This window comes from Bacillus cereus (genome assembly GCF_015071065.1).
Classification (GTDB): domain Bacteria; phylum Bacillota; class Bacilli; order Bacillales; family Bacillaceae_G; genus Bacillus_A; species Bacillus_A cereus_BA.
Window position 1 is genome coordinate 1 of record NZ_VOVA01000005.1, and the last position, 115343, is coordinate 115343.

A 115343-nucleotide genomic window follows, 5' to 3' on the forward strand; every position below is an offset into this window, starting at 1 on the left:
GTTGCTCCTGTTGCTCCTGTTGCTCCTGTTGCTCCTGTTGCTCCTGTTGCTCCTGTTGCTCCTGGCGGAATTGGAGTAAGACTAATTAGTTGTGTTAATAGATTGAATAAGAGTTGAAAAGTTGATGGAGCAAAACAAGTCTGTATAGAGAAGAAGAAATCTGCAAGAGCGCTGTAAAATTGTTGTAATAGTACAGACAATTGCCCCAAGTCTGGATTAGGAGATTGTAATTCATTTAAAATACTTTGAACTAACTGTTTTAAATAATCTCCTTCTGTAGTAGGTAGTAATAAATTTAGTAAATCTAAGAGTTGGTTAAACAAGTTGATTAATACCAATTTATTTGCAGCATTTGGAGTAGCAAAAAACGTTGGTATAGCTATTATTAAAGCATTTAGTAAACTAATCAATTCATTTAATTGTGAATTGCTAGGACAAACTACCTTCGGCTCACAACAACCACCTGTAATAATAATTGAATCACAGTGATTATTATCAGAACAATCATTATGTTTCATATTTTTCCTCCTTACTTATTTATTTTCCGAGTACCTTTCTATTCTAAGAGTTATTGAATATATAGTTATATTTTATTAGCTTTGAGTAATAATTTCCTCTTAGAAAAGAAAGCGCTACTAATAATTAAACAATAAAAAACGCTGTTTTAATTATCTTCACGGCTCTCATATTAATTATATGTCCCTAAAAACTTAATGATTAGATTATATACCTAAACTCAGTAACACATTTTAAAATTCCACATGTCCTTTTAAATACAAATCATATTGACTATATTAGTATATAGCCGTGTCTCTAATAGGAAAATTCTCATACAATAAAACATGGGACAAGCTTTATCTTAGCTAGCCCCATAAATTTAAAATAGAGGTGAAATATTACATGCCTATTATTCAACCTTTTATGGCATCCAGAAGATTCACGTCCACTTTAGGTGCCGGTACTGGTACTGGCGCGGCTTTCGCAATTGCTGCTACAGCATGCTTAAACGACTCTGGTACTACTGCAACAGCATTTCCCACTTACACATACTACAATCTTTATGTCAATGGAGTCATTCAACCTAGTGTAAACTCAACTGTCACTACAGGACCTACTGGTGCAATTACCATTCCAGGTGGAGATGCATTAGATCCTGGAATTCCAATTACAGTTGAATTTATCATCACTTAATATCTATTTTTTCAGTCAGACAGATTACTCAAATATGAGAATCTGTCTTTTTTAATGAATAGTAATAAATTGTAAAATAATTGATGAACCTAGTAAAGGCGGTTCAGAATCTACTAAAATCAACTGACCAGCAGTAACTTTGTAAAAAGGCTGTGGCTGAAGAATTCCATTTATAAACAAATTAATATATGAAACGTCATCTGGAGAGAGTATTTGTGTTGTACCATATTCAGGTATCCCATCAGCATTTGTATAAATAAGCTTTTCTCCATCTGAAAAAGTAAAGTATAGTATATTTGACGTTTGTATATTACCAATAGGACCAGTTGCTCCTGTTGTTCCGGTTACACCTGTTGCCCCGGTTGTTCCAGTTACACCTGTTTCTCCGGTTGCTCCAGTTGTTCCGGTTACACCTGTTGCCCCGGTTGTTCCAGTTACACCTGTTTCTCCGGTTGCACCCGTTGTTCCGGTTGTTCCGATTGCTCCAGTTGCCCCGGTTGTTCCGGTTACACCTGTTGCCCCGGTTACACCTGTTTCTCCGGTTGTTCCGGTTATTCCGATTGCTCCGGTTACACCTGTTGCACCCGTTGCACCCGTTGCACCCGTTGCACCCGTTGGAATTCGAATAACTGGAAGTGGTGGAAATGTAGGTCCAATATTTTCAAAAATTGATGTTTCATTATATTTCTTCAATTTACCACCCCCTTTCACTTAATAATTATTAAATGTATATTTCTTTTAAATGTTAAAAAACGCATTTACATTTACAATTCCTGTTAATGAAAGTTATTATATTTCTTATCAAATTAATATAACAACTCCATAACTTACAGGATCAACATTAATCTAAATTTGCAGGAATTTCCCCTCGCTATTCCATTTCAATACGTAAGGTAATCATTTTCCAATCCTATATGCAATACTGCTTTGACACTCAACTGTGTGTCTCTTTTATACGAAAAAAGCTATCTAATTATAGATAGCTTTTTCATAATATATTAAGAAGCAGGATAATAAATTGTCATACTCAATCTTGTTAATGTTTCTCCTAAATTGTAATAAGCATGTGATCGATCCGCCTTAAATCTAATGGAATCACCACTTTTCAAATTATATTTACCCCCATTTACCTCAATTGTTAACTCTCCATCAAACACGGTTATAAATTCTTCCGTCCCTTTTTTATGAGCTTCCGCACTCAAACTTCCATTTTTTTCAATTTCAATCATATATATTTCAAATTGTCTATTTTCTTGGAACGAGAATGAAGGAAATACTCTATACCTCCCGTTATCTTCGGACAATATTTGGATATCATTCCGTAAAACTATAGTCGTATCTGGTTGTGGATCATTTATTAAAGAAGTAAAGGAAACCTTTAGTCCATTAGCGATTTTCCAAATTGTTGTAATCGTAGGACTAGATTCTCCTCTTTCAATTTGCCCAATCATTGTTTTACTCACACCTGTTAATTGTGAAACCTTTTCCAAACTCAGTTTTTCTTTCTGACGAATAGCTTTTAAATTTTTTGCAAGGATAATTTGAATTTCCTCCATAAAAAACACTCCTATACCATATACAATATAACGACCATTATGTATAATAAAAAGCACACGTTATATTGTTCTTTTCGGTCATTATAACACACGAATCAGAGGGGGGTTTTGAAATGCCTATATTTTCTTTTTTATTATTCGTCTTTATTAGTAGTTTCACACCAGGACCTAACAATTTTTTAGCTATGACATATGCCCAGCAATATGGATTAAAAAGAAGCATTACATTTTGCTTAGGCGTGGCATTCGGTTTTTTCATCATCACTTCATTATGTAGTTTCTTTAATATTGTACTTATAAACATACTGCCAACAATTGAATTCCCTTTAAAAATTTTAGGTGTAGCTTATATGTTGTATTTAGCTTTTAAAATACTCACTAGTAAAGGTAATACAGATACAAATGAAAAAAGTAATAAAAACTTATTTTTAGTAGGAATTATGCTTCAATTTGTTAACCCGAAGGGAATTTTATTCGGACTGACTGTAGTATCAACTTTTATTCTCCCTTACTACCATTCATATTCTAGTTACCTTCTCTTCTCATTATTTTTAGGTATAGTCGGTTTAATGAGTACATTTAGTTGGTGTCTATTCGGATCGATGTTTCAAAAACTTTTATTAAAACATAACCGAATATTTAACATTATTATGGCAGTTTTATTAGTGTTTAGCGCCATTTCAATTGTTATTAACTAGTTCTATACTCATTTTAATTCATAAATATTCAGATGAAAATATTTATGAATACAAAAAAAAGCGGTTTCTCTTTCCACGAGAAACCGCATCACATCAATATTTCCGTTAAATTTTAAACTGACTCGTATACAGATCAAAGTAAAACCCTCCATCTTCCATGAGAGTTTCATGATTTCCTCTCTCTAAAATACTTCCATCTTTTATTACAAGTATTTGATCTGCTTTTTCAATTGTTTTGAGTCGGTGAGCAATTACGAAACTTGTTCGCCCTCTCATTAAATTATTTAATCCTGCTTGAATTTGTAATTCTGTTCTCGTATCAATATTAGATGTGGCTTCATCAAGAATTAATATATCTGCATTTGCTAAAATTGCTCGTGCAATCGCAAGAAGTTGTTTTTGTCCCTGACTTAAATTCGATCCTTCCGAAGCAATTTCCGTTTCATATTGATTCGGTAAATGCTTAATAAAAGAATGGGCAGATGCTGCCTTTGCTGCATTAATTACTTCTTCATCACTTGCATCTAATCGTCCATAACGGATATTATCCATAATCGTCCCTGCAAATAAATACGTATCCTGTAAAACAACCCCTATTTTACTCCGTAAAGAATTAATATCATAATCCTTTATATCTTTTTCATCAATGCTAATTTGTCCTTTCGGAATGTCATAAAAGCGAGTTAACAAATTAATAATTGTTGTTTTTCCTGATCCAGTTGGACCGACTAAAGCGATTGTCTCCCCAGGATTTGCCTCAAGACTCACATCTTTTAAAATCATGTTGTCCTGTACATATCCAAACGAAACTTTCTCAAGCGTAACGCGTCCTTGTAAATTTTGTACAAGTACTGCATCTTTTTTATTTTGAATTTCTGGTACTTCATCCATAATTTCAAAGACACGTTCTCCTCCAGCAACTGCGGCTTGAATCGTATTCATTAAAGTTGCAAATTGACTAAGCGGTCTTGAAAATTGACGAGAATAGTTAATAAATGCAGCAATGACACCTACTGTTGTCATTCCGTTTAATACCATAACCGATCCAGTTCCAATTACAAGCCCCATTCCTAAGTTATTAATAAAGTTCATACTTGGAAAAATAAATGATGAAAACGTTTCAGCCTTCGTTGCTGAAATTCTTAACTGTTCGTTAATTTCATTAAAGTTATGTACGGTTTCTTTTTCTTTTCCGTATAACGTAGTTACGTCTGCACCTGTAATAGCTTCCTCAATAAATCCATTTAATTCCCCTAAATCCTTTTGACGCTTCGCAAAGTTTTTACCACTATAAGCAACTAGTTTTTTTGTAACGAAAAACATAATAGGTACTGTAATTAAAGTGACAATTGCTAAAATCCAATCTAATGAAAACATCGCAATTGTTACACCTATAAACGTTAACGCTGATGAAATAATTTGCACAACACTTTGTGTCAAAGCTTGATTTAAGTTATCAATATCATTTGTCACACGGCTCATTAAATCACCTTGCGAACGTACATCAAAGAATCGCAGCGAAAGTGTTTGAATTTTCTCGAAAATATCTTGTCTTATTTTTTGTATAGTCTTTAATGCAACATTAATCATTACAAATGTTTGTAACCAAGTTAGCAATACGGTTATCCCATATATTGCAATGAGCAGCATGCACATTCTCGCTGTCCCGCTTAAATCCTTCGGTACAATGTATTCATCAATGATGACACCCATATAATATGGCCCAAGTAAACCGAGTAATGTCGTGATAAATACAAGAATAATAACGAACATAAGAGATGCTTTTTGATACCCCATGTAGTTCCATACTCGCATTATAGTTCCTTTAGTATTCTTTGCTTCTCCCTTTTTCGGATCGTTACGTCCACCTTTATTTCCAAATTGCCCTTGAAAATTACGCACGCTCTTCCCCTCCTTCTTGCTGCAGGTTACCACCTTGGGAAAGATAAATTTCCTGATACACTTCACAAGTTGCCAATAAAGCCTCATGCGTACCATTTCCAACTAATTCACCGCTATTCAAAACGAGGATTGTATCAGCATCTATAATAGAAGATATTTTTGATGCAATTAAAAATGTCGTTGTGCCACTATATCTCGTCCTTAGCGCTTCCTGTATTATAGCTTCTGACTTCGCATCAACTGCCGATGTAGAATCGTCTAATACAAGAATAGATGGCTTTCTCACTAGGGCTCTTGCAATAGATATACGTTGTTTTTGACCGCCAGATAGATTGGTTGCACCTTGTGTTAAGTTATATTGATAAGAGTCGTCCAGCTTATTGATAAACTCAGTCGCACAAGCGGATGAAGATGCTAATTCCAATTCATCATAAGTTGCATCTTCTTTTCCATAACGTAAATTCTCTTCTATACTGCCTGAAAAAAGAAGTGCCTTTTGTGGAACGAAGCCAATGGAAGCACGAAGTTTTTGCAAATCGTATGCTTTCACATTAACATCATCTATACATATTTCACCTTGATCAACATCGTAAAGTCGTGGCAATAGTTTCGCCAATGTAGATTTACCACTTCCGGTAGATCCAATAATTCCTATTTTTTCACCTTTACGTACGGTAAATGAAATATCTTTTAAAACATATTCATTATTTTTCGTATAACTATAGCTAACATTTTTAAACTCTACATTACCATCCACTTGTTTAGGTTCATATACGTCGCCTACAGTTGTAATATCAACTTCAGTATGTAGGACTTGTTGTACACGATCAGCTGATGGAAAAGCACGGGAAATTTGAATAAATACCATACTAATAGACATAAGTGACATTAAAATGATATTTAAATAGTTAATAAAAGCTAAAATGGCCCCTACTTGGAGTGTACCGTTAAAAACTTTCTCGCCACCAATCCATAAAGTTGCTACAATCCCGCTATTTACAACTAGCATAATAATTGGCATCATCAATGAAATAATTTGTATAGCACGAATATTTATTTCAGTTAAACTTGTATTAACTTTCTCAAACTGTGAGATTTCATATTTTTGTCTTACATATGCTTTTATAACACGTACACCAGATAAATTTTCTTGTAGCTTTGTATTTACTTTATCTAATGCTTCTTGTACTCGTTTAAATGAACCGCTCGCTTGACCTGCAATCAATACAATTGCAACTAATAAAACAGGTACCACAACAAGTAAAATTGGAAATAGGTCTCTCGCTGTTACAAAGACTATAATGATACTTCCAATAAATAATAACGGTCCACGGACAAGTACGCGTAACGTCATCGTCATTGCTGATTGAATAGATGTAATATCATTTGTCACGATTGTTAATAATTTACCTGTTCCAAATGAATCACGATTTTTGCTAGAAAATGTTTCTATTTTCGCAAACACATCTTTTCGTATGTCTGTAGCGAAATTAACAGCAGCTTTTGTAGAATACATCATACAACCAAGTCCTCCAACTAAACCGATCGCTGCTGCCCCTATCATAAGAAGCCCCATTTTTATTACATAATTCAAATCCCGGTTTGCAATTCCAACATCAATAATATGTTGCATTATTGTCGGTTGAATTAAGTCCATCGCAACCTCAAGTACCATAAATAGCGGTCCAATAATAGCGAAGAACATGTATGGTTTTAAATACTGTAACAACTTGCGAAATGATTTCATACATAATCTCCTTTTTTCATGAAATTACCATTGAATAATTCATATTCCTCCTTATTTAAGCGATATAGTCTGTAATTTCTTCATTAATCCTATTATATTATGCAAATTAATATTTAACATTATTAAATGATAAGCATTTATGACTTTCCGGTCAATAAATGTGCTTTATCTTATGGAAATACAAAACCCACATTCTTAATGGAAAGAATGCGGGTTTTTTTATATTTGTTCAATTGTAAAATTCAATCGCGAATCATTATTTTTAGATGAGTTTCACGTGTGAAAATTTATTTTAATAGGATTATTACCTTTATTCTCTATCAAAAGCATCTATATAAATATTTAAAACTCCGTTAAAACTGGGAATTTATATCCTTTAAAATCTAATTCTTTATTACTTCGAACCATCAAATACTTACTAGACTGTAATTCTTTATATTGTACATCATCAATCCCTAATTGATCTGGGCAAAAATAAAATTCAATCTCTGTAAATGATTCAGGGATTCCCTCACATAATTCATCTAAAATCGGAAGTACTGGAGCAAATACTCCATATAACTTTAGCTTTTCATTTTCTACTTCATAAACGATCATCGCATCTAGTTTCTTAGAATAATATAGTTTCTCATTCCATTTTAAGTCATACATTTTCAAATAAAACGAAGATCGATAATTTATTGTCGAAAACATATTAGAAAGCCTTTGACTATTTTCTATGATTTCATTTATTAAATTTCTATCCTCTTCATTATAAAAATCTAACTTTCTAAGTATAGAATCTTTATTATTCTTATTATCATACAGTATAGTCATCAGATATTCCTGCACAATTTGAAATCCAAATGATTTATATAGTTCAGGGGTTTCAGTAAACAAGAAAGCACATTCAAATTGCTTATCAATTTCTTCTATCATCTTATTAAGCAATTGTGTCATTAGCCCTTGTCTACGAAAATCAGGAAGTGTCATTATTGATTGAATACCCGCTGCATTTATTTTTTTACCATTAAGTAGTAACGGAAGTGAAAATGCCGCAACATTTGCAATCGCATTATCATCTTGTATAAATGATAAAGCTTTATATGTATAATCCCAATATCCTTTCTCTGAAAAATCATGTAATGTTTGACTTGTAATCCCAAACACTTCTTCAAATAAAGGAAATAACTGCTCTCTTTTCGGTTCTTCCAATAGAATATTTGCAATTTTTTCAACATTACCCATATTGTACCTCCATATGTCGATTCCATTAAATTAGATAAGCTTATAAGATCTACCCAAAAATAATAGTCCTTATAATTCAATATAGTATCATAAAACATAAAAAAATCATCCAATTAATTTTATGTTTTGACTATTTAAATCAAAGTCGGATAAACTAATATTAAGATTGTTGAATATTAATAAGTTTATTATATAAAAATAGTGCTTTCTAACTAGTTTTTACTAATAGAAATGCACCATTTATAAAAATATTATTCACTTATTATTTTGTTCCTTCAAGTCGCTCCTTCGTACTTATTTCTTCACCCCTAATACGCTTTTCAAACGTCTTTCTCCAACTAGTAGACAGTGCATTTACTTCTAAAATCCTTTTTAATCCTTCAGAGTTTTGTTTTTCTTTATGCATTATGCGATTCGCAAACGAAATTGACACACCTTTTGGATCAGGCCTCAACAATTTCAAAGTATCTACCGGTAATATCCACCCTTCTTTTAATACTCGAAAATAAAAACCTGTGTATCCTGTATCTTGAAAATATAATGGTAGCTTTGGAATATTATATTTCTTCGCTAATTTAAAACAAGGTTGTCTTGGCTGCGTTACTTGTACAATCGCTTCTCCGAGTTGAAACGTGTCACCAATACAAACATCTTCTTCACGCATTCCGCTTACTGTTATATTTTCACCGAAAGCCCCATATACAAGTTCCTGATTCAACTCTTTTTCCCAGTAAGGATAGTGGTCACCAGTATAAACACAAACCGCTTTATCTACCCCTCCATGATGACCTAAATCCGCCTGTCCATCTCCATTAAACTTTAAAAATGATAAAAAAACAGGTTCCTTTACTTGCTTTTTATTTATCCCTGTTTGAATTAACTTCCCACCATACATAACCTCTTTTGGCAATCCTATATTTAAAGATAGGATTTCATATACTTTAGTCATTCAAATCCCTCCTCTTACTTGCGGCACAACTTTTCAAAAGACTCATTTATTATTTCAAACCCTCTATCTATTTCTTCGTTTGAGATAACTAGAGGTGGTAAAAAGCGTAGTACATTATCAAATATCCCCGCTCCAATACTTATAAGCCCATTCTTCCAAAAATCTTCAATTAGCTTCACTGTTAGTTCTTTTGCAGGTTCTTTCGTTATGCGATTCGTTACAAGTTCCATTGCAACCATCGCACCGATTCCACGAACATCACCTATCACTTCGTACTTTAATTGCATTTGATGTAGATGTGACATTATTCTATTTCCAATTTGCTGAGCCCTTTCAACTAGATTTTCTTCTTCCATTATTTCAAATACAGCAAGACCGGCTGCACATGATAACGGACTCCCGGCAAAAGTTCCACCAATTTGTCCTCTCCCAGGAATGTCCATCAACTCCGCACGACCGACAATAGCACTTAATGGTAAACCGCCAGCAATTGATTTTGACAAAGTCATTATGTCAGGTTCTATATGAAAATGTTCCGTTGCAAACCATTTCCCTGTTCGGCCAAATCCAGTTTGCACTTCATCCATTATCATTAAAATACCGCATTGATTACAAATTTCTCGTAATCGTTTTACAAATGAAATGGAAGGAACAATAAACCCACCCTCTCCTTGTACTGGTTCCATTACGATTGCTGCTACTTTTTCAGGTGATACTTCTTCTAAAAACTTTTCAAACTGATAGATAACTTGAGAATCCACTTCTTCAGGAGAAACCCCTTCTTCAGCTCTGTAATAGTACGGATACGGCAATATATGCATGTCTGAAACGAACGGACCAAATCCTGCTTTATATGGAGTTTCTTTGGTCGATAGAGACATTGTCATTAATGTTCTCCCATGAAATCCTCGTTCAAACGAAATTATTTTACTCCTCCCTGTTACTTTACGTGCGATCTTTACAGCATTTTCAATCGCTTCCGCACCACTATTGGCAAACATCGTTTTTTTCTTACTTGTACCTGTCACTTTCTCATTAATTTTCTCCGCTAAAGTAATATAATTTTCATATGGAGTTACATGAAAACAAGGATGAATAAATGATTCTGCTTGTTTTTGTACCGCTCTTACAACTTTCGGATGACAATGGCCAACATTTTGCATACCAATTCCACCAGCAAAATCAATAAACTGATTTCCATCTACATCTGTTATTATCGCTCCCCTTGCTTCTTTTACATATAAAGGCGTTAAATGATATATTCCTGTCGGTACAGCCTCCTCATACCTTTTTTGAAGCACTTGTGAATAACTGCCCGGTAATACGCTAGATTTCAACAATTCTTCTTCACCTCATCTAATTTTTTAATCAATCCATTTCTGATAAAATGATTATAAATCCCACAAAACCATTGTTCAATTCAATTATTTATATAATAATGATAGGTATATCCTATGATTAAACTTGAGGTGATTTCAATCGAATTACGACAATTAGAATACTTTTTAGCTGTTTCGAAAGAATTACATTTCACAAGAGCAGCCGAGAAATTAAATATTTCACAACCTTCACTAAGCCAACAAATACGTGCATTAGAACATGAAGTAGGAATGCCACTTTTTGATCGAATTGGTAAAAAAATATCTTTAACTGAAGCAGGAAAAGTTTTATTATCGCACAGTAAAACAATCTTTCACGAAGTCGAACAAGCCCGTTCTGCCATTCAAGATTTAAACGGATTACAACATGGATCCTTAACAATCGGCTCATTGTTAACCGTCGTAAATTATTTACTACCACCAGCCATTTTAAATTTCAATAATTTATATCCGAATATTGAACTTTCTGTATTAGGTCTTCGTACAGGGGAAATTCGTGAAAAATTATTACAAAATGAATTAGATATTGGCATTACATTTCTTCCAGTGCAAGATAAAGAGATTGTTTCTATCCCACTATATAAAAGTGAACTTACATTAGTCGTGCCAACCGGTCATGCTTTAACTGAACATGATCGTGTATCTATTGCAGAATTACAGAACTATCCTTTAATTCTTTTACCTAAAAATTTCTTTTTAACTGAACTAATTACATCCCATTGTCAAAACTTTAACTTTAAACCAAAACCAATTTTAGAAATTAGTACAATGGAATCTTTAATTCAAATGGTCTCAAAAGATATGGGAATTACAGTGTTACCAAAACCGTATATAAACTTTTTGCAAAGTGAGCACATACAAGCTATTAAAATTGAAAACCCCACTCCAACAATAGATATAGGACTTATTTATAGAAAAGATAAATATATGTGCGCTTCTACCCGGGAATTTATTGAGCAACTAAAAATAACAGTACATTCTCTACAAAAAAAAGCATAAAAAGAGATTATCCTATGAAGCCGCTGCACAACGACCTAATAGAATAATCTCTTTTCATTATGAAATAAAACCGATACGTATAAACTCATATAATTTTAGTGTACCTTTTTTGAGATTGGAATATATTTCGTAAAATACGCCCCCACTAGCAACAATACGATTGAGACTAGCCAAGTAAAAATACCGCCAAAATGAAGCCAATATGCAAACAAATTTAAGATTGCAATTAAAAAGCAACAAATCGAAGTTACTAAACTTTTCAATCCTTTTATCCCTGATTTTTTTCTTTTTTGATAAGTTATATACATCGAAGCGACTAGAAAAAAGATAAGAACAATTGGTAACATAACTTGTAGCAATGGCACCGCCTCCTATATATTTGAACTCCCCTTTGTATTACCATATTATTGCTTTTTAATCTTTAGGAGTCATTTCATTTTTCTCTTCTCTCCAAAAGTCAGCATAAGTTTTATTTTTAAAGTTCACATTCACCTCAGAAAACGGAAGGTTTTCTCCAACTTTCAATGAATGCCACTCGTTGAAAAGTGGAGATCCGAAACAAATATTCATTGTACGATCATGTAAATCAAATAATACAGAATGCAAAGTCCCAAACCACTCTTCATAATTATGTACTGTCAACCCTATAGGATATTCACATTCTACTAGTTCTTTTAAAGATTCCATGTTCACCTGTTCATTTCGGTTTAAATGTTCATGTAAAATATGATATCTCTTAGTAGATTGTTCTAGTCTTCTATTATTTAATTTTTGAATGGATGAACTAATCGCATGATTAGTTGATACGATAAAAACGCGACTGTCATCTTCCATTGTTGTTATTGATTTATGCCCGTCAAATATTTCAATGTGCGCTGCTTTGAAAGGATCAGCTACAATAATATTAATATTACTTGCAATTGGCAGTTCTTTTATTAATGATATAGCTTCCTGGACATTTTTACATTTCTCCAATAATACTCGAATTACTGCAAAACACTGCAAACCATTTACCATCGGCTTTCTTAAACCTTCAATGTTCCCTACAGGTTGACCACACGCCGAAAATGTAACAGATAGCCCATGCACGTTAACTCCTTCTGTTCGGCCAAAATATTGAGTAGAAAAGCCACTATGTGCATACGCACCTTCAACATGCGTCGAGCAAAAACGCATATCATCTATTTTTGGTGACAAATCATAATTTCTTAATACATATGTATGCTCTGAATCCGTTTTTTTAGGTAATACTGCACAATGACTACAACCTGCTTTTAATAGTGTCTGATAATAATACATCATATTCCTTGAAGGAATTTTCAATACTTCGCAAAAGCCTTCAATTTCTTCATTAATTCCTGGACAATATTGTTTTAGTACATTTCTAGATTTTTTCCAATGGTTGTGTGATATTGAATTTTCTCGCTGTATAAATTGTGAAATGAGATACGGATGTTTCTTTACGAATTCCCCTTGTTGCTTACCAATTTCATAATGATTTCCTTTTAGTGACGAAAAATACCCCTTTACTTGATACACCTTAAATTCCCCCTCACATTGAATATATCCATATCATACCAAAAGTCTTTTGTTCATTCTTGATGTTTTCCGCTATTTTCCACACACATTAACAATCCTTTTTTCTTTTCAATCAGGTCAGTTAATAACTATTTGATATCTACTCAAAACATTGTTAACTATCATAAATCTAGATGGATATCACCAGTTTTACAATCGTTTCTTACATTATTAGAGAGAATAGAAAAGTAAGCGAGTAATAACAAAAATGAGTAACTGCTCTAAAAAGCAATTACTCATTTTTGTTAAAACATTTGTGTTCATAACAGTAAATGTGTTTCAAAATCAATATGTACCTTATTTATTAGTTTGTCCCCCACCTGCAATTAATGTACTACCTGAATATGTACCTTTTTGCATAAACACTTGATTAATTAATTCTTTTTGTTCCGTTTGTGACATTACTCCTTTTCCTTCTCCTAAATTCCCACTTTGTAACTTCCAAATCTTGTTGTGATCAGCATCAGCCTTCTCATACTTTCCTTGTTTCCATCGTTCTAAAATATCTACATATGTATTTTTTTGCACAAGATCATTGCTATTTACAATTTCAATTAAACTTTCAATACGCTCTTGTGTAATAAAGATATATCCCCATTTTTGATCCGCTTTCGCTTTTTGATGTGCCATTTCATGTAATGCAGTCTGTATTTTCTCATCAGTCCATTTAAAATTTTTATTAAAACCACTATTCGGTAATGAATAGTTACCATTCTCTAAAAGCTTTGCATCTTCAGCCTTTACATTACTATCAGCTAACACTTCCACTGCTGGAGCGGCTGTTGATGTCTTTTTCGCAGTTGGTTTACTATGATTCAAATAATACAATATTCCATACGTTAAACCTACTCCAATTACTACCATCCCCGCGATGATCCCTAATACTTTAAATAGTGTTTTCATCTTGCATGTTTCCTCCCCGGTATCTCAGTTCTTACTTCTTAAATTTCCTTTCAAAAGAGAACATCCTAACTTATAAGATATAATTCCATCTCCTATCTTATTATATATATATATTTCCTTATATTGTATTTCTTTTTTTGTTAAATTTAAAGATTATTCTGTTAAATGATAAAAATTCTTCTCTACATTCAATTTTCCCTTGTACTTATAATGCTAAAAAATAAAAAACAACGAGTGCCATATATGACACTCATTGTTTTTTATTACGCACGATTCTCTTTTAACCACTTCGTAATAGCATCTAGTCTTGAAACATCAAAACGTCTTTCTTCGTCCACTTTCAAGTCCTTTAAACTATTCACAATTTCCAATTCATTGTTTCTTATACTTTGCGCTTCGATTAATTTGCAGTAGCCTTCTGTAAGGCTATTTAAATTTTCATAATAACGCTGGAACGGTTTAGCTATATGTAAATGTTTTTCAAAGTTTCTTCTTTTTTTCGTCTCATCAGATTCTTTCCGTTTTCTAAGCTCTTCATCATTCGTATATAAATAAAAATATTGATCTGGAAAACCAATTTCCTCATTTATCATCTTTTCTTTATAAAAGCTTTCTATTAAAGATAACGGCTGATTAAATATATCAAAATGGAAACACCAATTATAGCTAAGCGGCTGATAAATATCACCATCAAGTATTACTATTTCATATTGCTGTGATTTCTGCACTGCCATATTCCAGCGCTCCACTTGTTTTTCAAAATACCATGTTCTATGTTCATTTCTAGGTCTTTCAAATAAAAAGTTAACTTCAGGAATAATAACTGCACCGTAATTTTTTTCTAATTCTCGACATGTTGTACTCTTACCAACCGCGCTCGCTCCCTCAAACGCTATAATCCCCATATTTTCTCCCTCTTTCATTAGCTAATATCTCGTTGTTTCGACTTTCGCCCCCACAACTGTCTCCATAAAACGATTGAAGCAATTGAAAGCATTATTGTTGTAATAATACTACCTTCAATTCCGAATGTACCTCCGTGAAGCACTTCTGATCCATTTGTTACAGGCTTATATAGTGGCGTTGAATATATCGTCATACCACTAACTGCAAAACCGTAGATGTTATATTGCGCCCAATTCCAAATAGAATGCCACGCGCATATCCCCCAAAGACTACTGTCTTTTAATACGTAAAACGCTGCAAATACACCAACTAATATTATATTTGATATTGAAAGAATTGTAATACCTGGATTAAGTAAATGAAGAAAACCAAATAAAAATGACGTCACGGTAATCCCAATCCACATACGACTTCTAACAGAAAGAACTGGAAATAACCAACCTCGTACAACAATTTCTTCCGTTGCGCCTTGTATTAAAAAGGCGACTAAAGATCCCACAATACCAAATATGGTGGTTAGCGTAATATGTTGCATTTGGAGTTTTACATTCCCTGTTAATATGAGTACAATTACTGGTATTGAGATGAAGACAAATCCTATAAACGCACCTCTCAAATATCTTCTCATCCATTGATTTCTCCAAAAACCAATGGATGAGAATGACCTTTTCTCTACAAACCTAATCCATAAAAATACAAAAAATATAGCCCCGCCAAATGTTAATATCATCTCAATATTACTATAAATCGCTTTTATAAATGTTGTTTCTGCTCTCGGTAAAAACAGCATAAATAATATGAAAAATTCACCTAAAGTTAAAAATACAACTGCAAGTATAACAGCGAAAATAGGATGAACTTTTCTTCTTCCTTCTTTTGCTGCTTCAATTATTTTAAATTGTTTATTTTGCAATATTCTATCCCCCTCCTAATTATTGTACTCATCAGTATTCTTAAAATATATATAGCCTTTCCTTTAAACTTATTTTTTAATATAAATGATCTTGGTTTAGAATAAATCCAGATTTGGAATAATATACAAATAAAAGAGATGTCTTTGTGCCTTTTACCAATTTCTCCTCATATTACTTATTGGTATTACCAGCACTTGCTATTTCCCACCATTTGTTGTAAGATAGTAATTAAGGTCAATTTAACATTATATTTTCTTTGCATATTATCAAGTATCAATCAGGAACATCTTTGACTCCTTATGGGTTTTTGATAATATGTGAACTTTTATTTTAAATCAAATAAGGCCGATCATATTGTAATCTTTTTAAATTTTAGGAGGCATTACCATGACATTAACAGGTAAAGTAAAATGGTTTAACGGCGAAAAAGGTTTCGGTTTCATCGAAGTTGCAGACGGTAGCGACGTATTCGTTCACTTCTCAGCTATCACTGGCGACGGCTTCAAGTCTCTTGACGAAGGTCAAGAAGTTAGCTTCGAAGTTGAAGACGGTAACCGCGGACCTCAAGCTAAAAACGTTGTAAAGCTATAATTCAAACAATAAAAAGGTTGTTACCAGCTCGGTTAACAACCTTTTTAATATATAACTAAAATTTTTTACATAAAAGGAGTGGTTACATGTATCGCAATCGAAAGAACGATGTAGCAGAAGTACCACCAGAACAAACCCCTGTTTGGGAATGTGAATCAGAGGATTGTTTAGGATGGATGAGAAAGAACTTTTCATTTGAAGAAGAGCCTAAATGCCCTTTATGTAAAAGTAGCATGAAAAGCGGAGAACGTTTATTACCTAAAATAGGTTGATTTTTACAAGCCCCTCTTATTTTATTAAGATGGGCTTTTTAATAATGCCCATCCTCTACATCTGTTCGTACAACAGAATACATTAACGCATCGTGTTGTTTATTCCCTTGATGAATGTATCCACGTAACAGCCCTTCCTTTTGAAAGCCTATTTTCGATAACATATTACAAGAAGTTATATTTTCAGGATATGTAATTGCTCCAATTCTAAATAAACCTAAATCTCGAAATCCATAAGTAATAATTTCCCTGACTGCCTCTGAAGCATAGCCATTACCCCAATAACGAGGATGTAAGTCATATCCAATCTCTGAGCGTTTACTCCAAAGTTGCAAATTATTTAGTCCAATTGTTCCTACTAACACATTGGTTTCTTTCAATACAATTCCCCAACGTATTGCCTTTTTCTCATAGTAATTTTTCGAAAAAGATTCAATCATACGTGAAGCTTGTCCAAACTCAGTAAAAGAATTCATACCGTAATAACACGTTACCTCATCCAATGAGAATATTTCATATATTTTTTGACAATAAGATTGTTCTATTTCAACTAAGCGCAAGCGTTCCGTTTCTAATATAGGAAATGCCATAACCATAGGATCACTCCTTTCTCTCTACTAATTTATTATAGCAGAAAAAATATTTATAATTAGGAAAGTCCTCAATGTTCCACAAATCAAACATTTCTAGCGACGCTTTTCCTCTATATTCTATACGAACTAATGGTATACCTTCTTGCTTTTTGATTACCATTTGGGGCTCATACTATAATTATTATAAATCGAAGTTGTATTATTAAGAACTGTAAAGAGGTTGTTTTTATGACAAACTATAATTATTATACATATGTTCTCATGAACACCGTTATCTTTTCACCTTATTTCCTTTGATTCATACATTCATGTTAAAATATAGAAAATGGAAAATTCCTTTTCTTTTGGAGGTGCGTAAACTTTATGTATATTTTCATTGGCTTATCCCTCTTGCTCATTTTACTCATTTTTTTATTCGCAAAAAAATTCACACCAAACTCATTTATGATGACTAGTTTTAAAGGAAATAGCTTTAAGACATTTTCACTTGGTATATTAATCGCTGCCACACTCTCTCTTTCATACGGAATGTATCACGCAACAACATATCAACCTAGATATTTAGATATTAAATTACAAAATCAAAATTTTACTGTTTTCGGCAATGTTGGTGAGTTTGGTTATTTCTCAGAAGAATTGCTAAAGAAAGATGCAGAAGTTGAACTGTATTTTGTCTCTTGGGAAACAATACAATTAAATAATCCAGAAATAATAGTAGATTACCCTTCAGGCAAACAGGAAACATGGAAGCCTAATATAACAATAATACCTACAAATAAATTACAAGAAGAACATAATATAAAAGAACTTTATCAACTCTCCCCTTATTCATTTAAAGAATCTGGAAAAATAAAATTAACAATTACAGAAAATAACGCCGCACATCAAAAGGTTTCTATTCAAGTGAAATAAGTATAAATAAAATGTCCCTTCCATTATGCTGGAGGGACATTTTATTTATATGTATTTATTTTGACTGTTCATTCAATGTCGCAATTATTTCATTGGCAGTATTCTTTCCGTTTCCAATACAAGCACCAATTCCTACACCGTAATATGAAGCTCCAGCTAAGTATACATTAGGATGCAGAGCGGCCAATTTTTCTTGTAATGATTGAACAGCTTGATTATGTTCTAAATGATATTTCGGCATTAAATCTTTCCACTTTGTAACTTCAATTACTTCCGGTTCACCTTTAATTCCGAGGCTCTTTTCAATATCATATAAAGCAACTCGTACTAATTCTTCTTCACTATAACTTTTGATCGTTTCATATACTGGATTAGTGCTCTTATAAAACATTCTTACTAATAGCTTTTGTTTACCAGATGTATGTTTCCACTTCCTGCTTGTCCATGTGCAAGCATCACAATGTAAATCACTGTTTTCCGTTACGATAAAACCTGTGCCGTCAGCCGGTAGTTGTTCATCTAGTATGTCAAAACCTAAGTAAATACTTATAAGCGATGAATTTTTAAATTTATTAAAATGCTCATTTAACTCATTAGACTGTAATAAAGTTTGTGCGATATCATGTGGCGCTGCTAAAACGACATAATCAGCTTGTATTGTCTCATGATTTGCAAAAGAAATATCATATCGATCCCCTTTTTTACTTATCGCTGTTGTTACAGCCCCTTTTTTAATGACCGTCTCATTAAGTAGCTCTTCTAAGCGATCAATAATTGTAGATAGTCCACTTTTAAATGATACAAATTTTTTATTTCCTGCTGACTGAAATTGTTTTTTATTCTCTTCAAAACCTTTAATAATACTTCCGTATTTATTTTTATACTCAAGTAAATATGGTAACGTAGATGCCATTGTAAGCTCATTCAATTTACCGGAATATACACCTGAAAGCACTGGTGCAATTTGTCTTTCCACTAACTCTTTCCCTAAAAAGCTTTCTAAAAATACGGCAAGTGATGTATCCTTTGTAAACTCCTTATTTTTCGTAATAAAATCTTTTAAAGCAACGATTTTTCCTTTTGTTGATACTAGCGTACTGCTAAATAATGATTCAACACTCATAGGAATCCCAAATATAGTGTCAGAAGGAATTGGATGTAATATGTTATCAGAGTATATGTAAGAAATACCTGTTTCGTTATATACCATTTCATTTTCTAAATTTAAATCTTTTACAAGCGGCAAAACATGTTCATTACGAGCTACGATAGAATCTGCTCCAGATTCCATAATAAAATCATTTTCTTCCACACTGTGGATTTTACCACCTAAATACTCTTCTTTCTCAATAAGGACTAAATTTAAGTCTATATTATAATCCTTCTTTAATTTTTCTAAGTAAAACATAGTAGTAAGTCCAGTAATACCTCCACCAATGACAACGACTGTTTTCATATTTGCTGCGCTCCTAACCGATACTATTAATAAATCCTATTATATTATACCCAAAATTCCTCATATTCGACTAGCAGCTTGCGCATTCTGTAAGAAATTAGACAATATATATGAATGTATTTCTAAATTACCAAATAAAAAAGAACTATAACATTTACACATCACGTCATAGTTCTCTCTATTTTAAAAACATAAACCAATTTATTAATTTGTCTATTTCTTGGCTAAGCACTATTACTTTTTCATGTTGAAGTCCATAATTTGAGACTAAATACAATAACTCTTCTTTTTTCAATTCAATTACTTTTTCTAACTTTACTAATTCCATGTCGTCTTTATACGCTCCAATTTTAAAATGTATGTATTTTAGTATAGCCTACTTACATAATAAGTAAAAGTCTCGCACTTATGTAAAATCTTACATATTCGAAAAAATAATATACTACTAACAAAAAAAGAGACTTATACTAAGTCCCTTTTTACAGTTTATTTTAATTCTCTACCATATTTGTTATGTAATACTTTCTTACAATTATCCCATTTAGGAATAGTATCATGTTCCCAATTCATATATTCTAATTCACTAGCTATCTTCCTTGCAATTTTCATTGCCTCTAAATGATTACCCTTGTTACGGTACGCTTTCATATACTCCTTATTCTCCCAAACCGTTAACGTCCAATATGTATGCCATCCTTCTTTTGCAAAGGAAGAATGTATTAAGCCATTTGCTTTGTTTGCCTGTAATGCAGCTCTCGTCGTATATATAAAAAAGAATGGTAACATCCTTTTCCCTTTTAGACGCATTCTAGTAACAGAAATAAACATATTCTACATCCCCTCACGCAAAATATTATAAGTTATTACACAAGACTTTCTTATTTTTATTAAAACGTTACTGAAGCTTATTAATATGTGCCTTTTACTCTAACTTTAAAGTTAGAATCTATTAATCATTAATAATATAGCGGAATTTCTCTAATGTAATATCTTTATATTCTGGGACTCTTTTTAAGTAATCAAAATAGCTATATGAAAATTTAAATATATGTCCAAAATCCCAATTTAATTCACTATAGTCTTTAAGCCAAAATGCGTTTTCTATCGGAAGTGTATCAACTTGTTTTGCTTGTATGAGAGGTAGACGATCTACTGGAGAATTTTCAATATTAATTGCGCATTTGAAGTTAAATTACGACTTTCTCTAAGTACATAAACTAGCTTTACTAGTGGTTTTACTTCTCGTTGAAATAATTCTATATGTCCTAAGTCATATAATATATTAATTGCATGCGAAAAAGTAAGCATATGACCAATTAAATCGTGATGGGATTCCGCCCTATATATAATATTAAATTTAGATAACTCATTTAAAATAAACTTAGATAATTGCTTTGGGTTTTTAATTTCACTTTGAACCTCATCATTATTTATACTTAATTGTTTTACTTCTTTAGTTGTAAAACCAATCCAAGATCTACCGGGAATTGTTTTTTGAAACGATAATATAAGGTTTGCTATATTATTAATATCTTGCTCACTCCCCCAATGACCTAACTCCTTAATGGCTAGTAAACTTAAAGAAGCGTAAATTACATTATGACCAACCCAATGGAGTTCATCAATCGTTTGTTCCAAAGGTTTGATTATCATTTCTTCAGCACTTTGATAATCGACACCTTGTTTATTATCAATTGTTTCGCCTAACCTTTGCTTATGGAGCATCATTTTCACTTGAGAATAAATGTTACAGGTAGTTTTTTCATCAATGTTATTATTTTTCGTAAAAAAATAACTAGCAATTGCAGCTGCCTATCAAGCTGATTATAAAATTGCTCTTTACTTTTAATAAACTAAAAAAAAGCATGGCGTCATTTTGCCATACTTTTTTCAAAACAAATCGATATTTCCGTTCAATTTATACCCCTATTTATTATGTACAATCAAGCCAGTCGGTCTAAAACGACTCATCATAATTTCATCAACAAACTTCCCATGCGCCTTCAAATTCCCTACCTTTACACCCTCTACTACAAATCCAAACTTTTCATATAATGCCTGCGCTCCAGGGTTTGTTTCTAGCACACCAAGTTCTACTCGTTCTAACATTAGCCAATTATCGGCAAGATCGAGCATTTTTGTAAGTAACGCTTTTCCAATTCCTTTATTATGATATTCACTATCTACTCCGATAAATAAATCACCCGAGTGAGATCTACGTCCTGGACTTTGAGTTAAACCGACAAATCCAACAACTTCCCCATCATACTCTGCAACAAATTCAAATTGATTCGGTGCTAAATTCCGAATTCTATTCTCCATCGCATCTACACGCATACTAGGTAAGAAAACCATATAAGGTAAAACATCATCTTGAATACATATACGATGAATTGCTCTAGCATCTTGTATTTCTACTGCTCTAACGTTAATCTCCATCTTTCTCCCCTCCATTCAAATATCATATTCTAATATTCAACAACAAAATCCTTCCTGTCCTTATTTCTTTGTGTTATTTTTATATAATTATTCCGATATAATATTCATTTTTTGAACCTCATCTCTTATATTCGTTCAAAATAAAAAAATCACTTAGCATATGCTAAGTGATTTTTTGTTTAATTTTTTACCCGATTGTACAACTCAAGCAGTTCTTCTACTGGAATACCGTTTATTTTCATACCAGCTATATTACAATTTTCTATTTCAATATTTTTCAGATTACTACTACGTATTGTAGTACTTTCCAAATCACATCTATCAAATGAAATAGGATCTTTATCCTCTCCAAGACTTGTATCTTTAAATTGAACTCCACTTAAAGTCACAAAATTAAATTTACTGCCAGAAATATTTAAATCTGCATATGAGGAATTTCTAAAATTAATATTTCTAAAGGTTGATTGACTTACATTACAATTACTCATATTTATATTCATTACATTACTACTAACATATGAACTATTTTTTAAATTCACTTGATAATACTCTGTATTTGCCAAATTACAGTTTTCGTATTGACCATTTTTCATATCTTTATTTTCAGCTAAGTTCTCTTCATTTGAATCTGCCTTTTTTCTTTTCACATAACAATACTCATCTTCAGATTTAAAAATAATTTCATAGCCCATTTTTTTATAAAAATGATGATTATTTATTTGTCTACTAGATGTTTCAAGGTTCCAAATCTTTATGTTTTGAAACTTTTCTTCTATTAAATTAATAACCTGTGATCCAATCCCCTTACCTTGATAAACAGAATCTACAAAAATACGATCAATTCTACAGTAGGACTTACCAGAGATCGTAACTATAATTCCCCCGATTATTTCTTTATCCATTTTCACTTTGAAAGAATCCAGTTCCTCAATCGAATATTTCATCATTTCAACTGAAGAATATCCTGGTGGTTGAATGTTATAATCTATTACATCACCTTGGCCGCATAGCCAATGTTTTGCTTCCTCATCAAATGTTTTTGTCATTATTTCTGTTAACTTTTCAGCATCTAAAATTGTAGCTTTTTCAATAGATATTATCGTCATTTTATTTTCCCCTTAATTGTTACAAATCAATAACTAATGTGCACAAAAAAGTTATTAATTCACTTTTGTTTTTAATACTTTTCCCATTATCACATAAGGAACATCATCTTTACTTGGATGAAATGGTTCCAATACATTTACCCAATCTAATTTTCCATATAAAGAACGCGCTTTTTCATTGTTTATTTGCGTGGTTAAAACACTCGTTCTATTTGGAATCCCTTCTAATAATTCATTATGTAATTTCGTGCCAATACCCTCATTTCGATATTCCGGGTGAACTGCTAACTCTACAAATTCAAAAGAATCTTCTAACCATTGGTCTACTTGTCCCAAATTTAATGATTTTCTCATTAATTGATTATAGTACTGTCCTTCCAAAGAACGATAACCATAAGTAAAACCAATAACTTCATTTTCATCATTTATTACTACTGCTCCTTTAAAATCTGTATATCCCATATGTCTTGTAATTCGTTCTACCATTTCATCAAAATTTCTTTTATCCAATACTTTACAATATAGTTTTGCCATATTAATAATTATGGCTTCATCTTTTCGAATGGGTAATATTCTCATTTCATCACTCCTATTTTTGGTGAATATATTTACCAGCACTTATAAATAATTATAAAATAAAGAATATTGAAACGGAATATTTTTCTTCTTATTCATTTACTAAATACAATAAATCTGCACAATAAAAAGCTCTGGAGCATATTCATAAAAAATTCATGCTTCAAAGCTTTTGTATATTTCATGTTGTGCATTCATTAAGCGCCTTCTGTGCCATAATCTTCAATCGTTAACTTTACATTATATTTAATTGGAGTCTTACTAAATACTTTATCCCAATCCTTTTCAACTTTCTTCCATACTTTTGGATACTCGATTTTCAAACTAGTGTTAAAGCCAGCAACGTCAGTTTTATATTCCTTTTGAATTTTTTGCAATGTATGTTTCACTAATCGCTTCACTTCCTGTTGGGCAGATTGCTCCGCTCTTTTGAGAAATGCATTTGTAAAAGCTTCCTCTGACTCAGACCAATGTTCGGATAACCGACCCACAGACTGCACATTGACATCGAAAGAGATTTTATCCCCTTTAACATGGGGCGTAATTTTACTTTTCATCGATTTCACTTCATACATAACCAATTTTTTCGTTTTTTTATCATAACTTTTCACCAAGCCACTTTTCCCTTTTGCGGTTATCCACATTAATCCTTCTAATTCATTCTCGTTCAAAAAGCCACGGAGTTTTTTTGTACTCCCTTTCATAACAGCAGCACCTACATATTTCACTTCACCGTCTATAGAAATCACGTTTGGTAAAAGAAAACTCGCTCCAGATTTCACCTTTCCCGGTAGTTTTGCAAGTGGCATCGGCGGTAAAATTCGTGAGGATCTATATTGATTATCCTCTATTTCAATCAGGCGAAATGCTGGAATTTCCCCAGGTTCTTTTGATTTTAACGTATCACTAGCTAGCCCTTTACTAACCATAATAAAACAACTAGGTCTCATCTCATTATCACGAACATAGATGTCCAATACCTGTGCTAAATTATATGTTCGGGCAATACTTTCACTAACAACTATTACTTTCGTATGATGAAATATAATAGGCCTTTGCCTTCTTAATGCAACTTCACGTATTGATTGATGAAGAGAATCTCCTGTTTCAGAAACATTCATATAAGCTTTTTGTTGTGATACTCCACCTTTCCCCCCATCTGATGATGATTGTGCTTTAACAAATTGATAGGTGGTTGTTATTAAATTCTTCTTTTTATATCCGCCGCCCTTTTCTTCAATTTCTTTCTCAATCTTTGTTTCTTTTTCTTTATCTATTGCTAAACCTACGGCGAAACCTAACTCTTCAATTTCATGACTACTCCAGCATCCTGTAAGTAATAAGAGAAAAACAATTGACGTTATCCCTATAAAAATTTTTCTATTTTTAATACTTTGGTTCATGCCTACTTTTCCTCCCCTTCGCAAGCATAAGGAGAAGAAACGGGAGAATACCAAATAATATTATCGCTGCGTTACTAATCATATTTCCAAATTCAAATAATTCATTTATGTTTTTTGGAATTGCAGCAACTATGTATATTATTGGAAGTAATCCATACAAGAAGGAATGAATATTTTTATTAAAAAGCTGCGCTAACCCTAAAGCAGCTGCGTAATAACAAATCGTATACGTTGCAAAGATTTGCATAATCCATATCACTAATAGCAAAGATTCGAATCGCTCAAAAATTAAACCTTGAATTTCAAAACTTCTCATAAGATCAATTGTAGGCCATGTTCTCATCAATACCCCATCGATAGAAAATGCACCAATAACCATTACAACTGTAATGACATAAAAAAGTAACGGAATCATAGTGCCAATTATTACAACCCTTACACCTTGAGTGGGCTTCTTCATAAAGGCTAAAAGTAACAACATAATTTCAGCACCCGAATATGCCATAGTTGTTGTTTTTAGGCCTTTTAATGCTGGAACAATCCCAAGTCCTAATACAGGACGAAGATTATCGAGTTCAAATATTCCTATACTCATAAAAGATGTCACTAAAAAAATAAAAACTGTAATTGGAAAAATAATTTCAAATAAACGTGCTATCGCATTTATTCCACCTAAATTTAAATATAAACATATCCACATAAATGGCATAGCAATAGCCCAGTCAGGCGTACCTTCTAATAGAAAAAAACTTGTTATACCTTCCAACGTTCTAAGTTCAAATGACGAAAGTGTTAGAAAGTAACCGATAATCAATAAACTAATTAACACTCCAAGCCATTTCCCTACAAGTTCTTGGCTATATTGATAAAATGTTTTTCCAGGGAATTGTTGACTTAACTTCACGATAATTACACCTGCAACCATCGCAATTAATCCTCCTAAAATAACAGTTATCCAAACATCAGGTGTATTCACTTTCTCAGCTGCGGTTCTAGGTAGGGTGAGAATTCCGATAGCAAGTATATAATTGATAAAAATAACAGCTGCTTGTGAAGTGGGAATTTTGTCCTTTGAGTTCGTAATCATTCCTCTTCACTACCTTTCCGTACATAGTCTTTTAAATTCAACATTTTTGGACGTCGCTTCATCATCTGAATTGGCATACGAACCATAAAATCCTTCCAATCAGTAAATTGATATAAGACAGCCGGGCTAGCATACGGTACACCAAAACTTTTAAGCCTTGCAATATGACTGCATATAAAGAGGAAAAATAAAACAACTCCATATAACCCAAATATCGCGGCGGAAAACATAGCTACAAAGCGAAGAATACGTAATGGGATTGCTGTACTATAATGAGAAAGTGCAAAAGAAGAAATAGCTGTGGCCGCCACAACAATTACCATGATTGGACTCACAATTCCAGCTGATACAGCTGCTTGCCCAATGATTAATCCTCCTACAATTCCCATCGCTGAACCAATCGGCTTAGGTAGTCGTAACCCCGCTTCTCGTAAAATTTCAATAGCAATTTCCATAAATAACCCTTCTATAATTGCAGGAAACGGAACACCTTCCCGCCCTCCTATAATTGAAATGGCCAACTTAGTCGGAATCAATCCAGGATGAAATGATATAAATGAAATGTACAGAGCGGGAGCAAAAAGAGAAATAATAGCTGTTCCAAAGCGCAATAAACGAATCAGTGTCCCTGGTATCCAACGTTCATAATAGTCTTCAGGCGATTGCATCATCATACTAAATGTAACCGGCACAATTAACGCAAAAGGTGTTCCATCCAATAGAATTGCAACCCTTCCCTCCATTAATGCAGCGATAACTTTATCAGGACGTTCCGTACTCTGTACTTGCGGGAAAGGACTAAGATAATTGTCTTCAATTAATTGTTCTACATAACCTGACTCTGGCACATTATCAATATTAATTTTCTGAATTCTCTTCTTAACTTCTTCTACTAATTCCGAATCAGCAATCTCTTTCATAAAGGCAACAACCAATTCTTTCTTAGCCCGTTCTCCTACATGAAATTTCATTAAAGATAATCCTTCGTTTTCACCATGTAACCGTAACAAAGCAGTATTATCCGACAAAACTTCTGTGAAACCTACCCGTGGACCTCTGACCGTTCCCTCTGATATCGGCTCTTCAACATTACGTGTTTTTCCTTTTTTTGTATTAAGTATGAATACATCTGATAATCCATCAATTAATAATGCCGTTGAACCAATTAACACTTTTGACATCATTTTTTGGACAGATTGCACCTCTGCCACGCCACTAATAGGAAGCACTCGGTTTTTAATAAACTCTTTTGAAACTTTCTCTTCCTTATAAGATGATTCATCTTTATACTCATCAAAAAAATTACACATTAATGATTTCAAAATGTGTGTGTCAATAAGATCTTTATCTGACAGCCCTTCCACAAAAACAAGAACTGCCCTGATGCTAGTCCCGCCGATATTAAACTCTCGACAATAAACGTCCGAATTATCAAGAGCCTCTTTTTTTATTACCTCTAAATCTAAGTTGAAATCACCTGTAAAGTAGTCTTCAGAAACTTTGGTCGCGTTATTCTCATATGTATTTCCTTGTTCTTGGCTTTGATTAACTATTGAATCCTGCGCTTTCACCTTTATCACTCTTTCCCAAAAAAACTTCCTATACTACTCTTCTTTACATATCAATATTTATTCTCACTTAAATGCCCCGTATAGTTCGTTAGATTATTCTTTTTCTAATGTGCGAATCCAACTAAAAAATCTTGAAATCATATATGGAATGAAAAGTACGATAAAGGCTTGTATAAAAACTTTCCACTCAGGTACATACAAAACAATCGTGTCCCACATTTTAATCATCCTATAACAATACATAATTTAGAAATTCCTCACTCAATTGGAATTTCTTATGAATTATTATGTCTGATAAGAAAATTTTTAATGCACTTAAAACTTCATCATACATTTCATCTATGTTTTTCGTTACATATTCAAATCGATCATTCTTTATCAGACCAACAAAAAAGAAGGCTGCCTAAAAATCAGTTTTACTGACTTTATCGGCAACCTTCTTCTTATAAAGTATCTTCTTTTTGTAATTGTTTTTCTTCTTTCCAAAGCTTTCCTGGCCAAAAAGCGAAGCGTCCTAAAACGACCGTAATCGCAGGCACAAGCAGTGGTCTTACAATAAATGTATCTAGCAGTACACCAATTGCTGTCACAATACCGAATTGAACAAGAACTTGAATTGGTAACGTACCTAATACTGCAAATGTTCCTGCTAAAATTAAACCTGCGGATGTAATTACACTGCCTGTTTGTATAACACCATTTTTAACTGATTCTAAATGATTTTGTTTCTTTTTATTCTTCCATATTTCAGAAACCATAAAGATATTATAATCTTCTCCTAAAGCAACTAAAAATACGAATGCGTATAATGGGATCGCGCCTTGTATTGCCGAAGCTCCCATACCAAAGTGAAGTAATATCCATCCTGCTCCTAATGCCGAGAAGAATGATAAAACAACAGTTACAATTAAATAAATCATCGCGACAATAGATCGTAAGTAAACTAGCAACAATAAGGCTATAATACTAATCATTACTGGAATAATAACTGCTTCATCACGTTCTGTAATTTGCTTTGTATCATATAATGACGCTGTTTCTCCACCAATCCACAATTGATCTTCAGTATTACTAATCCCAGCATCTTTTAGTACTTTTTCTACACTACTTTTCAATTTAGGGATTTGATCTAATGCTTCAATAGAGTAAGGATTCTCCGCTAAAGAAACTTCATACATTTGTAATTGATTATTTTCTTTTCCCTTCATTGGCTCTTTCACTTTATTAACAAAAGATAGTTTCTCTATTTCTTGTTTAATAGGAAGCTCTTTTCCTTTCGTATCAACAACAATTTTTACTGGTGCCAATTCTCCGGCCGAAAAATGATCTGTGATTAATGTAAAACCTTCGCGTGAAGGCATATCTTTCGGAAATGATTCTAATAAATCGTATGTGTATTGAATACGTGGTACAAACGAAGCCAATCCTCCTAATAGAAATACGGTCAGCATAATAATTGTCCACGGTTTACGTACAACGATATCCCCAAGTTTTTTACTAAAGAATCCTTTAGTATTTTTTACTTTTACTACTTTCTTTTTCTTTCTTGTAAACTCTTCATTCATTTCAGTTGTTCTCGGTATGAACGGGAAAAATGCAACTCTACCAAAAATCAACAATAATGCTGGAAGAATTGTTAACGCAGCGATCCCCATAATGAAAACAGCCACACTAAATGGTACTGCAAATCGATGAAAGGCACCATAATGAGCAAGTAATAATGTTCCTAATCCAAGTACCACAGTTAGTGCACTCATTATAATTGCCCCGCCAGATGATTTAATCGCAAGTTGCAGTGCTTTATATTTACTTTCTTCCTCTAACAAGTACTCTCTATATCTCGAAATTAAAAATAGACAATAGTCTGTTCCAGCGCCAAACAATAATACTGTCATGATTGATATCGCTTGGGCATCTACTTTAATCCATCCATGCTCAGCTAAGAAACCAAGTGTAGGACTAATAATACCGTATGCAAAACCAACAACAAGTAATGGTAAAATTGCTAAAATTGGTGAGCGATACAGTAAAATTAATAAAACTAATACGAGTAGTACAGTAGCAACTAATAATTTCACATCAGCTTGACTGAATAAACTTACCGCATCCGTTTGAATACCTACAGGTCCAGATAATCGAACATGTAAACCAGAGTCGGTAATTTTTTGTTTAAATGGATCTTCATCCACTTTACTATTCACTATTTTTCGTAACTCTTCTAAATTACCTTTTAATATATCCGTTCCAGCAGATTTATTAAAGAATATTGGTGTAACAAATGATGTACCATCTTTTGATACACTTTTTAATAATACTTGTTCAGGAATTGTATCAAATGGTGGTAACAATGATTGTTCTTTTAAAGGGTCCGTTTTTAACTCTTTATAAACGTCCTGTATTAATTTATAGTCTTTTGACTCTAACCCACCATCTCGATGCCATACAACTAACAACGGGTTTCCTGCATTGTTAGGAAACTCTTTTTTCATAAGTTCTTCCGCTTGCTGTGACATAGCTGTTTCAGGTAAATTTTTCGGATTCGGTTCTTTCGTACTATTTACTTGTGGTAACGTAAATGAAAGTACTAATGTAATAAGAATCCATATCCCTAATGTTATCCATTGCGTATTCTTCCCTGCTACAAGCTTCCCTAACATATGTAACGGGTGCTTTTTCATAAAAACCCACCTTCCTTTTCCCCTCCAATATTAATTATATATACTGGTCAGTTAATTAATCAAGAATGATTAAAAATTATGTTATAATTATCTCAATACTAAATGTCAGGAGCGAATGTGTTTGGAACAAAAACAACGTCCTCTCGGAAGGCCTCGTCAAAATAAAAATACAAAATCTACAAAAGAAATGATTTTAGAAGTTGCAACAAGGTTATTTCTTACTCAAAATTATCAAGTAGTTTCAATGGATGAGGTCGCGAAAGAATGTGGTGTTACAAAAGCAACCGTCTACTATTACTATTCAACAAAAGCTGATTTATTTACCGCTACTATGATCCAAATGATGGTGCGTATAAGAGAAAATATGGATCAAATCCTCTCTACAAATAAGAATTTAGAAGAACGATTATTGGACTTTGCTAAAGTATACTTACACGCAACGATGGACATTGATATGAAGAACTTTATGAAAGATGCAAAACTATCCTTATCTGAAGAGCAATTAAAGGAATTAAAAAATGCCGAAGATAACATGTATGAGGTATTGGAAAAATCAATTGATAATGCGATGCACATTGAAGAAATACCTAAAGGGAATCCAAAATTAGCTGCTCATGCTTTCGTAGCTTTATTATCAATTGGAAATTTTAAGGATGAGAATCACAACCCTATTCTTGCAAATATAGATGAATTAGCAAAAGAAATCGTTTCGTTTTATTGGAATGGGCTGAGTAATTAACAGATGACTCTAAACTGAATTTACTATTTATAATAAGTAGTGCCTACATATTTTTTCTTTACTCCTCCAAAAACAAAGCAATCAGTTTACAATACTGATTGCTTTGTTTTTGGAAAATCCCCTTCCTTACTTTACATTATCCACTAACCTCATCAACTATCGCCTTTTCTTTAAGAATGTATCTAAAATATCCTGCTTAAATCGTTCATAATTGAATTGAAAAGCTACATTATGTATGCTATAGCTTGAATTTGTCGTAAAACGAAAATCAGCAATACTTTGACCGAAACCTTCTCCTTGATCAGGTATGATTTTAATAGGTACTTTAGAAAGATGAAAGGCATCTCGGTTTAATAAGTACCATATCGTTACAAAATCATGCATGGGACTACCTTGTATACCAGGATTTGATTTAGAGTAAAAGTTATAATAGTAATCCAGCATAGGCTTAATCAAAAGTCCAGCGGGATCTTTTGTATGCTGATGAAATGCATCAATTTGTTGAACCATTTCAGGTGTAACAATAGCACTTTGAGTCACGTTTAATGGAATAATCGTTAAATTTTTAGCATGTTTCACGATTAGATTCGCCGCATAAGGGTCTGAAAAAAAATTAGCCTCAGCTACAGCTGTTACATTTCCTGGATAAAAAAAAGCCCCTCCCATACAAATGTAATCCTTTACCTCTCGCATTTTAGGTAAATTTAAAACGAATGCAGTCGCCAAAGAAGAAAGTCTCCCTAGATTAATAATAGTGAGATTGTCTGAATGTAAATCTATAACCTGATAAATATCATGAATCGGGTAAACAGGAAGATTAATTTGAGGTGGAATAATAGGCCCTAGTCCTGCTTCCCCATGTACTTCTGGAAAAGCTTCAACAGTTATACCAGTTAAAGGAATTGAAGCACCTAGAAAAACAGGTATTTCCTGCCTTCCCGCAATATACTTTAAATAATTAATATTCCATATAGCCTTTTCCCTCGATACATTTCCATAATCAGCGACGATACCTACTAGTTGAATATCTTCACGAAAAAATGTATATAAAATAGCAAACGCATCATCAATCCCCAAATCTGTAAACAAGAGGACCTTTTTTTGCATATATCTTCCTCCAAATTACAAAATTGATATTAGACTTTTAATACATATTATGTATTACTAAAAAGCACATTCCATTTACTAATGTTTTTTATATGTCCTACCAAGAAAACCTCTTGAAAAACTACAAACCTTAACTCAATATACTTACCTACCATCTCCTTAAATGCTGCGTTTCTAAAAAACATTTTAAATGTCATTTTTCAAACAAACAATACATCAGCACCTTACTTATTATCTTAGTTTTCCTCATTCATTTTTGAAGGATTAAAATTACTTTAAGAGAATTAATAGTAGAAATTCACAAATGTAATTCAGAAGGAATACCTCATTAAATCCGAATTGAAATAAGTGACACGATAACAAAAAAAGAAGTTGTCTCGCTCTAATTGAGATAACTTCTTTTCATATACGTAACATTGTATTATCAACCAAAAAATATACAGCTAAATACTATAAGAACAAACAAAACTAATAAACTATTCGAGAACTGACCCATGGAATACTGCCCCTTTATTTCATTATGTAAAAGATTTTACCATAAAATTATTTATAACATAATCTCTGAAAGAGACATTAGATTCATTAGTTATATATATATTAAGTAATATTTTATACTCATTACATTCTCCTCACATAAAAACACTTCAATCATTCTTCTACTGCAGTTCGTACTATAAAAAAATCATCATTTTAGTAAATAAAAGTTTACTATTATCAATAAAATAATTTGATTTTAAATAAAAATAGTAATATCTATAGCTTATACAAAAAAAGACCTCAATTTTAAGAGGTCTTTTTGTTCCTATTTTTTAACTAGGCTACTTGCTAACTCACGTTTGTATCGAATAGATGTGAAATCTTCGTTTACAGGAAGCCCATATGAAGGTCTTTCATCTTGATATATAAAGCCAACTGCTTCATAAAACGGAATTCCCATAAAATTATCTTTTGCAACTGAAACCCATTGTTCCTTTGCACCACGTTCAATTTGATTATTTGTAATAATAGAAAGTAATTCTGTACCAATGCCTTCTCTTTTTCTATTTGGATTTAAATATATTACAAATAACTCTGCTGTTTCTTTACCAGTGAAACCACCTCCACCAGCACCGAGTATTTCTCCATTATCACTTGCAACAAACCAACCATTCCACTCTTGGCTAATATTTAATATTTCATTTCTCACTCTTTCTTCATTGTAAAATTCCTTAATCGTACTTTCTATGTATTGCTGAGGCAACAACCCTGGGTATGTATTTCTATAACCATCCGAACACACTTTAATAATCCCTTGTACATCTTCTACTCTTGCTTTTCTGTATTCAATCACCTTGCATCCTCCCCAATTATAAATAAACAATTCCCACCTTATATAATTCATTCCGATAATAACCCCTGCACTATTCTTAAGTTTGAAAGAAAATGTTTTCCGTTTTTAAACTCTTATTTTTAATAACCATAGTAGCCGATATAATTACTAACATGGCATCTTCTCTTAACGGAACAATAGCAATCTCTTTTAAATCCCATATTGCACCACTATCACTTACAAACTGAAATCCTTGCTGCCAGCCTTCGATTGATTCGTCATAGCCAAAGTCTATTATTTCTCTAGCTTGATATTCTTTAGATATAAAATTTTTAAGCTCTTCTCTACTAAATTGTTTTCACATCACTTCAATAATTCATGTGCTAATATGCATTCCAAACTCTTTTGATACGTTGAATCAATAATATTATTTAATTTTTATAATCAAATAATATGAAATTAATTACGCTACATTAACACCTTTATTCTTCAAAACAAACTTTCCAAATAAGAAACGTACAAGAGGTCCCATTATTATTAATTGAAGTGGGTACGCCATAATAAAATTTTTAATAAAGACCGAAAAATAAATTGAAACGAATGAGTCACCATGTAACCCATTATGTAAATACATCATAGCCATTCCGTAAAATGACATAAAGAATACCATTCCGATTACCATTGTTGTTGCCATCGCAATAATCATGTTTACTTTTTTTGATTTATCAAATGGTAATGCAAATACAATTTTTTTCGCACACGGTCCAACGATACATATTTCAATTAATAGCGCAATAATAAATCCAATTAGTAGTTCTAATGCGATCTCCTTAATATGAATTGGTCCTCCTGCTCCGTTCAATAATAAATTGTAAAACGTCATTACAATAACCATCCCTAGGCACATCATCATACCAAATTGGAGGTTTTCCTTTCTTGTTGTTGGCAATTTTCATCATCCCTTCTGTTTAAGTCTTTGTCATTATATCGATTGTGGAAACCTCTTCGTAAGTGAACATTTTGTGAACGTTTTTGAAGCGTTTACGTATATTTCTTTCCCTCTTCACTCAAACCTTCCGATTCTATAACTATGTACTTATAAAGGTTTTATATATTTCAATGTTGAATTACTAAATTTAACCTTTAATTAGTACTAGGAGGATAATCATGAATGAACAAGGATTTTACGCATATCACATCGTTACAAGGAAAAAAATGAATATCGGACAAATCATTCATTTTGACAAAAATCAAACTAATACTCTATATCGCTTCTTTTTTGAAAGAGAACAATTAAATTCTAGTGGTGAAGATGGCATAAAAATTTTAAATAATCACTATAAAAATGACGAATTACATATAAATAACGAAAATGCTAAAGTAGTTATGTGTTATATGGATCAAACAATTAGAGCGGTTAGAGAAACGATTGTAGAAATGATTAGACTGCAAGAATTTCCTGAATATCCTTCAAGGTTGTCATGCTTATATGCTTCCAAAAGCTATGAAGATGCTTTGAAATGGAAAGCACTATTTGATTCTTATAATCGAGAAGTTTTACAAATTGTTAAACTACGAGTTATTGGCAATTGTTTTGAAGGTGATGGAAACCTTTTACCGAAAGAAGATGGTATTCCCTTCTCTCAAAAAATTGAACAAGCTAGAGAGTATTGGAAAGGAAACGTTAGAAATGAACTTCCTGAGCTATTGATTAATGGGAAAATTGAGGTGGTGGAAATTATTGATGATTTTTCCTCGATTCATATTTAATTCCTAACTAAATCATAGAGGATGGAGATTACATTGATGAAAAAAGTGTACTTCAATCATGATGGTGGTGTAGATGATTTAGTTTCACTGTTTTTATTACTTCAGATGGACAATGTGGAACTTACTGCAGTCTCTGTTATACCAGCTGATTGCTATTTAGAACCGGCAATGTCTGCAAGTCGTAAAATTATCGATCGCTTCGGCAAAGGTAATATTGAAGTAGCAGCATCCAACTCTCGTGGGAAAAATCCATTTCCAAAAGACTGGCGGATGCATGCATTTTATGTAGACGCCTTACCAATTTTAAATGAGTCTGGAAAAGTTGTAACACCCGCAGCGGCCAAACCTGCGCATCATCATTTAATTGAAACTCTACTACAAACCGAAGAGAAAACAACTTTATTATTTACAGGTCCTCTTACCGATTTAGCGCGTGCACTATATGAAACACCTGTAATCGAAGAAAAAATTGAGCGCCTTATTTGGATGGGAGGAACATTTCGTACTGCCGGCAATGTACATGAACCAGAACATGATGGAACAGCTGAGTGGAATTCGTTTTGGGACCCTGAAGCAGTAGCTCGTGTATGGGAATCAAAAATTGAAATCGACTTAGTGACACTAGAAAGTACAAACCAAGTTCCATTAACTTTAGACATACGTGAACGCTGGGCAAAAGAGCGAAAGTATATTGGTGTTGATTTCCTTGGTCAATGCTATGCAATGGTTCCCCCTCTAGTTCACTTTTCAACTAACTCTACTTACTACCTGTGGGATGTATTAACTGCTGCGTTTGTTGGGAAAGCCGATCTTGCAAAAAAACAAACGATTAATAGTATTGTTCATACATACGGACCAAGCCAGGGACGTACAGTGGAAATTGATGGTGGGCGACCTGTAAATGTCGTTTATGATGTAAAACGTGATGTATTCTTTGAATATATTACTAAATTAGCTAAAAAAGCTGCTACTTAAAACCTCAATTTTACGAAAAATAACGTTTAAGATTACAATACATATATTCTAAGAAATCACTCCTAAAAGTTAGAAACCCAAACGAAAAGTATATTAAGAATGATATACTTTAATTAATATAACATGGAGTGATAAAATGGATTATGAGTTACTAAAAGAAAGAATAGAAATAATAACTTCTAGAATTAAAGAAATAGGCGGTGAAGTTCAAGAAGTTTGTATAAATGAACCATCTTCTCTTGAACAAATAATCCAAGTAGAAGAAAAACTTGGTGTTAAATTACCAAATAGCTTCAAAAAAGTACTTTTAGAGTTCTCAGGGAATTTTAGCTTACGCTGGTTTTTACCTGACGATATAGAGCTACCAAATGAATTTAGTGATATTTTTTGCGGAACACCCCACTGGAGTTTAGAAAGTCTTTCTGAGTTCGAAAAAGAACGAAAAGACTGGGTTGACACAGTTTTTCCAAATCCAGATGATGAATATGATGTAGTTTGGCATAACAAAGTAGCATTTTGTGAAGTAGGAAATGGAGATTATTTAGCATTTGATATGACGAATACTACAGATGCACCGATAATTTACCTAAGTCACTCGGATGGAGAAGGACATGGATATAAGATTGCGAATAATTTCATTGAATTTATTGAGAATTGGTCAAGAATAGCTTTTGTAGGATGCGAGGATTGGCAGTGGTTACCTTTCACAACTAGTCTTGAAAGTGGTATAAATCCAAATGATGAGCCAGCAAAAAGATTTAGAAATTGGTTGGGACTAGATATTTAATTATTAAAAAGAGTATTGAATTAACTTTCAATACTCTTTTTGTGTGGTTGAATTGTATTTGGTCAGAATAAGCACCAATTTAATTAGAATTGAGTTTTACAGAGTAACCATTTCATAACCATTTACAAAATACGTTATTGTTTCTAGCTCATCTTCATTTAATTCTCTATCTAGTTCTTGTTTATATGCTACTTTTATTTTCTCTGCATCGCCCTTATAAGTTTCCGTATAAGTTCCTACTGTTTTTAGCAAATTGATCTCTTCCAAAAATTCAGTTCGATCTATAGCTTCCCCGTGTGAAAGAATATAGGTCTCAGCATCAAATTTCTCTAATTCTTGTATCAGTTTAAACGTTCGTTTCGTTGTATAGTTCCGCTTTGCAGAAAAGATATCTGCATATATACAGTCTCCTAAAAACAAAATCTTTTCTTCTTTAATATAAATAACAACAGAGTCCTGTGAATGATCCCCACCCACATGCTTTAACACACACGTCACATCACCAAGGTCTAATTCCAGTTGTTTCTGGAACGTTAAGGACGGCGGAATAATTTGAATATTTCTCGGTTGTTCACTGAACTCTTTTTTTATACAATCCGCACAAAATTCAATTTCTGTACCTTCTTTCACCCGTGCGTCCAGCGCTTCATCTGTCCATTCATAAGAAACGATTGTCTTCATCTCTTTTTTTGTTTCAGAATGTGCGATAGACAATGCATTTTGTAATACAGGCAATCCAAAAATATGATCCCAATGCCAATGCGTTAATGCTACAAAATCAGGATTTGAGATATTTTGCCCTTTTAACATTTCTAAAAACAATTGTGCATGTGCTTCTGAATTACCTGCATCTATCATCAAAGTCTTTTCTTTTCCAACAACCATTCCTAAGATAGGTCTATCTGTCTCGGAAACAGGTGTCATATACCAAAATGAATTTCCTATTTTTTTAATATGTTGCATAGCTATTCCCTCCATTTATGACTGTCTGAAAATTTCCAGCCAAGAAATTTCTTTATTTTGTATTTTGATTACTAGTGAATAACAATATCAAAAGTGAAATCATTCTACATATTTTATTATCTAGTGAAATACAAATACTAATGATAATTTTGACAGGGCATCCTTTCTCAACATTTGTTACTTTTAATCTATTTTACTCTACGAACTTGCCTTTAAATTATATTATAATTTGTATAAATGAGATACATTTTACAATATCAAGGAGTGTTGAACCATGAATGCAAAGGAAACAATCATTCCCTATTTCGGTAATGTGTTAACAGATAAAGAGTTGATCAATCAATGAATTTAATGAGGAGGGCTACCATATTATCAGCTGAATAAAAGCAGCAACTATACAGTTGCTGCTTCCAACATTTCTTTTTGTATTTCAACACGTTTGATTTGGTGAGGGTCTTTAGAAAGAATTTTAAATGCATATCCTTCGCTATTTACTGTTTGCCCTTCCTGGATATCATAATTCTGCATCAGAATCCAACCACCAATCGTGTCAACATCACTATCATTCATATGTAATCCTAGTAAATCATTTAATTCACTAATTAATACCTTACCTTCTACGACAACATGTCCTTCATTCATTTGCTGAATGGGCGGACGCTCATCTTCATCGTATTCATCACGTATTTCTCCTACAATCTCTTCCAGTATATCCTCAATGGTTACAATACCAGCCGTACCGCCGTATTCATCATATAAGACAGCCAACGGAATACGTTTCTTTTGCATTTGTAGTAAAAGATTATGTATTGGTATGGTCTCAATTACTTCAATTACTGGACGCGTATACGATTGAATAGAACTGAATTCTTTTGTTTCCTTAGTCATATAACGAATAAAGAAGTCTTTCACATTCACCATGCCAATGATTTCATCTTTATCTTCCCCAAATACTGGATAACGTGTATACTTTTCATCACGGATTATTTTCATATGGTCTGCTAAAGAATTATCTACATGTAGCCCTATAATTTCTGTACGAGGGACCATGATTTCTTTCGCAATACGATTATCAAATTCAAAAATATTATTTACATATTTGTATTCAGCTTGATTAATTTCTCCACGTTCATAACTTTCAGAAAGAATCAGTCGTAATTCTTCTTCTGTATGTGCTACATCATGCTCTGATGCAGGTTTTAAGCCGAACATTCCTGTTATCATCCTTGCAGAGCCATTTAACAAGCGAATAAACGGATACATGATTTTGTAGAACCAGATAAGCGGAGCCGAAAGTAATAAAGTAACCTTCTCAGCCTTTTGAATCGCGAGTGTTTTTGGTGCTAATTCACCAACTACAACATGTAAGTACGTCATTATAGTAAAAGCAATTCCTAAAGATAATACACCTGCAATGGAAGGATTGATGTTCCACTTATCAAATAAAGGATGTAAAAGCCTCTCAATCGTTGGTTCACCTAGTGCCCCGAGCCCCATTGCTGTAACTGTAATCCCTAATTGACAAGCTGACAAATATTCATCCAAGTTTGATGTCACTTTCTTAGCTGCCAGCGCACCCTTCTTTCCTTCTAATACAAATTGATCAATCTTTGAACCTCTTACTTTTACAATAGCAAACTCAATTGCCACGAAAAATGCAGTACATGCGATTAAAACCGCTACCATGATTAAATTAAATATGTCCAACTAATTCCCTTAGCTTCCTTGAAACTAAAGGATTCACCTCCTGATATATTTTCTCTTTCCATACCTACAATTTCATACACATTAACATGAGATTGTATAAAATCTACATTCTCAAAATGATGAGGGGTACTCTGAGAAAATCGAGGTCATTTAGCCACCTATCCGAGTCAACATCTGAGTCCAATACATTTCCACCGCCTTGATTAAATTATCTATATGTTAGCATGAGAAATAAATCCCAGTCAACGTTTATATTTTGTATACCCTGAAATTTAAACAAAGAACTTCTCTCCCCTATTTGTCTATTACGACCTATAGAAGTTACTGTATCCTTCTCATTCTTGAATGATAGAGGCACACCAATCATATAATATCCTTTTTCGGCGAAAGGAATCGTAACTCTCCCAGTTCCACATGCAACATCTAAAATCCATTCATTTTGTATATTAAATTTTTTCGCCCAAGAAAGTAAAAATGGCAATCTGACAAACTCTTATTTTCTACATCATATCGTTTCGGATTTTCATATTCAGAAAAACTCCACTTTGTTTGCAATCTTATTCCTCATTTCAGGTCTTTTCTTAAATTTAATATATAGATTACAACCAATTAATAATTTTTTCTCTATAGTCAAACACAATTATTTGGACTAATCTTATTCTTCTTTTAGTAAGTTGAAAATAAGGGCATAGAATCGGAGTGTGATAATATGGAACGTTTATGGATTCCTATGATCGTTACGTTTTTTTCATTCGGTGGATTATTATTAGGAGGTGCTGTTGGATTTGCAACTCGCCAACTAATTGAAGAAAAAATGCATCGCTTATACGCATTATGTGGTGGTATTTTACTTGGATTATTATCACTTGAAATTATTCCTGAGACATTTTCAAGCTATGAAATAATAGGTCCTATACTTGGGATAGCTATTGGTATTTTAGTTATGAGCTTATTAGATAACTATTGCCATCATCCGATTATACATAAGAAAGATCAACAAGCATGGCAAACCTTCCTTTTTCTTTCTTTCGCCATATTTATTCATAATATGCCGAGTGGATTTGCGTTAGGTACAGCTTTTATAAATCATAATGACTCTGCCATTCCGTTCTTACTTGCGATTGTTATTCACCATATTCCAGAAGGATTAGCGTTAATCATTCCATTTCTCTTTACAAAGCACAAATACATTTCATTTTTATTAACAACTTTATTACTTTCTCTTATCCTAGGTACCGGTACTGTTTTTGGCATTATGATGGACGGGAAAGCTCTCCATTTACAAGGACTTATTATGGGAAGCGCAATTGGTTCTCTTGGCTATGTCACAATTCACGAAATGCTTTGGAAAGCAAAAAAACAGCTACCTTTCCTTCCGTTCCTATCATGGTCTATAAGTGGATTTTTACTAATAATAGTCTTCACTCTTTTCACTGGACATCATTGAAAAAAATAAATTATATCATTTGTATATTTTTCCTTTTTATCCAAAACATAATAGTATCTACCTATTAAAAGGAGGAACGATTATGTTTGGGAAAACAGCCGGTGAAGCATTAGTGGATCTTTTAATTGACTGGGGCGTAGAACACATATATGGTATGCCTGGAGATTCCATCAATTCTATAATTGAAGCTTTAAGGAAAAAACAAGATAAAATTAAATTTATTCAAGTTCGCCATGAAGAAGCTGGCGCGTTAGCAGCGGCAGCCTATGCGAAATTAACAGGAAAACTTGGTGTTTGTATGGCTATTGCAGGACCTGGAGCTATTCATTTATTAAACGGTTTATATGATGCCAAACTCGATCAAGCTCCTGTATTAGCAATTTCAGGACAAGTAGAAACCGATTTACTCGGGACGGATTTTTTCCAAGAAGTAAACTTAGAAAGAATGTTTGATGACGTTGCGGTTTATAACCAACGAATAATGTCAGCTGAACAGCTACCTGCTGTAGTGAATCAAGCTATTCGAATGGCATATACGAAAAAAGGTGTATCGGTTCTAACCATTCCAGATGATGTTCCGAAATTTGAAATAAAAAATGGTGCACGTATTACAAACTCTTCCTTTACATTACCTGAAATATTTCCGCAAGAAGAAGATTTAGCTGTAGCGAAACTCGCACTTAATGAAGCGAAAAAACCTGTTATTTTAGCCGGGAAAGGAGCTAAACATGCGAGAGAGTCTTTACTTGCATTTGCAGAACATATCGGTGCTCCAATCGTACTTACATTACCTGCTAAAGGGATTGTTCCTGATGAACACCCTCTTTGTATCGGTGGATTAGGATTGATCGGGACGAAACCTTCTTATGAAGCAATGAAGCATGCAGATACTTTAATTATGGTGGGCACTTCTTATCCGTTCACTGGTTTCTTACCCGAAAAAGCAAAAACACTTCATATTGATACAGATCCTGCACAAATTGGGAAACGTTATACGACCGATATCGGCTTAGCTGGTGATGCTGATAAAACATTAAAATGGTTAATTGAAAATGTAGAAAAACACGAGGACCATTCCTTCTTAGAGCATCATCAAGAAATGATGAAAAAGTGGGAAGAAAAATTACACAATCAAGAAGAAGATTCTTCGACTCCAATTAAACCACAGCGAGTTATGCATGCACTGCAGAAAGTAGCAGAAGATGATGCAATTCTTTCAGTCGATGTTGGAAATGTAACAGTATGGACGGCAAGGCACTTCCGTATGACGAATCAGCAATTTATCATTTCTAGTTGGCTTGCAACACTTGGCTGCGGTTTACCTGGTGCACTTGCTGGACAAATTGCTTTCCCAGATAAACAAGTGTTTGCAGTTTGTGGTGACGGCGGATTCGGAATGACAATGAATGACTTCGTAACAGCTGTTAAATATAAACTGCCAATCGTTGTCATTGTATTAAACAATAATAAAATTGCTATGATTAAATTTGAACAAGAAGTTATGGGAAATATTGAATTTGGTACAGACTTAACGAATCCTGATTTCGCAAAATATGCTGAGGCGTGCGGTGGTATTGGATATCGTGTTGAACATGTAGATGAATTACTCCCCGCTTTCGAAAACGCGGTAAAACAAAATAAACCGTGCATTATTGATGTAGTTGTAGATGTAAATGAAGCACCAATGCCAGCAAAAATCACATTTGGTCAAGCAGCTGGTTATACGAAACATATGATAAAAGAATTATTTGAAGAAGGTAAGATTGATCTACCTCCACTTTAAAATATAAAAAAGGTAGCTGAAAACTTTTTGTCTTCAGCTACCTTTCCCTATTTTGATACCTCTCTATGAAATGAAAAATCATTCACTGTAGGCTGAATTTGTTTCTCTACTTTCTCATCATTCCGCTTCACTCTTCTAACATTTCCTAGTTTTATCGCATCCTGCATACTATTACTAATATCATAAATAATTTTATAAGCGTTTTTAGTTCGTAGTATCTACTTGATTAAGTCTATTTTTCCGAATGACATATCAGCGATAATTTATGTCTATTTCGTATAGGTGTTAGCAAGTTCGTTTGCAAACTTGTTAGCACTTTTTTAAATTAAATTTCTTGAATAACATATACTTTTACAAACACATCATATTTTGCTGCCAATTGTTCCAATTTCTTTTCTCTATATTTAGTGATGGTAAAGAAATGGATTACTGGCACTTTTCCGTTATATTTATGTTTATATATTTTTGTAAAATCCTCATAACATTTTAATTTCCCATCATTCACTAGCATTTTTTGAGTACGATCTATTTCTACAGCATGAAGTATGCTATCATCATCACGGAACTTCACATCTGGAACAATCTTCTTTTTCTTATTATCTTTTATATATCTTATTTCCGTTTCTACTTGCCAATCATCAGGACAAAATAAATGTAACCACGCTTCATTGCGTAAAATAGCATGTGATAACCTACTATGATGAACTACTTTCCCTTCGCCAAATAACTTGTGTCCTGATTGATTTAAATAATATACATATTCTTTGTTGTGAATTACTTTACTCGTGTAAGAAGAGAGGTCCTTCATGATTCGGTTTGCATTTCTTATGCCACCCATTTCATGTACACACATTAAATGCCTTCTTGTTGCAAACTGTAGCTTTCTAATCGTCGCAAGTATCGCCATTTGACGGTTGATTTGCATATGTGTTTGCATCCTCATGTTTCTCCACCTCATATTGTTTTAAATGGTCCCACATCATTTCATTACTAATGTAAGGCACTTGAATTTCAGTAAGTCTATCTGTTTTGAAAATCGCGCGTCCAGGAATACTTTTTATCGATTCTAATCCCGGTTCATCTATAACAACACTTGAAGCTGTTTGAGTAGGTAATCTAAATCCTAATTTAGCATCACTATTCTGTTTAACTTGTCGTGGCAATGTATCTCCTGTCGGGTACTGTGTACAGAATATTAATCTAAAACCTAATGCTCCACCTATACGTGCTATATGAGAAAGCATTTGTTGACAAGCTCCCAATAGTTTTTGTTGCTCTGTTTTCATACTTTTATCAGGACAAAGTTCCGCACCTTCATCTACTATAATGAAATATCTATCTTTTATGTTCGTTTCGACAACGTTTGTATAATGTTTTTTCTTCATGTACTGCATTTTCTCTTCCATCTTCTTCAAGATATTATTTAATACCATAAAGGCTTCTATCGGCCTCTCGGCAATGGAATTCACTCGTTTTAAATTCTTATATGGCCCGAATTCTAAACCACCTTTCAAATCAATAATGTATAAATGGATATGTTCAGGTTGCGCTAAGGTAAGCGAAGTAAATACATTCTTTAAAAATACCGTCTTCCCCATACGCGTAAGCCCACCTAATGCCATATGTGGTGTTTTATCAAAATCATGATATATTAATCGTTCTAAACTTTGCCCCATTGGAACTTGCCATTTACCTTTCTTTATCAAGTCCACTTCTCACCAAAGCGGATACACTTTTCAATCATTTCATCATCAAAATACAAATCGTCTCTATTTAACACATATTTTTCTAGATAGTTTATTAACAGTTCTCTTTCTTTGTTGAACTTTACTTTTCCGCTTCTATAAAGTTCAATGTATTCTTCAATGTACTTTTGCCTAATCATGTTAGATCACTTTCACTATAACCCGCATTAGGAATGTTAGCCTTAACAACAAACTTTATATCTCTGCCTAACGCAATTAAAGAACTGTTAATTTTATTCCTTTCACCTATAAGAGGGTGGGCTTTAACAAAAACTTGAGAACCGTTTTTTACTGTTACGGACTCACCTTCTTTATTAATAGTTTTATTTATTTTTCTAAATGCTTTGACAAGATCAATATATCTTTCTACCTTTTCAACTTCGACTAAATCTGTAATATCAATACTATTCATGAGCTGTTCTTTTAGCCTTACAATACTAACAGCCATCTACCCCCCCCCCTTACGTGCGTAATTTCGAAAAAAACCTGACAGTTAACCCCCTCCTCCGGTGCCCCTTAGAGCAATTTTTGATGAAATATTTTAAGGAGGGGACTGTTTCTGATTCATTTTTACCACTTTTCATCGTGCTGCCATTTATTTTCTTTCTTTTTAAATGTTCTACCATGTTCTTTATTGTGGCAATCCACACAGATTGTTTCTAGATTATCTATTTCTAATGCAAGTTCCGGATGATGTTCAAGTTCTTTTATATGATGGACAACGAGTTGTATCTTCTTACGCTTTGCACTCTCGCTGTACTCATTGGTATCAGTTTGAACACGACCGTTACGTTTACATTCTTGGCACTCATAGTTGTCACGCTTCTTTACTTGTTCGCGTAACTGTTTCCACTCACCACTGTCATAGAACTTACGCTTCTGTTGTTTGGTTTTGTATTCTTTCATGAAGCCTTCCTCTCATAAAAGAACTTAGCTACATCGAAACCGAACAAGGCATACCAAAATGGAGATAATAAAAAGATAACGGCAATCGATATAACAATAGTCGCTATCAACCATACAGCATCATTCTCATTCTTTTGTGCAACCTCACATATCGATGGATATAACCTAATTGTTGTATATAGTAGCCCTACAATAAGGTAAGTAAATACTCCTATCATCTGTCCTCACTCCTTACTCTTAATGCGTTCCACCTATCTTTACCAAATGCTTTTGATTCTCTCTATCTCTTTCCAACAATTCTTTGATTGAAGTTCGTTCAAGATATTCTATCGAATACAGCATATGCTTCTGTCCATACAGCTTATAATACTTGAATCGATTAACATCTACCCCAGCCTTCTTGTACGCTTTCTCATGTGGCTTAAGGTACTTGATATATGCTTTCTTATCAATTGGTATAAGGTCAAGTGCAACAATCTTACCGTTTAAAACACTGTCCAATTGTCCTCACTCCTTGCTATTTAATAAATCATCCATCAGCTTACTGATTAGATTTGTGATAGCTTCTTTCTTTTCTTCCGGCTTTGTTCTCTTGTTTAATTTATTAAGAACTTTAACTACTGGTCGCAATGATTCTAATTCCACATAATCTTCAAGCTTTGTCTTCATCAATAGCATTAAGGATTGTACCAAGAGCAATTGCTTTCTCAAGTTTAGTTAATTGCATCGTCCTCACTCCTTACACTCAAGGAATTCATCAATTGTTTTATCTAACACACTAATAAGTGCCTCTCGTTCTTGTTTTGGCGTTGTATTGTCATTCATTTCGTTATACAACAAAACTGCTTTTTCTAACTTTTGATCATCAATACGTTGTTTTGCTAACTCCACACCGATAACATTATTTATTAACTTACCAATCACAACCGCTTGTTCTTGTTTAATTAGTTTCATTTGTTATCACCTCGGATTAAAATCTTTCTTTAATATCGGCAACTTCGCTAACTCTTTGAGCTATCGTTTTACCATTTAAAATTACCGGAACTTCTATAAGTAAAGAATCTGTTTTGTTTGTAAACCTACCCATAACCTTTTCTAACTTCTCAAATGCTTCCACACACGCATAAGCTACGTTTGTTAATTCCTTCATTTGTTTCAATGCTTCAGTCGTATCAACATTCACCTGAATTGTTAATCCTCTATTTTTACTTTGATCGTTTTGTTTCTTAACTGGATTATATGGTCTTTCTCTAGTTGGCCCACCACAATTAACACATCTCATCCCATCTAGAAAATGTCCAAACATAACGGTACGACATTCATTATCCATACATTCTAATTGCATTTTCTTTTCCATCCTTCATCCTCCTCCAAAATAAAAAGCACTCCATAAGGAATGCCTCTTCACTCCTTTGCAAACACTATAATTTAAAAGGAGCATGTTATGAAATTTTCACAAATACTAATTATTATCTTTGCTGTTATCATTATTATATGGGTGTGGTTTGTCTAATTAAAAAGAGCAACCATGCATCAGTTGCCCTTTCGTCAAAACTTAAATTATAACTATAAATACGGTAAATGAAGTTTTATCCTTCTTCCAATCACCTAATATTAATATATTAATCTACTTACACACTATTAAGTAGCTAGAAGAAGAGCAAAAGCTCTCCCTAATAACGGTATCATTCAATCATTACCATCTGCTGGTTACGGATTTTATGTGCCATCATTATGAATCGTTTAGACAAAATATAAAGAAATCTTTATGAGTTGTGTTTTCCGCCACTTCTCACAATACAAATATAACACGATAATTCCAAAACAACCGGCACATTTACTGCCAAAAAGCGGTCACGACTCTGCCAACTTTTTCACAGTTCAAATTTTCCCACTGCATCTGTTAGCTCAACTGCCACTCCTAATAAACTTTTTTTCGTTTCTGTTTCTGCTTCTTTCTTTTTAATAAGCCACTCTGGATAATTCAATTCTTCTAGAAGGTTTCTAAAATACTTTGGATTTACTTGTAAGATATCAGGGTTTTTCCCGTTAAACCTTCGATATTTAATTAGCGCTTCTAATAATTCTTCATTTAACATGAATTATATTCCCTCCCCTTATTTTCTACATTTATTTGTATACAATATTTTATATTCTGGTGTCAGTCAGTTACCCATATCTTATATTTTGTGTAACTAACCCAAACGCTACAGCCTCTGGTATCATTGATTTTAAGGCTAAACTATTTTCGAGTTACACATCACATTAAAAATGATTAACTGTATATATTAGAAAGACATTAGTCTATACAAAAAAATAGTAGCTTTAACCCTAAATCTGGTCTTCGCTACTACTTTTATTTAACTTTAGTTTTTTATAAATTTTAGTGCATCGATTGAAGGATCTGACGTAAATAATTTTTTCGAATGATTAAGAAATAAATGAGTTGTACAAATATAAAACTTGTAAATATCAGAATGGAGTTTCCTGTAACAGGTAAATCTACTTCTACTTTACGCTGTACTAAATATTGTAATGCCATAAAGGCTACACTACTATGAATAATTGCAACGATAATAGGAATAAAACATAATATGCTAAGTTGCTGTGTCACAATTCTTTTTAATTCTTTTTGAGTTAATCCTAATTTAGAAAGCATTTCATATTGTTTTTTGTCCCGCTCTAAATCAGTAAATAGACGGAAATATAAAAAGCTTATTGCAAACACAAAGAATACAATCCCCACTAGTACACTGATAATAGATAACATTGCATTTAATCGTTTACTTTCCACCCAATCTATATATAATGAACGAAAATTGTAAAACGCTTTTCCTTTTTGAGTATCAGAATCGATTATTTTCGTAATTTTTTTAGAAATTTCTTCTGTATCAGTCCAATTTGGAATTAAAAAACCATATTCCGTATAGAGATTTGTTGTATTCCCTCGTAATTGTGATGCACTGTTTAGTTTTTCGTAAACTGAATCAGCAACAACAACTATAAACCCATAAGTCGGTCTTATGCCATTAGTTAATAATATTTTTGAATTAGAAAGCTGAATATGCATATCTCCTTCTTTTAGTATAGAGGCTTCTTTTTTCAATTCATCCTGAGGTTGTTGTTTCATTCTTTTTTTAGATGGAAGAATCAAACTATCTTGTTCATTCTTTAAAGTTTCTGTGGGATACCCCAACATTTTCGCTGTTGCATTATAATCAGTAAGCTTCATAACCTCTAACATATTATGTGTTGATATAATAGTATAAGACGCTAATTTATATGAAAACCCTGCAGTATTTAATTGCTTTTCTATCTCAGAAACGTGAGATTTTTCTGGGATATTCCCTTTATATGAGGTATAAGTAAATGCATAAGGACTTTCAGCTAATGCTAATGATCTACTACCTATAGCAAGACAAACACCAATAGATGTAAAAGTAACTGTTGATAGAATCGTGACTATAAATAGTGTTTTTGCATTATCTGTTATTCGATACGATAATTCTGATATGGTTAACAGATTCGTCTTCTTAAAAAATATGCGCTCACGCTTTTGTAATGTTTTGATCAAATAAAAACTAAGCTGCGTAAATAAAAAGTAGGTTCCTAATACACTAAAAAGTACACATGTTAACAGAGCATAAATATAATGGTTTCCGGTTTTTAGTGCTGTATCTAGATAAAATGCTGCAGCATAGCCAATACTAATAGACAAAATCGCAAATACCGCTAACCATTTAGATATTTTTGGTTCTGGCTTTGGTTTTTCTTCTGATCTCATTAATTCAATTACCTGAGATAGTTTGACCATTCTTGTAGTAAAAATAGAAACCAATAAAAATAAAAACAAGAATGAAACACCTGTCACAAGAATTGCCTTTGTTGGAAAATAGAATGGCAATCCTCCTTTTAAAACAAATAAAGACGCACTTACTAATAAGATTAACTTCCCGAAAATAAGTCCAATGCCAATCCCTACAATAATTGAACTACTTCCAATTAACATATTTTCAATGAAAATTAACTGTTTTAATTGAAAATTCGTCATGCCATGAAGTGTTAAGATACCAAATTCTCGTTTTCTCGTCTTCAAGAATGTGCCAACAGAATATAAAATAAAGAAAAAAGAAAAAACTATAATTAAATATTGAGCAATTTTAAATCCTTGTGTGCCCAAGGCACTCATAGATTCACTTGTTGCTTCAAGCTTTCCACTAAACTGAGGGTGAAATGCAAGCAACTCAAAAGTGAAAAAAATCATTACAGTAAAAATACTGCTCAGAAAATATCCTAGATATAATCGCTTATTACGAATGACATTATTCCATGCCAATTGACGAAAGTTCATTCTAGCTTCCTCCTAATAGAGACAATTCATCCATAATTTTTTTATAAAAAATTGAGCGATTATCCTCACAATTAATTTCGTTATAAAGCATTCCATCTTTAATAAATACTACTCGGTCACAGTAACTGGCAGCCATTGGATCATGTGTTACTAACACCATAGTTGCTTGGTGCTCCTTATTTAATTTTGCTAATAATTCCATTACATCATTAGCAGCTTTTGAATCCAAATTTCCTGTCGGCTCATCTGCAAGAACTAATTGTGGAGAATGGATTAATGCACGAGCAATTGCTGTTCGTTGAGCTTGTCCTCCTGAAATTTCATATGTACGTTTATCTAAAATCCTTTCAATACCTAACGTTATAGAAATTTTCTCCACTAATTTATTCATTTCATTTAAGTTTACATTGTCTAATGTAAGTGGAAGAACAATATTTTCTTTGACTGTTAATGTACTCAGCAAGTTAAACGATTGAAAGATAAACCCTAATTGCTGACGTCGAAATAACGCCAATTTATGAGATGTTAAATGATATGGATTGTTGCCATTAATTAAAACCTCCCCAGAGGTCGGAACATCAATAGTGGAAATCATATTGAGTAGAGTTGTTTTTCCACTTCCTGATGGTCCCATAATCCCCACGAATTCTCCTTTATTAATTGTTAAGTTAATATCTGATAGTGCATCATGTGATACTTTTCCCTTATAAACTTTGTTTAAATTGCGAACTGTTAATACATTCATGTTAGTATGCTCCTCTTCTCATTTACCTGCCGTTATAGTTTAGTACGAGCATAATGTTGTTCATATCGAAACACCTTACATTTGTCTTACACCAGTGAAATGTTTCTGATTTTTTAAAAAAACATAAACCTTAATCGTAGCTAAATATATCATCGATTTATATGAAGAAACACCTATAGATTCTCTATAATAAAAAAGGGATAACGCTAGATTTTAAATTTCCTCATAGCTTTATTCATCACATCTTGATTGACACCTATATAACGTAATGTAACTCTCTCTGATGAATGATTGAAAATCTCCATTAACAAAGCAATGTTTTTTGTTTGCTTGTACATATGATATCCAAATGTTTTACGTAATGTATGAGTTCCAATTTCATCTAATCCAAACTCTTCTGCTGCACCTCTGAGTATCTTATACGCCATACTTCTGCCAATTGGCCTGTTCTTTCCTTGTCTACTTCGAATAAGATATTCATGATCTTCTCTTTCTTCTATATACCAACGTAATTCTCTTTTCAATGTAGAGGTAATTTCAATTCTCTTTTGCTTACCCGTTTTCATTTCACGCATCGATATATGACTGCCTTTTAAATCTCCAACCTTGAGTTTTAAAATATCACTTATACGTAAACCTGTATTTATCCCCATTACAAATAAAATATAATCACGTTCATTCTTTTCTTTTAAATATTCTTTAATGTATTGTATTTGCTCTGGATCACGTATTGGTTGAACAAAATTCATTGATCATCCCCTCCGTAGTTCTCTTCTGTCTCATATACTTCTAATCTAAGAGCAAACGCTAGTTTATAAAAAGCATTAGATTTATTTCGTCTGTATGTACGTTCACTCATACCAATCTCGTTATAAACCATGTAATCAAAGACTTCTTCATCTTCTAAATATCGCTTTACAATGATGTCCCTTTGATTCTTACTAAAGCGGCTTAATGCCTTATCAATTTGAAAAGATAAGCGTTGCAATTTCACTTCTCTTTCACTCATTGCAATATTCGTTAAAGCAACATCTTCAGTTGGCTTGCCTACCATGTTTGTTGGGCCATGATACCTTACCTCGCAAGAAGCTGTGACTTTCATCTCATTTCTAATCCTCCCAAATTGTCTATGAATACGAACATTTTCAAGAACCTCTTCTAAACGAACTTGTGTTACTTTACGATCAATTTTAGGTAAGAAAGTTAATTGCGTCATATATAAAAACACTCCTTGTCTATTTTATTAATAAAAAAAACAAAAAAAGCGGACATCAAACCACAGAGCGATATCACTAATGCTCTTTATAGTTTGATGTCCGCTGGTTCTTCCAGTAGGACTAAATGTGTAATTGGTATTATTATATCATTTTCTCATATTTTAGTAACTTTCTTATTAGAAAAGGATTATTTTATTAGGTTTTCTAACAACCTTCATTTTTAAATTTTCAGATCCAGATGCACATCTAGACTCATAAACCATATGCTAATTTAAATACTTCTTAAGAAAGTAGGTGAAAACAATGCCAACTATTGTTGGAAATATGATTGTACAAAATAGTAACGGTTCTTTCAACTTAGGTGATTTTTATAACGTTTCTCCAAAGGAAAATACAAAAGCTTATAATGGTTCAGGTTCATCAAATGTTGCTTTTGTTGCCAATAACTTTAGCGGTGTTAGTGCAACAAACACATACGATTCTGATATTGCAGACCAAAACCAAGTTGGTACAGTCTAGAATTGTTCATTTCCCTCTTCCTCTCCTGAATAAAACTCAATATTCCGGCAATGCTGTAGACAACCCATTCTCCAATTCCTCTGGAGCCGAGCAGTTAGCTTTTGCTAGCTGCTCTTTTATTTTAATTAGCTTGTCACCTTTTGATAGGGCAAGCATATATTATGAATATGGAAACTTTTCACTGATAGGGCCCTCCCTACAAAGAGCACTTGTATACGGTGCTCTTTTTTGTGCGAAGATTTTCTACAAAATGAAATTTTTATTAAGTTCCCTTTCCCGCATAACATTTCCAATTCCGTTTATACTATAGCTGTAACTTAAAGTTACATATCATTACTTGTAGGGCCTAATTTCTTTTGTAAAACAATTAGTTAGCTAATTGAGCTAACTAATTGTTTTTTAACCATTTTTATTGGAATACAATTTATATGCATAATTTCTGAAGTGAAATCCATACTATATTTAGGTCTTAGGTCTTAACATCTAAAACCCTTATTTTAGCCTTAGACCTAATAAAGCGCTCCTCTCTCTCCCTTGGGGCTAAGCAGTTAGCTTTTGCTAGCTGCTCTTTTGTTGCTTGTCCACCTCAACCGATTCACCGTCACAGATCATCCAACCGCCATGCTCATACAAATCCTCTTGCAGCTTCCTTTTACTTTGTTTCTCACTCTCGATACGTTCTTTAATTTTTCTTAATGATTCTTGCGTTTTTATATAATCGCTTTCCAGCTTCATGATTTGCATTTCGCTAACTTCACCTCCTATGACGAGCAATCATAGGAGGTGAAGTTATGAATGATGAGAATATTGTTTTACGTGGAATTTCTGTTGAATCAAATTTAATTCGCTTAACACTCCCCACCTATTTTCCGTTATTCACTTGACTAACAGGGCTAACAGGGCCAACAGGACCAACGCGATTGACTCCGGAGGCGAACCCCCTTATATATATTGAAAGCAGTTTGGAGTGAATACATGTTCCTTATATATTATGGAATGGGTTTATGTTTGTGACATAAGGGCTTATTTTTATATTTATTTTAATTTTCAAGGGCTTTTTTCTTATACTTGTGTGTTAGCTAATTCATAAGTTATAGAGTGTAAGTTAGTAAAAAATAAGGTAGGTGAAAAAATGAATAGATTTAATAAATTTAATAAATGTAATCATATTCCTTTCCCATGTGCTTTTCCTGTTGAACAACCAGGGCCTACAGGTGCTACGGGTGCTACAGGACCTACTGGTGCTACAGGTGCTACGGGACCTACTGGACCTACTGGTGCTACGGGTGCTACTGGTACAGGTGCTACGGGACCTACTGGACCTACTGGACCTACTGGTGCTACGGGTGCTACTGGTACAGGTGCTACGGGACCTACTGGACCTACAGCAGTAGGGTGTTGTCCATGTACTAATAATCTTGACAACCCTGGATTTGATGAACCAGCAGTAGTAGGAGATCCAGTTCCGGGTTGGAATGTAGCTGGGGATGTTACAGAAGTAGGTACTCCAAACGCTCATAGTGGTCGTATTCTTTCAAATGGAAATATTAGTCTCTTAGCTGCGGAAATTGGAGCAGGTGGAAGTATTAATCAATTAGTTACTGTTGGCGAAGGATGTTGTTTTACATTTTCTTTTGCTGCGGATGTAAGGGATAATGCATTTCTTATAGCTTCTGTATCTTTTCCAGAAATCGGGCAAGGTTGTCCTCCTCTCGCTACAACTCTTGGTCCATTAAATATTCCACATATTATACCTGTTGGGAATCAACCAGAATCTCTTTTCCAACATTATGTTCTTGTTGTATGTATACCTCCTGGTGTGACTACAGCATGTGTTGCTTTCCAAAATATTTCTACAGGTGGAGAAGGCGCAACAGCTTTTGTTGATAATGTTGTATTCCAACCTACTGGTGGACCTTGTCCTTCATGCTCACAAAATTTCTAATGTATTGATGCACTTGCAGTTTTTCGTTTTGCTGCCGGATCCCGTAACTATTAAGGAGAGCCTTTGGGCTCTTTTTTCATATTAGAAATCACCATACACTCCCATATGCTGAGCGCATTCCTGTATAGTCCCGATACATATGAGCGATTCACCTTTGTAAACGGCATACTCCTTTAGGTGTACTATTCCGCCCCCTTGCTATTAAAATAGCGTTTTTGTTCAAAATGATGCCCTCATTCATTTGGACACATTTACCAGGGTTATTCTCCAAAAACTCATGTTACGGTTAATTAGTCGAGTACGTCATTACTTGACGATTACCCGTAGGAGCCCCCCAGACAAACGGAGCTTCTTTTATTCAAATAACGATTTTGTTTTAAAAATACACCAACTCAAAAAGTATATATATAATGTTATGAGTATTCTTTTTCAATATAAGTTTTGGTTAGAGAGCGCCTTGGAAAGCGCTCTTTAGTTTTAAATAAGGATTTTATTAAAAACTACTCACTTTTAATTCTTCGATTTCTACTTTTTCGACTCTAATTTCCACTCATAGCAAGATATCCTGCTCTGTTAATCCTATTAAACATCAACCTAATATGGTAAAATTCAAATAAAGAAGGTGAATATAATGAGTGGATTTGTAATTTGTACGCTTGTTAGTTTAATTATCATCATATGCGGTTATCTAATTCATATTAAAAAGTACTTATTCCTTATCGCCGGATATCAAGAAGCTACTTTTATTGGTGATAAAAATAAACTAGCTAAATTATTCGGTACATTCGCTTACATAGTAGGAATTGCTACTTTTCTACTCCCTTTCGGGCTTGAATTCTTTGGTGACATAAGCGGTAAAATTTATGCAGTCTGCATTTGTGCAGGTACGGTATTTATTTTGGTCCGAAAACAAATGATTAATAAACCTTTTTAAAAAGAGTCTTAATATGGCTCTTTTTTTATTAATACAACTGCTTCGTTTCGATAGGTAAGACTTTGAAGTTATCTCCATCTTTTCCCCCGCTTAACACTGTACGTGCGACTTTCATCGCATACAGCGTCCCATCTTATCCTTTTATACTAAAGCAACTAGATTACAAACTTAGTGTTGTACTCACCAACGTATTAATTCCCCTTTCTTACGAAAGGTCACATCATCTTACTCGATCCTGTGAGTTACATCTAATTGATTTAGTTTTCAAAGAACAAGACTAGGGACTATCCCTTCACATTCGTTACATGCTTCGTCGGTACTGTGTCCCCACCTTCACAAGAATTAAGCAATTTCGGTTCGTTAGAACCTTATATGCATCTGTCCGCTAGTAGGCGTTTGTGACAGTTTCTTGCTTACCACGTTCCGATTGACTTAGCTATACATATATCCTTAGGTGCTTGCTGTAAGCCTGTTATCTTTACATCTTCATTGTTAGATGTTCCGAATTTCATATTATTTACTCTTACTTTTCGGTAGATAACATCGTCATTGACGACATACACATTTCTAATGTATTAATAGTTTAGACCCGTACATTCGCAAGTTCGTCAGTCCATTTGGACATTCTCACCATAGATATTTTGTAGCATCCCGACCTATCCATTACCATATGATTTCTCACTTAGGTTTTGTTCAGCCGACTTCACCTAGCTTCATACAATTTGTGACTACTATCACGCCTTGCATGTAGGAGTATTAGATAAGTAGTTTCAGCTCAACCTGACGGCTTTCATTCCTACTTTCAGTCAATCAGTTGTTGTCATCAAATTGATAACCCTCCTATTTCGTGTTTGCACACTTATGAGGAAACGTGTCGCGCAAATAACTATTTTGTTAAATTTACAATAGTGAGGTTAATAGCTCCGGCTTGATCCAAACTTATTAATAAATTCTCTGCTACCGCCTTTGCCATATGAGTAGCACATGCGATTTCCTTACCATCCACAATAATTTTCACTTCTTCTCCGACATCTTCAATTTTTACATCCTTCATATTTTCCATTCCCCTTTTCTATTCAAATAACGCTTTGGTTATAAATTACTTCCCAATAAAAACGATCTTTTCCATTACAAATGTAAAATGTTCAACTAATCCATCATAATTAGCAGCTCTATATCTTCTGTCTTTTATCCAATTATGAGAAGCTAACTCTTTTTTGAGTTTTGCACTTCCCTTTTCCCTGAAATGACACTTTAAACGATAGTAGTTATTCGTACTAATAGACCATTCTTTGCCAAAGTTAACTTCTATCCCGAGAGCATCGGCTATGCGCTGTACGCTCTCTTCTTCAACCTCATACGCCCGTTTAGCCTCTTCACTCATTTTATTTTCGAACATCATTCCACCTACTTTTCTATAAAATTCAAATTTGATCTTATTCACGCCTGTAGATTCAAAGCCACCAACGCGTCATGAATGACGCCATTCTTCTCAGCGGCTTCATACTCCTCTTTTTCTAGCCATCTATTTATCGTCATAACGGTATGCCTCCTAATCTAAATTCATTATTTCCTCTAAGGTTTTATCCGAAATATAAGTGGTAATAATTTGTATCTGTCCGTATTCTTTTTTAGCCATTTCTATAGATTCGCCTTCTGACTTCGCCTCAAGCCAACAAAGCTTCCACTTCTCGTCCTTGTCGTAAAACTCTATTGAGTACGTTATAACGCTATTACGCTTCAAGAATTTTTCTGCTGTACTTGTTGCGGTATAATCGAAACTTCCTACTACATCCTCAAGTGTTAGTTGTTTCATGCCCCTAACCCCATTGGGCGAGATTTATTCTTGTTCTTATCCGCCTGATCCATGATTAAGGCTGCAATTTCTAACTGATGTCTTCCCAACTCTACTGCAATTTCAATGAAGCTTTTATCTTCTTCCCACATTTCTTGGAATCGAATCACTTCAAGAAACACCTAAACCAGCTGTAAATGCTGATAAAGTTACATACGAAAATGAGATCAAGCCTACTATTGATGCTATGATAAAAGAATACGATGAAATTTGGAATCAAGAATGGCGACCTATTTTTTGGGAAGCAAGTAAAGACCCTGCGTCTGTTGATCAAAATGCTTTAAAAGAGAAGATGGAGGCCGTTTCAAATAGATACGATGAACTATCCAAGAAAAATACAGCATTTAAAGATGGTGCGAAGCTAAGTGATCCTGTATTAAAAGAAAAAATCGAGAAATTTAGAGTAGAGTATGGACTAGCAACTAACTAATGATGATATTTAATTTTTAGCACAATGAATGTTAACCAAGCATATATTATAATATTGGAATAGGTCTTGCTCACTTTTTTCACTTTACTTTATAATCTTCTTTTTAAGTATGTTGATTTTGAACAATAAGAAGTTCTCTTATTTTACACTTGTACTTGTAAAACTTTTAAAGTAAGGTCTAGTACAATTTTTTCACGAAGAGTTCCAAATGGCTCGTTTAATTCTGTTGGACAAGGAGAAAAGTCTAATTCGAAAAATTGAGCGCTTACTAATTCACAATATGGTTGTTCATTATAAAAAACTGCATTTTCGAAGAAATATTTGTCTAAACGTGGTAAATCGCCGTTTTTAGGATTAATAAAATGAGAAGTAGTGTCTGAGGAAGAAGCTACTAAAGCCAGTGATAGGAAATCAGCTTCTGTTAGATCTGCAAAACCAGAAAATGGAACATTTGCAATACGATCATATAGAGCTCCATTACACTCATCGTTTGCATATTCGATATTTTTACGAATATACCCTTGTACAAATAATTTTGCTCTTGTAACTCGGCGGTAAGGTGTACCAGCTACCGGAGTAAATGCTACAGGAACTAACTTACATTGTGTTAAAAATACATTTTTTAAGACACGTTTAATCTCAGTTGCTGGAGGATCTAATGAAATATCGGATTCTACAACAATTTGAATTGTTCTTTCCGCTAATACAACTGGTATTTTTACGATTGGTGTTCCTGGAGTAGTAATTGGTGTTGCAGCTGCATCACTTAATGGTGTTTGAGTTTGTCCTGTCACTTGACATGGTACATTAATTGGACATTGTTCACTCATATTATCTAATCTGCTTTTTGAAATTAATTTAGATTTTTAGAACTTTTCAATGTCAATATATTCGTTTTTTTCATTTATGCATAAGCATGTATACTAGTTTTTGAAATTTATTTATCAAGTTTTATTAATAGGAGATATTTTTATAAAGTATATTACTCTGTGAGATTTTGTTATACAGAATCTATAAATAAATATTTTGTACTAATAAGATTTATATAAAGTCAATATTTTAAGTGATTTGAATAAAAACAAATATACAAAGGTCTATATTTGTTTTTAAAATTAAGATGATTCAAGTCGGAGGAATACACCTTATGGTATCTTTTCTTTATTTTCAAAAGGACCTGCTCAATTAATCCCTAAAAACATAAAGTAATGTGAACCTGTTAAAACACATGTGTGACCTTGAATTCCCCCTCTTACTCAAAGGAGAGATTAATATGGGATTTGGTGGTAGTTGTGGCTTTGGCGGCGGATTCGCCTTAGTCGTTGTGCTCTTTATATTATTAATCATAGTTGGAGCTTCTTGCTTCTGCTAAAAAACTATTAGAAAAGACACTCTTATATGGGTGTCTTTTCTTTATGGGAATTTCTTAAATTACTTATATAAAAGCTAATGGACGAGTATTAATACTTATGAAGTAACTTTTATCTGATAAGAAAGGGGCATCAGATTTATGAACAACCTTAATTTCCTTTGTGAGCAATTTGCTAAAATTCTTAATGGAAAGAGCAACATAAATCAGGGTGTTTGTTCTGTCTCCTTGCGTCGTAATATTAAAGTGTTTGTTCAAGGACGACCAAGCACCTCTGTGATACCGGTTGGGATATCTTTTGAATCGTTAGATCAAAATGGTAATGCGTTGAACTTAGGGGAAATCGCTATTTTACAAGAAGAAATTCCTTTATTTATACAATCAATTGTTCAACAAGGGATTATTGTTAGCGCCTTACATAATCATTGGTTATATATGAAACCATTGATTATGTATATTCATATCCAATCTGTTGAACCACCATTAAGTTTTGCAAAAAAATTGGCAAATTCCTTTTTTGTTTTAAGTAGTTATCCAATTATTGATAACGGAGGCTAATGTTAAGTAGATCATATTTATTCATTTCTAGATACATTGAATTCCGATAATGAGAATTATGTAAATGAGCTGTCCATATGGACGGCTTATTATATTTTTTGCTTAGCTTGTTTTTTTCAAAAATGCTGGCGGTACCCCTTCAATAAAGGCTCAGACACAAAAACAGGCTGTGGAGAAGACTTTCTCCACAGCCTGAGAAAACACTTCTCTTAAGATAGAGAAGTGTTTTTCCTTCATTATTGATTAGAACTAGAAGATTGTGATTTTTTTGCCTCAGCTTGTGCATTCGCTTGTTTCACTGCATGCACATCCGTTTCAGTTGCAAATTCTGTACCATAACTAGCATTCGCACTTTGTGCACCTGAAGCTTGTGCTTTCTTTTCCTCAGCCTGTGCATTCGCTTGTTTTACTGCTTGTACATTTGTTTCAGTTGCGAATTCTGTACCATAGCTAGCATTTGTACTTTGGATGCTAGCGCCAGAAGTTGCCTTATTGTAACCTTGTTGTTTTTTGTTCACCTTTCTCACCTCCACAATCAATATTATAGCCAGTCCATTTAAAAGCTATCCTTAATTTTATTTTTAAACTTCCGCATATACGTCACTTTCAATAAGACCTTCTGGACCTTTAGGCGTATATTTAAATGTTTTGCCTACGCGGTTTAAATATTCAATACTTCGACAAAATTTTCATCGACTTACTAAAATAGTAGTCTATTTACACGTCTATCAAATAAAAAAGTTGGCAATTACTAAAGCGAAAAAAGCTCTTTCTTTTTGCTCATTCATTTTCGGGTTCAGTTCATTATATTTTCTACTTTGTCTTTATATACAACATATTCTTTCCCATCCACTACTGCTACCACTGCAAATTCATCTTTTGGATTAAATGAAAGCCAGTCAGCCCACATGTTTGTATTTGGTCCTCCACCCCACATATTATGAACAGTGTTTTTAGTTAAATTCATAACTTTATAAGACGCATTTGGTGCATTTGTTCCAGTCTTTATTTCAAATGTGTATGCGTTATGAATTTTTTTATAAAAGTAGAAAACGTTTGATGGACGAAGCTGATTCATAAAATTCTGTTCTTTTTTCTCTGCAATTTTTATCCCTTCTTGTAATGTGACAACATCTGTTCTTAATGTTTTCCAACTGTCTTTCGCTGCATTCAAGTTAGGGGCTAAGAATTTATATCTATTTTGATCAGCCTTTTGATTAGCTTTATCAATATGTCTCAGTACGCCCGAATATTGAGAGTCTAAATCATCCCATTGCGTGGACATATAAGTAAGAGCAGTAATAGTATTATCAATCGCACTATGCATATCACTAATATTATGAAACGCAACTCCTACTACACGATTTAATGTTATCTTATAATCTACATTCTGACGTAATTTTGCTAATTCCGGCTCTAGCCAGCCTAACTTACCTCTTGCATCACCTATCATTATCCCACCAGCAATCAATGTGGGAAGAAAGGGGATTTTTACCATGTCTAATCCCTTAGATTCTATGTCTTTCTGATAGTTTACTTGCCCTAAAAGGTCCTCTAAACGCTTTTGATCATCCTCAACCGCAGCTCCTTGGTTTTTTAAAATAGACTGCAAGGTCTCTTTATGGCTTCCAAATACTCTAACATCTTCTCCAATAGCATTTTTAAATTTAGTTAATTCTTCTATTAATACTTTTGCAGACTTTTGATTTTGTTGAATTTCCCCCCGTAAATCTGTAATCCCTTTTTTTAAAGTATCCCCATTCCCAGTATTGATCGCCTCTACTAATGGTTCATAATGATTTTCAAATTTTGTATCGTATTCAATAATACCTGTCAATGTATCTAAAAGCTGTTTTTTTACTTTCGTATTCCATGAAACTGCATGTGCTCTTGCATTGTTTTGATCTTGTACAATTTTACTAGGTAAATCTGCATACCCATTAATAGTAATTCCTTCAAAACTCACATCTGGATTATTAATTAACAAATAAGAATATTCATTCATATATTTTACAAATAACCCAGCATCTTGCACAGTTTTTTTCATCTGTTCTTCATTTGCTGAAAGAGACATATCTCCATTGTTAGTTTGTTCAATTTCACTTGCAAAAGCTGCTACTGGTGTAACTGCATAAGTTGTTGTCATAGTTAAAAATGTCGATACAGCGAGTATTTTATAAGGGATTTTTTTCATCATTTTATACTTCTCCTAAATAGGTTTTGATTTTTAATTCTATTCTTCTTTAAAAGCGACGTCCTTCAAATTTTTTAAAAATCTGTAATACAGCACGGTTATCTTGGTATCTGGGTAAAAATTTTATAAAAACAAAAGGCGAAGTCTTTAATGAGACTCCGCCTTTTTGATGTATAAGGAATTATTAATTGTTGCTTTACTATTTAACAACGTAATCATAGATTCTCTATGTTTTAGGTGACTTTGCAACGAAACTAATATTTTCTTATTTTTGCGGAGTAGCAGGCTCCACTTTTAATTCTTTGATTCCTTCTTTTAAAGTGACCGCATCTATGTGTAATGTTTTCCAACTGTCTTTCGCTGCATTCAAGTTAGGTTTTAAGAATTTAAATTTATTTTGATCAGCTTTTTGAGATGCAGTTTCAATATGTCCAAGTACTCCCGAATATTGAGAATCTAAATCATGCCATTGCGTGGACATATAAGTAAGAGAATTAATAGCATCATCAAGCGCCTTATGCATTTCACTAATATTATTGTAAGCAACTCCTACTACACGATTTAATGTTAATTTATAATCTACAGTCTGACGTAATTCTGCTAATAAAGGCTCTAACTTGCCTAAATTATCTCTTGCTACTCCCACTATGATGCCGCCAATTAATGGTAGGCCCAAAATAGCACCTTTCATTACATTAAACCCATCAGATTCTAATTGTTTATAATAGTTTACTGACCCTAAAACTTCATCTAGACGCTTTTGATCGGCCTCAACATCTGCACCTTGGTTTTTTAAAATCGACTGCAAGAGATCTTTATTGCTTCCAAATGCTCTAACATCTTGTCCAATAGAGTCTCTTAATTTAGTTAATTCTTCTATTAATTGTTGTGCATACTTTTGATTTTGTTGAATTTCACCTCGTAAATCTGTAATTCCTTCTTTTAAAGTATCTCCATCCCCTGTATTAATCGCATCTACCATTGTTTCATAATAATTGTCAAATGTTGTATCGTATTCAATAATACCCGTCAATGTATCTAAAAGCTGTTTTTTTACTTTCGTATCCCAAGTAACAGCATGTGCTCTTGCATTTTTTTGATCTTGTACAATTCTACCAGGTAAATCCACATATCCATTAATATTAATTCCTTCAAAATTCACATCTGGATTTTTAATTAACATATAAGAATAGGCATTCATGGATTTTGCAAATAATCCAGCCTTTTGCAAGGTTTCTTTCATCCTCGCTTCATTTGCTGAAAGAGCCGTATCTCCATTGTTAGTTTGTTCAATTTCACTTGCAAAAGCCGCTACTGGTGAGACTACAGAAGTTGTTGTCATAGTTAAAAGAGCCGATGCAACGATTAGTTTGTACGGGACTTTTTTCATCATTTTATATTCCTCCAATATAGGTTATGATTTTTAAATTCTATTCTTGTTTAAAAGCAATATCCTTAGAAATGAATTCTGCATCTTTATGAATATCATTCCAACTTTGTTTAGCAGCCTTTAAATCATCAGGTATTAACGAGAGTTTATGCTCTTGCATTTGGTCGATATTATCATACAAATCTGTATAATTAGCTCCCATTTTATTCCATTGCTGTTGAATATTTGTTAGAGACAGTATCGCTTGATCCACTGTCTGATACAGATATGCCACAGTGTCTTTCGCGTTAGTAAGCGAAACAACAGCTTGGCTAGCGAGATCAGCTTTAGTACTTAATTGTCCGATTTTGTTAGAAATTTCGTTATAGGAGTCCATATGCTTAGATGCCGTGACACCAGCTGCTGTTCCTAAACCAATTCCAGCTGCACCAAGAGCTGTAAGGCCACCAACAACAGCCGGTGTTGCTGTACCGCCAGTCACAACAATTACTACCGCTCCTGCAATAGCTCCAATAACTAAAATGGCTGCTCCTAATCCACCGCCAATTGACCATGCTAATACATTGTCAAAATGTTCTTTCTGAGTAGAATGTAGCTTCTCAATTTCAGCTTGAAGTTGTGGAATTAGCGCTTGTTGACCCGCTAATAGTGCAGTTAATCCACCTTTTCCATCTGGGCCGCCTACATTATTTTTAAAATCTGTAGAATTTGTATATAGTTTTGCTTTGAAGTCCTGTAACATCTTAATTACTTCTGTAACCTCTTTTGAATTTGTATTAATTGTAGTGATTAAATCATTTATACCCTCTTTTAAGCCTGCCTTATCTTTCTTTTGTGCAGTATCTACTAATGTGTCGTAATAATTTTGAAATTGTTCATCGTAATTTACAATATTACGTGCTGTTTTTTGAATCTTTGGTTTCGCTGTATCTAACCAATAATTAGCATTGATTCGCGACAGTCCCTGATTAAGGTGAATGTTTTTGATTAATTCTCCTCCTTCTGAACCTAAATCAATATTGGATAGATTTACATTCGGTTGTTTAATCATTGTTTTTGCGTATAAATCCATTACAAGAATATGAGATCCTGTTTCAGCCAATGCTTTCTTCAGTCCTTCAGGCCCTAATGCATAATTCCCTACTTTTTGTTCTTGACCAGTCGTTTCTTGTGCAAATGCATGAATAGTGTTACCGGTAGTAGCAGTTATAACCGTTGCCAGAGTAGCTAAAGTCAACACTTTAAATGGAAATTTTTTCATAACTATTCTCCTTCTCATTATTTCGCTAGATTCTTATAATCTTTTTAGATTTTTAAAACATAATATTAAAATTTATAGACTTGTTCTTCAAGGTAACTTATTACATTTTTTAATTGTCTTAATGTATCTTTTTGAGACTGCTGGTTAGTTGTATCAACATTAGTAGATAATTTTGTAATGCTATTTTTTATTAGACCCAAATCTTCCTTATAATGTTTTAGTAGGTCAAGTTCTACATCTACTTGATATGCAAATGTATGTAAATCATTTTGCATAATAAGAAGCATTGATTTTTGTAAATCTGCTATTTCTAGGTTCTTAGTTAAATCATAAAATTTTTGGTTTTGTGTCTCTAAATCTGCTAAATATGTTCGCTGTTCTGCTGTTAATTTATTTACTTCAGCGAAAGCACTATATGTTTTCTTAATTTTTTCAGGGTCAATAACTTTCGTAAGGTCATACTCTTTTGTTTTTGCAACTGCAGCTGCAGCTATTTCAGCTTGTTTGCTTTTCTCGATTGCTTCACGGGCTTCTTTTTTGGCAGCTTCAATCTCTAGAGCAGATTTACCCTTTTCTTTCGCTTCTTGCTCTGCTTTTTTCTCTGCTTCTAAAATAGAGTTGTTAATTTCTTTGCCTTTGTTATACGCTGCTACTGCTGTTTGAGCAGCAGGTTCAATGATATCTTTTGAAAGGTTATAGACTTCTTTGAATATAACAAACCCTTGTTCATTTAAAGCTCCTGGTAATAATGCTATTTGTTGTAAATCATTTTGAATTGATTTTTGGGTATTTTGTAATTCATTTTTTAGCTGATCTATTTTCCCTGTTCCATCTGAACTTAGTACACCCTGTGCTTTTGTTACATCCATATCGAGATCTTGAAGTTTTTTATCCAGCTGTAATTTAAGATCTGTTAATTCATTAATCTGTCTTTGTACGTTTTCTTGGTTCGTCATAGTCATATCTTGAAGAACCTCAAGTCTATCCCAAAACCCTTCTTTATCTTCTTTATTGTCTACAAACTCTTTTAATGCTGGGTAATAGTTATTAAATTTAGTTACAAACCCTTTACTTTTTGAATTTACTAGAATTAAATGTGGATAAAGTTCTGATGACCATTCCTTCATATCTTGCTTGATTAGGGATTGATTTGTATTTAAAGCTGGGACTTCTGCTAGCTGTACATTAGGGCTCATTAAACCTTGATCAATATATGTTTGGATTAATTTAGATTGTGCACCTAATTTTCGTAATGATGAGGAAATATCCATGCTTTCCTGTTGAGTTTCTGCATGAACGATTGGTGTTGCGAGAGTATTGATAGGAATAGTCGCCCCAGTTACAATTGATGTTATAAAAAATCCTGAAATTATTTTATTTTTCATTCCGTACACCCCTTTACTATTGTCTATTTATAATCTTATACATACATCTTGAACGACCTAACGCTAGGCTCTTTTGTCACATGCTCTAGGAAGGAGAAATCTTTCGGATAGAGTGTTAAACCTCGTTATTATTTACTTCTCATAGAAAGTAAGGATATTGTTTTCTAACAATTTGAATATTAAGTTTTTCGGAAGTAAACAATAAAATTTCATCACCTATATTTGAATTAACTGCCCCATGAAAAGTATAATATTTATTTTTCTCTTGAGTTGCTGCTGGATTTACAGGAGTCCAGATAGATAGACTCATTGCTTCTACTGCTAACCCTGCCATGACCTTTTTGATAATAATTTCATAATATCTCTCCTAGCTTTGTCGACAGGGCCCTACAAGATTACAAAAGATGAATTGATACTTGTACATTGCTTATACTTTTATTACGGAATAAAATCATTTTTGCTATGTAGAAACTTAAAACACTTTTTTTCAAATGTTATACTTTCGAGATTCTAGACCTTTTTAAAAGTGACGCAACATTAAGATAATTAATTTTAACATAATGTTACTTGCAACTTTACTGCACATTTATTAGTGCAATTTTCTCCCCCCTTGAGTGGTCATACCATTTACACCTTTATTAAAACACTAAATTTTTAATACGTAAATAGTAGAATTTTGTCGATTATATTCAATAATTTAACTATTAAGTATTAATACGAACGAAAATGTTATACTTATAAAATGATTTTTTAATTTTATTTAAGTAATTATAGCAGTTACAACTTGATATACTTAGTTAAAAGGAGTCATTTTTAATATATATAAAGTAACTAATATCATTTGAGTTTTGTTTAATATAATTTAATCACACTTTGCATATCGATCCCCTTTATTTAGATATGCATCATTACATATTTCTCCATAGATAAAAACAACAAATAAACAATAAATACAAGACGAATAAACAACAAATAACAACAAATAAAAGACAAACAAGCAACAAATAACAACAAATAACAACATTTCTAAAAAAACGTGTCGTTATTTGTTATTTTCCGTTATAAGAGATATAACAGAATACTAAGATTTAATAAAGAATTGATTTGTTATTTAAGTCCCTACATTACAGTACATGTAAATCGATTTGGAAAGTAGCATATTGATTCAAATCGAAAACCATCCGAACTAGCATTGGATCTTTCATTCTCTTCAAAAAAAGTAGCTTTCACTTAAATAATGCATAATAAAAGCCGTAGGAGTATAACCTACGGCTTTGTAAAGGAATCTCGATTTACTATAAAATATCCTCTAAAGGTTTATTCTTACGATTTAAACCTCCTGTAAAGCTTTCTGTTCACTTTGTAAGAATGGATCTAGTTTATTTATCAGTCGTCTAATATTTTCATTTTTGGTATACTTACTTGAATCATAGCCTTCATCCGGTTCTAAATAATAAATAAATCCTTTCATATCCTCTGGATAATTAAAATCACTATACAGGTTAGCTACATTCTCTAATAAAGTATCATAATCATTATTTTTTTCTCTCATAGACATTAAAATAGAGTACTTCCATTTTCGTTCCTCAATTTCACTATTCCAATGTAAGTTCTAATAATGCATCATCTAAGCCGATACATAAAGGTATCCGCCTAGTAAATAGAATGATAGTATCACACCATGCATTCCTTGAATAATTATTCTTTCAAGGAATAGACATACTCCATCCGTATTACAAAGGGAAAAGGTAGTAAAATATCTTCAAGATTTACAAGTTCGGTAGAAATGCCTTGCTTTTCAATTTCGACAATATTACGCATAATTTCTCTTTCACATTTTTCCAAAAGGTCATATTTATCACGATAATGTAAGTAAAATGTCCCTCGATTAATATTGGCTCTAGCTGTAATATCCTTAACCGTAATGGAATCAAACCCTTTTTCATTTATTAATTCAGTTAGTGCATCACGTATCGCTTCTTTAGTACGAGCTACGCGTAAATCAGTATATGCACTTCCCATTTTTTACCTCCTAAATTTTTTAGACATATTTTTATATAATGTTCAGAATGCAACAGATCAACTATTTCTGTTTATTGAACCCATAAGATACCCCTACTATAATATTAAATATAAATAATCAACACTATGTTGATTAAAACAATAGGAGGTACAGAAATGAAAAAACAAGTATCACTAGTAGTTGAACATGAATTGAATGACGTAACACCAGAAATGATTGACTGGTGGTGGGATAATATTGATACCCCTGAACGATATAAACTATGGCACCCAGAAGAACATGTTGATTTTAAGTGGTTAGTTGACCCTAAAGTACATGGACACGTAGGAGCCATATCAGCTTCCCTCGAATCTGCGGGGGCACGGAGTAGAATTTCCGCTAAGGATTCGATGGGAAGATCCTAAAAATCGTCCTATAAATACCCATTACAGCCATGTTTTAATGGGTTCATGTTTAGATGATTGACGATGTAATTTCACAAGTAATACATCAATACCAAAAATCTGAGAACGGTACAGTAATGACTTCTACATTCATTTTCCCGAAAGGATTACCACCATTTATTAACCTAAGTGGTTTATATAAACACAATGTAGAAGAAATGAGTCAGTTCAGCAAATTTTTACCGAAACTTTTTGAAGAAAATTTGTAAGGCAAGTTAACAGCTTTACTTTTAATAAATGATTAACTAGAAAACAAATCGGCCCCCAACATTTTAGATATGTCTACAATGTTGGGGGCCTTTCAATATCAAATCAATCACTTTCCACTTTACTTCTTCTGGGTAATGTACTCTTCCCTTCAAATGAAAAACACCTCCGTTGAATTGACATACTTAGTGTGCGAATTCAGAAGGTGTTTTTTCATTTACCACTATTCGGGTTCACTTCATTAAAATGGTGTATTTTCTAATCAATGATTATTTTCTATCCTTTATTTCCTCTTCAATACTTGCCGCAAATATATCTAGCGAAACAACTTCCGACTTCTCTTCCCCATATTTTCGTATATTTACAGCTTTGCTTTCCATTTCTTTATCACCAATAACGAGAACATACGGTATTTTTTGCATTTGCACTTCTCTTATTTTATACCCTAATTTTTCATCTCGCATATCTTGCTCAACACGAATGCCAGCTTGTGCTAATTTATCTACAACCTCATTTGCGTATTGTTCATGTACTGCATTTGAAACTGGAATTACTTTCACTTGAACTGGTGCCACCCATGCTGGGAACGCACCTCCAAAGTGCTCAATTAATATTGCTAAGAAGCGATCTAAAGATCCTAAAACTGCTCGGTGGATGACAACTGGTCTTCTCTTCTCATTCTTCTCATCTATATAATTTAAATCGAATTTCTCTGGCATTTGGAAATCGAGTTGGATTGTTCCGCATTGATGACTTCTATTTAAAGCATCTTTAATATGGAAATCAATTTTCGGTCCGTAAAATGCACCGTCACCTTCATTTAGTCTATATTTATAATTTAACGATTGTAATACATTTTCTAATGCCACTTCTGCTTGCTCCCATAATTTATCATCACCCATTGAATCTTCTGGACGAGTAGAAAGCTCTACTTCATACTCGAAGCCAAAAGTTTTATATACGTAATCAATTTGCGCCATTACTGATTTAATTTCATCTTCAATTTGCTCTGGTGTTACAAATAAATGAGCATCATCTTGGCAGAAAGTACGAACTCTTAATAATCCATTTAAAGCCCCGCTAAATTCATGTCGATGTACTTGACCGAACTCACACATACGAATCGGTAATTCACGATAAGAATGCAATTTATTTTTAAACATAAGCATGTGGCCTGGGCAGTTCATCGGTTTTAATGCAAAACTTTTATGATCTACTTCTGAGAAATACATATTGTCTTTGTAATGTCCCCAGTGTCCTGACTTCTCCCATAATTCTTGATTCATCATAAATGGAGTACGCACTTCTTGATAATTGTACTCATTTTGAATTTCTCTTAAAAATGCTTCTAATTCATTGCGAATAATCTGTCCTTTCGGTAAATAAAACGGCATTCCCGGAGCCTCTTCTGAAAACATAAATAACTCAAGTTCACTACCTAACTTACGATGATTTCTCTTTGCAGCCTCTTCAATAAAATGCAAATACTCTTCTAAATTTTTTTGAGAAGCAAATGCAACACCATATATACGCTGAAGCACTTGATTATTACTATCCCCTCGCCAATATGCACCGGAAACGTTAGTTAATTGAATTGCTTTCAAATAACCTGTTGATGGTAAATGTGGTCCTCTACATAAATCTACAAATTCACCCTGCTTATAAAGTGTTACACTTTCCTCATTAGGAATTGCTTCTAAAAGTTCTAATTTCAGGTGATCGTTCATTTCTTGAAACAGTTTTTTTGCTTCTTCTCGAGAGACCTCAACTCGTTCTATCTTTACATTTTCATTTATAATATTTTTCATTTCTTTTTCGATTTTCGGTAAGTCTTCTACGTTTACACTACTTGGTAGATCCATGTCATAATAAAATCCATTTTCAATTACTGGCCCTACACCAAGATTTACGTTACCATAAATTCTTTTTACAGCTTGCGCTAAAATGTGTGCAGCAGAATGTCTTGCAATTTCTACACCTTCATTTGAATCAATAGTAATAATTTCTATTTCCGCATTCTCTTCGATGTTTCGGCGTAAATCAAAAAGTTGATTGTTTACTTTTCCTGCAACTGCTTTCTTTTTTAAGCTACTGCTAATCGAACCAGCAATTTCTTCTAAAGTAATTCCTCTCGCAAATTCTTTAACGCTACCATCTGGAAATTTAATTTCAATCATCTGTTCTTTCATTTTTCATCTCTCCATTTCATAATAAAAAGCACACTCATCCCTAAAATAGGGACGAGTGTGCTTTTACCCGTGGTTCCACCCAGATTCCCATCGTTAAAATACAATGGCTTCTTTTACGGTAACGTCGTTTACACGGTACTAGATACTTAATTTCCCCAGTGCAGCTCTAAGGTGGTAAGTTATTTTTCTGCGTTAGGAAGTTCTCAGCTTTCCTTCCTTCTCTGTATAACCGGTTAAAATAACTCATGTCCTTTTCTTCGCTTATTATGAAATTGAATGCAAAAAAGCATATTCATCCCTAAATATAGGGACGAATATGCTTATATCCGTGGTTCCACCCAGATTCCCATCACAAAATGCAATGGCTTCTTTTGCGATAACGTCGCTTACACGGCACTGAATACTTGATTTCCCCAGTGCAGCTCTAAGGTGGTAAGTTATTTTTCTGCGTTAGGAAGTTCTCAGCTTTCCTTCCTTCTCTGTATAACCGGTTAAAATAACTCGTGTCCTTTTCTTTGCTTTTATAAGTACATCCATTAATTGTTATTTACTATATCTTATTCAATTTATTTTTGCAAGTGTTAAAAAATATTATTTATTTAATTTAAAAAAGTGAAACCAAAAAATTTTTGGTTTCACTTCTCAATTTTACCAATCTTGTGGTTCGTAATTTAAGTCTGAAAATAGGCGTTTTTTCTCTTTTTTCGATAAATCTCTCCACTGTCCGACTGGTAAATTATTCAACTCAATATTCATAATTCTCGTACGTTTTAACGTGTATACTTGATAACCCAAAGCTTCACACATACGGCGGATTTGACGATTTAGCCCCTGTGTTAAAATAATTTTGAACTCATATTTTGATAACGGTGTAATCTCACAAGGAAGCGTTTTTGTATCTAAAATTTTAACACCTGCTGCCATTTTCTCTAAAAACTCCGGTGTAATCGGCTTATCTACTGAAACGATATATTCTTTCTCATGCTTGTTTTCAGCACGTAAAATTTCATTAACAATATCACCATCATTCGTTAACAAAATTAAACCGTCTGAGTCTTTATCAAGACGTCCAATGTGATTAATTCGTAAAGGGTGATTCACTAAATCGATAATGTTACCTTTAACTGCTTTTTCACTTGTACATGTAATACCTACTGGTTTATTTAAAGCGATATACACATGGTCTCGAGCAATTCGAAGCTGCTCTCCATTTACTCGCACGTCATCACCTGGATTTACTTGGTCGCCTATTTTTGCAACCTTACCGTTAATAATTACTCTTCTTTCATTAATTAACTTATCTGCTCCACGTCGAGATGCTTTTCCAGATTCACTAATAAATTTATTTATACGCAAGTTAGGCACATCCTTTTCTTAAAAAATTTCAAGCTCACACTGCTTCTACCGTACAATAAAAAAGGGTAAGCCTCCTATTATAACTTAAATATATTAACATGAAAGGGTATATAACGTCTTCAATTAATTACATGTTTATTAGAAAATAATTGGTTCTCTTTTCCTTTTCAACTCAAACTGTTTAGCAGTCAATAGATTCACCGTTGAATATAACATCATTTATTTACTTTTTTCATAGATAATATACCGATATAAGTTTGATTAATAATACCTAAGTACCTCACAATATGTGAAAAATAAAAAAGAATCCTTTTGAAAATAATCAAAATGGATCCTTCTTCAACTAAAATAATACTAGTTTTTATACAAAAGGGTTTTTAATAATTATAATCTTTAATTGAAAATATCATTCAATATCGTTCAACAAACAAAATAATCTCAAAATCCCTAATTTTTTACGCTTCAATATTTTCTTCACATACTCCAAAAAGAAGCCCTTGATTATCTATACAGTAAGCAAAGTAACCCATATTAGAAATAGCAGTTTTAGGTACAACTACTTGTCCATCATTTTCAATAACTTTATTTATGTACTCATCAACTGAAGGTACTTCAATCGAATTAGTCGTCCTGGTAGTACCATCAGGTGATTTCATTAATCCACCATCGATACCAGGTCTATCACTCTCACCTGTAATTATGAACCAATAGTCATGTGGCCCAGGCATTTTTTCAAACTTCCATCCAAAACTATTTGTATAAAATTGAATAGCTTCTTCAGGGTTTGGGACTTGCAATTCAAATCTTAAAACTTTACTCATTTACATACCCCCTCTTGTTCTTGTACAAAGTAACCATACCAGAACGAATGTTCTGTATCAACTTTATCTAAACCAGCTACTTTAACAAGTTCTAACTTTATTTCGAAGCGGCAACAGACCATTCTTCCTTCCGAATAACTTTCTTTCCATTTATATTTTCAACATACTCATTTACATTTGCTAACTGATATAACTCAGGGAAAATTTCTTTCATATAACGTTCGTGTGCTATTTCATCTTGCCAATACGTTAACACTATGTAACGTTTTTCATTTTTTAAAGACTTCCCAACAACTCCACCTAACATCCCTTTTGCGTTTTCCATTCCTTTATTCCAAATTGTTTCTTGCGTATGTAAAAAATTCTTTTCTTTTCCTTCTTTCACATCGCAAATTGCAACTCTTACAAATGACCCTTGTGCAATTACGTCTTTCAAAGGAGTTTCTGTTATATCATACAACGTTTGAAACATCTCAATTTTACAGGAAATATATGTACCTTCTTGATTACTATTTAGAAAAATTGTATCATGAGCATCATTCATGAATGATTGATATGCATTTCTATCTTTCCATAAAGTATACACACACGCTTCAGCTTCATTCCACCCACCAAACTGTCCATAGAATCCGTCTAAATACTGTAAATCACGCCATTTTTCTTGCGCATCAGAAAACAATTCCCTTTTCTTTTCTTCCACCTTGCAAAATATTGTTTTTAATAGCATTTCTAATCCCCCTTATGATACTGTTCATTTCCCACTTGCAACAATCTGTTTACATAATAAAATTATGTGAATGAATTGTATCTGCTGTTATACTCAATACACAAATAACCATTTTTAGTCACTCTAAATCTATCAAACCACCAAATTGATTTTATTTCAAATAATTCGGAATTTAAAGGAGATGTAATCCTACACGGATTACATCTCACTCTTAACTCATTTACATATTTACTATTTCAAAATAAAAAATGATTGCATTTCACTAATTGTATATCTATAATGTTTTTATTGATTCTATACACAATCAATGCGTTTAAGCTTTTAATTTTATAATTCGGATGAACCATTCAGGAGAAGGTCTATTGATCTACCGACGGGGCAAAAAGTTGCTATACCAACTTTGAAACTCTCAGGTCTTGTTTACAAGTAGAACTGCATGGGGACGAATCTCTGGAGAGACTCCCTCTCGCTTAATATAGCGCGGAGGAAAACGAGCACCGAAGGAGCAAATCCGCTAATCTAGCGGATAATCTCTCAGGTAAAAGGACAGAGACAAGCGAAAGAAAATGCCGATTTGTATCGGTTTATTTTTCTATACCTTGTTTCTCCAGAGACCATTTCCTTGAAGTGGTTTTTATTTTTTCTAAAAAAGGAGAATACAGATGGAGACAGTAAGTAAAGTATTAGAACAAATTAATCAGTATGTGTGGGGGTTACCAACTTTGTTGCTACTCGTTGGAACTGGTATCATTCTCACAGTGCGCTTAAAAGGTTTACAGTTTCGTAAACTAATATACGCTCACAAACTAGCATTTAAAAAATCAGAAGATACCTCTTCTTCTGGAGATATTAGTCACTTCCAAGCACTCATGACAGCTATGGCTGCAACGATTGGTATGGGAAATATAGCAGGTGTTGCAACCGCTGTTACAATTGGTGGTCCTGGTGCAATTTTTTGGATGTGGATTACCGCTTTATTCGGAATGGCAACAAAGTATGCCGAAGCAATTCTAGCAGTGAAATACCGTGTTAGTAATGAAAATGGTGAATACTCTGGTGGACCCATGTATTATTTAGAGCGCGGTTTAGGTAAGAAATGGCTTGCTGTTTTATTCGCTATATTCGGTACAACTGCTTCTTTCGGTATCGGTAATATGGTTCAATCTAATTCAGTTGCAGAGGCAATGCGAATCAACTTTTCTTTCCCCCCTGCATTAACTGGTATACTCATGTCATTCTTAATCGCTATCGTTATTTTGGGCGGTGTTAAAAAGATTGGTAAAGTTACTGGATATATCGTTCCTATTAAAGCTTTCTTTTATATAATTGCTGGTCTTATTATTATTTTCTATCACTTTGATCAAATTCCAGAAGCATTTTCACTTATTTTTTCTGGTGCATTTCAAGGTACAGCAGCTGCTGGTGGTTTTATTGGCGCAACAGTTGCATCTGCTATTCAAATCGGAATGGCACGCGGCGTATTTGCGAACGAAGCTGGTTTAGGAAGTGCACCAATTGCCGCCGCAGCTGCAAAAACTGATTCACCTGCAAAACAAGCTTTAGTTTCTATGACTGGTACTTTTCTAGATACATTTATCGTATGTACAATTACTGGTCTTGTATTAATTACAACAGGTGCATGGAAATCTGGTAAAACCGGCGTTGAAGCTACAACATTAGCATTCCAATCCGTATTCGGTACTGCTGGTAGTATGATTCTCGGTATCGCCATTATATTATTCGCCTACTCTACTATTTTAGGATGGTCATATTACGGTGAGAAGTGTGTAGCTTATTTATTTGGACAAGGTGCTGTACGATATTATAAAGCAATCTTTATCGTTATGATTGCTGTTGGAGCTAATTTAAAGTTAGGTGTTGTATGGACATTTGCCGATATCGCAAATGGGCTTATGGCGATTCCAAACTTAATTGGTCTAATTGGATTAAGTGGTGTAGTTGTCGCTGAAACAAATCGGTTTTTACAAGCAGAGAAATTGAAAGAAATTCATAATAAACAGACAAGTTAATTTAAGTTTAAAAAGAATGCTCCTAAACTGACGAGCATTCTTTTTATTTACTTTATTATACGAATCACCTGTTTCTGCAATTTCACTTCTTTATCTGCTTTTACTATTCCTCTTTCTTCAATTGAATGTTTATTTATAGTTTTATATTTTACATACGTATGAAATTCTGTCTTAAATGGAAACGGTGTGATTCGAATTGTTTCTTCTTCCACCCATTCAGCTTGAATAGGTTTCTCCTCCTTACTATTAAACATTTCTGTTCCTTCAAAACCATCTTTAAATAAATCAATTTCATCTTTCTTTTTTACACCAGGTTTATTCATACATACATATAAAGAAAGTTCATCACAAAACTTTAATAATCTATAATGTTTATCGAACATCATATATTGTTCTTTTGTTAACGTTTTCATTATTCTTTTTTGTCGTTCTAATTCATGCTTATAAAAAGACATCATCTCTTCATCTTCCTTATTTAGTGGAAATGATAAAAAGTGTTTACTACAAAGTAACGCCCCGTATGGATTAGAATCTTCAATTTCATTTAAGCCAATCGTATAAAAAACAAAGCGCAATGAGCTTGGACAATCCATAAATGTATATGGAATATTTTTAGCATCATTTAAAATTGGTACTTTATCAAGCTCTATCCATCCTCTATCATGCTCATATATAGCATCTATAGTTTCCATTAAATATTCCTGATTTTCAAAGAAATCTTCTTTTATATTTCTAGCAATCTCTCCAGCTAAAAAACCATGATCATGTTGACGAATTAATATACTTTCTTTCTCATTCTTTTCACGAAAAATCATCTGTATACTCCCCCTCACCTTCATACTACAGCTTTTTATATGCATCGATTCTTAATTTATCCCTGATTTTAGCAGGGATTCAGTCTCTTGCAACGAAATTAACATAACTATACAGTATTCTTTCTATTAGAAAAAGTAGCTTATTCTATAACATTCATTATACTAAAACTTTTATTCTAAAATTTTTTTATGAGGTGAAAACATGAACAAAACAGAATTAATTAAAAACGTGGCACAAACAGCTGATATTTCTCAAAAGGATGCTTCTGCAGCTGTACAATCCGTATTTGACACAATTGCTACTGCATTACAATCTGGCGATAAAGTTCAACTGATCGGTTTTGGAACTTTTGAAGTGCGTGAAAGATCTGCTCGTACAGGGCGTAATCCGCAAACTGGAGAAGAAATTCAGATTGCTGCTGGTAAAGTTCCAGCATTTAAAGCAGGTAAAGAATTAAAAGAAGCTGTGAAATAAACAAGAAACCAGCCATTTTATAGGCTGGTTTCTTGTTTATTTCTTATTTAAGCAGTTCCCTTATATTCTCTGCATGATACACTTCACATATATAAAATATACATTTGCAGTTACTTACAATTTGATACTTTCTAGTTGGATAAACATTCGCAGTAACAGAACATCCATCAAACAATTCAATAATATTTCCAGCTGGCTGATACCCTTCGTATAATACGTTTTTTCTTACTTCCATCTTTTCTATAAGCTTTTCAACTGGAACATTTCCATCCTCTAATTCTTGCTTTATAGTATCTGGTAAAAATGAAGTGTCCACAAAAATTAGATTTTCAGATAACACCTTACCTTTATAACTAATATTAGATACGCGATAAAGAAATGTTCCGTTTTTATCAAAGAAATTCTTTGCTTCTTTCGGAATGTACTGTCTATCCATTACCTCTTGTTCGAGAACATCAAATTGAACTGTATCATTCAAAAGCTTTTCTAAAGCAAGAATAGATGACGTATCTCCAGAAAATAAAATATTTTTAATTGCTTGTACATTATAAGTTAATTCGCTTTTTCTATTTTCCGCCACTAACATGAGGAACACCTCTTCTATAAAATATTTTATTAAACTTATTTATAATTTAAAAGCGATACCGCGTCTAACTGCGTAATTTCAGTTACTTCTTTACTAAATATTGCAATGGAAGCCATATACTCTAAACTAGGTCTTACATCTTCCATCATTGTATTTTCTGCTAACTCTTGTCTATCCTTAAAAATTAACAATTTTGGAGGATCATTTGGAGCTGATACTGTAATATCTACTGGTGGAATCAATAGTCCTTCACCTGTCGCTTTCAGCACTGCTTCTTTTCGAGTCCAATATGTTAAAAATCCTTCTAGTCGCTGCTCATCAGGTAATTTCATAACTTGTGCTATTTCAATGTCTGTTAATACGCCCTCTGCCATTTTCATAACATCTACATTTGGATTCATTTGTTCAACATCAACACCAACAGATGCAGATTTAGTAAATGCAACGACAACCCACTCACCCGAATGTGAGACTGATATTTGCGGCATACTTTCTGGTAATTGCGGCCTGCCATGTTGTAATTTACACACCGGGCACATTCGATCAATTGGTACTTGAACTGGCGACATAGAAAGTATCTTTCCGAGTACTAATCTACTAATTACGCAACCTATTATAAAACGTGCACGATCCGCTGAATGATGATATGAATTTGCTTTCTCTCGTTCAACACCATTTAGTAAATTGTAATGCCATGATTGTAAATCTGAAATTCGTGCCCACCAAATTTGACAACTATTCTCATTAAGAGTTGGTACAGAATCTACAACTTTACTCTCTATCATGTAAACTCTCTCCTTTTAAATACCAATATCACTTTATTTCAAAAGAATTTTAGCATGCTGCAACTCATTCATTTACAACTTCTTTCTCTTTTTGTAATACAGATAACGGCTTTTTATTCTTCTTTGACATTACCTCTTTATCAGAAATGCGTAAAGAAAATAGTAATGCTATGAGTAAAAATATTGCTGATCCAATTAATGCTGCTTGATATGGCAAGAAATCGGCTAGAGTATTATTTTGTACACTATTACTTCCAAAACCAGATAGTATACTAGCTAAAACAGCAACTCCTATTGCATATCCTAATCGATTTTGTACATTGAATATAGTAGTTGCTCTCCCCATAGAAGGTGGTGCAATATTATTAAAAGCAGAAAATTGAACCGCTCCAACAGACTGACCTAAGAAAATACCTATGCCAAACAATAATGCCCGAATTTGCCATGGATTCGTATCATGATTTACAAAGCTTAATAAAACAAATATAACCGCCGTACTTATTAATCCAATAGAGATTACCTTTCTAGCTCCTAATTTCTTATATGACCATGGCACAATCTGTGAAGAAATCATTAATCCAATTGCCTCTGGGAATGTAGTAAGACCCGATTCCAGCGCGGAAACTCCTATTACATTTTGATACATAAGTGGGAAAATAAATAACATTCCTAGTAAACCAGCTGATGAAAACAACGAAATAAAACTCATTTTTCTAAAGACCGGTTCTTTTAATAAGCGTAAATCTAACATCGGTTGCTTTACTTTCAGTTCTACAATAATAAACAATGTAATGAATACAGTCCCAGCTATTCCAGCACTCATAATTTCTGGAGAAATCCAGCTTTTTGATGGCCCTTGACTGAGTGCATAGATGAGCATCGCAAATCCTGGTGCTGAAAGAACAAAACCGAGAGAATCAAAGCGACCAGCTGATTTTTCAACATGCTCTGTTAAAAATAGAAGTCCAAATAGCAATGCAACGATACCAAACGGTAGATTAATATAAAATGCCCAGCGCCAAGACATTTGATCTACAAAGAAACCGCCAATAATTGGTCCAATCGCTGGTGCAACAGCAATTGGAAGTACAATAAATCGAGAAATTTTTGGTCGTTCCTCTGGTGAAAATGTTCGGAATAACATCGCCATCCCGACTGGTGTTAAAAGCCCGCCACCAGCACCTTGAATGATACGAAAAATGTTTAATGAAGTAATATCATTAGCAATTCCACATAATGCAGATGCAATTGTAAACACGAAAAGAGCAGTTAAAAATACTCTTTTCGTACCAAAGCGATCTCCTAACCAACCGGAAATCGGAAGGAAAACAGCTAAGCTAACTAAATACCCAACATTAACTGTCCCCATTGCAGATGGCGGCACTTGTAGTTCTTTACTTATCGTTTGCAGTGCTACATTCACAATCGTTGCATCCATCGCAGCCATAAACATCGCTGTTATATATACGATACCTACAACTACTTTTGGATTTATTTTTGCTTTCATTATTGTTTTCCTACTCATACTTTTTTGCTAATTTGATTTTTTTTCGGCTCTAAATCGTTCCAGTTAACTTCAACATATTCTAAGCAAACCTGCCTACTAGCTTCTTCATGCACGATATTCCAACCAATAGGTACATCGAGGAAAGCAGGCCAGAGAGAATGCTGGCCCTCCTCATTCATTAATACTTTATATGTGTAATTATCATTTTCAAATGGATTCGTCATACTCTACTTACCCCTTTCTTATCCTGCAAATATTTCACTAATACTTGTCCAATTTCTGTAAGCGGACCTGGCTGACATAAATCTTTATGTCTACAATCAATATCATGCTGCACGATTTCCCCATCTAAATAATTTAGCCACGTATTTGGAGAAATAGGATCAAACCAGTCTGGTATAACAGTAGATCTAAAGAATAAAATATCCCCGTTATAAACTTTCGGTACGTATTTCCCTAACAACCCTACCGAATTTACATATGTTTCTTTCAAGTTCAAAATAGTCTCTTCTTCAAGACTTGCTAATGCACTTCCATCTTTGCGAAGTATTTCAACCGCACTTTCCATGGTAAGTGGTTTACCATCCATGTTATCCGGGTCATATCCACCTAAAGCAAGTAATGCGATTAACGCTTCTTCTTCAGTAGGTGCTTCTGTATTTGGTAAAAAGTGCCCTGGATAAGAATCGAGCATAACGAGTAATTCTACTTCTTCTCCTTCATTTTGTAGTTGCGCTGCCATTGCATGAACAACATTTCCTCCAAGCGACCAACCGAGTAAACGAAATGGTCCGTGAGGCTGTACTTCACGAACGTGTTTCAAATAATCCGCCGCCATCTCCTCTAAGCTTTTTGGAAGTTCTTCATTTTTAGCGATACCACGTGCTTGTACACCATAGATTGGATAATCTGTTCCTAAAGATTTCATAAGCCCTGCATAGCACCAACTTAATCCACCTGCTGGGTGTACACAAAATAGTGGTAATTGGTCCCCGCTTGCTCGTAATGGAAGCAACACATCAAGTGCACTTTGACCATTCCCCATTTCAAGTCTTTCAGCAAGCCCTGCAACAGTAGGTGCCGCAAATAAAGTTCCAATATTTAGTTCAACTCCAAGTGCCTCTTTAATGCGGCTCATAAGTTGCACTGCAAGAAGTGAATGACCACCAAGATCAAAGAATCCGTCATCAATTCCAATTTGAGGCACACTTAAAACTTCTGTAAACAAGTCACATAACATTCCTTCTTGTGGTGTTCTTGGTCCACGGCTAGAAGATGATGCAATAAATTCTGGAGCTGGCAATGCCTTTCTATCTAATTTACCGTTTGGAGTTAAAGGTAACTCATTTACTACTACAAAAGCGTATGGAACCATATAATCTGGCAAACTGCCTCCAGCATACTGACGCATTTCATTCGTATCAATCGTTTCATTATTTGATGCGACGATATAAGAAACTAATCGTTTATCCCCTGGTTGATCTTCCCGTACAATAACAGCTACTTGTTCAACTTTAGGATGTTTCATTATTACCGCTTCTATTTCCCCTAATTCAATTCGGAATCCACGAATTTTAATTTGATGATCTGCACGTCCTATATAATCTAACGTACCATCTTGACGCCAGCGCGCTAAGTCTCCTGTACGATACATTCTTGTACCTTGCTTACCAAATGGATCTGCGATAAAACGTTCAGCCGTTAATCCTGCTCTTCCTAAATATCCACGGGCGAGCCCTGCACCTGCAACATACATTTCTCCAACTACCCCTGGTGGCACTGGTTGTAAATAGTTATCTAATACGTATACTTTAAGATCCGGTATACTGCACCCAATTAAACTATTTGCTCGTAAAGAGACGATACTCTCATCTAACTCAATATAACTAACATGTACCGTCGTCTCCGTTATACCGTACATATTAATAAGCTTCGGTGAATTATGAGGATGACGACTATACCAATCTTCTAATCGACTTAGTTCAAGTGCTTCTCCTCCAAAAACAACATATCGTAAAGATAATTTTTGACCAATCTCTTCATTTTCACGATCTGCTTGCATCAATTGATAGAACGCTGATGGAGTTTGGTTTAAAACAGTAACCTTTTCCTTAACAAGAAGCTGTAAAAATTCTTTCGGTGAACGACTTACAGTATGTGGTACTACAACTAGACGTCCTCCGTATAATAAAGGTCCCCAAATTTCCCAAACTGAGAAATCAAAAGCGTATGAATGGAACATCGTCCACACATCGTCCGCGTCAAATTGGAACCAATGATCAGTTGCTCCTAAAAGTCTTACTACATTTTGATGAGGTATCATAACGCCTTTCGGTCTACCTGTTGAGCCTGACGTATAAATAACGTAAGCAATATGTGAAGGAGATAACGGCTTAATGCGCTCCATTTCATCAATATTGTCTTCACTATATTTCTCAATTTCTTCTATTACGTTCACATCATCAACTAAAATCTTTAGTGCCTCATCACATTCAATTTCCACATCTGAATTTATTAAAACACATGATGGTTTCGCATCGTGTAGCATAAATGAAATACGATCTGACGGATAATCCGGATCTAACGGTAGGTATCCCGCACCAGCTTTAAGAACAGCTAGTAAGCTTACAACCATATTTAATGATCTCGGCATCGCTAAAGCAACGAGTTGATCAGGACCGATTCCTTGCGCTATTAACAAACGAGCTATTTTATTCGCTTTTCTATTTAGCTCTTCATAAGTTAGCACTAGATCCTCAAAGACGACAGCAATAGAATTTGGACTTACATGAGCCTGCTTTTCAAATAATTGTGGCAATGTCATTTCAGGTACAATTTGAAAACCACCATTCCACTTTTCTAAAACTGTATTTCGCTCGGCTAAAGTTAATATTTCTAATCTACCAATTGATTGATCCGGATGTTTCGCTGCATCATCTAATAACAGAATGAATCGTTCTATTAGTTTTTGAACCGTTTCACGTTTATATAAATCAGTACTAAACTCTAACAATCCGTGTAAGCCGTTTGGAGTGCCATCAACTCCGTTACTCTCGCTAATTTCAAATGTTAAATCAAATTTTGCAGAGCCAACACTTTGAATTTCAAGGCTCGCTTCTATATCTGGTACATTAAACGTCGCTTCTGGCGTATTTTGGAAAGCTAACATAACTTGAAACAGCGGATGACTATTTCGAGTTCGTACTGGGTTTAACACTTCAACGAGTCGTTCAAATGGAACATCTTGATTTTCATAAGCTGCAAGGTTTGCCTGCTTCACTCTATTCAATAATTCTTTAAAGCTTGGATCTCCTGATGTATTTGTACGTAACACTAATGTATTTATAAATAAACCGACTATATCCGAGAGTGCATCGTCGTTTCTTCCAGCGATCGGACTGCCAATTGGTATATCAGTACCAGCACCTAATCTTGTAAATAGCGCACTTAGTCCTGCTTGCAACACCATAAACAAACTAACTCCATTTTTACGAGCGAGCTCTACTAATCTACTATGCATACCTTCATCTATATGAAATTGCATTGTTTCCCCGCGATAACTCGTTTCAATTGGACGCTGAAAATCTGTAGGTAACTCCATTTGATCTGGTAAACCTTTTAGCTCCTCTTTCCAAAAATCTAATTGTGTTGAAATTAGACTATCTGGTGTCGTTTCATCACCTAGTAGTTGCTGTTGCCAAAGTGAATAATCTGCGTATTGCACTGGAAGTGTCTCCAGCTGGACTCTGTTACCTTGACATCGTGCTTTATACGCCGCTGTAAAATCTCTTGTTAACGGTTGTAATGACCAACCATCTCCTACAATATGGTGCAGAAGAATAAGCAATACATGTTCGTTTTTACTTACTTTGAAAAGTTGTAAACGAATTGCTGGTTCGATATCAAGATTAAAACTATATCTTACAGCTTCAAATAGCGTACTTTCTAATTCATCCTTACATGTTTCTGTTTTAATTATTCTTAAATTCAATTTATCCATTTCTAAAATTCTTTGATATGAACTACCAGATGCATTCGGGAAAATCGTTCTTAGTGTTTCATGTTTCTCAACTACATCATAAAAGGCACTTTGTAGTGCTTCCTCGTTCAATTTTCCAGACATACGAATGACTACTGGAATATTATAAGTAGGACTTGGACCTTCTAAGCAATTTAAGAACCATAACCTGCGCTGTGCAAATGAAAGTGGAACTTCATTTGGTCTATTTGCTTTCTTAACAGCTGGTCTTGCGCTTTTTGCCAGGTCCAATTGTTTTGCTAATTCAGCAACAGTTGGTGATTCAAATAGTTTTCCAATTCCTAATTCCACACTTAACGTTTCACGAATTCTTGCCATTAAACGAGATGCAAGAAGCGAATGACCACCCATTTCAAAGAAACTATCATCAATGCTGATTCGCGAAACACCAAGTACTTCTGCAAATAAATCACATAATATTTCTTCTTTCGGATTTCTAGCAACTCTCTCATTGTTCGTTCCATTAAAATCAGGAGCAGGTAATTTCTTTCTATCAACCTTACCATTTGGTGTTAATGGTAATTCTTCTAGCACAACAAATGCTGATGGTACCATGTAATTAGCTAAACTTTCTGAAACATAAGAACGGATTTCTGAAAGATTAATCGTTTCCTTCTCTTCGGCAACGATATACGCAATAATTCGTTTATCATTTGGATGATCTTCTCGTACCATCACTACAGCTTGTTGAACATTTTGATGTCCTTGTAATATCGTTTCTATTTCGGCTAATTCAATACGGAAACCACGAATTTTAATTTGATGATCTGCGCGACTCATGTACTCTAGCACACCGTCGTTACGCCATTTCACAAGATCACCTGTGCGGTACATACGCTTCCCTGGTTCTCCGTATGGATTTGCAACAAATCGTTCAGCCGTTAACTCAGGTTTTCCTAAATATCCGTTCGCAAGTCCTTCTCCTGCAATATATAATTCACCAATAACTCCAGGTGGAACAGGTTGTAACCCTGCATCCAATACATACACTTCTGTATTCCAAATTGGCCTTCCAATAGGAGGTATACCATTTTCACTGTCATCAATGTTCATGAAAGTAGACCAAATAGTCGTCTCAGTTGGTCCATATAAGTTGGTTATAGAGCAGCCTAATTCTTTTAATTTATTTGCTAAATGAGCCGGAAGTGCTTCACCACCAACGAGCACGTTTAGCCCTTGTAGCCTCTCTGGACATTCAGTTACTAACGCCTGCCAGAGCGTCGGTGTAGCTTGCATAATTGTCGCTCTTTCTTCTTGTAACAGTGTCATTAACGCCGAAGGCTCTTGGATTACCTCTTTTTGAGCAATTGTTATACTTGCACCACTAATAAGAGGTAAATAAATTTCTAGAGCAGAAATATCAAACGCAAACGTTGTAACTGCTAATAAATGATCGTTTTCATTTAATGAAAACGTATCTTGCATCGCTAATAAGAAATTACTTAAACCTTTCATAGGAACAATTACACCTTTTGGCTTCCCTGTTGATCCCGAAGTGTAAATTGTATAAGCTGGGTTTAAAGGTGATTCATCATTCTTAAATGATATATTCATATGCGAATATGTTTTTAACGCTATTTTCGTTTCTTCTCTATCTAATACGATTTTTTTAATATCATTTTCTATAACTAAAGCAGATGAAACAGATGAATGTGTTATGACACAAACTGGCTTTGCATCATTTACTATATAAGTAATTCGCTCGGCTGGGTATTCTGGATCTATTGGTAAATACGCTGCACCGGCCTTTAGAACTGCTAACATACTAACTACCATTTCTATTGATCTTGGAAATACTAAGGCTACAAACTGATTTGGTCGTATTCCTTCTTCTACTAAATAGTGTGCTAGTTCATTCGCTCGTTCATTTAGCTCTTTATACGTAAGTTTTATTCCGTTACAAGTAACCGCTATTTTATTTGAATTTTTTTGTACTTGTTTTTCAAATAATATAGGTAGATTAATTAGCTCTTCAGCTTTCTTAGTTTCATTCCATTCCAATAAAACTTTATGATTTTCTTCAGGAAGAGTAATGTTTATTTTTCCAATCGGCTCGTCTTTGTGATAATTATTTATCATTAATTCTAATAGATTCATAAATCTTTCTTTATGCAATGCTAGTTCCGTGTCATTATATACTTCCGGATTCGCATCAAAATGAATCATTAACTCATTTTCATCAAAACGCTTATATACATTTATCGATAAATCATCGACAGGTCCTGCTGATAAATTATGTGTAATACCACGATTTCCAGCAAAGTTAAGCCCGTAATCAAAAGGCATAACATTCACTAACGGCCCAAATAACCTTTGATTTTCACCTAGTAACTTCAAATCTCTTCTTAATTCTTCATGACGATATTTATGATGACGACGCATATCTCGAATTTCTTCAGAAACTTGCTGTATTAATTCCGCAAGAGTTATATTTGGAGTTACAGTGAGACGAAGTGGAACTAAATTCATTACCATGCTTGGTGTATGAATAGATACAGAACCAAGACGCCCCATCATTGGTAAACCTAAAACAATATCATTTGCACCTGTTAATTTATGCATGTAAATACTTGTTACGGCTACAACAAATTCGGGCCAACTCGTTAACGAAATATTAATATCTTCTAGTAAAGTTTTCGTACTAGAATTTGATAAATAAGCAGTTTCTCGTGAAAATCCATTTGATGTTCTCGGTGCTCGTTCTGCCAAACTTACAACTTCCGGTTCATCTGCAAACTTCTCTAACCAAAAAGTACGATCTTCCTGAAATTGTTTAGATTCACGATACTCATTATCTTCTTGTACAATTTTTGTAAGAGAACCAAATGGCTTTTCAGTCTTGTTTGTTTCTTCTATAAGTGATGTATACTCCTTGGCTACCTTTTGACTAAGAAGTGAAAATCCATAGCCATCCATCACAATGTGATGGATGCGCTGATACCAAAAGAAACGATTATTTTCAACTTGAATAAGTGCTTCAGTAAATAATTTTTCTTCTTTTAAATCTATCGGTACAGATAAATCATTTTTCATCCATACTTTAGCAGCTTCTTCAGGATTTTCTTCTGTACGAACGTCAATAAAATGCATATGAAACGTTGACGATTCCTCAATAACTTGCCATGGCCCAATTTCATCCTCTTCGAAACGAACATGTAGTGCTTCTGCTTCTGTTACAACTTTACGTACTGCTAATTCGAAAATTTCTTGATTAATATTTCCGTTTATTTCAACATATTCTCCAGTATTATAAATCGGATTAAACGGGTCTAATTGCTGCGCAAACCACATACCAGACTGCGCAGATGATAACGAATGACGAATCTTTTGACTGTTAGGCATTCTTTACTACCCCTTTATTATGTAATCTATTTGTTACAGAACCTGTGCTGCTTGTGAAGATAGTAAACGGTACCAATCGGAAACAGTTGGACGTTCTGCTAAATCTGCAAAAGTGATTTCTTTCCCTTCGCGACGCCATTTCTCTACTAAACTCATAATTCTGACCGAATCAAGTCCTCTATTTAATAAGTCTTCATCAATTTCAATACTCTCTACTGGCTCACGGAGTAGTTGTGCAACTAGTTCATGCACTTCCTGTAAAGTGATTCCTTCACCATCATCACCTTTTAAACTTTGTAACTCTTTTAATAGTAAGTTTGTTGATGTCGTAACTGCACATCTATCAGATGCATACTGCAATGCTTGTTTGTGATGCTCTAGTGAAAAATCAGCAACTGCATCTGCCACAAAGAATGGCTGGATACCATCCATAAACGCTTCACAAGCTGTTAAAAGGCAGCCAATATGCGCATAAATACCACAAATAACAAGTTGATCTCTTCCCTGTTCATTTAAAATTTCTAATAGATTCGTCTTTTTAAATGCACTATATCTCCATTTTGTTAGAAATATATCATCCTCATCAGGAGTAAGTTCATCGACAATTTTCTTTTTATCTGGTCCAGCAGGAATACCATCACCCCAAAAGTCTTGTAATAACCCTCGTTGTTCTAACGTTTGTCCACCAGGCTGTGCTGTATAAACAACTGGTATACCAAGTTCCTTGCATCTTTCTCTTATCACCTTAATATTTGAAATTAGTTCTACTTTTGGCGATTCTTTATCGCTATATGCATCAAGAAAATATTCTTGCATGTCATGGATTAGAAGAACCGCACGTTTCGGATTTGGCGTCCAATTCACTTTATTTTTTGGTAGTTCTGATTCAACTGGCATTTTATATACTGAAATAGATGGGATAGCCATCTAATCACTTCCTTCCGACTTTTAATGGTTTTTTATCGTTTTACTGTAATAAGTTTTTCAGCAATGACTTTACGTAATTCTTTTTTGCTTACTTTTCCAACACCTGTTTGCGGGAATGATTCAATAAATTCAATTCGATCTGGAATCTTATAAGCTGCTATACCACGTTCTCTTAAGAACATTTTTAATTCGTTTGCAGTTAGGGCTTGTCCACGAGCTATGACAAATGCACAAGTACGTTCACCTAAATAATCGTCAGGCATAGATACAATTGCTACATCATGTACTGCATCATGTGCTAATAGATGATTTTCAACCTCTTCCGCAGCAACTTTCTCACCACCACGGTTAATTTGATCTTTATCTCTTCCTTCTACAATGATGTAACCTTGTTCATTTACTTTCACAAGATCACCGGTGCGATAAAAGCCATCCTTTGTAAATGATTGTGTATTATGCTCCTCCGCTTTATAATAACCACGAATTGTATATGGCCCTCGTGTTAATAAACTGCCTACTTCACCAGGTTTTACATCATTATCATTCTCATCAACAACCCTTACTTCATCGAATGTAGACATCGGTCTACCTTGTGTATGAATAATGATTTCTTCCGGATCATCTAACCTTGTGTAATTTACTAATCCTTCCGCCATACCAAATACTTGTTGCAATGTGCATCCGAATGTAGGGCGTATACGCTTTGCAACTTCAGCGCTAAATTTCGCTCCACCTACTTGAAGTACTTGTAGGCTCGATAAATCGTTGGTACGCGAATCAACTGCATCAAGCCAAATCATTGCTAATGGTGGTACGAGAGCCGTAATCGTAACTTTTTCTTTTTCGATAAGAGCAAATGTCTCATCTGGACTACCTCCAGTTGCCAACACTACTTTTCCACCCGCATAGAAAGTTCCAAACGTTCCAGGAGAACTCATCGGATAATTGTGTGCTACTGGAAGAACTGCCATATAGACGCTTTCTGCATTTAAATTACAAATTTCAGCGCTAACACGTAAACTATAAATATAGTCATCATGTGTTCTAGGAATTAATTTTGAAAGTCCTGTTGTCCCTCCTGATAATTGAAGAAACGCAACATCACTTGGCTGAACTTCTGGTAACGGAACCGGATCCATATAAAGATCAGTTATGTTCACGAATTCTTCTTCTTCCCCCACTACGATTACATGTTGTAAAGTGGGAACTTTCTCTTTCACTTCTCTTGCTAGTTTTCGGTAATCAAAGCCGAGAGCCTTATCTGAAATAACGTAAGCACTCGCCTCGCCAAACTCGCAAAAATAACTAATTTCACTGCTTCGATGTGAGGGTAGTGCAAAAACAGGAAGCGCTCCAATTCGAAATAGTGCAAAACATATTTCGAAAAACTCTATAATATTAGGTAACTGGATTACAACTCGGTCCTCTTTCTTTATGCCTAAATTCAGTAAACCTACAGCTAAATGATCTACCTTTTTATCAAGTTCACTATACGTTATATGCGTATTACCGCTTACAACCGCAATTTGATCTCCATATTTTTCAGCACGCTCTCTTAACACTCCGCCAAATGTTTCACCGAGCCAACATCCTTCTTCTCTATAACGATCTGCAAATTCTTTTGGCCATTCCGTATAACCTGCTAACATTCTTTCTTCCCCCTACTTTTCATTCAATGAATTATCACTTAACCCTAAAGCTTTCAGCATTGTTTGAAATTTAGCTGATGTTTCCGCTAACTCATCTTCTGGCTTTGACTCAGCAACAACTCCAGCTCCTGCAAATAAACGAAGTGTATTTTCTTGCACTTCAGCACAACGAATTGTAACAATCCATTCGCCATCTCCATTTAAATCGCTCCACCCTAACATTCCTGTAAAGAATTCACGGTCAAATGGCTCAATTTTTTGAATAGCCTCTCTCGCTTCTTCCATTGGAGTTCCGCAAACAGCTGGCGTAGGATGAAGAGCAATTGCTAACTCTAAAGAAGATGTATTTGGGTCCTTTAGTTCACCTTTCACTTCTGTAGACAAATGCCACATTGCTTCACTATGAATAACTGATGGTTTTTCTGGAACATGTAATGTATGACAGTACGGACGAAGCGCAGCCGCAACCGCTTCAACTACTACCGCATGTTCATGTAAATCCTTTGGCGAAGAAAGTAATTCTTCTGCTCTTCTTTTATCTTCTACTGGATCCTCGCTTCGTGGTCTTGAACCAGCTAACGGATTAGAAATGACTTGCACACCACTACGTGAAACAAGCAATTCAGGACTTGCTCCAATTAACGTCTTACTTTTCTCGTTTTCATCTTTCGGTAAATTAACAGCAAATGTATAACCGTGCTTATTATGTTCTGCTAATTCACGAAGAAGCTTTTGTGTATTAATCTTCTCGGAGGACTTAATATCCAACGATCTAGATAGAACAATTTTTTTAAAATCTCCGTCCTGAATTTTTTCAATCCCTTGCTTCACACCATCCATATAAACTTTAGGAGCTGGAACCGGTGTCATTTCAAATGTCAGTTTCCCATTTCTTTTTATCTCATTTGTTGTCTCTAACTGTAAACGCTCAGAAGTCCTGCTATATTCTGGTACGATAAGTTGAACTTCTTTTCTACGATCAAATGGCAAAGCACCTACAACGATAGGATTTGGATTTCCGGCTTGTTTTGCATTACTTAATACCGCTTGTACAAGCTCTGGAAAACTTTCAATTTCATGATGTTTTACTGTAGTAAACTCTCCTTCTGCTAATATTGTTCGAGTTGGTGAAGCAAAAAAGAATGAAGATTCAGTCTTATAATCTTCTAAAAGTTTTTCTGACAGTTCCTTTACAGCTGTAAGTTCATTCATAGTATAAAACCTCCTTAATTTTTTATTAAACTCCTAATGTAGCTCCGCCATCGACACATAAATTATGCATTGTAATATGACTTGCTTTATCTGAAGCTAAAAACAATACTGCTTCAGCAATTTCTGAAGGTTGTGCAATTTTTTGTAACGGAATTCCGAGTCTATATGTATTTTGAGAACCAGCAATTATATTTTCAGCTCCATTCTCATCAGCCCATAGTAATCTTTGCATTTCAGTTTCAGTAGAACCAGGAGAAACTAAGTTACAGCGAATATTGTATGCTGCAAGTTCTAACCCTAAACATTTCATAAACATCGTCGTTGCAGCTTTTGATGCCGCATACGCAGCCATTTCCATTCTCGGAGTATTTGCCGCATTTGAGCCAACTGTAACAATTGCCCCTGACTTTCTTACCATCATACGTTTACTTACTGCTCGGGATATATAGAAAACTCCTGTAGTATTTACAGAGAATGTTTTATGCCAATCTTCATCACTTAAAGAGTGAATCGCTCCCATTCGTAAAACTCCTGCGACATTTACTAATATATCTATAGGTGCTATGTCATTTTCAATTCGTTTTACTACCTCTTCAACAGCAGTGCTATCACTCACATCTAAATGAAATGTCTTTATACGTGTTTCATATGATGCATAATGATTTAATAACATATTTAGCCCTTCTTCATTTTGATCAACCGCAATAACTGTAGCTCCTCTTTCTAAAAACATTTTTGCTACAACACTACCTATACCTTGCGCTGCACCTGTTACTAAAACGGTTTTCCCATCAAATTCCCCTGCATTCATTTCCTCTATCCTTTCATATAAAAATTATCTAATTCAACAACACAAATGATAACGATTTTCATTATCATCGTGATGTAAAAAATAATACACTTACTAAACTAATTGGTCAAGTGTACTTTTCATCGAAACGAAATTAATTGATAATGTTTTTCATTTACTGTTCTTACACCGAAATGATAATGTTTCTCAATAATCTTGTCAATCTTTTTTTATTTTTCAGATAAAATATTTTTTACGTTTCTATGTAAGACTGCATCTATAAGCATTAAAAAGTAGTTTAAATAAAAATTCAATCTATAATTCCTTATCATCTTTTTTGAAATTCAAAAAGAAAACCTGTAGATTTCTTCCCCTACTATGCTTTATCAAAAATTTTTTTTTCTTTTCTCAACATTTTTCTGAAAACATTTTATTTTACATCTTTCATTTCTCAATGAATATCCTATGTATAATCTAAGATTTCGTCACAGTTTTATATATTATGCATCACCTAACAATATTCCAATATAATCCAAATGAATGTTTTACTAGTTCTTTTATCAGTAAAATCCCGTAAATTATAAAGACTGGGTAGAGAAAAACAATTAAAAATAGTTCATAAAGAAAAAAGGAAAGTGGTTTGTCATCCACTTCCCTTTCATAATTTTATAATATACCGTAAAAAAGTACCCTGTTTAATAGGGTACTTTTTAGTTATAGTAGCTTTAAATACTCACGCTACGCTGCGATACTCTTCTTCTTTTTCTTTTTTCTCATTAGGTGCTTGAATTAAAATTGCGATAATAAATGACACGACACATAATACGCCGATCACCATGAAAGTTGGTTTGAATCCACCTAGAATTGCACCGATAAAGGAACCTGCGAGCGCTCCAAATCCAAATCCTTGATACACAATTCCGTAGTTTTTACTATGGTTTTTCATACCGAAGAAATCACCAACAATAGCTGGGAAAATAGTGATATTTCCACCAAAGCAAAACGCTACACTTGCTACACAGACGAAGTAGATACCATAATTTAAATCTACGAAACTTAGAACCAAGACTGAAGTCGCCATAGCAACAAAAGTACCAGTAACGATTTTTAAACGGCCGATTTTATCTGATAATGGTCCTAAAATGATACGACCTAATGTATTGAAGATTGCAACCATAGCCACCGCATTAGCTGCTGTTGCTGCGCTAAGCCCTACAAGTTGAACACCGATGTCTTTTACCATGCCAATTAAGTATAAGCCACTCATACATGATGTAAATAACATAATAAATAATAAGTATACTTGTTTTGTACCTAACATTTCTTTTGTTGTATATTCCTTAGTTTTTGTTTCATGAACTGCACCTTGATCAGCGGCTTGATGGATTAAACAAGCACCAATCACAATCATAGCTGTAACAATTAAGCCCCAGTATATAAACGCTTGCGATACACCAACCGAATCAATCAACATTGCGTTTATGTATTTGAATATTAGGCTACCTGTACCATATGCAGAAACAGATATACCGGCGATTAAACCTTTACGCTCTGGAAACCATTTTATTAAATTGGATAGTGAAGTGATATATGCTGTACCATCTGCGTAACCTACAACAACTCCTGCTAGTACATAAAGCATTAATAATGAGGACGCTTGTGAACTAAGTATTAATCCAATTCCTAATGCTAGTCCAGCTATCATAATAAGTTTACGAAGTCCCCATTTTTCTTGCAATTTACTCGCAAACAAAGTTGAAAATGCTAAAGAAAGGCTAGTAATTGAGAAAGTTATAGCAACAGCGTTAAGACTCCAACCGTATTTACTAACTAAAGGCTGATTGAATAAGCTCCATGTATATATCGTTCCAAGCCCCATTTGTACTATGACTGTGCCAAGGACAACAAGCCATGGATTTACAGTTGATTTTTTCATATCATCCCGCCCCCTCTTTCTATTTTAATGCTATACGCTAAATTTGCTTTTTTCATGTTCATCTTGACCACCTCATTCGATTTAACAACTTCATTGTATAGGATGTTACCGACTATGTAAGCACTTACAAGACAGAGCGTCAAATATATGGAACCAGTTACATAAAACGAAGGGTGAAATACAAAAAACTGCTTGTTAAATACGTAGCAGCTTTTATAATTTTTTGCATCAATACGACTTACGGGGGTTTTCATATCCTCTTTTATAAAAAGTTATGCGTCGACCGTATATTTTGTTTTTCTAACGAAACATACAGAATTACAACGTTTTTTACAATTTTCTACATAAAAATAGAAAATATATAATTCATTTACATAATGTTGCACTTTAATTTTTATTAAACAACAAATATTTTATTGATAAATAAAACTAAACATTCACTAATATATCTATACGTGGTTTAATATATATAATAAACAAACATTTCTGACTTTTATAAGGAGGTACTATGAAAGCAAACGTAGGCGATACTATACTATTTCAACGAAATAACTTCAAGATCACAGCATCTGTACTAAAACTGTACACTGAATCGGTCTTAGTTGAAGTTACAGATGTAAGCGGTGGTACTTTTGAATTTGACCGAACAATTGTAAATCATAAAAACTATAAAATTTTAAATGCAAATAAATAAAACAATACAAAATAGCCCCTGCTTAACAGCGGAGGCTATTTTGTATAATGACAATTCATTAATTTATATATCCTAAAACACTAACAATCTTGCTTGCTTTTAAATTATTAATGTAATAATAAATTTCTAATCCTCTTCTTTCAGCTCTTAGCACTTTACCTTTCATTTTTGATAAATGCTGTGAAACAGTCGATTGAGGAATATTTAATATTTCTGTTAATTGTGTTACATTACAAGTTTTGCGTGCACTTAATTCATTTACAATTTGTAATCGTATTGGATGCGCCATTATTTTTAAAATGTCCACATCTTCTTCAGTAACTAAACTTTTTTTTATCTCGCTCGTATATGTTGTCATAAGACATTCCCCTTTTATTTGAATTCCTTTTTATTAAAATCTGCTTCTAAATAAAATATTATCTCAAATATACAACCCTTATATAGAAATAATAGGATTTTAATTATTTAAAAACAGCAATGCTATATAATTTTATTTATTTGGTACATATACATAATACAATTTCAATTTGTGCTGCATGTGAAGTTAGCATAAATTTATGGTGAAGATTCTTCATTCATTTATACATAAACTGATAGGACTTCTTCGTAGTTCATTTATTATTTCGATTGGCTTATTGTCTTTTATATAGATGCGAGGTATCCTTCTACTTAACATACAAGTAATCTCATAATTAATTGTACTTAATATATCTGCAACGCAATCTACACTTATTGATTCCTCGCCTTGATTACCATAAAAGACCACCTCATCCCCAACATGTATTGGCATGATTTTTGTTACGTCCAACATTAACTGGTCCATACAAATACGTCCTATAATAGGAACTTTCATACCTTTTATTAATACAAACCCTTTATTCGAGAGTTGCCTGCTGACACCATCCGCATATCCAACCGGTATCGTCGCAATCCATTCTTCTCCTGTCGCTGTATATGTTGCTCCATAGCTAACCCCATTTCCTTTTTTTACTTTTTTGATATGCGCAACTTTTGATTTAAATGTCAGGATAGGCTGTAACGAAATAGCTTCTTGATTGACATCTGCAGATGGATAGAGACCGTATAACGCGATTCCAAGGCGGACCATATTTCCTTTTGTTTCTCGCATATCAATTGTAGCAGCACTATTATTGGCATGAATCCATGGAATAACAATTTGTAACTCTTCTGCTTTGCTTACGGCTTTTTGAAATACCTCTTGTTGCATGAGAGTATACATTTTATCCCTTTCATCTGCACAAGCGAAGTGCGTGTACATTCCTTCAACCTGAATATATTTTGTACACTTTAATGTTTGTAAAAACAATGTGACTTCATTAAGTTGTAAACCGAGTCGGCTCATTCCAGTGTCAATTTTAATATGGATGTACGCATTCTTTTCCATTTGTGAAGCAACCTCTTCTATAGCATGCAAATCCTCAATTGTATATACTGTCATGCTTAAATCATACGTAATTGCATCTACTATCGCTTCATACGGTGTGTATCCAAAGATTAATATTGGTACAGTTATACCAGCTTCTCTAAGTTCAATTCCTTCATCTACAAACGCAACTGCCAAGTGACTTGTGCCTGCCTCTATTACCGCCTTCGCAATCGGAACTGCCCCGTGTCCATAGGCATTCGCTTTTACAACTGTCATAATCGCTGTACCAAATGGAATAGCTTGTTTGTACTGTTGGAAATTACGTTGCAGTGCATTTAAATCAACTTCAATAATAGTATGTCTACCGTAGTTAACGTTCATAATTTATTTACCTCCTATATTAAGCTATCAAAAATGCTTTTCCTGAATAGCCAAGTTCATGAATCCGTAAAAGTCATTAGTATTCAAACGAAAATCCGTCGGTTATTATTTTTTTAGTATTCCTTCAGTTATTTTTACCTCGTAACCTTCCGTGAGCTAAAATCGTTAAAAATCACCTTCACTCTCACCCTCATATTTTTACATATCTTTACCTATCCAAAAAGGTACACACATTATGTATTTTTACAGTCTAGTGGTATGGTGAAGAGGTATAGAGATACCTCTTTGTAATACAATTGCTTTACGAAGTAATACTATATGAGTAATAAATATATCTACTGTATAAAAATATTCATAAGATGACGTCATGTCCTACAACTATATAATTTAACTATTCATTTTTACGGTAATTCCAATGTATATTAAACATTTAAATATAGTGATATCTAGTTTACGAATTGATAATTAGGAGGCTGTTGTAAAGTAAATTACAAAAAGGGTATTTTAGTTGGTCTTATATGTGTATTTGTATTTTCATTAAGTGGTTGTAATTTTATCGATGGGTTTAAAAGCGGATTTGCTTCTAATACGGAAAAGGTAGAAAACCAGGAGGAAAAATAAATCCGTACAAAAAAGACGACATTTTATATGTCGTCTTTTTTGTTTCAACTTTAAAGTGAACCCTCATTATTACTTTATTGCACCAAAGCCCGTCAGCCATTCCTTAGTTCAAAATCAGTAAAAGCTTACACTGTTTTCCATAATGATAAAGCATAAATCCAGTTTGGATCCCCATTTCCTTGGTAATTTTGGACAGCTTCATATACTTTCCCTTCGTGTACGACTCTATCTCCCATTTTATATGCCTTCTTTGAATTCCACGCTTCGTATGAAGCGCTTTCAGTTTTTGTGGTAACTTTGAATACATCGCTTTGTGTTGATTCATTTCCAGCTACATCAACAGCTTTCACCGTATATTTATATGTAGTATTAGCAAGCAAATTTTTGTCCATATGAGAAGTAGTGTTGGATGTTCCAATTTTTTTCATTACGCCTGATATTTCTCTGTAAATATCGTAATGGTCTACACCGTCATTATCGTCAGACGGACTCCACATCAGATCAACACTTGATGCTGTCGTTCCCATGCTGTGTAATCCTTTTGGCTGTGTAGGTGCTTTTGTATCAAGAATCTCTACTGATGTTTTCACTTTAACTGCCGTACTTTCTTTCGATACATTTCCAGCTGCGTCAATCGCTTTTACAGTATAAGAGTATTCAGTACTTGGTTGTAATTGTTTATCAATAAAATGAGTGCCTGGTACTGTGTCAATAATCTCTCCATTGCGTAGGACCTGATAACCTTTTACCCCTACATTATCCGTAGAAGCGGTCCATGCTAGTTCTACACTATTTGCTGTAACTTTTGTTGCCTCAAGTCCATTTGGATTACTTGGTGCTTCTGTGTCTGGTTTTTCATTATTGACTAGATTTACATCAATTACATTATAGAATGCATTTGCTGTATCAGCTACATCCCATACCGCTAAAATAACATGGTATCCACTACGATCAGTAGGTACGTTAATTTTGTGATTTAAATTGTTTAAAGCTGCAGAGCCATCATGTTGTACAGTTCCAATTGGCTCAAAGTCTGCTCTTGTTAGCGCTTTATTTGGATTCCAACCTTTTTTCGTAATATAGTAATGCCATTTGTTTGTTAAGTGAGGAGCTGTATACTTCCATGTGAACGTATTTTCTCCACCTGTTATCGTATTTTTAAACCAACGCTCTGTTGTTTGTTGATCCAAAATACCACCAAATTTCCCGCCTGCCGAAGCAATCTGCCCATCAACTGGGCCACCTTGCGGAAATCCTTTTGGAGCTTCTAAGCTTTGAGGTTCATACATAATACTTTCGCAGTTCACGTTCAGTGCGCCGTAAGTTGGGCTACATAAAGCAGAACGACTTCCAGGTTTTTCAACAAAACCGTGCGCATATGCATTTTGAGGAATGAGAGTCGTGCCTATGATTCCAGCCGTTAATGCAACGGCTCCCAGGCTTTTCTTGTTCATCTTCATATTTAGTAGGTGTTTTAAAATTCGATTATTCATGTTCGTATCCCCTTCTTGTTATACTTCGTAGTGTGATGAGGGCTTTGATGCAAAAGAATAACAATATAGACACTTGTTTTGGAGAGTGCGTAAGAAACGCACACTTAATAATGAACGAACGTTCCATTCATTATTATTGAATATTTAACTTTGCGGATATATCATGACATATAAACTACTAAAACTTGTGCAGAAGTTGTGCAGAAACGTTGAAATTAATACTAACACTAGCTAAATATCAAATTCACTTAGATGCTTATACATACAACTTCTTCATTTTTAACACATGGTAGGCGTTTGTATATACTATTACACAACATATTTTTATTAAGGGGGATTTTATATGCCTACACCGTCACAAGAACAAGTTGAAGAAGCTCGTGAAACGTATGTCAGTCGTATTATTTTAGTTGGTGGATCAGCTTTATTTTTAACAGGTGGTGTTATATCGGCAATTTCAGCCTTTAAAAGTTATAACCGTTTGGCAAATACGCCACCTTCTTCAGATAACTCCTAGCTGCATCGTTCACTCCTTTACATTATACAAACGCCGCCTCCAATGCAGAGACGGCGTTTTGTTCATCATAATTTCCTCTTTTAATCGACTTGAAGAATCCATCTACATAAATTTATATAAATTCGACCGTAAACGCTTGATCATAATACACAGTGTTTAGATTCACGATAAATAACTTTTCATCTCCAAATATCGTTCTAAAGACCTCTATAGAAGCTTGTCCTTTAACAGACTAATACGCTTTTCCTTATTACCAAATTCCTCTCTTTCATCTTCGTCTACTATGAAGATGAAAGAGAGGTGGAGGCCGACTACTCATAATATAGCTTTATAAACTAAAATCACAAAAAATAGATACATCCATATAAAAAAGCCGGTGTTATTTTGAAGTACAATTGTACTCCAAAATAAACCGACTTGAAATTAGTTCTTTTTGCAAAATATAAGTATCTATCGAATGCCCACAGTATTTTCCGAACTTACTTCACCACAAACTTAGTCTGACTACACCCATCCTTCTGCTTCGTTACTTCTAATACAGCTGGCATTGCGTTTTTCAGTTCTTGAACGTGTGAAATTACGCCGATAAAGCGACCAGATTTTTGCAAGTCGATTAGGGCGTCAACTGCTTTCGTTAATGATTCTTCATCTAATGAGCCGAATCCTTCATCGATAAACATCGTTTCGATGGAAATACCACCCTCATACGCTTGAATTACATCTGCCATTCCAAGTGCTAAGCAAAGTGATGCGTTAAATTTCTCACCGCCAGATAATGTTTTTACATCTCGGGTTTGACCTGTATATGCATCGTATACATCTAATCCTAATCCACTTTGTCGATTCCTCTTTTCAACTCGTTCGCTTCGTTTTAAATAAAATTGTCCATTTGATAATTTACGTAGTCGTTCGTTCGCAATTTGAACAATTTGTTCTAAATACTCAATTAAGATGTAACGTTCAAAGGATATACGACTATCGTTATCCCCCTTCATTACTTCATATAAATCAACAAGTTCTTGGAATGCTTTTTCTTCCTCATGAATTTGTTCATCAATTCGTTTAATATTTTCATGTAAATCCGTAATATATGATACGGCGTTTTGAGCACGTTGTCGTTTTTCTTTAATAATATCAAGGTTAATTTCCAATTCTTTCACTTGCTCATCTAATGAAGAAATGTCCATATACTCTTTATCTTTTAAGTCTGCTTTTAATTCTTCAATTTGTTTTGTAAGTACTTCTAGAGATGAGTAATAACTTTGGATTTCTTGTTGTAACTTATCCATCTCAGCATCATTTAATTTGGATTCTTTATATGTTAATTGATCTGTAAATCCGCTTTGTTCTAGCTCTTTTATAAAGCGTGTGAAAGTCTCTTCTTTCTTCTCTTTTGCACTATTAAATTGATTAGAAGCACTATCATGTTCTGCTTGAATACGTATATTTTCATTTTGCAAATGTTGATACGCTTCTTGTACTTTCTCCCATTCATCTTCCATTAACCTGAGTTCTTGCAGAGCTTGGTCAAACTGTACTTTCCAAGCTTGTACCGTTTGCAAGCTTTCCGGAATATTTTGCTTATCATGTTCATATGACGTACGAAGCTGCATACACTCCATTTCAGTACGGTGCTGTATTGTTTCTACTTCACGCTTTTGTTTCTGGAATTCTTCTACTTTTTCTTCTACGCTTTTTATATTCACAGCAATTTTCTTACGCGTTTCTTCACTTGCTTTTAACGCATTAACTTCTGCTGCTAATTGCTTTCCTTTTTGAACGAGCGCACTATATGTTTCTACTAATTCTTCTGAGCGATACCCCCGCTTTAGCACTTCTTCTATCACTTGCTCATATTGAACTCGATAGAAATTCCACTTTTCTTCTAATTGAACATACAATTTTTCCGCAACGTTTTTCTTTTCTCTTAGCTCATTTAACGCTTTTTCATCAATTGCATTACTTTGCTCTGTAGCTTTTTTCGGGTGATCCATACTACCACATACTGGACAAGATTCACCATCATGTAAATGAAGAGCTAATATACCAGCTTGTTCACTTAGCCAGCGGCGTTCCATATTTTCATATGCACTAACTGCCTGTTGCATCTTATGAAACGCACTTTCTTTTTCTTGCTCGTATTTTTGTTTTTCTTGCCATACATCATATGCCTGCTTTAATACTTTTGCATCTTCTCGCATATTCGTTAGTTCTTCTACTTTAGCTACATATTGTTCAAGCGCTGCTTCTAATTGCTGTAATTCGCCAGACATTCTTTGTTTTTCATTTGTATGCACTTCTAGTTGTTCATCTAACTTTTGCATACCTTCTTTTAATTTTCCTATTTGAATTTCAGCATTTTGCAAATTTAACTTTTTCTCAGCTAATGATGCAATAATTGGTTGTAACTCTTCTAGTCTTTGAACTTGTTTTTTAGCATTTTCTCGCTCAGATGCCTTATTCTTTAATGCCTCATATTTCTCCTGGGCAAGTTCAAAACTGTTCATTATATGTTCTTTTTTTGTGATTATCTGTTTTAATAACCTTTCAGACTGCTGTTCATGTTGCATTGCTTCCTCATACCATTGCTCAAATGGTAATAATCGCTTCGCCTGTTCCGCATGTTTAAAAGATTTTTCTTTCATTTCGATTACGGTACGGTTTTCTTGTAAAATACTGTATTTCTCATTCTTTTGTTCTAAATCTTTGAATTTCTCATTTACAGCTTTTGCTACATGAAAACGTGCCTCTGCTTCTTTTAATTGTTTCGTTTTGTCATTTTGTTCTACGTATAATTGCTCAACCTCTGCATTGTACCAAATTGTTTCTTGTTCTAATGCCTCTACTACTTGATGTGTATTTACATGCTCTTGCTCCACTAATGTCTCTAATAATGCTCCATCACGTATTGGTAATTTAAATACATTACGGAAATATAGCTCACGTTCTTTTTGTTTTTCTTGTAAGACGTCTTTCCATTGTTTACGCTTTTGATCTAATAACTCACGCATTAATTTATAACGATCTGTTTTAAAAATGCGGCGTAATATTTCTTCTTTATTTTCCGTTTCAGATGTTAATAATTTTCGGAACTCTCCTTGCGGTAACATGACAATTTGGCTAAATTGATGTTTACTTAATCCAATTAAATCTTCAACTTTTTTATTTACATCCGTTACATGAAAACGATCAACGCATGGAACTTTTTCCTCATCAATTACTTCATATAATTCGACTGCATGTCCTGTAATTGTTTTATTCCCTTGTTTTTTATGACCCAATTGTCGTTTTATTTCATAACTTTTCCCTTTTAACTGAAACGTTAATTCCACACTTGTATAAACATTATCATCAGCAAATTGGCTACGAAGCATGTTTGTATCACTGCGCTCTTCTCCACTAGCCTCTCCATATAATACATAACAAATCGCATCAAAAATCGTTGTCTTTCCAGCTCCTGTATTTCCAGAAATAGCGAAAATACGATGCTCACCAAGATCTTTAAAATCGATTACTTCTTTCTGTTTATATGGACCAAATGCGGTCATTATAAGCTGAATCGGTCTCATCCTCGCTCACCTTCCCGTTCTTGCACTGTTTGCAAAACATCTAAAAATAGATGTTCTTTCTCTTCTGATAAATCTAGCCCTTTCATTTCTTTATAAAATGCTTTTAAAAGAGATAAATCATCCATTTTATGTCTTGAAACAGTTACTTCATTTTCATCTGTGAACTCTCGTCTTTGAATAGATCTTTCAACATGCATTGCATTTGGGTATACAGAACGTATTTTTTCCATTGGCTGCAAGACAGGATTTTCATCTAATAATTTCACAAATACATAATCTTCATTTATTGGATGAAGCAATAAATCGTCTATTTTCGCTTCTACTGTACGCATTTTACGACGCGGTGTAAGTAAACGTTTTTCAATTGTTGTTTCACCTTTTTCATCCAGTTCCACAATATAATATCCTTTTTTATGCTTTTCTTCAGAAATAGAATATGCAAGTGGCGAACCTGAATAACGAATTGTCTCATTACGCACAAAATGTGCTTGATGTAAATGGCCAAGCGCAGTGTAATGAAACTTATCAAAATAATGGCTATTTACATATTCAGCACCACCAATTGAAAGTGGTCGTTCCGCATCACTCGTATTTTCCTCTGCCTCTCCTGAAGAAGTTACAAATGCATGTCCTACAAATATGTGTCTCGCTTCTTTATCCATTGTTTCAGAGAGTTCGTTCATAAAAATACGCATCGCATCATCATGAGAACGAACATCTTCATTTTTCAATATATGTCTAACAATACTTGGATCTGCATACGGAACAAGATGGAAATGAACCTCTCCGTTTTCATCATTTAAAACAACAGGATTGTATGGAAACTGGAATTGTCCCACAATATGTAATCCTTGTTTTTTCATTAAATTGCTACCAAAATGTATGCGGTCCGGACTATCGTGGTTTCCTGCAACTGCGATTACTGGTGTTTGTAAATCAATAACTATCTTTTGTAATACATCATTTAATAAGTCTACTGCTTCTGTAGGTGGAATTGCTCTGTCATATAAATCTCCTGCAATAATTACAGCATCCGGTTTTTCTTCTTCAACAGCTTGTACAAACTGATCTAACACAATTTTTTGATCTTCAGTCATATATACACCATGAACAAGCTTACCTAAATGCCAATCCGCTGTATGAAAAAACTTCATATTACCCTTCTCCTTTTAGTTTACTGATTGTAGTGAAACAAGCTGATAGTTTAGTGTAGTTTTTCCGTTCTCCCATTCTAACTTTTGGACAATTGCACTACCGATTCTTTCTTCATTTGATTTATATAAAGGCAATATTTCTTGAATAGTAAATAGATGATAACCATCTAAAATTAATTGAAATAAATTATCTTCTATATGTAATCTTACTTCTTTTTCATTTGAAATAATTTTTGTGTGCATCTCAAATTTCATGCTAGATACAACCCCTTTTTTCTAATCTCTACATTTTAATAGTATAGTGGTCATGCAAGATTGACAAGTAAATACACCGCGATGTACACACTTTTTTAATTATAAGTATTTTATGTTTTTTTACATAAAATACGGTATGTGAAATTATCAATCTACAAAAATAAAAATGCCATTCAGGCATCCTTATTTTTGTAAGTACTCTTTCATAACGTAGTACAATACAGTTATTAAGACAATCGCTACAAAAAACGCGAATACGGCCACAACATACCCATCTTTATTTAGTAAAAAACATATGGAAATAGATATTATAAAAATCGGAAACACGAGACGCACCTTATCCTTCACTTCTTCTGTCGTATCTGTATGATGAAAATACTGTGTAATTCCTACCATAAGAGATGACAAAATAATTACCGACAATAGTAAAGGTCCTGGCATTCCGATCTCTCCTTTCTCTATTTCTAATTATATACAAACCCCACGCCCTTTAAAAGTTAGATAATTCAGCCTTTTAAACTTTTCTACATCCAATCTTTAATGGATTGTTACGCCACGCATAATAACACAATATAAGTTATACATATAATAGCGCCTTCAACACTATGATTTCAAATAATTATGCTTACAGTAATGTTGTAATATTCCTCTTCATTCTCTGAAATCCTGCAAATATAACTCGTCAAAATATGCGATAAATAATAACACTAAGCACCTAATTTAGACAAAAATTATAGAGGACATTTCAGCATGTATCAAGAAATAAGAATAGAAAGATAAGTAAAGGAGGATTTATAATGACTGAACACGTTTTATTTTCTGTTAGCGAAAACGGCGTTGCATCAATTACTTTAAACCGTCCAAAAGCACTCAATTCTTTATCCTATGACATGTTACAGCCAATTGGGCAAAAACTTAAAGAGTGGGAGCAAGATGAGCGTATTGAACTCATCGTTTTAAAAGGAGCTGGGACGAAAGGTTTTTGTGCAGGTGGTGATATTAAAACGCTATACGAGGCACGTTCTAACGAAGTTGCATTACAACATGCAGAGCAGTTTTTTGAAGAAGAATATGAAATTGATACATTTATTTATCAATACAAAAAACCAATTATCGCTTGTTTAGATGGAATCGTAATGGGCGGTGGTGTCGGTCTGACAAATGGAGCTACGTATCGAATTGTAACAGAGCGTACGAAGTGGGCAATGCCTGAAATGAACATCGGTTTCTTCCCTGATGTCGGTGCTGCTTATTTCTTAAATAAAGCCCCTGGATATACCGGTCGATATGTTGCTTTAACAGCATCCATTTTAAAAGCTCCTGATGTATTATATATTAACGCTGCTGATTACTTTATGACATCAGATTCATTACCAAATTTCCTTACCGCACTTGAAAATGTAAATTGGCAAAAAGAAGATGTACATACTCATTTAAAAGAAGTTATTCGTACATTTGCAACTGCTCCAAACTTAGATGGCAATCTTTCTTCTTCATTAGAAGAAATTAATTCGCATTTTGCATTCGATACAATTGAGGGAATCATTCAATCGTTAGAGAAAGATCAAAGCCCATTTGCCCAAACAATGAAAGAAAAGCTATTATCAAAATCCCCTGTTTCATTAAAGGTAACATTAAAACAGTTTATCGATGGCCAAGAAAAGTCAGTTGAAGAATGTTTCGCGACAGATCTTATACTCGCTAAAAATTTCATGCGACATGAAGATTTCTTTGAAGGAGTACGCTCCGTTGTGGTTGATAAAGACCAAAATCCAAATTATAAATATAAACAATTGAGCGATGTTTCAGAAGAAGATGTAAATCGATTCTTTAACTTACTTAACGCCTAAACAAAGAGACCATATATTGTAGCTCACTCTCAGCTACTCTATATGGCCTCTTCTTTTCAGTTAAATAATTTTAAATATAATTTAATTTTATTTAACTGAAATGTATGTTAAAATAACGTTAATCGAATTTTCTAAAAACAATAAAGGAAGGCGGATAACATTATGGAAAATTTTTTTCTGTTTATTATTATGTCTATATGTCTTATTATTCTACCCGGTCCTGATACAGCAATGGCTACGAAAAACACATTGGTTGCTGGAAAAATCGGCGGCGTAAAAACTGTTTTTGGTACTTGTGTTGCGCTTTTAATTCACACTTTAGCTGCTGTAATTGGTCTTTCAGCACTTATTGTAAAGTCTGCTCTTTTATTTTCTATTTTTAAATATGTTGGTGCTGTATATTTAGTCTATATTGGTATTAAAGCCCTTTTAGCAGTAAGAAACACAGAAGACTTAAATACAAATGACGTTCCAATAAATAATGACAATAAGCATACTTCTTGCTTTCGCCAAGGGTTTCTTACAAATTTACTAAACCCTAAGGTTGCAGTCTTCTTTTTAACTTTTTTACCACAGTTTTTAAATCCAAGTCATAATACATTTATACAACTTCTCGTTATGGGACTTACTTATCTCATTTTAACAGTCATTTGGTTTGCTTTTTATATATTTTTAATTGATAAAATTAGTGCTTTTATGAAAAAACCGAAGACACAGCGTTATATTCAAGGGATTACAGGAATCGTCTTAATTGGGTTTGGTATTAAATTGGCCTTTGAAAGAAACAGTTAACACAATGCAAACGAAAATACACTACTCCATTATGAGTAGTGTATTTTCGTTTGCATTATTTTTATAATGAGTGGGAATGCACCCCACTCATTATCATTTCACTTTATTAAAACCAGCGCTCAGTTACAACTTTTTTGCGTGTATAAAATTGAACGCCATCCGTACCATTTGTACCAAGATCTCCAAAGAATGAAGCTTTATTTCCTGCAAATGCGAAGAATGCCATTGGTGCTGGAACATTAACGTTTACACCAATCATACCAGCATCAATATTGTCTCGGAATGTTTGTGCGTGTTTACCATTTGATGTATAAATAACAGCACCATTCGCAAATTTCGATTGATTTGTCAGCTTAATACCTTCTTCTAAATCTTTTACTCTTACAATACTTAATACTGGAGCGAAAATTTCATCTTGCCAAATTTTCATTTCTTGATTTACGCCATCAAAGATTGTTGCACCAACAAAGTATCCTTCTCCAACTTCTTCATTAATTTTACGACCATCTACTAATAATGTTGCTCCATCTGCTACACCACTATTAATATAGCCTAAAACACGTTCTTTATGAGATTCACGGATTAATGGTCCAACATAATTATCTTCGTTGAAACCGTCACCTACTTTTAACTTCTTCGTTTCTGCTACTAATACATCAATGAATTCATCAGCAATTTCATCAACTACTGCTACTACTGAACATGCCATGCAGCGCTCTCCACTACTTGCGAACGCCGATCCAATCACACCTTGTACCGTTTTTTCAAGGTTGCAATCTGGCATAACAACCGCATGGTTTTTCGCACCTGCTAACGCTTGTACACGTTTACCATTTTTTGTACCAGTTTCATATACGTAGCGTGCCACTGGCTCAGAGCCAACAAACGAAACTGCTTGAATATCTTTATTTTCTAAAATACTATTTACAACATCTTTTCCGCCTTGTACTAAATTTAATACCCCTTTTGGAAAGCCAGCTTCATAGAATAACTCTACAAGTCGCTCAGCTAAAAGTGGTGTTCTTTCAGATGTTTTTAATACGAATGTATTACCGCAAGCAATTGCAAGTGGAAACATCCATAATGGAATCATCATCGGGAAGTTAAACGGTGTAATGCCAGCAACAACTCCGATTGGGTAGCGCCAAATCGATCCATCAATTCCGCTAGCAATATTCGGAAGGGCTTGTCCCATCATTAAATTTGGTGCTGATGTTGCAAGTTCTACCGCTTCAATACCACGCTGTACTTCACCAGTTGCATCCATTAGCGTTTTACCGTTTTCTAGCGTAATGATTTTTGCAAGCTCATCTTTATTTTCTTGTAACAGTTGTAGATATTTGTATAGTTGTCTTGAACGATTTGGAACTGGCACTTTAGACCATGTTTTGTATGCCGCTTTTGCCGCTTCAACAGCTTTTTCAACATCTTCTTTTGGAGAAAGTGGAACGTAAGCGATGATTTTTCCAGTTGCCGGATTCGGAACCGCTTCTACTTCAGTACCAGTAGATTCTACCCATTCGCCATTAATATGATTTTTCACTCGTTTAATTTCAGTTGTAATCATTATATTCTCTCCTTTTTTATCATGGTTTTTATAAGTGCACTATTTTTGATTAGAAATTAATTGTTCGCTAACTTTCTTATATAAAGCAGCCATATCATTTTCACCATATCCTGCCTCACTCGCTTCTTCATATACGTTTAATAGCATCTCACTTACTGGTAAGTGAAGTTCACTTTCTTTAGCTAAATCTACCGCAAATCCTAAATCTTTCTTTAATAAATTTACAGTAAAGCCCGGCTCATAATTTTCTGATGCAATGAAACTTTTATAATTACGCTCATAAATTCTACTTTGACCGTAACTTACATTTAAAATATCAAACATTTTATCTAAATCCATATTGTTCTTTTTCGCTAATGTTAAAGCTTCACTCACACCAGCTGTATAAAAACCAATTAATAGATTGTTAATTAATTTAACAGTTGTACCACTATCAATCTGCTCACTAACATGGAAAACATTCGCTCCAAGTACTTCCATGACAGATTCAGTTTTTTCATATACTTCTTTCGATCCACCAACCATAAACGTTAATGTACGGTTTTCTGCACCAATTACCCCACCACTAACAGGTGCTGCTAAAAAGTCTACTTTCTTTTTCTTCGCAGCCTCTTCTAACTGTTTGTTTAACTGTGGAGATACTGTACTTGTATCAATTAAAACTACATTTGAGTGGCTATTTTCAAATAACCCTTCTGCTCCAAAATATACCGCTTCAACAGCACGAGGTGACGGTAAACTTGTAAAAATCACATCACACGTCTCTGCTAGTTTCGAGATTGATAAACCGATAATTCCGCCTTCTTTTTCAAAGGAAGCTTCAGCTTCTTTATTCAAGTCCACTCCGTATACTGTGTAACTTGATTTAACTAAATTTTTAGACATTGGGAGACCCATGTTACCTAAACCGATAAAGCCAATCTTTTTCATATCGCTTTCCTCCTATTTACACAATATATTTCCCGCGATTTATAATAACTTTCGCAATATCTCTCTTTTTCGTAAATAAGTTCGTGTATAAAGGCACTAATAATTGACGGATTTCAGCTAAAACTACACTTCTATCTTGTTCTTCTGTGACAGCTGCTGAAAGAATGGAAATCGCAGCTTCTTCTACTTTACGATATCCTTCTTCACAAATAACATCTGTTATCATTTGCTTCGTACGCTCTTTTTCCTCACCATTTTTACTAACTGCTTTCCTCGTACGTAAAAATGCTGATTCCATGACGTACACGTCCGTCAACATATTTGATAATACGCGTGAATATTCTTGCTCCTGATCAATTTTTAAGTCCGGAGTTTTAGAGAGCGTTTTCAAAGATTGTTTCAACAATTTTTTCGCTAATAAAATGTAACGATGGTTTCTTTCTACATTTTCAATATCACTTTCTACTTCATGCTCTTCTATTTGCTCTATTTGTTTCATTAACATTTTTGCAACTGTTAATCTGTTAATTTCATTCGTTCCTTCGAAAATACGACTAATTCTAGCATCACGATATAGACGTTCTACCTCGTACTCTTGCATATAACCGTATCCACCATGAATTTGTACAGCCTCATCTACGATATAATCAAGTGTTTCAGAAGCGTTTACTTTATTAAGTGCACATTCAATTGCAAATTGGGACATTTTTTTCATAAGATCTTCATCACTCTCATGAATCGCTTCATCAATTACACCTGCTGTACGGTAGGCTGCACTTTCTGCTCCATATGTAGAAATAATCATATTGGCAATTTTCTCTTGAATCATCGTAAAGTCCACTAATTCAGTTTGGAACTGTTTTCGTTCTTTTCCATATTGAACCGACAAACCGATTGCTTGTTTTGCTGTTCCAATATTTCCAAAAGCAAGTTTTAGTCTAGCGAAGTTAAGAATATTAAGAGCTACGTGATGCCCTCTCCCAACTTCCCCTAAAACATTTTCAGCGGGGATGACAACATCTTCTAAAATAAGCGTCGCTGTTGAAGAACCTTTAATCCCCATTTTCTTTTCTTCTAATCCAATAGATACACCTTCACATGTTCTTTCGACAATAAATGCTGTCATTCCTTTATTTGTTTTCGCAAAAACAACGTATACATCTGCCATATGAGCGTTTGTAATCCACTGCTTCTCACCATTTAACTTCCAAGCTGTACCATCTTCATTCAATACTGCACTCGTTTTTGCACTTAATGCATCAGAACCAGCATTTGGCTCAGTTAAAGCATAAGCACCAATCCATTCTCCTGATGCGATTTTCGGCAAATACTTTTCTTTTTGTTCTTTCGTTCCATAATATATGTAAGGCAACGTACCTACACCAGCGTGTATATTAAAAGAGACACTAAATGCACCAGCGTATCCCATCTTTTCTGCTACAAGCCCTGAAACTGCCTTTCCTAACTCGAACCCGCCGTATTCTTCTGGGACCTCGATACTTAATAATCCAAGTTCCCCAGCTTTCTCAAATAATTGACGAGAAACTTTATAGTTATGTTGTTCAATGTTCTCAATTTGTGGAACAATTTCTTGCTTAACGAATTGTTCTGTCGTTTTTGCAATTAAATCTTCATCTCCTGAAAAATCTTCTGGTGTAAAGAAAGTATTGTTCACATCTTTATTGAGTGAAAAAAATTCATCCCATGGTAACTTTGTTTTCTCCATCTGAATCCCCCTATCATTTCGGCCTTCATTGCTTTTTGCATATGCTCGTCTACGATGAGTGGAATATCTTATTATTGAAAACAGCAGGCGATGATTTTTCACATCAAGCAGTTCGTTTTGCCAAAGATGTATTCTCATCGCCTAAGTCCTTCTACCTATTGATCTTCAGATAATACTGTTTTTGCAATTCCAGTATCTAACTCTTCAAAGTCATGATATGAAATTGTTTCATATAACTCACTTCTCGTTTGCATATTAGAAAGTGCATCTTTTTGAGAACCGGTCTCTTTAATTAGCGTAAATACATTCTCATATGCTTTTGCAGCAACTCGAAGTGAAGTTACAGGGTAAATAACCATTTGGAAGCCCATATTCGCAAATTCCTCTGCACTATAATATGGTGTTTTTCCGAACTCAGTCATATTTGCTAGTAAAGGTGCATTCACTTTGCTAGTAAATAAACGGAATTCTTCTTCTGATTGAAGCGCTTCAGGGAATATTGCATCTGCCCCTGCTTTTACATATGCGTTCGCTCTTTCAATCGCTGCATCTAATCCTTCCACGCCGCGAGCATCAGTGCGCGCTACAATATATAAGCTCGGCGCAACTTCTTTAATCGCTTTAATCTTTTGAACTAATTCCTCAGTAGTAACAAGTTTCTTACCATTTAAATGTCCACATTTCTTTGGTAATTGTTGATCTTCAATTTGAACGGCTGCTACTTTCGCTTCCACCATTTCTACAGCTGTTCTCGCTACATTTAGTACACCACCAAATCCTGTATCAATATCAACAAGAACTGGTAAATCTGTAGCTCTTACTAAATCTCTTGCTCTCTCTGCTACTTCAGTAGACGTCACGATTCCTAAATCCGGTAGCCCTTTACTTGCAGTATAGGCAGCTCCCGATAAATAAAGAGCTGAAAAACCTGTATTTTTCGCAACAAGAGCTGCCATTGCATCATGAGCACCTGGAATTTGCAAGATTTCATTTGCTTCTACTAAAGCTCGGAAGCGATTCGCAAGCTCCTCTTGTGTTGACTGTTTATTCACAACCCAAGCCATCCTATATTCCCCCTATTATTAGATTAAGAATAGATCTACAAATTCGTTGACATTCATATTTTCTAGTTTCTCTTCATTTAGACAAGTTTCATGAATTTGTTCTTGTTGCTTACTAGAATAATGAACAGCCATATTTGCAGTGAATTTTCGAACAACTTTCGGAATCGCTTCGTCTCTACGGAAACGATGGCCAAGTGGGTATTCACATTCCACATTTTCTGTTACAGTACCATCTTTAAAATGAACTTGAACAGCGTTGGCGATTGAGCGCTTGTTCGGATCAAGATAATCTAAAGTGTACTGCTTGTTTTCAACAACAACCATCTTATTACGTAATTCATCTACACGTGGATCAACCGCTACTACATCCTCATAATCGTCCGCAACGATATCTCCTTTTAGTAAACCGATTGCAGTAATGTATTGTAAGCAATGATCGCGATCAGCTGGGTTATTTAATGGACCCTCTTTATCGATAATACGAATTGCTGACTCATGAGTTGTAATTGTAATACGATCAATTTCATCTAATCTTTCTTTAATTTCCGGATGTAATTTCACAGCACATTCTGCTGCTGTTTGCGCATGGAATTCTGCTGGGTATGACACTTTGAATAATACATTTTCCATTACATAAGATTCTAGCGGTCTTGCTAATTTTAATTCTTGCTTGTTAAATAACACATCTTGGAATCCCCATCCTGGTGCAGATAAAGCTGTTGGATAACCCATTTCACCTTTTAAAGCAGTCATTGCAAGATGAACACCGCGGCTCGTCGCATCTCCTGCTGCCCATGATTTACGTGAACCAGTGTTTGGAGCATGACGATATGTACGAAGACTAGAATTATCAATCCACGCATGTGATAATGCATTAAAGATTTCTTCACGCGTTCCGCCAAGCATTTTCGCAACTACTGCAGTTGTTGCTACTTTTACATATAATACATGGTCAAGACCAACACGGTTTAAGCTGTTTTCTAAAGCAAGTACACCTTGAATTTCATGTGCTTTAATCATCATTTCTAGTACTTCACGTACTTTTAATGGTTCTTTTCCTTCTGAAATACGTACGCGGCTAATATAATCTGCTACTGCTAAAATTCCGCCTAAGTTATCAGATGGATGTCCCCATTCTGCTGCAAGCCAAGTATCGTTATAGTCTAACCAACGGATCATACATCCGATATTAAATGCGCCTTTTACTGGATCTAGTACATAAGACGTTCCTGGTACACGTGTACCGTTTGGCACGATCGTTCCTGGTACAACTGGTCCTAGTAATTTCGTACACTCTGGGTATTGTAGTGCTAAAATTCCGCATCCAAGTGTATCAAGTAATACGTAGCGAGCCGTACTGAATGCTTCTGCACTTGTCACCTCTTTATTCAATACATAATCCGTAATTTCTTCTAATAATGCATCTTTTTGTTTAATTTCATTTGTTTTAATCATGCTATTCTTCCCTTTCTGTCGAAAATTCGTTATTATTAATGATGGGTGTCGGTCAAACACCCATCTGGCGGGCGGCGCTAACAACTCCCCAGTTGTTCTTATTTACTAAGTACATGTCGCTCGCCAATATAATTTACACGCGGACGGAACAAACGATTGTTCGCATGTTGCTCAATTACGTGTGCACATAGCCCTACTGTTCTAGAACTAAAGAAGATTGGTGTGTAAAGTTGAATTGGAATACCAAGCATCCAATATACTGGAGCAGCATAGTAATCAAGATTCGGATAAATGCCTTTTTCCTTCTCCATAATCTTCTCTCCAGCTTCACACATTTCATATAGTGTATAATCGCCTTTTACATCACAAAGCTGTTTTAAAGCTTCCTTCATCATAAGTGCTCTTGGATCCATCTTCTTCATATACACGCGATGTCCAAAGCCCATAATTTTTTCTTTGTTATAAAGTTTCTTCTGTAATAGTTCTTCAAATTTCTCAACATTGCCAGCTTCTAAAAGCATGTACATAACCGCTTCATTTGCACCACCATGTAAACTTCCTTTTAAAGATGCAACTGCACCTGTTAGAGCACCGTATAAATCCGATTGTGTTGATGCAATTACGCGAGCTGTAAATGTAGAGTTTGGCATTTCATGTTCACTATATAAAACAAGGGAACGATCAAAAATCTTTTCCTCAAGTTCAGTTGGTTTTTTACCAGTTAACATATAGAAGAAATTCGCACTATATGACAATTCTTGAAGGGGCTCAATTGGCTCCTCATTATTTAAAATATGATAGCTATTCGCTACAATATTTGGCACTTTACTTAAAAGCTTGTACCCTCGACTTTTATTCACTTCTAACGAGCGGTTTTCGATATCACTATCGTAACCAGCTAACGCAGACACACCTGTACGTAACCCATCCATAGGATGCGTTTCTTTAGGCAACGCCTTTAGCACATTAAATACACCTTCTGGCACTGCATATTCTTCTTTTAACTTCTTTTCAATTGTTGCTTTTTCATCCTCATTCGGTAGATGTTCTTCTAATAAAAGGTGCACAATGTCTAAATACTCTTTTGTTTTTGAGAGTTCGATTAAATCATACCCTTGAATTACAATTTCACCTTTTACTGTGTCAAGAAACGAAATTTTCGTCTCCGCTGCTACTACACCATCTAATCCCGGGGAAAATTTTTCTTCAGCTTTCATCATTATTTCCTCCAATCCTAATAGATCTTCGTGCACATAACTGTAAGCCTTTACAATACTGTGAAACTACATTTCTATTTCAATGTATCAGAGTTTTTAGAAGATTTCAATTTATTTTATAATGATAAGTTCCCTATACTTTTACTGCTGTAACAATACAATTTTTCAAAAATAATTTTTAAATTTTATAATGAAAGGACAGACTTCTTATTATTTTTTTGAAATCAAGATATAACGATACCCCATATAATCCCACAATATATAGCTTTATTCCCTATTTTCTTTTTTAAAATAAAAAAATGAGCTGTATACATATACAGCTCGTTTCCATATTATATTTATTTCACAATTCCTTAAATATAATTTTTATATACAATTTATTTATTTTTAATAAAGTTATGATTTTACATAATTAAATTGAATTTCTTCCGTTTCTATTTGATAGCTAACAACTAAATGATAGTTTTGAAAATACCAAAGGTCATCAAAATCTATAAAAAATAGAATACCGTCTTTTTCAACTGACACTATTTCCCCATCTGGTTTCTCAGTAGAAATTCCTAAAGAGTATCCAGGCTAAATTGAGCTATTTCCTCCGTATCTTACAATAAAGTGAAACTTTAATCAGTGGGGGTTTTGTCCCTCCCCCACTGATTATTAGCCCTCACCAATCGGGCATTTACGAGCAGTTAATCTCCTGCCTAACTCCCTTGTATTTGCTGAATTTTGAGGTGGAGGTCTTACTGCTCGCAAATAGCGGGGTAAATCGAATAGATTCATCACGCTTTATA

General features: G+C 34.0%; 107 protein-coding genes, 10 pseudogenes, 1 riboswitch and 1 other annotated feature (1 of these 119 running past the window's edge). Of the genes and pseudogenes, 25 read left to right on the forward strand and 92 right to left on the reverse strand.

Features of this window, described 5'->3' with window-relative positions; all coding sequences use genetic code 11:
• Nucleotides 1-518: collagen-like repeat preface domain-containing protein (locus tag FT637_RS15380; RefSeq protein ID WP_193647035.1), on the reverse strand; the 518-nt coding region annotated here is incomplete at its 3' end.
• Between the two features lie 382 nt (nt 519-900).
• Here FT637_RS15380 and FT637_RS15385 point away from each other — a divergent pair.
• Nucleotides 901-1191, forward strand: a complete 291-nt coding sequence (locus FT637_RS15385; RefSeq protein WP_002109919.1) for a DUF4183 domain-containing protein — start codon at nt 901-903, stop codon at nt 1189-1191.
• Nucleotides 1192-1242: 51 nt separating this feature from the next.
• On the opposite strand, the gene FT637_RS15390 is transcribed toward FT637_RS15385, so the two are convergent.
• Nucleotides 1243-1884, reverse strand: a complete 642-nt coding sequence (locus FT637_RS15390) for a DUF4183 domain-containing protein (RefSeq protein WP_193647036.1) — start codon at nt 1882-1884, stop codon at nt 1243-1245.
• Nucleotides 1885-2189: 305 nt separating this feature from the next.
• Nucleotides 2190-2747: a helix-turn-helix domain-containing protein gene (locus tag FT637_RS15395; RefSeq protein WP_193647037.1), complete on the reverse strand. Its 558-nt coding sequence runs from the start codon at nt 2745-2747 to the stop codon at nt 2190-2192.
• Nucleotides 2748-2860: 113 nt separating this feature from the next.
• On the opposite strand from FT637_RS15395, the gene FT637_RS15400 reads away from it, so the two are divergent.
• On the forward strand, nt 2861-3445 hold the full coding sequence (locus FT637_RS15400) for a LysE family translocator (RefSeq protein WP_193647038.1): 585 nt from the start codon (nt 2861-2863) through the stop codon (nt 3443-3445).
• Nucleotides 3446-3550: 105 nt separating this feature from the next.
• Here the strand turns inward: FT637_RS15400 and FT637_RS15405 are convergent, their stop codons facing one another.
• From FT637_RS15405 to gabT, 5 genes are all read right to left on the reverse strand, one after another.
• Nucleotides 3551-5347, reverse strand: coding sequence for an ABC transporter ATP-binding protein (locus FT637_RS15405; RefSeq protein WP_193647039.1), 1797 nt, complete (start codon nt 5345-5347; stop codon nt 3551-3553).
• Nucleotides 5340-7094: an ABC transporter ATP-binding protein gene (locus tag FT637_RS15410; RefSeq protein ID WP_193647040.1), complete on the reverse strand. Its 1755-nt coding sequence runs from the start codon at nt 7092-7094 to the stop codon at nt 5340-5342. The genes FT637_RS15405 and FT637_RS15410 overlap by 8 nt, the downstream gene beginning before the upstream one ends.
• Before the next feature lie 342 nt (nt 7095-7436).
• Nucleotides 7437-8321, reverse strand: a complete 885-nt coding sequence (locus FT637_RS15415; protein WP_193647041.1) for a GNAT family N-acetyltransferase — start codon at nt 8319-8321, stop codon at nt 7437-7439.
• 262 nt (nt 8322-8583) lie between these two features.
• Entirely contained in the window at nt 8584-9270 is a 687-nt protein-coding gene (locus FT637_RS15420; RefSeq protein WP_193647042.1) for an MOSC domain-containing protein, read from the reverse strand.
• Between the two features lie 14 nt (nt 9271-9284).
• Nucleotides 9285-10610, reverse strand: a complete 1326-nt coding sequence (gabT, locus tag FT637_RS15425; RefSeq protein ID WP_193647043.1) for a 4-aminobutyrate--2-oxoglutarate transaminase — start codon at nt 10608-10610, stop codon at nt 9285-9287.
• Between the two features lie 129 nt (nt 10611-10739).
• On the opposite strand from gabT, the gene FT637_RS15430 reads away from it, so the two are divergent.
• Entirely contained in the window at nt 10740-11648 is a 909-nt protein-coding gene (locus tag FT637_RS15430) for a LysR family transcriptional regulator (RefSeq protein ID WP_193647259.1), read from the forward strand.
• Nucleotides 11649-11743: 95 nt separating this feature from the next.
• On the opposite strand, the gene FT637_RS15435 is transcribed toward FT637_RS15430, so the two are convergent.
• The 5 genes from FT637_RS15435 to FT637_RS15455 all read right to left on the reverse strand — a co-directional run bounded on the left by FT637_RS15435 (nt 11744) and on the right by FT637_RS15455 (nt 15948).
• Nucleotides 11744-12007 (reverse strand): hypothetical protein, encoded by a 264-nt coding sequence (locus tag FT637_RS15435; RefSeq protein WP_193647044.1) that lies wholly within the window; start codon nt 12005-12007, stop codon nt 11744-11746.
• Between the two features lie 55 nt (nt 12008-12062).
• Nucleotides 12063-13187 (reverse strand): C45 family autoproteolytic acyltransferase/hydolase, encoded by a 1125-nt coding sequence (locus FT637_RS15440; RefSeq protein WP_193647045.1) that lies wholly within the window; start codon nt 13185-13187, stop codon nt 12063-12065.
• Between the two features lie 336 nt (nt 13188-13523).
• The gene (locus tag FT637_RS15445) at nt 13524-14129 is read right to left on the reverse strand and encodes a PRK06770 family protein (protein ID WP_193647046.1); all 606 of its coding nucleotides are present in this window, start codon (nt 14127-14129) and stop codon (nt 13524-13526) included.
• A gap of 263 nt (nt 14130-14392) precedes the next feature.
• Nucleotides 14393-15052: an AAA family ATPase gene (locus tag FT637_RS15450; protein ID WP_193647047.1), complete on the reverse strand. Its 660-nt coding sequence runs from the start codon at nt 15050-15052 to the stop codon at nt 14393-14395.
• Nucleotides 15052-15948, reverse strand: a complete 897-nt coding sequence (locus FT637_RS15455) for a CPBP family intramembrane glutamic endopeptidase (protein WP_193647048.1) — start codon at nt 15946-15948, stop codon at nt 15052-15054. Before FT637_RS15455 ends, FT637_RS15450 begins: the two co-directional genes overlap by 1 nt.
• A 388-nt stretch (nt 15949-16336) precedes the next feature.
• Between FT637_RS15455 and cspD the strand changes: the two genes are divergently transcribed.
• Together cspD and FT637_RS15465 are read left to right on the forward strand one after the other, a co-directional pair.
• On the forward strand, nt 16337-16540 hold the full coding sequence (gene cspD / locus FT637_RS15460; protein ID WP_193647049.1) for a cold-shock protein CspD: 204 nt from the start codon (nt 16337-16339) through the stop codon (nt 16538-16540).
• Nucleotides 16541-16626: 86 nt separating this feature from the next.
• On the forward strand, nt 16627-16812 hold the full coding sequence (locus tag FT637_RS15465) for a cold-shock protein (RefSeq protein ID WP_000286202.1): 186 nt from the start codon (nt 16627-16629) through the stop codon (nt 16810-16812).
• 38 nt (nt 16813-16850) lie between these two features.
• Here the strand turns inward: FT637_RS15465 and FT637_RS15470 are convergent, their stop codons facing one another.
• Nucleotides 16851-17402: a GNAT family N-acetyltransferase gene (locus tag FT637_RS15470; RefSeq protein ID WP_193647260.1), complete on the reverse strand. Its 552-nt coding sequence runs from the start codon at nt 17400-17402 to the stop codon at nt 16851-16853.
• A 366-nt stretch (nt 17403-17768) separates the two neighbouring features.
• Here FT637_RS15470 and FT637_RS15475 point away from each other — a divergent pair, with 366 nt between their 5' ends.
• Nucleotides 17769-18317 carry a hypothetical protein gene (locus tag FT637_RS15475; RefSeq protein ID WP_193647050.1) on the forward strand — a complete coding sequence of 183 codons (549 nt, stop codon included), beginning with the start codon at nt 17769-17771 and terminating at the stop codon, nt 18315-18317.
• A gap of 55 nt (nt 18318-18372) precedes the next feature.
• Here the strand turns inward: FT637_RS15475 and FT637_RS15480 are convergent, their stop codons facing one another.
• The 12 genes and pseudogenes from FT637_RS15480 to FT637_RS15530 all read right to left on the reverse strand — a co-directional run bounded on the left by FT637_RS15480 (nt 18373) and on the right by FT637_RS15530 (nt 30633).
• Entirely contained in the window at nt 18373-19773 is a 1401-nt protein-coding gene (locus tag FT637_RS15480; RefSeq protein ID WP_193647051.1) for a protoporphyrinogen oxidase, read from the reverse strand.
• Between the two features lie 178 nt (nt 19774-19951).
• Nucleotides 19952-20101, reverse strand: a complete 150-nt coding sequence (locus FT637_RS15485) for a Spo0E family sporulation regulatory protein-aspartic acid phosphatase (RefSeq protein ID WP_193647052.1) — start codon at nt 20099-20101, stop codon at nt 19952-19954.
• A gap of 158 nt (nt 20102-20259) precedes the next feature.
• Entirely contained in the window at nt 20260-20601 is a 342-nt protein-coding gene (locus tag FT637_RS15490; RefSeq protein WP_193647053.1) for a hypothetical protein, read from the reverse strand.
• A 121-nt stretch (nt 20602-20722) separates the two neighbouring features.
• Nucleotides 20723-21585, reverse strand: a pseudogene (locus FT637_RS15495) (hypothetical protein); the annotation flags it as partial.
• Between the two features lie 114 nt (nt 21586-21699).
• Nucleotides 21700-22212 (reverse strand): GNAT family N-acetyltransferase, encoded by a 513-nt coding sequence (locus FT637_RS15500; RefSeq protein WP_193647054.1) that lies wholly within the window; start codon nt 22210-22212, stop codon nt 21700-21702.
• 179 nt (nt 22213-22391) lie between these two features.
• Nucleotides 22392-23318, reverse strand: coding sequence for a GNAT family N-acetyltransferase (locus tag FT637_RS15505; protein WP_193647055.1), 927 nt, complete (start codon nt 23316-23318; stop codon nt 22392-22394).
• 54 nt (nt 23319-23372) lie between these two features.
• Nucleotides 23373-23897, reverse strand: coding sequence for a GNAT family N-acetyltransferase (locus tag FT637_RS15510; RefSeq protein ID WP_193647056.1), 525 nt, complete (start codon nt 23895-23897; stop codon nt 23373-23375).
• A 194-nt stretch (nt 23898-24091) separates the two neighbouring features.
• Nucleotides 24092-25297, reverse strand: a complete 1206-nt coding sequence (locus FT637_RS15515; RefSeq protein ID WP_193647057.1) for a Ger(x)C family spore germination protein — start codon at nt 25295-25297, stop codon at nt 24092-24094.
• The gene (locus FT637_RS15520) at nt 25281-26384 is read right to left on the reverse strand and encodes a spore germination protein (RefSeq protein ID WP_193647058.1); all 1104 of its coding nucleotides are present in this window, start codon (nt 26382-26384) and stop codon (nt 25281-25283) included. Before FT637_RS15520 ends, FT637_RS15515 begins: the two co-directional genes overlap by 17 nt.
• On the reverse strand, nt 26381-27961 hold the full coding sequence (locus FT637_RS15525; RefSeq protein ID WP_193647261.1) for a spore germination protein: 1581 nt from the start codon (nt 27959-27961) through the stop codon (nt 26381-26383). The genes FT637_RS15520 and FT637_RS15525 overlap by 4 nt, the downstream gene beginning before the upstream one ends.
• Nucleotides 27962-28048: 87 nt before the next feature.
• Nucleotides 28049-28183, reverse strand: coding sequence for a hypothetical protein (locus tag FT637_RS30330; RefSeq protein WP_264675739.1), 135 nt, complete (start codon nt 28181-28183; stop codon nt 28049-28051).
• Nucleotides 28184-28398: 215 nt separating this feature from the next.
• A complete protein-coding gene (locus FT637_RS15530; protein WP_193647059.1) occupies nt 28399-30633 on the reverse strand; it encodes an MMPL family transporter in 2235 nt (744 codons plus the stop codon).
• Between the two features lie 121 nt (nt 30634-30754).
• Between FT637_RS15530 and FT637_RS15535 the strand changes: the two genes are divergently transcribed.
• Nucleotides 30755-31372 carry a TetR/AcrR family transcriptional regulator gene (locus tag FT637_RS15535; protein ID WP_193647060.1) on the forward strand — a complete coding sequence of 206 codons (618 nt, stop codon included), beginning with the start codon at nt 30755-30757 and terminating at the stop codon, nt 31370-31372.
• 156 nt (nt 31373-31528) lie between these two features.
• Here FT637_RS15535 and FT637_RS15540 read toward each other — a convergent pair whose 3' ends face one another.
• From FT637_RS15540 to FT637_RS15550, 3 genes are all read right to left on the reverse strand, one after another.
• Nucleotides 31529-32479: a nucleoside hydrolase gene (locus FT637_RS15540; RefSeq protein WP_193647061.1), complete on the reverse strand. Its 951-nt coding sequence runs from the start codon at nt 32477-32479 to the stop codon at nt 31529-31531.
• A gap of 802 nt (nt 32480-33281) precedes the next feature.
• Nucleotides 33282-33809, reverse strand: a complete 528-nt coding sequence (locus FT637_RS15545; RefSeq protein ID WP_193647062.1) for a GNAT family N-acetyltransferase — start codon at nt 33807-33809, stop codon at nt 33282-33284.
• A 442-nt stretch (nt 33810-34251) separates the two neighbouring features.
• The gene (locus FT637_RS15550; RefSeq protein ID WP_193647063.1) at nt 34252-34737 is read right to left on the reverse strand and encodes a DUF2798 domain-containing protein; all 486 of its coding nucleotides are present in this window, start codon (nt 34735-34737) and stop codon (nt 34252-34254) included.
• 218 nt (nt 34738-34955) lie between these two features.
• Between FT637_RS15550 and FT637_RS15555 the strand changes: the two genes are divergently transcribed.
• From FT637_RS15555 to FT637_RS15565, 3 genes are all read left to right on the forward strand, one after another.
• The gene (locus tag FT637_RS15555; RefSeq protein WP_193647064.1) at nt 34956-35558 is read left to right on the forward strand and encodes a DUF2441 domain-containing protein; all 603 of its coding nucleotides are present in this window, start codon (nt 34956-34958) and stop codon (nt 35556-35558) included.
• Nucleotides 35559-35579: 21 nt separating this feature from the next.
• Nucleotides 35580-36533: a nucleoside hydrolase gene (locus tag FT637_RS15560; RefSeq protein WP_193647065.1), complete on the forward strand. Its 954-nt coding sequence runs from the start codon at nt 35580-35582 to the stop codon at nt 36531-36533.
• Between the two features lie 136 nt (nt 36534-36669).
• Nucleotides 36670-37320, forward strand: coding sequence for an SMI1/KNR4 family protein (locus FT637_RS15565; RefSeq protein ID WP_193647066.1), 651 nt, complete (start codon nt 36670-36672; stop codon nt 37318-37320).
• Between the two features lie 96 nt (nt 37321-37416).
• Here the strand turns inward: FT637_RS15565 and FT637_RS15570 are convergent, their stop codons facing one another.
• The 3 genes and pseudogenes from FT637_RS15570 to FT637_RS15580 all read right to left on the reverse strand — a co-directional run.
• On the reverse strand, nt 37417-38283 hold the full coding sequence (locus tag FT637_RS15570; RefSeq protein WP_193647067.1) for an MBL fold metallo-hydrolase: 867 nt from the start codon (nt 38281-38283) through the stop codon (nt 37417-37419).
• Between the two features lie 393 nt (nt 38284-38676).
• Nucleotides 38677-39990 (reverse strand): hemolysin family protein, encoded by a 1314-nt coding sequence (locus tag FT637_RS15575; RefSeq protein ID WP_193647068.1) that lies wholly within the window; start codon nt 39988-39990, stop codon nt 38677-38679.
• A 349-nt stretch (nt 39991-40339) separates the two neighbouring features.
• Nucleotides 40340-40545, reverse strand: a pseudogene (locus tag FT637_RS15580) (SAM-dependent methyltransferase); the annotation flags it as partial.
• A 154-nt stretch (nt 40546-40699) separates the two neighbouring features.
• On the opposite strand from FT637_RS15580, the gene FT637_RS15585 reads away from it, so the two are divergent.
• Complete coding sequence (locus tag FT637_RS15585) at nt 40700-41437, forward strand: ZIP family metal transporter (protein ID WP_193647069.1); 738 nt, start codon at nt 40700-40702, stop codon at nt 41435-41437.
• Between the two features lie 82 nt (nt 41438-41519).
• Nucleotides 41520-43220 (forward strand): pyruvate oxidase, encoded by a 1701-nt coding sequence (locus FT637_RS15590; RefSeq protein WP_193647070.1) that lies wholly within the window; start codon nt 41520-41522, stop codon nt 43218-43220.
• Between the two features lie 47 nt (nt 43221-43267).
• Here FT637_RS15590 and FT637_RS15595 read toward each other — a convergent pair.
• The 16 genes and pseudogenes from FT637_RS15595 to FT637_RS15670 form a co-directional block, all read right to left on the reverse strand.
• Nucleotides 43268-43399 (reverse strand): annotated as a pseudogene (locus FT637_RS15595) (oligopeptide transporter permease oppC); the annotation flags it as partial.
• A 146-nt stretch (nt 43400-43545) separates the two neighbouring features.
• Complete coding sequence (locus FT637_RS15600) at nt 43546-44163, reverse strand: replication-relaxation family protein (RefSeq protein WP_193647071.1); 618 nt, start codon at nt 44161-44163, stop codon at nt 43546-43548.
• Nucleotides 44105-44926: pseudogene (locus FT637_RS15605) on the reverse strand (FtsK/SpoIIIE domain-containing protein); the annotation flags it as partial. The gene FT637_RS15600 and the pseudogene FT637_RS15605, both read right to left, overlap by 59 nt.
• Nucleotides 44927-44928: 2 nt before the next feature.
• Nucleotides 44929-45105, reverse strand: a pseudogene (locus tag FT637_RS15610) (terminase large subunit); the annotation flags it as partial.
• Entirely contained in the window at nt 45102-45413 is a 312-nt protein-coding gene (locus tag FT637_RS15615) for a P27 family phage terminase small subunit (RefSeq protein ID WP_002142872.1), read from the reverse strand. The gene FT637_RS15615 and the pseudogene FT637_RS15610, both read right to left, overlap by 4 nt.
• Before the next feature lie 122 nt (nt 45414-45535).
• Nucleotides 45536-45871: an HNH endonuclease gene (locus FT637_RS15620; protein ID WP_193647072.1), complete on the reverse strand. Its 336-nt coding sequence runs from the start codon at nt 45869-45871 to the stop codon at nt 45536-45538.
• Nucleotides 45868-46089 (reverse strand): hypothetical protein, encoded by a 222-nt coding sequence (locus tag FT637_RS15625; protein WP_193647073.1) that lies wholly within the window; start codon nt 46087-46089, stop codon nt 45868-45870. The genes FT637_RS15620 and FT637_RS15625 overlap by 4 nt, the downstream gene beginning before the upstream one ends.
• Before the next feature lie 19 nt (nt 46090-46108).
• The gene (locus FT637_RS15630) at nt 46109-46372 is read right to left on the reverse strand and encodes a hydrolase (RefSeq protein ID WP_193647074.1); all 264 of its coding nucleotides are present in this window, start codon (nt 46370-46372) and stop codon (nt 46109-46111) included.
• A 6-nt stretch (nt 46373-46378) separates the two neighbouring features.
• Nucleotides 46379-46540 (reverse strand): hypothetical protein, encoded by a 162-nt coding sequence (locus tag FT637_RS15635; protein ID WP_227493827.1) that lies wholly within the window; start codon nt 46538-46540, stop codon nt 46379-46381.
• Between the two features lie 63 nt (nt 46541-46603).
• The gene (locus FT637_RS15640; protein ID WP_193647075.1) at nt 46604-46825 is read right to left on the reverse strand and encodes a hypothetical protein; all 222 of its coding nucleotides are present in this window, start codon (nt 46823-46825) and stop codon (nt 46604-46606) included.
• A gap of 16 nt (nt 46826-46841) precedes the next feature.
• A complete protein-coding gene (locus FT637_RS15645) occupies nt 46842-47228 on the reverse strand; it encodes a hypothetical protein (protein ID WP_193647076.1) in 387 nt (128 codons plus the stop codon).
• A 517-nt stretch (nt 47229-47745) separates the two neighbouring features.
• Nucleotides 47746-47970, reverse strand: coding sequence for a hypothetical protein (locus FT637_RS15650; protein WP_193647077.1), 225 nt, complete (start codon nt 47968-47970; stop codon nt 47746-47748).
• A gap of 284 nt (nt 47971-48254) precedes the next feature.
• Entirely contained in the window at nt 48255-50222 is a 1968-nt protein-coding gene (locus FT637_RS15655) for an FtsX-like permease family protein (protein WP_193647078.1), read from the reverse strand.
• 1 nt (nt 50223) lies between these two features.
• Nucleotides 50224-50967 (reverse strand): ABC transporter ATP-binding protein, encoded by a 744-nt coding sequence (locus FT637_RS15660; RefSeq protein WP_193647079.1) that lies wholly within the window; start codon nt 50965-50967, stop codon nt 50224-50226.
• 206 nt (nt 50968-51173) lie between these two features.
• Nucleotides 51174-51716, reverse strand: a complete 543-nt coding sequence (locus tag FT637_RS15665) for a site-specific integrase (protein ID WP_193647080.1) — start codon at nt 51714-51716, stop codon at nt 51174-51176.
• Nucleotides 51713-52183: an ArpU family phage packaging/lysis transcriptional regulator gene (locus tag FT637_RS15670; RefSeq protein WP_193647081.1), complete on the reverse strand. Its 471-nt coding sequence runs from the start codon at nt 52181-52183 to the stop codon at nt 51713-51715. The genes FT637_RS15665 and FT637_RS15670 overlap by 4 nt, the downstream gene beginning before the upstream one ends.
• A gap of 304 nt (nt 52184-52487) precedes the next feature.
• On the opposite strand from FT637_RS15670, the gene FT637_RS15675 reads away from it, so the two are divergent.
• On the forward strand, nt 52488-52703 hold the full coding sequence (locus tag FT637_RS15675) for a spore germination protein (RefSeq protein WP_059037605.1): 216 nt from the start codon (nt 52488-52490) through the stop codon (nt 52701-52703).
• A 558-nt stretch (nt 52704-53261) separates the two neighbouring features.
• Here FT637_RS15675 and FT637_RS15680 read toward each other — a convergent pair.
• Nucleotides 53262-53447 (reverse strand): hypothetical protein, encoded by a 186-nt coding sequence (locus tag FT637_RS15680; RefSeq protein ID WP_193647082.1) that lies wholly within the window; start codon nt 53445-53447, stop codon nt 53262-53264.
• 388 nt (nt 53448-53835) lie between these two features.
• Between FT637_RS15680 and FT637_RS15685 the strand changes: the two genes are divergently transcribed.
• Nucleotides 53836-54648, forward strand: a complete 813-nt coding sequence (locus tag FT637_RS15685) for a collagen-like protein (RefSeq protein ID WP_193647083.1) — start codon at nt 53836-53838, stop codon at nt 54646-54648.
• 628 nt (nt 54649-55276) lie between these two features.
• The gene (locus tag FT637_RS15690) at nt 55277-55582 is read left to right on the forward strand and encodes a DUF3784 domain-containing protein (RefSeq protein ID WP_193647262.1); all 306 of its coding nucleotides are present in this window, start codon (nt 55277-55279) and stop codon (nt 55580-55582) included.
• 886 nt (nt 55583-56468) lie between these two features.
• Here FT637_RS15690 and FT637_RS15695 read toward each other — a convergent pair.
• The 4 genes and pseudogenes from FT637_RS15695 to FT637_RS15710 all read right to left on the reverse strand — a co-directional run.
• Entirely contained in the window at nt 56469-56636 is a 168-nt protein-coding gene (locus FT637_RS15695) for a hypothetical protein (RefSeq protein ID WP_193647084.1), read from the reverse strand.
• A 45-nt stretch (nt 56637-56681) separates the two neighbouring features.
• Nucleotides 56682-57026, reverse strand: a complete 345-nt coding sequence (locus FT637_RS15700) for a hypothetical protein (protein ID WP_227493829.1) — start codon at nt 57024-57026, stop codon at nt 56682-56684.
• 108 nt (nt 57027-57134) lie between these two features.
• Entirely contained in the window at nt 57135-57398 is a 264-nt protein-coding gene (locus FT637_RS15705; RefSeq protein WP_193647086.1) for a hypothetical protein, read from the reverse strand.
• A pseudogene (locus FT637_RS15710) lies at nt 57395-57550 on the reverse strand (helix-turn-helix domain containing protein); the annotation flags it as partial. The gene FT637_RS15705 and the pseudogene FT637_RS15710, both read right to left, overlap by 4 nt.
• Between FT637_RS15710 and FT637_RS15715 the strand changes: the two are divergent.
• Nucleotides 57550-57864, forward strand: a pseudogene (locus tag FT637_RS15715) (ribonuclease); the annotation flags it as partial. The pseudogenes FT637_RS15710 and FT637_RS15715 sit on opposite strands and share 1 nt — an antisense overlap.
• A gap of 146 nt (nt 57865-58010) precedes the next feature.
• Here FT637_RS15715 and FT637_RS15720 read toward each other — a convergent pair.
• Nucleotides 58011-58697 carry a CsxC family protein gene (locus FT637_RS15720; RefSeq protein WP_193647088.1) on the reverse strand — a complete coding sequence of 229 codons (687 nt, stop codon included), beginning with the start codon at nt 58695-58697 and terminating at the stop codon, nt 58011-58013.
• A gap of 440 nt (nt 58698-59137) precedes the next feature.
• Here FT637_RS15720 and FT637_RS15725 point away from each other — a divergent pair, with 440 nt between their 5' ends.
• Nucleotides 59138-59236: a YjcZ family sporulation protein gene (locus tag FT637_RS15725; RefSeq protein WP_193647089.1), complete on the forward strand. Its 99-nt coding sequence runs from the start codon at nt 59138-59140 to the stop codon at nt 59234-59236.
• Between the two features lie 138 nt (nt 59237-59374).
• Nucleotides 59375-59791, forward strand: coding sequence for a DUF1259 domain-containing protein (locus FT637_RS15730; protein WP_193647090.1), 417 nt, complete (start codon nt 59375-59377; stop codon nt 59789-59791).
• Between the two features lie 236 nt (nt 59792-60027).
• On the opposite strand, the gene FT637_RS15735 is transcribed toward FT637_RS15730, so the two are convergent.
• The 8 genes and pseudogenes from FT637_RS15735 to FT637_RS15770 all read right to left on the reverse strand — a co-directional run.
• Nucleotides 60028-60309, reverse strand: a complete 282-nt coding sequence (locus FT637_RS15735) for a gamma-type small acid-soluble spore protein (RefSeq protein ID WP_193647091.1) — start codon at nt 60307-60309, stop codon at nt 60028-60030.
• A 278-nt stretch (nt 60310-60587) separates the two neighbouring features.
• The gene (locus FT637_RS15740; protein ID WP_193647092.1) at nt 60588-61988 is read right to left on the reverse strand and encodes an HBL/NHE enterotoxin family protein; all 1401 of its coding nucleotides are present in this window, start codon (nt 61986-61988) and stop codon (nt 60588-60590) included.
• Nucleotides 61989-62250: 262 nt separating this feature from the next.
• Nucleotides 62251-63378, reverse strand: a complete 1128-nt coding sequence (hblB, locus tag FT637_RS15745) for a hemolytic enterotoxin HBL binding subunit HblB (protein ID WP_193647093.1) — start codon at nt 63376-63378, stop codon at nt 62251-62253.
• A 37-nt stretch (nt 63379-63415) separates the two neighbouring features.
• Nucleotides 63416-64636, reverse strand: a complete 1221-nt coding sequence (locus FT637_RS15750; protein ID WP_193647094.1) for an HBL/NHE enterotoxin family protein — start codon at nt 64634-64636, stop codon at nt 63416-63418.
• A 65-nt stretch (nt 64637-64701) separates the two neighbouring features.
• The gene (locus FT637_RS15755) at nt 64702-66021 is read right to left on the reverse strand and encodes an HBL/NHE enterotoxin family protein (protein ID WP_193647095.1); all 1320 of its coding nucleotides are present in this window, start codon (nt 66019-66021) and stop codon (nt 64702-64704) included.
• A gap of 139 nt (nt 66022-66160) precedes the next feature.
• Nucleotides 66161-66355: a hypothetical protein gene (locus FT637_RS15760; RefSeq protein WP_193647096.1), complete on the reverse strand. Its 195-nt coding sequence runs from the start codon at nt 66353-66355 to the stop codon at nt 66161-66163.
• A gap of 996 nt (nt 66356-67351) precedes the next feature.
• Nucleotides 67352-67612 carry a DUF2247 family protein gene (locus tag FT637_RS15765; RefSeq protein WP_319805951.1) on the reverse strand — a complete coding sequence of 87 codons (261 nt, stop codon included), beginning with the start codon at nt 67610-67612 and terminating at the stop codon, nt 67352-67354.
• 223 nt (nt 67613-67835) lie between these two features.
• A pseudogene (locus FT637_RS15770) lies at nt 67836-68043 on the reverse strand (TetR/AcrR family transcriptional regulator); the annotation flags it as partial.
• A gap of 156 nt (nt 68044-68199) precedes the next feature.
• Between FT637_RS15770 and FT637_RS15775 the strand changes: the two are divergent.
• Nucleotides 68200-68696: pseudogene (locus tag FT637_RS15775) on the forward strand (DAPG hydrolase family protein).
• Between the two features lie 267 nt (nt 68697-68963).
• Here the strand turns inward: FT637_RS15775 and thrS are convergent.
• From thrS to FT637_RS15795, 4 genes are all read right to left on the reverse strand, one after another.
• Nucleotides 68964-70883: a threonine--tRNA ligase gene (gene thrS / locus FT637_RS15780; RefSeq protein ID WP_193647097.1), complete on the reverse strand. Its 1920-nt coding sequence runs from the start codon at nt 70881-70883 to the stop codon at nt 68964-68966.
• A gap of 303 nt (nt 70884-71186) precedes the next feature.
• Nucleotides 71187-71408, reverse strand: a binding site (T-box leader).
• 123 nt (nt 71409-71531) lie between these two features.
• Nucleotides 71532-72239 carry a pseudouridine synthase gene (locus FT637_RS15785; protein ID WP_193647098.1) on the reverse strand — a complete coding sequence of 236 codons (708 nt, stop codon included), beginning with the start codon at nt 72237-72239 and terminating at the stop codon, nt 71532-71534.
• A 455-nt stretch (nt 72240-72694) separates the two neighbouring features.
• Nucleotides 72695-73060, reverse strand: a complete 366-nt coding sequence (locus FT637_RS15790; RefSeq protein ID WP_193647099.1) for a VOC family protein — start codon at nt 73058-73060, stop codon at nt 72695-72697.
• 97 nt (nt 73061-73157) lie between these two features.
• Entirely contained in the window at nt 73158-73787 is a 630-nt protein-coding gene (locus FT637_RS15795; protein WP_193647100.1) for a DUF4937 domain-containing protein, read from the reverse strand.
• 440 nt (nt 73788-74227) lie between these two features.
• Nucleotides 74228-74347, forward strand: a riboswitch (glycine riboswitch).
• Nucleotides 74348-74449: 102 nt separating this feature from the next.
• Here FT637_RS15795 and FT637_RS15800 point away from each other — a divergent pair.
• The gene (locus FT637_RS15800; RefSeq protein ID WP_193647101.1) at nt 74450-75817 is read left to right on the forward strand and encodes an alanine/glycine:cation symporter family protein; all 1368 of its coding nucleotides are present in this window, start codon (nt 74450-74452) and stop codon (nt 75815-75817) included.
• A gap of 47 nt (nt 75818-75864) precedes the next feature.
• Here FT637_RS15800 and FT637_RS15805 read toward each other — a convergent pair whose 3' ends face one another.
• Nucleotides 75865-76632 (reverse strand): DUF3891 family protein, encoded by a 768-nt coding sequence (locus FT637_RS15805; RefSeq protein ID WP_193647102.1) that lies wholly within the window; start codon nt 76630-76632, stop codon nt 75865-75867.
• 202 nt (nt 76633-76834) lie between these two features.
• On the opposite strand from FT637_RS15805, the gene FT637_RS15810 reads away from it, so the two are divergent.
• The gene (locus tag FT637_RS15810; protein WP_193647103.1) at nt 76835-77107 is read left to right on the forward strand and encodes an HU family DNA-binding protein; all 273 of its coding nucleotides are present in this window, start codon (nt 76835-76837) and stop codon (nt 77105-77107) included.
• Nucleotides 77108-77150: 43 nt separating this feature from the next.
• Here the strand turns inward: FT637_RS15810 and FT637_RS15815 are convergent, their stop codons facing one another.
• The 10 genes from FT637_RS15815 to FT637_RS15860 all read right to left on the reverse strand — a co-directional run bounded on the left by FT637_RS15815 (nt 77151) and on the right by FT637_RS15860 (nt 93880).
• Complete coding sequence (locus FT637_RS15815; protein ID WP_193647104.1) at nt 77151-77693, reverse strand: cold-shock protein; 543 nt, start codon at nt 77691-77693, stop codon at nt 77151-77153.
• A gap of 35 nt (nt 77694-77728) precedes the next feature.
• Complete coding sequence (sfp, locus tag FT637_RS15820; protein WP_193647105.1) at nt 77729-78478, reverse strand: 4'-phosphopantetheinyl transferase Sfp; 750 nt, start codon at nt 78476-78478, stop codon at nt 77729-77731.
• A 64-nt stretch (nt 78479-78542) separates the two neighbouring features.
• Nucleotides 78543-79985, reverse strand: a complete 1443-nt coding sequence (locus FT637_RS15825) for an MDR family MFS transporter (RefSeq protein ID WP_193647106.1) — start codon at nt 79983-79985, stop codon at nt 78543-78545.
• Between the two features lie 14 nt (nt 79986-79999).
• Complete coding sequence (locus FT637_RS15830) at nt 80000-80209, reverse strand: MbtH family protein (protein ID WP_193647107.1); 210 nt, start codon at nt 80207-80209, stop codon at nt 80000-80002.
• Nucleotides 80206-87366 carry an amino acid adenylation domain-containing protein gene (locus tag FT637_RS15835; RefSeq protein WP_193647108.1) on the reverse strand — a complete coding sequence of 2387 codons (7161 nt, stop codon included), beginning with the start codon at nt 87364-87366 and terminating at the stop codon, nt 80206-80208. Before FT637_RS15835 ends, FT637_RS15830 begins: the two co-directional genes overlap by 4 nt.
• A 33-nt stretch (nt 87367-87399) precedes the next feature.
• Complete coding sequence (locus tag FT637_RS15840; protein WP_193647109.1) at nt 87400-88293, reverse strand: isochorismatase family protein; 894 nt, start codon at nt 88291-88293, stop codon at nt 87400-87402.
• A gap of 32 nt (nt 88294-88325) precedes the next feature.
• Nucleotides 88326-89942, reverse strand: a complete 1617-nt coding sequence (locus tag FT637_RS15845; RefSeq protein ID WP_193647110.1) for a (2,3-dihydroxybenzoyl)adenylate synthase — start codon at nt 89940-89942, stop codon at nt 88326-88328.
• Between the two features lie 12 nt (nt 89943-89954).
• Entirely contained in the window at nt 89955-91154 is a 1200-nt protein-coding gene (gene dhbC, locus FT637_RS15850) for an isochorismate synthase DhbC (protein WP_193647111.1), read from the reverse strand.
• A 25-nt stretch (nt 91155-91179) separates the two neighbouring features.
• Nucleotides 91180-91965: a 2,3-dihydro-2,3-dihydroxybenzoate dehydrogenase gene (gene dhbA / locus FT637_RS15855; protein ID WP_193647112.1), complete on the reverse strand. Its 786-nt coding sequence runs from the start codon at nt 91963-91965 to the stop codon at nt 91180-91182.
• A gap of 712 nt (nt 91966-92677) precedes the next feature.
• The gene (locus tag FT637_RS15860; protein ID WP_193647113.1) at nt 92678-93880 is read right to left on the reverse strand and encodes an OFA family MFS transporter; all 1203 of its coding nucleotides are present in this window, start codon (nt 93878-93880) and stop codon (nt 92678-92680) included.
• 508 nt (nt 93881-94388) lie between these two features.
• Between FT637_RS15860 and FT637_RS15865 the strand changes: the two genes are divergently transcribed.
• Nucleotides 94389-94574 carry a YkvS family protein gene (locus tag FT637_RS15865; protein WP_193647114.1) on the forward strand — a complete coding sequence of 62 codons (186 nt, stop codon included), beginning with the start codon at nt 94389-94391 and terminating at the stop codon, nt 94572-94574.
• 58 nt (nt 94575-94632) lie between these two features.
• Here FT637_RS15865 and FT637_RS15870 read toward each other — a convergent pair whose 3' ends face one another.
• The 3 genes from FT637_RS15870 to FT637_RS15880 form a co-directional block, all read right to left on the reverse strand.
• Entirely contained in the window at nt 94633-94932 is a 300-nt protein-coding gene (locus tag FT637_RS15870) for an ArsR/SmtB family transcription factor (protein WP_097832019.1), read from the reverse strand.
• 213 nt (nt 94933-95145) lie between these two features.
• On the reverse strand, nt 95146-96342 hold the full coding sequence (alr, locus tag FT637_RS15875; RefSeq protein WP_193647115.1) for an alanine racemase: 1197 nt from the start codon (nt 96340-96342) through the stop codon (nt 95146-95148).
• Between the two features lie 746 nt (nt 96343-97088).
• On the reverse strand, nt 97089-98456 hold the full coding sequence (locus FT637_RS15880; RefSeq protein WP_193647116.1) for a lytic polysaccharide monooxygenase: 1368 nt from the start codon (nt 98454-98456) through the stop codon (nt 97089-97091).
• Between the two features lie 343 nt (nt 98457-98799).
• Here FT637_RS15880 and FT637_RS15885 point away from each other — a divergent pair, with 343 nt between their 5' ends.
• Complete coding sequence (locus FT637_RS15885; RefSeq protein ID WP_001143088.1) at nt 98800-98973, forward strand: hypothetical protein; 174 nt, start codon at nt 98800-98802, stop codon at nt 98971-98973.
• A gap of 479 nt (nt 98974-99452) precedes the next feature.
• On the opposite strand, the gene FT637_RS15890 is transcribed toward FT637_RS15885, so the two are convergent.
• The 4 genes from FT637_RS15890 to FT637_RS15905 all read right to left on the reverse strand — a co-directional run bounded on the left by FT637_RS15890 (nt 99453) and on the right by FT637_RS15905 (nt 104392).
• Nucleotides 99453-102542: an AAA family ATPase gene (locus FT637_RS15890; RefSeq protein WP_193647117.1), complete on the reverse strand. Its 3090-nt coding sequence runs from the start codon at nt 102540-102542 to the stop codon at nt 99453-99455.
• Nucleotides 102539-103696, reverse strand: a complete 1158-nt coding sequence (locus tag FT637_RS15895) for an exonuclease SbcCD subunit D (protein WP_193647118.1) — start codon at nt 103694-103696, stop codon at nt 102539-102541. Before FT637_RS15895 ends, FT637_RS15890 begins: the two co-directional genes overlap by 4 nt.
• A gap of 15 nt (nt 103697-103711) precedes the next feature.
• Nucleotides 103712-103951, reverse strand: coding sequence for a DUF2584 family protein (locus tag FT637_RS15900; protein ID WP_002085739.1), 240 nt, complete (start codon nt 103949-103951; stop codon nt 103712-103714).
• A gap of 183 nt (nt 103952-104134) precedes the next feature.
• Nucleotides 104135-104392, reverse strand: coding sequence for a hypothetical protein (locus FT637_RS15905; protein WP_001119412.1), 258 nt, complete (start codon nt 104390-104392; stop codon nt 104135-104137).
• Nucleotides 104393-104748: 356 nt separating this feature from the next.
• On the opposite strand from FT637_RS15905, the gene FT637_RS15910 reads away from it, so the two are divergent.
• Together FT637_RS15910 and FT637_RS15915 are read left to right on the forward strand one after the other, a co-directional pair.
• Entirely contained in the window at nt 104749-105801 is a 1053-nt protein-coding gene (locus tag FT637_RS15910) for an enoyl-CoA hydratase/isomerase family protein (protein WP_193647119.1), read from the forward strand.
• 159 nt (nt 105802-105960) lie between these two features.
• Nucleotides 105961-106593, forward strand: a complete 633-nt coding sequence (locus FT637_RS15915; RefSeq protein ID WP_193647264.1) for a LysE family translocator — start codon at nt 105961-105963, stop codon at nt 106591-106593.
• 106 nt (nt 106594-106699) lie between these two features.
• Here the strand turns inward: FT637_RS15915 and FT637_RS15920 are convergent, their stop codons facing one another.
• The 8 genes and pseudogenes from FT637_RS15920 to FT637_RS30625 all read right to left on the reverse strand — a co-directional run.
• Nucleotides 106700-108160 (reverse strand): CoA-acylating methylmalonate-semialdehyde dehydrogenase, encoded by a 1461-nt coding sequence (locus FT637_RS15920; protein WP_193647120.1) that lies wholly within the window; start codon nt 108158-108160, stop codon nt 106700-106702.
• Between the two features lie 39 nt (nt 108161-108199).
• On the reverse strand, nt 108200-109090 hold the full coding sequence (locus FT637_RS15925) for an NAD(P)-dependent oxidoreductase (protein ID WP_105587084.1): 891 nt from the start codon (nt 109088-109090) through the stop codon (nt 108200-108202).
• A gap of 16 nt (nt 109091-109106) precedes the next feature.
• Nucleotides 109107-110816, reverse strand: a complete 1710-nt coding sequence (locus FT637_RS15930) for an acyl-CoA dehydrogenase family protein (RefSeq protein WP_193647121.1) — start codon at nt 110814-110816, stop codon at nt 109107-109109.
• 155 nt (nt 110817-110971) lie between these two features.
• The gene (prpB, locus tag FT637_RS15935; RefSeq protein ID WP_002031847.1) at nt 110972-111880 is read right to left on the reverse strand and encodes a methylisocitrate lyase; all 909 of its coding nucleotides are present in this window, start codon (nt 111878-111880) and stop codon (nt 110972-110974) included.
• Nucleotides 111881-111898: 18 nt separating this feature from the next.
• On the reverse strand, nt 111899-113335 hold the full coding sequence (gene prpD / locus FT637_RS15940) for a 2-methylcitrate dehydratase (RefSeq protein WP_193647122.1): 1437 nt from the start codon (nt 113333-113335) through the stop codon (nt 111899-111901).
• Nucleotides 113336-113433: 98 nt separating this feature from the next.
• Nucleotides 113434-114555 carry a citrate synthase gene (gene mmgD / locus FT637_RS15945; RefSeq protein ID WP_193647123.1) on the reverse strand — a complete coding sequence of 374 codons (1122 nt, stop codon included), beginning with the start codon at nt 114553-114555 and terminating at the stop codon, nt 113434-113436.
• Between the two features lie 393 nt (nt 114556-114948).
• A pseudogene (locus FT637_RS15950) lies at nt 114949-115164 on the reverse strand (HesB/YadR/YfhF family protein); the annotation flags it as partial.
• A gap of 67 nt (nt 115165-115231) precedes the next feature.
• A protein-coding gene (locus FT637_RS30625) for a hypothetical protein (RefSeq protein ID WP_193647124.1) crosses the window boundary here: on the reverse strand, nt 115232-115343 show its 3' portion. 53 nt of this gene lie beyond the right edge of the window; 112 of the gene's 165 nt are visible here — the last part of the coding sequence; its start codon lies beyond the right edge, outside the window; its stop codon occupies nt 115232-115234.

Coding starts and splice junctions, on each gene's coding strand:
- FT637_RS15385 (WP_002109919.1), top strand. CDS start 901: ATGCCTATTATTCAACCTTTTATGGCATCCAGAAGATTCACGTCCACT.
- FT637_RS15395 (WP_193647037.1), bottom strand. CDS start 2,747: ATGGAGGAAATTCAAATTATCCTTGCAAAAAATTTAAAAGCTATTCGT.
- FT637_RS15400 (WP_193647038.1), top strand. CDS start 2,861: ATGCCTATATTTTCTTTTTTATTATTCGTCTTTATTAGTAGTTTCACA.
- FT637_RS15410 (WP_193647040.1), bottom strand. CDS start 7,094: ATGAAATCATTTCGCAAGTTGTTACAGTATTTAAAACCATACATGTTC.
- FT637_RS15415 (WP_193647041.1), bottom strand. CDS start 8,321: ATGGGTAATGTTGAAAAAATTGCAAATATTCTATTGGAAGAACCGAAA.
- FT637_RS15420 (WP_193647042.1), bottom strand. CDS start 9,270: ATGACTAAAGTATATGAAATCCTATCTTTAAATATAGGATTGCCAAAA.
- FT637_RS15445 (WP_193647046.1), bottom strand. CDS start 14,129: ATGAAAACACTATTTAAAGTATTAGGGATCATCGCGGGGATGGTAGTA.
- FT637_RS15450 (WP_193647047.1), bottom strand. CDS start 15,052: ATGAAAGAGGGAGAAAATATGGGGATTATAGCGTTTGAGGGAGCGAGC.
- cspD (WP_193647049.1), top strand. CDS start 16,337: ATGACATTAACAGGTAAAGTAAAATGGTTTAACGGCGAAAAAGGTTTC.
- FT637_RS15465 (WP_000286202.1), top strand. CDS start 16,627: ATGTATCGCAATCGAAAGAACGATGTAGCAGAAGTACCACCAGAACAA.
- FT637_RS15470 (WP_193647260.1), bottom strand. CDS start 17,402: ATGGCATTTCCTATATTAGAAACGGAACGCTTGCGCTTAGTTGAAATA.
- FT637_RS15475 (WP_193647050.1), top strand. CDS start 17,769: ATGTATATTTTCATTGGCTTATCCCTCTTGCTCATTTTACTCATTTTT.
- FT637_RS15480 (WP_193647051.1), bottom strand. CDS start 19,773: ATGAAAACAGTCGTTGTCATTGGTGGAGGTATTACTGGACTTACTACT.
- FT637_RS15485 (WP_193647052.1), bottom strand. CDS start 20,101: ATGGAATTAGTAAAGTTAGAAAAAGTAATTGAATTGAAAAAAGAAGAG.
- FT637_RS15490 (WP_193647053.1), bottom strand. CDS start 20,601: ATGTTTATTTCTGTTACTAGAATGCGTCTAAAAGGGAAAAGGATGTTA.
- FT637_RS15500 (WP_193647054.1), bottom strand. CDS start 22,212: ATGGAGATTAACGTTAGAGCAGTAGAAATACAAGATGCTAGAGCAATT.
- FT637_RS15505 (WP_193647055.1), bottom strand. CDS start 23,318: ATGACGATAATATCTATTGAAAAAGCTACAATTTTAGATGCTGAAAAG.
- FT637_RS15510 (WP_193647056.1), bottom strand. CDS start 23,897: ATGAGAATATTACCCATTCGAAAAGATGAAGCCATAATTATTAATATG.
- FT637_RS15515 (WP_193647057.1), bottom strand. CDS start 25,297: ATGAACCAAAGTATTAAAAATAGAAAAATTTTTATAGGGATAACGTCA.
- FT637_RS15520 (WP_193647058.1), bottom strand. CDS start 26,384: ATGATTACGAACTCAAAGGACAAAATTCCCACTTCACAAGCAGCTGTT.
- FT637_RS30330 (WP_264675739.1), bottom strand. CDS start 28,183: ATGATTAAAATGTGGGACACGATTGTTTTGTATGTACCTGAGTGGAAA.
- FT637_RS15530 (WP_193647059.1), bottom strand. CDS start 30,633: ATGAAAAAGCACCCGTTACATATGTTAGGGAAGCTTGTAGCAGGGAAG.
- FT637_RS15540 (WP_193647061.1), bottom strand. CDS start 32,479: ATGCAAAAAAAGGTCCTCTTGTTTACAGATTTGGGGATTGATGATGCG.
- FT637_RS15555 (WP_193647064.1), top strand. CDS start 34,956: ATGAATGAACAAGGATTTTACGCATATCACATCGTTACAAGGAAAAAA.
- FT637_RS15560 (WP_193647065.1), top strand. CDS start 35,580: ATGGAGATTACATTGATGAAAAAAGTGTACTTCAATCATGATGGTGGT.
- FT637_RS15565 (WP_193647066.1), top strand. CDS start 36,670: ATGGATTATGAGTTACTAAAAGAAAGAATAGAAATAATAACTTCTAGA.
- FT637_RS15570 (WP_193647067.1), bottom strand. CDS start 38,283: ATGCAACATATTAAAAAAATAGGAAATTCATTTTGGTATATGACACCT.
- FT637_RS15585 (WP_193647069.1), top strand. CDS start 40,700: ATGGAACGTTTATGGATTCCTATGATCGTTACGTTTTTTTCATTCGGT.
- FT637_RS15590 (WP_193647070.1), top strand. CDS start 41,520: ATGTTTGGGAAAACAGCCGGTGAAGCATTAGTGGATCTTTTAATTGAC.
- FT637_RS15600 (WP_193647071.1), bottom strand. CDS start 44,163: ATGAGGATGCAAACACATATGCAAATCAACCGTCAAATGGCGATACTT.
- FT637_RS15615 (WP_002142872.1), bottom strand. CDS start 45,413: ATGGCTGTTAGTATTGTAAGGCTAAAAGAACAGCTCATGAATAGTATT.
- FT637_RS15620 (WP_193647072.1), bottom strand. CDS start 45,871: ATGAAAGAATACAAAACCAAACAACAGAAGCGTAAGTTCTATGACAGT.
- FT637_RS15625 (WP_193647073.1), bottom strand. CDS start 46,089: ATGATAGGAGTATTTACTTACCTTATTGTAGGGCTACTATATACAACA.
- FT637_RS15635 (WP_227493827.1), bottom strand. CDS start 46,540: ATGAAGACAAAGCTTGAAGATTATGTGGAATTAGAATCATTGCGACCA.
- FT637_RS15640 (WP_193647075.1), bottom strand. CDS start 46,825: ATGAAACTAATTAAACAAGAACAAGCGGTTGTGATTGGTAAGTTAATA.
- FT637_RS15645 (WP_193647076.1), bottom strand. CDS start 47,228: ATGGAAAAGAAAATGCAATTAGAATGTATGGATAATGAATGTCGTACC.
- FT637_RS15650 (WP_193647077.1), bottom strand. CDS start 47,970: ATGTTAAATGAAGAATTATTAGAAGCGCTAATTAAATATCGAAGGTTT.
- FT637_RS15655 (WP_193647078.1), bottom strand. CDS start 50,222: ATGAACTTTCGTCAATTGGCATGGAATAATGTCATTCGTAATAAGCGA.
- FT637_RS15660 (WP_193647079.1), bottom strand. CDS start 50,967: ATGAATGTATTAACAGTTCGCAATTTAAACAAAGTTTATAAGGGAAAA.
- FT637_RS15665 (WP_193647080.1), bottom strand. CDS start 51,716: ATGAATTTTGTTCAACCAATACGTGATCCAGAGCAAATACAATACATT.
- FT637_RS15670 (WP_193647081.1), bottom strand. CDS start 52,183: ATGACGCAATTAACTTTCTTACCTAAAATTGATCGTAAAGTAACACAA.
- FT637_RS15675 (WP_059037605.1), top strand. CDS start 52,488: ATGCCAACTATTGTTGGAAATATGATTGTACAAAATAGTAACGGTTCT.
- FT637_RS15680 (WP_193647082.1), bottom strand. CDS start 53,447: ATGCAAATCATGAAGCTGGAAAGCGATTATATAAAAACGCAAGAATCA.
- FT637_RS15685 (WP_193647083.1), top strand. CDS start 53,836: ATGAATAGATTTAATAAATTTAATAAATGTAATCATATTCCTTTCCCA.
- FT637_RS15695 (WP_193647084.1), bottom strand. CDS start 56,636: ATGAAGGATGTAAAAATTGAAGATGTCGGAGAAGAAGTGAAAATTATT.
- FT637_RS15705 (WP_193647086.1), bottom strand. CDS start 57,398: ATGAAACAACTAACACTTGAGGATGTAGTAGGAAGTTTCGATTATACC.
- FT637_RS15720 (WP_193647088.1), bottom strand. CDS start 58,697: ATGAGTGAACAATGTCCAATTAATGTACCATGTCAAGTGACAGGACAA.
- FT637_RS15725 (WP_193647089.1), top strand. CDS start 59,138: ATGGGATTTGGTGGTAGTTGTGGCTTTGGCGGCGGATTCGCCTTAGTC.
- FT637_RS15730 (WP_193647090.1), top strand. CDS start 59,375: ATGAACAACCTTAATTTCCTTTGTGAGCAATTTGCTAAAATTCTTAAT.
- FT637_RS15740 (WP_193647092.1), bottom strand. CDS start 61,988: ATGATGAAAAAAATCCCTTATAAAATACTCGCTGTATCGACATTTTTA.
- hblB (WP_193647093.1), bottom strand. CDS start 63,378: ATGATGAAAAAAGTCCCGTACAAACTAATCGTTGCATCGGCTCTTTTA.
- FT637_RS15750 (WP_193647094.1), bottom strand. CDS start 64,636: ATGAAAAAATTTCCATTTAAAGTGTTGACTTTAGCTACTCTGGCAACG.
- FT637_RS15755 (WP_193647095.1), bottom strand. CDS start 66,021: ATGAAAAATAAAATAATTTCAGGATTTTTTATAACATCAATTGTAACT.
- FT637_RS15760 (WP_193647096.1), bottom strand. CDS start 66,355: ATGGCAGGGTTAGCAGTAGAAGCAATGAGTCTATCTATCTGGACTCCT.
- thrS (WP_193647097.1), bottom strand. CDS start 70,883: ATGAAAGAACAGATGATTGAAATTAAATTTCCAGATGGTAGCGTTAAA.
- FT637_RS15790 (WP_193647099.1), bottom strand. CDS start 73,060: ATGAGTAAAGTTTTAAGATTTGAATTGCAAGTCCCAAACCCTGAAGAA.
- FT637_RS15795 (WP_193647100.1), bottom strand. CDS start 73,787: ATGCTATTAAAAACAATATTTTGCAAGGTGGAAGAAAAGAAAAGGGAA.
- FT637_RS15800 (WP_193647101.1), top strand. CDS start 74,450: ATGGAGACAGTAAGTAAAGTATTAGAACAAATTAATCAGTATGTGTGG.
- FT637_RS15805 (WP_193647102.1), bottom strand. CDS start 76,632: ATGATTTTTCGTGAAAAGAATGAGAAAGAAAGTATATTAATTCGTCAA.
- FT637_RS15810 (WP_193647103.1), top strand. CDS start 76,835: ATGAACAAAACAGAATTAATTAAAAACGTGGCACAAACAGCTGATATT.
- FT637_RS15815 (WP_193647104.1), bottom strand. CDS start 77,693: ATGTTAGTGGCGGAAAATAGAAAAAGCGAATTAACTTATAATGTACAA.
- sfp (WP_193647105.1), bottom strand. CDS start 78,478: ATGATAGAGAGTAAAGTTGTAGATTCTGTACCAACTCTTAATGAGAAT.
- FT637_RS15825 (WP_193647106.1), bottom strand. CDS start 79,985: ATGAAAGCAAAAATAAATCCAAAAGTAGTTGTAGGTATCGTATATATA.
- FT637_RS15830 (WP_193647107.1), bottom strand. CDS start 80,209: ATGACGAATCCATTTGAAAATGATAATTACACATATAAAGTATTAATG.
- FT637_RS15835 (WP_193647108.1), bottom strand. CDS start 87,366: ATGCCTAACAGTCAAAAGATTCGTCATTCGTTATCATCTGCGCAGTCT.
- FT637_RS15840 (WP_193647109.1), bottom strand. CDS start 88,293: ATGGCTATCCCATCTATTTCAGTATATAAAATGCCAGTTGAATCAGAA.
- FT637_RS15845 (WP_193647110.1), bottom strand. CDS start 89,942: ATGTTAGCAGGTTATACGGAATGGCCAAAAGAATTTGCAGATCGTTAT.
- dhbC (WP_193647111.1), bottom strand. CDS start 91,154: ATGAATGAACTTACAGCTGTAAAGGAACTGTCAGAAAAACTTTTAGAA.
- dhbA (WP_193647112.1), bottom strand. CDS start 91,965: ATGAATGCAGGGGAATTTGATGGGAAAACCGTTTTAGTAACAGGTGCA.
- FT637_RS15860 (WP_193647113.1), bottom strand. CDS start 93,880: ATGAAAAAATCAACTGTAAATCCATGGCTTGTTGTCCTTGGCACAGTC.
- FT637_RS15865 (WP_193647114.1), top strand. CDS start 94,389: ATGAAAGCAAACGTAGGCGATACTATACTATTTCAACGAAATAACTTC.
- FT637_RS15870 (WP_097832019.1), bottom strand. CDS start 94,932: ATGACAACATATACGAGCGAGATAAAAAAAAGTTTAGTTACTGAAGAA.
- alr (WP_193647115.1), bottom strand. CDS start 96,342: ATGAACGTTAACTACGGTAGACATACTATTATTGAAGTTGATTTAAAT.
- FT637_RS15880 (WP_193647116.1), bottom strand. CDS start 98,456: ATGAATAATCGAATTTTAAAACACCTACTAAATATGAAGATGAACAAG.
- FT637_RS15885 (WP_001143088.1), top strand. CDS start 98,800: ATGCCTACACCGTCACAAGAACAAGTTGAAGAAGCTCGTGAAACGTAT.
- FT637_RS15890 (WP_193647117.1), bottom strand. CDS start 102,542: ATGAGACCGATTCAGCTTATAATGACCGCATTTGGTCCATATAAACAG.
- FT637_RS15895 (WP_193647118.1), bottom strand. CDS start 103,696: ATGAAGTTTTTTCATACAGCGGATTGGCATTTAGGTAAGCTTGTTCAT.
- FT637_RS15900 (WP_002085739.1), bottom strand. CDS start 103,951: ATGAAATTTGAGATGCACACAAAAATTATTTCAAATGAAAAAGAAGTA.
- FT637_RS15905 (WP_001119412.1), bottom strand. CDS start 104,392: ATGCCAGGACCTTTACTATTGTCGGTAATTATTTTGTCATCTCTTATG.
- FT637_RS15910 (WP_193647119.1), top strand. CDS start 104,749: ATGACTGAACACGTTTTATTTTCTGTTAGCGAAAACGGCGTTGCATCA.
- FT637_RS15920 (WP_193647120.1), bottom strand. CDS start 108,160: ATGATTACAACTGAAATTAAACGAGTGAAAAATCATATTAATGGCGAA.
- FT637_RS15925 (WP_105587084.1), bottom strand. CDS start 109,090: ATGAAAAAGATTGGCTTTATCGGTTTAGGTAACATGGGTCTCCCAATG.
- FT637_RS15930 (WP_193647121.1), bottom strand. CDS start 110,816: ATGGAGAAAACAAAGTTACCATGGGATGAATTTTTTTCACTCAATAAA.
- prpB (WP_002031847.1), bottom strand. CDS start 111,880: ATGGCTTGGGTTGTGAATAAACAGTCAACACAAGAGGAGCTTGCGAAT.
- prpD (WP_193647122.1), bottom strand. CDS start 113,335: ATGATTAAAACAAATGAAATTAAACAAAAAGATGCATTATTAGAAGAA.
- mmgD (WP_193647123.1), bottom strand. CDS start 114,555: ATGATGAAAGCTGAAGAAAAATTTTCCCCGGGATTAGATGGTGTAGTA.